At 70.8% G+C, this 113,902-nt stretch carries 101 protein-coding genes and 1 pseudogene (2 of these 102 cut by a window edge); 54 read left to right on the top strand and 48 right to left on the bottom strand.

The window, feature by feature from the left end:
- The 3 genes from EKH77_RS20485 to EKH77_RS20495 form a co-directional block, all read left to right on the top strand.
- Positions 1-328, top strand: the end of a protein-coding gene (locus EKH77_RS20485; protein WP_240667451.1) for a multicopper oxidase family protein. It extends 1,274 nt beyond the left edge of the window; only the last 328 of its 1,602 coding nucleotides appear in the window; its start codon lies beyond the left edge, outside the window; it ends in the stop codon at positions 326-328.
- A gap of 76 nt (positions 329-404) precedes the next feature.
- Complete coding sequence (locus EKH77_RS20490; RefSeq protein ID WP_126915790.1) at positions 405-986, top strand: TetR/AcrR family transcriptional regulator; 582 nt, start codon at positions 405-407, stop codon at positions 984-986.
- Between the two features lie 139 nt (positions 987-1,125).
- Complete coding sequence (locus EKH77_RS20495) at positions 1,126-2,364, top strand: MFS transporter (RefSeq protein WP_126915791.1); 1,239 nt, start codon at positions 1,126-1,128, stop codon at positions 2,362-2,364.
- A gap of 443 nt (positions 2,365-2,807) precedes the next feature.
- Here EKH77_RS20495 and mgrA read toward each other — a convergent pair whose 3' ends face one another.
- Positions 2,808-3,851, bottom strand: coding sequence for an L-glyceraldehyde 3-phosphate reductase (gene mgrA / locus EKH77_RS20500; RefSeq protein WP_206279891.1), 1,044 nt, complete (start codon positions 3,849-3,851; stop codon positions 2,808-2,810).
- Positions 3,852-3,961: 110 nt separating this feature from the next.
- Here mgrA and EKH77_RS20505 point away from each other — a divergent pair, with 110 nt between their 5' ends.
- The 4 genes from EKH77_RS20505 to EKH77_RS20520 all read left to right on the top strand — a co-directional run bounded on the left by EKH77_RS20505 (position 3,962) and on the right by EKH77_RS20520 (position 9,177).
- Complete coding sequence (locus EKH77_RS20505) at positions 3,962-4,723, top strand: isoprenyl transferase (RefSeq protein WP_126915793.1); 762 nt, start codon at positions 3,962-3,964, stop codon at positions 4,721-4,723.
- Between the two features lie 509 nt (positions 4,724-5,232).
- Positions 5,233-6,555 carry a PhoH family protein gene (locus tag EKH77_RS20510; RefSeq protein ID WP_126915794.1) on the top strand — a complete coding sequence of 441 codons (1,323 nt, stop codon included), beginning with the start codon at positions 5,233-5,235 and terminating at the stop codon, positions 6,553-6,555.
- A 380-nt stretch (positions 6,556-6,935) separates the two neighbouring features.
- Positions 6,936-7,667: a transglycosylase SLT domain-containing protein gene (locus tag EKH77_RS20515; protein ID WP_206279892.1), complete on the top strand. Its 732-nt coding sequence runs from the start codon at positions 6,936-6,938 to the stop codon at positions 7,665-7,667.
- 124 nt (positions 7,668-7,791) lie between these two features.
- A complete protein-coding gene (locus EKH77_RS20520) occupies positions 7,792-9,177 on the top strand; it encodes an AI-2E family transporter (protein WP_126915796.1) in 1,386 nt (461 codons plus the stop codon).
- A gap of 90 nt (positions 9,178-9,267) precedes the next feature.
- Here the strand turns inward: EKH77_RS20520 and EKH77_RS20525 are convergent, their stop codons facing one another.
- Together EKH77_RS20525 and EKH77_RS20530 are read right to left on the bottom strand one after the other, a co-directional pair.
- Positions 9,268-9,801: an alkyl hydroperoxide reductase gene (locus EKH77_RS20525; RefSeq protein WP_126915797.1), complete on the bottom strand. Its 534-nt coding sequence runs from the start codon at positions 9,799-9,801 to the stop codon at positions 9,268-9,270.
- Between the two features lie 11 nt (positions 9,802-9,812).
- Positions 9,813-10,367: a peroxiredoxin gene (locus EKH77_RS20530; protein ID WP_126915798.1), complete on the bottom strand. Its 555-nt coding sequence runs from the start codon at positions 10,365-10,367 to the stop codon at positions 9,813-9,815.
- A gap of 135 nt (positions 10,368-10,502) precedes the next feature.
- Between EKH77_RS20530 and EKH77_RS20535 the strand changes: the two genes are divergently transcribed.
- Positions 10,503-11,495: a LysR substrate-binding domain-containing protein gene (locus tag EKH77_RS20535; protein WP_126915799.1), complete on the top strand. Its 993-nt coding sequence runs from the start codon at positions 10,503-10,505 to the stop codon at positions 11,493-11,495.
- An 87-nt stretch (positions 11,496-11,582) separates the two neighbouring features.
- On the opposite strand, the gene EKH77_RS20540 is transcribed toward EKH77_RS20535, so the two are convergent.
- The 4 genes from EKH77_RS20540 to EKH77_RS33885 form a co-directional block, all read right to left on the bottom strand.
- Positions 11,583-14,012 (bottom strand): ABC transporter permease, encoded by a 2,430-nt coding sequence (locus EKH77_RS20540; RefSeq protein ID WP_126915800.1) that lies wholly within the window; start codon positions 14,010-14,012, stop codon positions 11,583-11,585.
- A complete protein-coding gene (locus tag EKH77_RS20545) occupies positions 13,999-14,694 on the bottom strand; it encodes an ABC transporter ATP-binding protein (RefSeq protein WP_126915801.1) in 696 nt (231 codons plus the stop codon). Before EKH77_RS20545 ends, EKH77_RS20540 begins: the two co-directional genes overlap by 14 nt.
- Positions 14,691-15,215: a PadR family transcriptional regulator gene (locus EKH77_RS20550; RefSeq protein ID WP_126915802.1), complete on the bottom strand. Its 525-nt coding sequence runs from the start codon at positions 15,213-15,215 to the stop codon at positions 14,691-14,693. The genes EKH77_RS20545 and EKH77_RS20550 overlap by 4 nt, the downstream gene beginning before the upstream one ends.
- A gap of 78 nt (positions 15,216-15,293) precedes the next feature.
- Entirely contained in the window at positions 15,294-15,617 is a 324-nt protein-coding gene (locus EKH77_RS33885) for an ArsR/SmtB family transcription factor (RefSeq protein ID WP_240667453.1), read from the bottom strand.
- Positions 15,618-15,627: 10 nt separating this feature from the next.
- On the opposite strand from EKH77_RS33885, the gene EKH77_RS34570 reads away from it, so the two are divergent.
- Positions 15,628-15,909: a peptidoglycan-binding domain-containing protein gene (locus tag EKH77_RS34570; protein WP_346429066.1), complete on the top strand. Its 282-nt coding sequence runs from the start codon at positions 15,628-15,630 to the stop codon at positions 15,907-15,909.
- Between the two features lie 43 nt (positions 15,910-15,952).
- Here EKH77_RS34570 and EKH77_RS20565 read toward each other — a convergent pair whose 3' ends face one another.
- Together EKH77_RS20565 and EKH77_RS20570 are read right to left on the bottom strand one after the other, a co-directional pair.
- Complete coding sequence (locus tag EKH77_RS20565; RefSeq protein WP_126915804.1) at positions 15,953-16,198, bottom strand: hypothetical protein; 246 nt, start codon at positions 16,196-16,198, stop codon at positions 15,953-15,955.
- Complete coding sequence (locus EKH77_RS20570) at positions 16,195-17,121, bottom strand: SPFH domain-containing protein (protein WP_126915805.1); 927 nt, start codon at positions 17,119-17,121, stop codon at positions 16,195-16,197. The genes EKH77_RS20565 and EKH77_RS20570 overlap by 4 nt, the downstream gene beginning before the upstream one ends.
- A 241-nt stretch (positions 17,122-17,362) precedes the next feature.
- Between EKH77_RS20570 and EKH77_RS20575 the strand changes: the two genes are divergently transcribed.
- Positions 17,363-19,636: a transglycosylase domain-containing protein gene (locus EKH77_RS20575; protein ID WP_126915806.1), complete on the top strand. Its 2,274-nt coding sequence runs from the start codon at positions 17,363-17,365 to the stop codon at positions 19,634-19,636.
- 61 nt (positions 19,637-19,697) lie between these two features.
- Here the strand turns inward: EKH77_RS20575 and EKH77_RS20580 are convergent, their stop codons facing one another.
- The 5 genes from EKH77_RS20580 to EKH77_RS20600 form a co-directional block, all read right to left on the bottom strand.
- Positions 19,698-21,161 carry a catalase gene (locus tag EKH77_RS20580; protein ID WP_126915807.1) on the bottom strand — a complete coding sequence of 488 codons (1,464 nt, stop codon included), beginning with the start codon at positions 21,159-21,161 and terminating at the stop codon, positions 19,698-19,700.
- Positions 21,162-21,290: 129 nt separating this feature from the next.
- Entirely contained in the window at positions 21,291-23,519 is a 2,229-nt protein-coding gene (locus tag EKH77_RS20585; RefSeq protein WP_126915808.1) for an ATP-binding SpoIIE family protein phosphatase, read from the bottom strand.
- A gap of 61 nt (positions 23,520-23,580) precedes the next feature.
- Complete coding sequence (locus tag EKH77_RS20590) at positions 23,581-24,255, bottom strand: class I SAM-dependent DNA methyltransferase (RefSeq protein ID WP_126915809.1); 675 nt, start codon at positions 24,253-24,255, stop codon at positions 23,581-23,583.
- 221 nt (positions 24,256-24,476) lie between these two features.
- Positions 24,477-25,250, bottom strand: a complete 774-nt coding sequence (fomD, locus tag EKH77_RS20595) for a cytidylyl-2-hydroxypropylphosphonate hydrolase (RefSeq protein WP_126915810.1) — start codon at positions 25,248-25,250, stop codon at positions 24,477-24,479.
- 93 nt (positions 25,251-25,343) lie between these two features.
- The gene (locus tag EKH77_RS20600; RefSeq protein WP_126915811.1) at positions 25,344-26,768 is read right to left on the bottom strand and encodes a class II fumarate hydratase; all 1,425 of its coding nucleotides are present in this window, start codon (positions 26,766-26,768) and stop codon (positions 25,344-25,346) included.
- A gap of 107 nt (positions 26,769-26,875) precedes the next feature.
- On the opposite strand from EKH77_RS20600, the gene EKH77_RS20605 reads away from it, so the two are divergent.
- The gene (locus EKH77_RS20605; protein ID WP_126915812.1) at positions 26,876-28,402 is read left to right on the top strand and encodes a ricin-type beta-trefoil lectin domain protein; all 1,527 of its coding nucleotides are present in this window, start codon (positions 26,876-26,878) and stop codon (positions 28,400-28,402) included.
- A gap of 139 nt (positions 28,403-28,541) precedes the next feature.
- Here the strand turns inward: EKH77_RS20605 and EKH77_RS20610 are convergent, their stop codons facing one another.
- The gene (locus tag EKH77_RS20610) at positions 28,542-30,206 is read right to left on the bottom strand and encodes a fumarate hydratase (RefSeq protein WP_126915813.1); all 1,665 of its coding nucleotides are present in this window, start codon (positions 30,204-30,206) and stop codon (positions 28,542-28,544) included.
- Positions 30,207-30,369: 163 nt separating this feature from the next.
- Between EKH77_RS20610 and EKH77_RS20615 the strand changes: the two genes are divergently transcribed.
- Together EKH77_RS20615 and EKH77_RS20620 are read left to right on the top strand one after the other, a co-directional pair.
- Positions 30,370-31,026, top strand: a complete 657-nt coding sequence (locus tag EKH77_RS20615; protein WP_240667454.1) for a DUF1707 SHOCT-like domain-containing protein — start codon at positions 30,370-30,372, stop codon at positions 31,024-31,026.
- A 233-nt stretch (positions 31,027-31,259) separates the two neighbouring features.
- Positions 31,260-31,616, top strand: a complete 357-nt coding sequence (locus EKH77_RS20620; protein WP_126915815.1) for a WhiB family transcriptional regulator — start codon at positions 31,260-31,262, stop codon at positions 31,614-31,616.
- Between the two features lie 110 nt (positions 31,617-31,726).
- Here the strand turns inward: EKH77_RS20620 and glpX are convergent, their stop codons facing one another.
- A complete protein-coding gene (gene glpX / locus EKH77_RS20625; RefSeq protein ID WP_126915816.1) occupies positions 31,727-32,758 on the bottom strand; it encodes a class II fructose-bisphosphatase in 1,032 nt (343 codons plus the stop codon).
- Between the two features lie 193 nt (positions 32,759-32,951).
- On the opposite strand from glpX, the gene EKH77_RS20630 reads away from it, so the two are divergent.
- The gene (locus EKH77_RS20630; RefSeq protein WP_126915817.1) at positions 32,952-33,488 is read left to right on the top strand and encodes a DUF4245 domain-containing protein; all 537 of its coding nucleotides are present in this window, start codon (positions 32,952-32,954) and stop codon (positions 33,486-33,488) included.
- A 71-nt stretch (positions 33,489-33,559) separates the two neighbouring features.
- Here EKH77_RS20630 and EKH77_RS20635 read toward each other — a convergent pair whose 3' ends face one another.
- The 4 genes from EKH77_RS20635 to EKH77_RS20650 form a co-directional block, all read right to left on the bottom strand.
- Positions 33,560-34,150 (bottom strand): malonic semialdehyde reductase, encoded by a 591-nt coding sequence (locus EKH77_RS20635; RefSeq protein WP_126915818.1) that lies wholly within the window; start codon positions 34,148-34,150, stop codon positions 33,560-33,562.
- A gap of 128 nt (positions 34,151-34,278) precedes the next feature.
- Entirely contained in the window at positions 34,279-34,527 is a 249-nt protein-coding gene (locus EKH77_RS20640; RefSeq protein WP_126915819.1) for an exodeoxyribonuclease VII small subunit, read from the bottom strand.
- Positions 34,528-34,537: 10 nt separating this feature from the next.
- Complete coding sequence (gene xseA / locus EKH77_RS20645) at positions 34,538-35,797, bottom strand: exodeoxyribonuclease VII large subunit (protein ID WP_126915820.1); 1,260 nt, start codon at positions 35,795-35,797, stop codon at positions 34,538-34,540.
- A gap of 181 nt (positions 35,798-35,978) precedes the next feature.
- The gene (locus tag EKH77_RS20650) at positions 35,979-37,331 is read right to left on the bottom strand and encodes an APC family permease (RefSeq protein WP_240667455.1); all 1,353 of its coding nucleotides are present in this window, start codon (positions 37,329-37,331) and stop codon (positions 35,979-35,981) included.
- Between the two features lie 67 nt (positions 37,332-37,398).
- On the opposite strand from EKH77_RS20650, the gene EKH77_RS20655 reads away from it, so the two are divergent.
- Positions 37,399-38,388, top strand: a complete 990-nt coding sequence (locus EKH77_RS20655) for a 4-hydroxy-3-methylbut-2-enyl diphosphate reductase (RefSeq protein ID WP_126915822.1) — start codon at positions 37,399-37,401, stop codon at positions 38,386-38,388.
- A gap of 30 nt (positions 38,389-38,418) precedes the next feature.
- Entirely contained in the window at positions 38,419-39,183 is a 765-nt protein-coding gene (gene ppgK, locus EKH77_RS20660) for a polyphosphate--glucose phosphotransferase (RefSeq protein WP_126915823.1), read from the top strand.
- On the opposite strand, the gene EKH77_RS20665 is transcribed toward ppgK, so the two are convergent.
- Positions 39,080-39,679, bottom strand: coding sequence for a DUF6542 domain-containing protein (locus tag EKH77_RS20665; RefSeq protein ID WP_126915824.1), 600 nt, complete (start codon positions 39,677-39,679; stop codon positions 39,080-39,082). The two genes, ppgK and EKH77_RS20665, sit on opposite strands and share 104 nt — an antisense overlap.
- 187 nt (positions 39,680-39,866) lie before the next feature.
- On the opposite strand from EKH77_RS20665, the gene ychF reads away from it, so the two are divergent.
- The 4 genes from ychF (at position 39,867) to EKH77_RS20685 (ending at position 42,860) form a co-directional block, all read left to right on the top strand.
- Positions 39,867-40,955, top strand: coding sequence for a redox-regulated ATPase YchF (gene ychF, locus EKH77_RS20670; RefSeq protein ID WP_126915825.1), 1,089 nt, complete (start codon positions 39,867-39,869; stop codon positions 40,953-40,955).
- 197 nt (positions 40,956-41,152) lie between these two features.
- Positions 41,153-41,434: a type II toxin-antitoxin system Phd/YefM family antitoxin gene (locus tag EKH77_RS20675; RefSeq protein ID WP_073443651.1), complete on the top strand. Its 282-nt coding sequence runs from the start codon at positions 41,153-41,155 to the stop codon at positions 41,432-41,434.
- Positions 41,431-41,685: a Txe/YoeB family addiction module toxin gene (locus EKH77_RS20680; protein ID WP_126915826.1), complete on the top strand. Its 255-nt coding sequence runs from the start codon at positions 41,431-41,433 to the stop codon at positions 41,683-41,685. Before EKH77_RS20675 ends, EKH77_RS20680 begins: the two co-directional genes overlap by 4 nt.
- A gap of 260 nt (positions 41,686-41,945) precedes the next feature.
- A complete protein-coding gene (locus EKH77_RS20685) occupies positions 41,946-42,860 on the top strand; it encodes a hypothetical protein (RefSeq protein ID WP_126915827.1) in 915 nt (304 codons plus the stop codon).
- A gap of 335 nt (positions 42,861-43,195) precedes the next feature.
- Here EKH77_RS20685 and EKH77_RS20690 read toward each other — a convergent pair whose 3' ends face one another.
- Both EKH77_RS20690 and EKH77_RS20695 read right to left on the bottom strand, forming a co-directional pair.
- On the bottom strand, positions 43,196-43,777 hold the full coding sequence (locus tag EKH77_RS20690; RefSeq protein WP_126915828.1) for a Uma2 family endonuclease: 582 nt from the start codon (positions 43,775-43,777) through the stop codon (positions 43,196-43,198).
- 73 nt (positions 43,778-43,850) lie between these two features.
- Entirely contained in the window at positions 43,851-46,385 is a 2,535-nt protein-coding gene (locus EKH77_RS20695) for a DUF6185 family protein (RefSeq protein ID WP_126915829.1), read from the bottom strand.
- A 309-nt stretch (positions 46,386-46,694) separates the two neighbouring features.
- On the opposite strand from EKH77_RS20695, the gene EKH77_RS20700 reads away from it, so the two are divergent.
- The 6 genes from EKH77_RS20700 (at position 46,695) to EKH77_RS20725 (ending at position 53,539) form a co-directional block, all read left to right on the top strand.
- On the top strand, positions 46,695-47,447 hold the full coding sequence (locus EKH77_RS20700) for a GntR family transcriptional regulator (RefSeq protein WP_126918188.1): 753 nt from the start codon (positions 46,695-46,697) through the stop codon (positions 47,445-47,447).
- Positions 47,448-47,714: 267 nt separating this feature from the next.
- Positions 47,715-49,358 (top strand): APC family permease, encoded by a 1,644-nt coding sequence (locus tag EKH77_RS20705; RefSeq protein ID WP_126915830.1) that lies wholly within the window; start codon positions 47,715-47,717, stop codon positions 49,356-49,358.
- Positions 49,359-49,522: 164 nt separating this feature from the next.
- The gene (locus EKH77_RS20710; RefSeq protein WP_126915831.1) at positions 49,523-49,702 is read left to right on the top strand and encodes an SPOR domain-containing protein; all 180 of its coding nucleotides are present in this window, start codon (positions 49,523-49,525) and stop codon (positions 49,700-49,702) included.
- 111 nt (positions 49,703-49,813) lie between these two features.
- The gene (locus EKH77_RS20715; protein ID WP_126915832.1) at positions 49,814-50,221 is read left to right on the top strand and encodes a (deoxy)nucleoside triphosphate pyrophosphohydrolase; all 408 of its coding nucleotides are present in this window, start codon (positions 49,814-49,816) and stop codon (positions 50,219-50,221) included.
- Positions 50,222-50,396: 175 nt separating this feature from the next.
- Positions 50,397-50,816, top strand: coding sequence for an ATP-binding protein (locus EKH77_RS20720; protein WP_126915833.1), 420 nt, complete (start codon positions 50,397-50,399; stop codon positions 50,814-50,816).
- Between the two features lie 188 nt (positions 50,817-51,004).
- Positions 51,005-53,539: a SpoIIE family protein phosphatase gene (locus EKH77_RS20725; protein ID WP_126918189.1), complete on the top strand. Its 2,535-nt coding sequence runs from the start codon at positions 51,005-51,007 to the stop codon at positions 53,537-53,539.
- A gap of 118 nt (positions 53,540-53,657) precedes the next feature.
- On the opposite strand, the gene EKH77_RS20730 is transcribed toward EKH77_RS20725, so the two are convergent.
- From EKH77_RS20730 to EKH77_RS20750, 5 genes and pseudogenes are all read right to left on the bottom strand, one after another.
- Positions 53,658-55,595 (bottom strand): TPM domain-containing protein, encoded by a 1,938-nt coding sequence (locus EKH77_RS20730; RefSeq protein WP_240667456.1) that lies wholly within the window; start codon positions 55,593-55,595, stop codon positions 53,658-53,660.
- Positions 55,596-55,781: 186 nt separating this feature from the next.
- Positions 55,782-56,548: pseudogene (locus EKH77_RS20735) on the bottom strand (succinate dehydrogenase/fumarate reductase iron-sulfur subunit).
- Positions 56,545-58,473, bottom strand: a complete 1,929-nt coding sequence (locus EKH77_RS20740; protein WP_126915834.1) for a fumarate reductase/succinate dehydrogenase flavoprotein subunit — start codon at positions 58,471-58,473, stop codon at positions 56,545-56,547. Before EKH77_RS20740 ends, EKH77_RS20735 begins: the two are co-directional and overlap by 4 nt.
- A gap of 91 nt (positions 58,474-58,564) precedes the next feature.
- Positions 58,565-59,404 (bottom strand): hypothetical protein, encoded by an 840-nt coding sequence (locus EKH77_RS20745; protein ID WP_126915835.1) that lies wholly within the window; start codon positions 59,402-59,404, stop codon positions 58,565-58,567.
- A gap of 51 nt (positions 59,405-59,455) precedes the next feature.
- Complete coding sequence (locus EKH77_RS20750) at positions 59,456-59,752, bottom strand: hypothetical protein (protein WP_126915836.1); 297 nt, start codon at positions 59,750-59,752, stop codon at positions 59,456-59,458.
- A 301-nt stretch (positions 59,753-60,053) separates the two neighbouring features.
- Between EKH77_RS20750 and EKH77_RS20755 the strand changes: the two genes are divergently transcribed.
- The 9 genes from EKH77_RS20755 to EKH77_RS20795 all read left to right on the top strand — a co-directional run bounded on the left by EKH77_RS20755 (position 60,054) and on the right by EKH77_RS20795 (position 72,436).
- Positions 60,054-62,231 (top strand): ABC transporter family substrate-binding protein, encoded by a 2,178-nt coding sequence (locus tag EKH77_RS20755; RefSeq protein WP_126915837.1) that lies wholly within the window; start codon positions 60,054-60,056, stop codon positions 62,229-62,231.
- 219 nt (positions 62,232-62,450) lie between these two features.
- Positions 62,451-64,355, top strand: coding sequence for a translational GTPase TypA (gene typA / locus EKH77_RS20760; protein WP_126915838.1), 1,905 nt, complete (start codon positions 62,451-62,453; stop codon positions 64,353-64,355).
- 389 nt (positions 64,356-64,744) lie between these two features.
- The gene (locus EKH77_RS20765) at positions 64,745-66,388 is read left to right on the top strand and encodes a peptide ABC transporter substrate-binding protein (RefSeq protein ID WP_126915839.1); all 1,644 of its coding nucleotides are present in this window, start codon (positions 64,745-64,747) and stop codon (positions 66,386-66,388) included.
- A gap of 183 nt (positions 66,389-66,571) precedes the next feature.
- The gene (locus EKH77_RS20770; protein WP_126918191.1) at positions 66,572-67,498 is read left to right on the top strand and encodes an ABC transporter permease; all 927 of its coding nucleotides are present in this window, start codon (positions 66,572-66,574) and stop codon (positions 67,496-67,498) included.
- Positions 67,491-68,459, top strand: coding sequence for an ABC transporter permease (locus EKH77_RS20775; protein ID WP_126915840.1), 969 nt, complete (start codon positions 67,491-67,493; stop codon positions 68,457-68,459). The genes EKH77_RS20770 and EKH77_RS20775 overlap by 8 nt, the downstream gene beginning before the upstream one ends.
- Positions 68,460-68,470: 11 nt before the next feature.
- The gene (locus tag EKH77_RS20780; protein ID WP_126915841.1) at positions 68,471-69,529 is read left to right on the top strand and encodes an ABC transporter ATP-binding protein; all 1,059 of its coding nucleotides are present in this window, start codon (positions 68,471-68,473) and stop codon (positions 69,527-69,529) included.
- Positions 69,522-70,664, top strand: a complete 1,143-nt coding sequence (locus EKH77_RS20785; protein ID WP_126915842.1) for an ABC transporter ATP-binding protein — start codon at positions 69,522-69,524, stop codon at positions 70,662-70,664. Before EKH77_RS20780 ends, EKH77_RS20785 begins: the two co-directional genes overlap by 8 nt.
- Positions 70,665-71,025: 361 nt before the next feature.
- Positions 71,026-71,712: a 2OG-Fe dioxygenase family protein gene (locus tag EKH77_RS20790; RefSeq protein WP_240667457.1), complete on the top strand. Its 687-nt coding sequence runs from the start codon at positions 71,026-71,028 to the stop codon at positions 71,710-71,712.
- A gap of 106 nt (positions 71,713-71,818) precedes the next feature.
- Positions 71,819-72,436: a LysE family translocator gene (locus tag EKH77_RS20795; protein ID WP_126915843.1), complete on the top strand. Its 618-nt coding sequence runs from the start codon at positions 71,819-71,821 to the stop codon at positions 72,434-72,436.
- Positions 72,437-72,458: 22 nt separating this feature from the next.
- Here the strand turns inward: EKH77_RS20795 and EKH77_RS20800 are convergent, their stop codons facing one another.
- Complete coding sequence (locus EKH77_RS20800) at positions 72,459-72,980, bottom strand: YbaK/EbsC family protein (protein ID WP_126915844.1); 522 nt, start codon at positions 72,978-72,980, stop codon at positions 72,459-72,461.
- Between the two features lie 88 nt (positions 72,981-73,068).
- Positions 73,069-73,665 carry an XRE family transcriptional regulator gene (locus EKH77_RS20805; RefSeq protein WP_240667458.1) on the bottom strand — a complete coding sequence of 199 codons (597 nt, stop codon included), beginning with the start codon at positions 73,663-73,665 and terminating at the stop codon, positions 73,069-73,071.
- A 508-nt stretch (positions 73,666-74,173) separates the two neighbouring features.
- Between EKH77_RS20805 and EKH77_RS33895 the strand changes: the two genes are divergently transcribed.
- Positions 74,174-74,533: a hypothetical protein gene (locus EKH77_RS33895; RefSeq protein WP_240667460.1), complete on the top strand. Its 360-nt coding sequence runs from the start codon at positions 74,174-74,176 to the stop codon at positions 74,531-74,533.
- A 7-nt stretch (positions 74,534-74,540) separates the two neighbouring features.
- Here the strand turns inward: EKH77_RS33895 and EKH77_RS20815 are convergent, their stop codons facing one another.
- Positions 74,541-75,455: a GDSL-type esterase/lipase family protein gene (locus tag EKH77_RS20815; protein ID WP_126915846.1), complete on the bottom strand. Its 915-nt coding sequence runs from the start codon at positions 75,453-75,455 to the stop codon at positions 74,541-74,543.
- A gap of 9 nt (positions 75,456-75,464) precedes the next feature.
- On the bottom strand, positions 75,465-76,868 hold the full coding sequence (locus EKH77_RS20820) for a DUF6177 family protein (protein WP_126915847.1): 1,404 nt from the start codon (positions 76,866-76,868) through the stop codon (positions 75,465-75,467).
- 162 nt (positions 76,869-77,030) lie between these two features.
- Here EKH77_RS20820 and EKH77_RS20825 point away from each other — a divergent pair, with 162 nt between their 5' ends.
- On the top strand, positions 77,031-77,468 hold the full coding sequence (locus EKH77_RS20825) for a hypothetical protein (RefSeq protein ID WP_126915848.1): 438 nt from the start codon (positions 77,031-77,033) through the stop codon (positions 77,466-77,468).
- 142 nt (positions 77,469-77,610) lie between these two features.
- Here the strand turns inward: EKH77_RS20825 and EKH77_RS20830 are convergent, their stop codons facing one another.
- From EKH77_RS20830 to EKH77_RS20845, 4 genes are all read right to left on the bottom strand, one after another.
- Positions 77,611-78,072, bottom strand: coding sequence for a hypothetical protein (locus EKH77_RS20830; protein ID WP_240667461.1), 462 nt, complete (start codon positions 78,070-78,072; stop codon positions 77,611-77,613).
- Between the two features lie 10 nt (positions 78,073-78,082).
- Positions 78,083-80,599: a hypothetical protein gene (locus tag EKH77_RS20835; protein ID WP_126915849.1), complete on the bottom strand. Its 2,517-nt coding sequence runs from the start codon at positions 80,597-80,599 to the stop codon at positions 78,083-78,085.
- A complete protein-coding gene (locus EKH77_RS20840) occupies positions 80,596-81,015 on the bottom strand; it encodes a DUF6507 family protein (protein WP_206279894.1) in 420 nt (139 codons plus the stop codon). Before EKH77_RS20840 ends, EKH77_RS20835 begins: the two co-directional genes overlap by 4 nt.
- Positions 81,016-81,157: 142 nt before the next feature.
- Positions 81,158-82,027, bottom strand: a complete 870-nt coding sequence (locus EKH77_RS20845) for an SDR family oxidoreductase (RefSeq protein ID WP_126915850.1) — start codon at positions 82,025-82,027, stop codon at positions 81,158-81,160.
- 181 nt (positions 82,028-82,208) lie between these two features.
- Here EKH77_RS20845 and EKH77_RS20850 point away from each other — a divergent pair, with 181 nt between their 5' ends.
- From EKH77_RS20850 to EKH77_RS20870, 5 genes are all read left to right on the top strand, one after another.
- Positions 82,209-83,831 (top strand): peptide ABC transporter substrate-binding protein, encoded by a 1,623-nt coding sequence (locus EKH77_RS20850; protein ID WP_126915851.1) that lies wholly within the window; start codon positions 82,209-82,211, stop codon positions 83,829-83,831.
- 29 nt (positions 83,832-83,860) lie between these two features.
- Positions 83,861-84,784 carry an ABC transporter permease gene (locus EKH77_RS20855; RefSeq protein ID WP_126915852.1) on the top strand — a complete coding sequence of 308 codons (924 nt, stop codon included), beginning with the start codon at positions 83,861-83,863 and terminating at the stop codon, positions 84,782-84,784.
- A gap of 106 nt (positions 84,785-84,890) precedes the next feature.
- Positions 84,891-85,805, top strand: a complete 915-nt coding sequence (locus EKH77_RS20860) for an ABC transporter permease (protein ID WP_240667777.1) — start codon at positions 84,891-84,893, stop codon at positions 85,803-85,805.
- 11 nt (positions 85,806-85,816) lie between these two features.
- The gene (locus EKH77_RS20865) at positions 85,817-86,803 is read left to right on the top strand and encodes an ABC transporter ATP-binding protein (protein ID WP_126915854.1); all 987 of its coding nucleotides are present in this window, start codon (positions 85,817-85,819) and stop codon (positions 86,801-86,803) included.
- Positions 86,793-87,830, top strand: a complete 1,038-nt coding sequence (locus EKH77_RS20870) for an ABC transporter ATP-binding protein (protein WP_126915855.1) — start codon at positions 86,793-86,795, stop codon at positions 87,828-87,830. The genes EKH77_RS20865 and EKH77_RS20870 overlap by 11 nt, the downstream gene beginning before the upstream one ends.
- 117 nt (positions 87,831-87,947) lie before the next feature.
- Here the strand turns inward: EKH77_RS20870 and EKH77_RS20875 are convergent, their stop codons facing one another.
- From EKH77_RS20875 to EKH77_RS20905, 8 genes are all read right to left on the bottom strand, one after another.
- Positions 87,948-89,273 (bottom strand): cytochrome P450, encoded by a 1,326-nt coding sequence (locus EKH77_RS20875; protein WP_164737829.1) that lies wholly within the window; start codon positions 89,271-89,273, stop codon positions 87,948-87,950.
- Between the two features lie 105 nt (positions 89,274-89,378).
- Positions 89,379-89,522, bottom strand: a complete 144-nt coding sequence (locus tag EKH77_RS33035; RefSeq protein WP_164737830.1) for a cittilin family RiPP precursor — start codon at positions 89,520-89,522, stop codon at positions 89,379-89,381.
- 147 nt (positions 89,523-89,669) lie between these two features.
- Positions 89,670-90,701: an ABC transporter ATP-binding protein gene (locus EKH77_RS20880; protein WP_126915857.1), complete on the bottom strand. Its 1,032-nt coding sequence runs from the start codon at positions 90,699-90,701 to the stop codon at positions 89,670-89,672.
- A 12-nt stretch (positions 90,702-90,713) separates the two neighbouring features.
- Positions 90,714-91,733, bottom strand: coding sequence for an ABC transporter ATP-binding protein (locus EKH77_RS20885; RefSeq protein WP_126915858.1), 1,020 nt, complete (start codon positions 91,731-91,733; stop codon positions 90,714-90,716).
- A 109-nt stretch (positions 91,734-91,842) separates the two neighbouring features.
- A complete protein-coding gene (locus tag EKH77_RS20890) occupies positions 91,843-92,820 on the bottom strand; it encodes an ABC transporter permease (protein ID WP_126915859.1) in 978 nt (325 codons plus the stop codon).
- Positions 92,821-92,824: 4 nt separating this feature from the next.
- The gene (locus EKH77_RS20895) at positions 92,825-94,582 is read right to left on the bottom strand and encodes an ABC transporter substrate-binding protein (protein WP_346429067.1); all 1,758 of its coding nucleotides are present in this window, start codon (positions 94,580-94,582) and stop codon (positions 92,825-92,827) included.
- A 126-nt stretch (positions 94,583-94,708) separates the two neighbouring features.
- Entirely contained in the window at positions 94,709-95,734 is a 1,026-nt protein-coding gene (locus EKH77_RS20900) for an ABC transporter permease (RefSeq protein ID WP_126915861.1), read from the bottom strand.
- A 220-nt stretch (positions 95,735-95,954) separates the two neighbouring features.
- On the bottom strand, positions 95,955-98,078 hold the full coding sequence (locus EKH77_RS20905) for a S9 family peptidase (RefSeq protein ID WP_126915862.1): 2,124 nt from the start codon (positions 98,076-98,078) through the stop codon (positions 95,955-95,957).
- 223 nt (positions 98,079-98,301) lie between these two features.
- Between EKH77_RS20905 and EKH77_RS20910 the strand changes: the two genes are divergently transcribed.
- The 8 genes from EKH77_RS20910 to EKH77_RS20955 all read left to right on the top strand — a co-directional run bounded on the left by EKH77_RS20910 (position 98,302) and on the right by EKH77_RS20955 (position 106,921).
- A complete protein-coding gene (locus tag EKH77_RS20910; RefSeq protein WP_126915863.1) occupies positions 98,302-98,496 on the top strand; it encodes a hypothetical protein in 195 nt (64 codons plus the stop codon).
- A gap of 106 nt (positions 98,497-98,602) precedes the next feature.
- A complete protein-coding gene (gene mshB / locus EKH77_RS20915) occupies positions 98,603-99,499 on the top strand; it encodes an N-acetyl-1-D-myo-inositol-2-amino-2-deoxy-alpha-D-glucopyranoside deacetylase (RefSeq protein ID WP_126915864.1) in 897 nt (298 codons plus the stop codon).
- Between the two features lie 11 nt (positions 99,500-99,510).
- Positions 99,511-99,888, top strand: a complete 378-nt coding sequence (locus EKH77_RS20920; protein WP_206279895.1) for a DUF6113 family protein — start codon at positions 99,511-99,513, stop codon at positions 99,886-99,888.
- 200 nt (positions 99,889-100,088) lie between these two features.
- On the top strand, positions 100,089-103,166 hold the full coding sequence (locus EKH77_RS33040) for a hypothetical protein (RefSeq protein ID WP_164737666.1): 3,078 nt from the start codon (positions 100,089-100,091) through the stop codon (positions 103,164-103,166).
- A 153-nt stretch (positions 103,167-103,319) separates the two neighbouring features.
- Entirely contained in the window at positions 103,320-104,273 is a 954-nt protein-coding gene (locus tag EKH77_RS20940; protein ID WP_126915869.1) for an ABC transporter ATP-binding protein, read from the top strand.
- Between the two features lie 50 nt (positions 104,274-104,323).
- Positions 104,324-105,010, top strand: a complete 687-nt coding sequence (locus EKH77_RS20945; protein ID WP_397612540.1) for an ABC transporter permease — start codon at positions 104,324-104,326, stop codon at positions 105,008-105,010.
- 47 nt (positions 105,011-105,057) lie between these two features.
- Positions 105,058-106,275, top strand: coding sequence for a sensor histidine kinase (locus EKH77_RS20950; RefSeq protein WP_397612344.1), 1,218 nt, complete (start codon positions 105,058-105,060; stop codon positions 106,273-106,275).
- A gap of 16 nt (positions 106,276-106,291) precedes the next feature.
- Positions 106,292-106,921: a response regulator transcription factor gene (locus tag EKH77_RS20955; RefSeq protein ID WP_276319233.1), complete on the top strand. Its 630-nt coding sequence runs from the start codon at positions 106,292-106,294 to the stop codon at positions 106,919-106,921.
- 97 nt (positions 106,922-107,018) lie between these two features.
- On the opposite strand, the gene EKH77_RS20960 is transcribed toward EKH77_RS20955, so the two are convergent.
- Positions 107,019-107,870 (bottom strand): transglutaminase-like domain-containing protein, encoded by an 852-nt coding sequence (locus tag EKH77_RS20960; protein WP_126915871.1) that lies wholly within the window; start codon positions 107,868-107,870, stop codon positions 107,019-107,021.
- A 62-nt stretch (positions 107,871-107,932) separates the two neighbouring features.
- The gene (locus EKH77_RS20965; protein WP_126915872.1) at positions 107,933-108,937 is read right to left on the bottom strand and encodes a GNAT family N-acetyltransferase; all 1,005 of its coding nucleotides are present in this window, start codon (positions 108,935-108,937) and stop codon (positions 107,933-107,935) included.
- 114 nt (positions 108,938-109,051) lie between these two features.
- Between EKH77_RS20965 and fdxA the strand changes: the two genes are divergently transcribed.
- Together fdxA and dapC are read left to right on the top strand one after the other, a co-directional pair.
- Positions 109,052-109,384: a ferredoxin gene (gene fdxA, locus EKH77_RS20970; protein ID WP_058046091.1), complete on the top strand. Its 333-nt coding sequence runs from the start codon at positions 109,052-109,054 to the stop codon at positions 109,382-109,384.
- A 112-nt stretch (positions 109,385-109,496) separates the two neighbouring features.
- Complete coding sequence (gene dapC, locus EKH77_RS20975; RefSeq protein ID WP_126915873.1) at positions 109,497-110,594, top strand: succinyldiaminopimelate transaminase; 1,098 nt, start codon at positions 109,497-109,499, stop codon at positions 110,592-110,594.
- Positions 110,595-110,697: 103 nt separating this feature from the next.
- On the opposite strand, the gene EKH77_RS20980 is transcribed toward dapC, so the two are convergent.
- Both EKH77_RS20980 and EKH77_RS20985 read right to left on the bottom strand, forming a co-directional pair.
- The gene (locus EKH77_RS20980; protein ID WP_126915874.1) at positions 110,698-111,096 is read right to left on the bottom strand and encodes an ATP-binding protein; all 399 of its coding nucleotides are present in this window, start codon (positions 111,094-111,096) and stop codon (positions 110,698-110,700) included.
- A 289-nt stretch (positions 111,097-111,385) separates the two neighbouring features.
- A complete protein-coding gene (locus EKH77_RS20985) occupies positions 111,386-112,297 on the bottom strand; it encodes a hypothetical protein (RefSeq protein ID WP_126915875.1) in 912 nt (303 codons plus the stop codon).
- Positions 112,298-112,370: 73 nt separating this feature from the next.
- Here EKH77_RS20985 and dapE point away from each other — a divergent pair, with 73 nt between their 5' ends.
- Positions 112,371-113,474: a succinyl-diaminopimelate desuccinylase gene (gene dapE, locus EKH77_RS20990; RefSeq protein WP_126915876.1), complete on the top strand. Its 1,104-nt coding sequence runs from the start codon at positions 112,371-112,373 to the stop codon at positions 113,472-113,474.
- Between the two features lie 102 nt (positions 113,475-113,576).
- On the top strand, positions 113,577-113,902 hold the beginning of the coding sequence (locus EKH77_RS20995; protein WP_126915877.1) for a TIGR00730 family Rossman fold protein. It continues 424 nt past the right edge of the window; the window shows 326 of its 750 coding nt (coding positions 1-326); the start codon lies at positions 113,577-113,579; its stop codon lies off the right edge, out of view.

Genomic DNA, 113,902 nt, shown 5'->3' on the forward strand with positions numbered 1-113,902 from the left:
CCGGCAGCTGTGGACCATCAACGGCCGGCCGTTCGACGCCCGTACCGTGCTGGCGTCCCCGCGCCTGGGCAGCGTGGAGCGGTGGCGTTTCAGCAGCGATTTCCACCACCCCGTGCATGTCCACCTCGCCCAGTTCCAGGTCGTCGCCCGGGGCGGCAGGCCACCGGCCGCCGCGGACGCCGGCTGGAAGGACACCGTGGACGTCCGGCCGTACGAGGTGGTGGAGGTTCTCGCACGGTTCGCCGGCTACAAAGGCCGCTACATGCTGCATTGCCACAACCTCGAACACGAGGACATGGCCATGATGGCCAACTTCCAGGTCGTCTAGCGGGCCGTCCGGCAGGTCGCCAAACGCACACCGGAAGTATTGGACCGACTGATCCAAAAACTGTTACGGTCATCCCATGGCCCGACCGAGGAAGTTCGACGAGGAGCGGGCGGTCGACGCCGCGCTGGAGGCGTTCTGGACCGCCGGGTACGAGGCGACCTCGACCCAGGACCTCTGCGAGGCCACCGGTCTGGGCCGCAGCAGCATCTACAACACCTTCCACAGCAAGCGCGACCTCTTCCTCCGCACCCTCGCGCTGTATATGCGCCGCAAAAGCGATCAACTGGCCGCGCTGCTGGAGGAGGACGTCCCCGCCCGCGAGAAAGTCCGCGCCCTGCTGGACAACGTCCTCGCGGAGGAGGCCGGGGCGGACGGCGGCGGCCGGGGCTGTCTCTACGTCAACACCGCCGTCGAGCTGGCCTCGCGCGACCCCGAGGTGGCGCACGAGCTGGAACGTGACTACGTCCGCCGCCATGACGCGCTCGCCGCGGCCCTGAAGGCCGGGCAGCGGGCCGGCGAGATCGACCCGGCGAAGGACGCGAGCGCGCTCGCGCACTTCGTGACCGCGACCGTCGGCGGCATCCGCGTCGCGGCCCGCGCCGGGGCGGGCGAGGCGGCGCTGCGCGCCATCGCCCGTATCGCCCTCGACGCGATCTGACACCTGACCGCCTTCTTCATCCCCTCCCACGCGATCCCCACCCGCGCGCGCCCTCGCATGCCCGCATTTTGAACTGGCCGATACAAAACAGCCGGTACAAAACAACTGACCGATACGAAACAAGAATCAGGGAGCTGCCATGCCCCGATCCGTATACGTCCTGGCGCTGGGCATCTTCGCCATGGTGACCAGCGAATTCGTCGTGGCCGGACTGATGCCGCAAATGGCCGACGGGCTGGACGCGACCATCCCGCAGATCGGCTATCTGATCACCGCGTTCGCGGCCGCCATGTCCCTCGGCGGGCCCCTCCTGACCGTCGCCGTGCTGAGGCTGCGCCCCAAGCGGGCGCTGGCCGTGCTCTTCGTGGTCTTCCTGCTCGGCAACGCGCTGGCCGCCACGGCCTCCGGCTACGGGGTCATGGTGGCGGCGCGTGTGATCACAGGTGTCGCCTCGCAGGCGTTCTTCGGCACGGCCATCTCGCTCTGCGCCCGGCTGACCCGTCCCGAGGTGCGGGGCCGGGCGGTGGCCGTGCTGATGAACGGCCTGATGCTCGGCACCCTGCTGGGGCTGCCGATGTCCACGCTGATCGGGGAGCGGCTCGGCTGGCGCGCCGCCTTCTGGGTCATCACGGGCCTCGCCCTCCTCGCGGCGCTGTGCACGCTCGCCGGGGTGCCGGACGTGCCGCACGCCGAGGACGGCGGGAGTCTCCGTGAGGAGATGGGCGTCTTCCGGAATCGCGGGCTCTGGCGCGCCCTCGCCACCAGCACCTGCGTCATCGGTGCGACGTTCTGCGCGTTCTCCTATTTCAACCCGATCCTCACCGAGGTGACGGGATTCGGCGCCGGCACCGTCCCGCTGCTGCTTATCGGCTACGGGGCCGCGACCGTGATCGGCAACAACATCGTCGGGCGGCTCGCCGATCGTCACACCGTGACCGTTCTGCTCTTTGGTCTAGTCCTTAACCTGGTCTTTCTTACGGGATTCGCACTGCTGGCCCATCTCAAGGCGCCGACGGTGGTCTTCATGATGGGCATCGGCCTGGTCGGCGTGACCATGAATCCGGCGATGGTGACGCGTGTGCAGCGGGTCGGCAATGCCCGGCCGCTGGTCAACACCGTCCACTCGTCCTTCATCACCTTCGGGATCATCATCGGGTCGTCGGTCGGCGGACTGGCGATAGCCGATTTCGGTCTTCGCGCACCGCTGTGGCTCGGGGCCGGTATGGCCGTGATCGGCGCCCTCACCCTCGTTCCCGATCTCCCCTTCAGGGCGACGGGGGCCGGTCGGGAGCCCGCCGGTGGCTCATCCGAAGCCCATCGGGGGCCCGCCGGAGGTCCGTCCGAAGCCCGCCGAGAGGCCCGCGTGATGTCCTCGTGACATCGCCGTGATGTCAATGACGCCCGGAATGCGGAATCACGTCAAGCCGATGATGACTTTGCAAGACATTTTCGGAGGAGCGGTGGGCCGGATTCCGGATAGCGACCGGATGGCCGGTTCTGCGCCGTCAGCCCAGCAATGAAGGGTTCGAGGGGGCTCGAGCCGACTCCGTAAAACGCCCCACACAAGATCAACTTCATGGCCGCAAGTCAGCACGCCACGCATTGTCACCCCCGCCGATGCAGCAAGGAGGGCCTCGGACCGGTTATGGTGGAAACCCCCCCTCGGGCCGGTCCGTATCCCCCCCACGGACCGGCCCGTTTTCTTTCCCCCTCGTCACTCTCCGTGTCGAGATGTGCCACACCAATGCGATGATCATGGCCTGGCCAACCATCGCCGGGTATCCCGAAGGGGAAGCGGACCGGGATTCCGGCCGCTCCGAACTAGGAATCTCCCCGTCGAGCCCAGATGTTCACGCCCTCCGTGCTGACCGCCAGGGCATCGATTTCGGCCAGTTCCGCCTTCTCCAGCGGGGCGGCGCCCAGCGCGGCGATATTGGCCTCCAGCTGCGCCACGCCGGACGCGCCGATGAGCGCCGAGGTCATCCGCTCGTCCCGCAGCACCCAGTTCAGCGCCAGCTGGGCCAGGGACTGCCCCCGCCGCGCCGCGATGTCGTTCAGGCCGCTCAGCCGGCGCACCACGTCCTCCGTGAGCAGCGCCGGGTCGAGCGACTTGCCCTGGGAGGCGCGGGAGCCCTCCGGGACGCCGAGGAGGTACTTGTCCGTGAGCAGGCCCTGGGCGAGGGGTGCGAAGGCGATGCAGCCCATGCCCTCGTCCTCCAGGGTGTCCAGCAGCGCGTCGTCCTCCGTCCAGCGGTTGATCATCGAGTAGGACGGCTGGTGGATCAGCGCGGGCACGCCCATCTCGCGCAGCAGCCGGGCGGCCTCGCGGGTCTGCTGGGAGTTGTACGAGGAGATGCCCGCGTACAGCGCCTTGCCCTGCTGGACGGCCGACGCGAGGGCGCCCATCGTCTCCTCGAGCGGGGTGTGCGGGTCGAAACGGTGCGAATAGAAGATGTCGACGTAATCGACACCCATCCGGCGCAATGAGGCGTCGAGTGACGACAGCAGATACTTCCGCGAGCCCCATTCGCCGTACGGGCCGGGGTGCATCAGATAGCCGGCCTTGGTGGAGATGATGATTTCGTCCCGGTAGGGCCGGAAATCCTGGGCGAAGAGCTTCCCGAAGTTGAGCTCGGCCGAACCGGGCGGCGGCCCGTAGTTGTTGGCCAGATCGAAGTGGGTGACGCCCAGGTCGAAGGCCCGGCGCAGAATGGCCCGCTGCGAGTCGAGGGTGCGGTCGTCGCCGAAGTTGTGCCACAGTCCCAAGGAGATGGCGGGCAGCTTCAGCCCGCTGCGGCCCGTACGCCGGTACTCCATGGAGTCGTAGCGCGTTTCGGCCGCGCGGTGGAACGAGGGATCGGTCATGCGCATCTGACTATCACGGTCCTGTGACAGGCCGAGTTGGGTCCTCGCGACACGCTGGCAGTAGTGTGGCGCCCTCGGGGCGACCGCCGTGGCATGGAGGGGCAGGAAGAGTGAAGTTGCGCGACCTGGTGTACAGGCTTTACGCACGCCGGGTGGAGGGCCGCCTCGACCACGCCCAGGTGCCCAAGCACATCGGTGTCATCCTCGACGGCAATCGCCGCTGGGCGCGCGCGGACGGCCGGACCACCGTGCAGGGCCACCAGGCGGGCGCGGAGAAGATCTCTGAGCTGCTCGGCTGGTGCGCGGAGACCGATGTCGAGGTCGTCACGCTGTGGATGCTCTCCACGGACAACCTGGACCGCCCGGCCGAGGAGCTCGCCCCGCTGCTCGGCATCATCGAGAACACGGTGCGCGGCCTGGCGGCGGACGGCCGCTGGCGCGTCCACCACGTGGGCACCCTCGATCTCCTCCCGGCCCGGACCCAGTCGGTCCTGAAGGAGGCCGAGCAGGACACGATCGACCGCGAGGGCATACTGGTCAATGTCGCGGTCGGCTACGGCGGCCGGCAGGAGATCGCGGACGCGGTCCGCTCCCTGGTCCTGGAAGCCGCGGAGAACGGCGTCTCCCACGAGGAGCTGGCCGAGACCGTCGACATCGACGCCATCACCAAGCACCTCTACACGCGCGGCCAGCCCGACCCGGACCTCATCATCCGCACCAGCGGCGAGCAGCGGCTGTCCGGCTTCATGCTCTGGCAGAGCGCCCACTCCGAGTACTACTTCTGCGAAGTCTTCTGGCCGGCCTTCCGCAAGGTCGACTTCCTCCGCGCGCTCCGGGATTACGCGGCACGTCATCGCCGCTACGGCGGCTGACGGGGTGCGCCCGGGGGGCTTCCGGCCGGGGGTGCGGGGGTTGCCCCCGCATGATGGGGCCGCCGCACGCCACCGCCGCTACGGCGGCTGATCCGAGGGGCCCGCGTACGGGCCCGGCCTACGCCCCCGCATACGGGTGCTGACGGAACGCCCGCTCCCGCGCCGGACGAACTGACGTACGGGTAACGACGGATCAATCGTTCACCTGCGCGACGCATATGCCGTTGCATGCTCACGCGGTACAGCGGGAATATCCCCAGCAGGCCGACGGTCGGAACTGGGACCGTCGCTCTGCCAGCGGGCGGCACGGGGCCGCCCGCCCGGGAGGCCCTTTGCACCAGGACGACGACCGTGCGGACCGAGCGGGCCGGAGCGCCCGCACGGCAAGGACGGTGGGCCGGATGACGACCGGCGACCCTGGCGGGCCAGGCCCCGGCCCATCTCCCGCGCCACCGTTTCTCACAACGGCGGTGCGCCCTTACCTGAAGCACGAGGGGGTTCGTCCACCCGTGGTGAACAGCAAGAAGCGCCGTGATGGCGACCGGCGCACCTATGTCCTCGACACCAGCGTCCTGCTGGCCGACCCAGGAGCCGTGTCCCGCTTCGAGGAGCACGAGGTCGTGCTGCCCGTCGTGGTGGTCACGGAGTTGGAGGCCAAGAGGCACCACCCCGAGCTCGGCTACTTCGCCCGCAAGGCGCTGCGCCTGCTCGACGAGTACCGCGTGCGGTACGGCCGGCTCGACTCGCCGATCCCGACCGGCGAGCTCGGCGGCACGATCAGGGTGGAGCTCAACCACTCGGATCCGGGCATACTGCCCGCCGGCTTCCGTCTCGGTGACAACGACTCGCGCATCCTCGCGGTCGCCCGCAACCTCCAGGCCGAGGGGTACGACGTCACCGTCGTCTCCAAGGACCTGCCGCTGCGCATCAAGGCGTCCGCGGTCGGGCTGCTGGCCGAGGAGTACCGTGCCGAGCTCGCCATCACCGATTCCGGCTGGACGGGGATGGCGGAGCTCACCGTCACCGCCGAGCAGGTGGACGAACTCTTCACCGCCGAGCGCGTGTACGTCCCCGAGGCCGCCGAACTGCCCGTGCACACCGGGCTGGTGCTCCAGTCCGCGCGCGGCAAGGCGCTCGGCAGGGTCACGGCGGACGGCGAGGTGCGGCTGGTGCGCGGCGACCGGGAGGCGTTCGGCATCCACGGCCGCAGCGCCGAGCAGCGGGTGGCCCTGGACATGCTGCTGGACCCGGACATCGGGATCGTCTCCATGGGCGGCCGCGCGGGCACGGGCAAGTCGGCCCTGGCGCTGTGCGCGGGCCTGGAGGCGGTGCTGGAGCGCCGCCAGCACCGCAAGGTGATGGTGTTCCGGCCGCTGTACGCGGTGGGCGGGCAGGAGTTGGGGTACCTGCCCGGCAGTGAGGCCGAGAAGATGAGCCCCTGGGCCCAGGCGGTCTTCGACACCCTCTCGGCCGTGACGACCTCCGAGGTGATCGAGGAGGTGGTGGGGCGGGGCATGCTGGAGGTCCTCCCGCTCACCCACATCCGCGGCCGCTCGCTGCACGACGCCTTCGTCATCGTCGACGAGGCCCAGTCGCTGGAGCGGAACGTGCTGCTCACGGTCCTGTCGCGGATCGGGGCCAACTCCCGGGTGGTGCTCACCCATGACGTGGCCCAGCGCGACAACCTCCGCGTCGGGCGCTACGACGGGGTGGTCGCCGTGGTCGAGAAGCTCAAGGGGCATCCCCTCTTCTCGCACGTGACCCTGACGCGGTCGGAGCGTTCGCCCATCGCGGCGCTGGTGACCGAATTGCTGGAGGACGGTCGCATCTGACCGGCTCCGTCCCGGCGGGCGCGCGGCGAAGCCGAGGAGCTTAGCCGCGCGCCGTCGTGTGCCGCCGCTGTTTCCGTAAAGCCGCAGGGATAAACGGGGTGTGAGCTTTCCCACGTGACCAAGAATTGCCTCGGAGTGTGGCGTTCAGGCAGAGTCTGCTTCCTGTCAGGCCCCGCATACGGCACTTGAGCCCCTCCGGGGGCGATGCGGAACGGACAACTGAACAGCGTCGCCGTATGCCGCCCGAGCATTCGCGGACCTCCGCAAGGAGGGCCCACCGGGTCAGTGCCTCCAGTGACCGGCCGGTCCCCATCGGGACCGGTGCTGACGGAGGCCCGCGCCAGGGGCACGTCGCGTCCGCGAGGTCACCTATGCGGGCGATGCTGGAAGGAAAACGTGTGAGCCGGATTTCTGTCCGGGGATTCGCCGTGGCATCCGCCACCGCGGTCACCACCGTGGGCGCCGTCGTCGGTGTCGCAGCGGGCAACGATCAGGGCACGACGGATCACGTCGAGGCCACCGCAGCGGACACGACGCTTCTCGCCGCCATCCCCTCGGGACAGAACGTCCAGGCGCAGACCGCTTCCCTCACGCAGCAGGCGGAGACGCAGGCCCAGGCCGCCGACGACGCCGCGAAGAAGGACGTCGAGGAGGCCGCGCGCAAGCAGGCCGCCGAGGACGCCACGGCGAAGAAGGAAGCGGCCGAGGCCAAGGAGAAGGAAGAGGCCGAGAAGAAGGCCAAGGAGCGCGAGGAGAAGGAGCAGGTCTCCAGCCGCTCCGCCACCCGCGATGCCTCGTCCTTCGCGACCAAGAGCTCCTACTCCGTCGCCGAGGTCCAGGCGATGGCCCGGCAGATGATCCCGGGCGATCAGTTCCAGTGCTTCAGCAACATCGTGAACAACGAGAGCACCTGGGACTACACCGCCACCAACGCCTCCTCGGGTGCCTACGGTCTCGTCCAGGCGCTGCCCGGCACCAAGATGGAGTCCGCGGGCGCCGACTGGCGCACCAACCCGGCCACCCAGATCAAGTGGGGCCTCAGCTACATGAACGAGCGCTACGGCAGCCCTTGTGGCGCCTGGTCGTTCTGGCAGGCCAACCAGTGGTACTAGGCCCCGCCAGCACCTCTTGACCAGCGGAAGCCCCCGACCTGCGAAGGTCGGGGGCTTCGTTGTCCCACCGGCCAGGTAACGTCGACGGGTATGGCCACGGGGGAGTGGGGGTAGAGGAAGAAAAATGTCCAGATTGCCACAATGGCTGGGCGGGCTGGGCTCCGGTCTGGTACGGCTCGGCGAACGGCTCGAGGCCCGCAAGGCGACCGCCGAGGCGCGGCCCCCGGCCGGCCCGACGTCCGTGACCGGCCCGACGCCCGGGGCGGCACCCACGTCCGTCGCCACGCCCACACCCGTACCCACGCCCGTCTCCACGTCCGCCGCCGCGCCGCCCTCCGGGACCGGCCCGGTGCCGGCGGCCGGGCCCGTGCCGGCTGCCGAGCCCGTCGCGACCCTGCCCGCTCCGGCGGCCCAGGCCGCGCCCGCAGCGCGTCCCGATCCCGTCGCCGCCGTCCCCTGGGGCGTCCGGGTCGCGGCCGAGGTCGGCTGGCGGCTGCTGGTGCTCGCGGGCACCCTGTGGGTGCTGATGCGGGTGATCAGCGCGGTGCGGCTGGTGGTGCTGGCCTTCGTCGCCGGACTGCTGATCACCGCCCTGCTCCAGCCCACCGTGGCCCTGCTCAAGCGGCGCGGTGTGCCGCGCGGGCTCGCGACGGCCCTGACGTTCCTGTCCGGCTTCGTGGTCATGGGCCTGGTCGGCTGGTTCGTGGTCTGGCAGGTGACGGAGAACCTCGACGACCTGTCCAAGCAGGTCCAGCACGGCATCACCGAGCTCAAGCGCTGGCTGCTCAACAGCCCGTTCCATGTCACCCAGGGCCAGATCAACAACATCGCCGACAAGCTCAGCGAGGCCATCGGCACCAGCACCAAGGACATCACCTCGGCCGGCATAGAGGGCGTGCAGGTGATCATCGAGGTGCTCACGGGCATCCTGCTCGCGATGTTCAGCACGCTCTTCCTGCTCTACGACGGCCCCCGCATCTGGCAGTGGCTCCTCAAGCTGGTGCCCGAGGCCGCCCGCGAGGGCGTCGCGGGCGCGGGCCCGCGCGCCTGGGCGACGCTGACGGCCTATGTGCGCGGCACGGTGATAGTGGCCCTGATCGACGCGATCTTCATCGGCATAGGGCTCTACTTCCTCAAGGTGCCCATGTATGTGCCGCTGGCCGTCTTCATCTTCCTGTTCGCCTTCATCCCGTTGGTCGGCGCCGTCGTCTCCGGCGCCCTGGCGGTCGTCGTGGCGCTCGTCACCCGGGACGTCTTCACGGCGGCGATGGTGCTCGTCGTGGTGCTCGCGGTGCAGCAGATCGAGGGCCATGTGCTCCAGCCCTTCATCCTCGGCCGCGCCGTGCGCGTTCACCCGCTGGCCGTGGTCCTCGCCGTCGCCGCGGGCTCGATGACGGCGGGCATCGGTGGCGCGGTCGTCGCGGTGCCGCTGGTGGCGGTGACGAATACGGTCGTCGGGTATCTACGGGCGTACGCGAAGGAGGAGACCCCACCGAAGGTCTCCTCCTGACGCGCGCCGATCTGACATGAGGCGGCGCAGTGCGTACGGAACGGGCCCCCGACCGATCGGTCGGGGGCCCGTTCCGTATGGATCGAAGGCTCAGCCGTTCAGCACGGCCTCGGCGTCCAGCGTGGCGCCGACGGCCTGGAGGACCGAGGCGATCTTGAACGCTTCCTGGATCACCTCACGGCTCACACCGGCCTTGCGCAGCACCTGCTCGTGGGAGTCGAGGCACATGCCGCAGCCGTTGATGGCGGAGACGGCCAGGGACCACAGCTCGAAGTCGACCTTCTCCACGCCCGGGTTGCCGATGACGTTCATCCGCAGGCCCGCGCGCAGGTTGCCGTACTCCGGGTCCGACAGCAGGTGCCGGGTGCGGTAGTAGACGTTGTTCATCGCCATGATCGCGGCAGCGGCCTTGGCGGCGGTGTACGCCTCCGGGGAGAGGTTCTCCTTGGCCTGGGGCTCCAGCTCGCGCAGGACGATCGGCGAACGGGTCGCGATCGCGCAGGAGAGGACGGTGCCCCACAGCTGCTGCTGCGGCAGGTCGGAGTTGCCGATGACCGAGCCGAGGTTCAGCTTCAGGTCCTTGGCGTAGTCCGGTATGGCGGACTTCAGCTCATCGAGGGCCATGGGAGATCAGCTCACTCGCCCGCGAGGAGCTTGACGGCGTCGAGGGTGTCCTCGCCCTTGGACCAGTTGCAGGGGCACAGCTCGTCCGTCTGCAGGGCGTCGAGGACCCGCAGGACCTCCTTGGGGTTACGGCCGACGGAACCGGCGGTCACCATGACGAACTGGATCTCGTTGTTCGGGTCCACGATGAAGACGGCGCGCTGGGCGTAGCCGTCCTCGCCCTCGACGCCGCAGGCCTGCATCAGCTCGTGCTTGGCGTCGGCCAGCATCGGGAAGGGCAGGTCGCGCAGGTCCTTGTGGTCCTTGCGCCAGGCGTGGTGCACGAACTCGGAGTCGCCGGAGACGCCGAGGATCTGGGCGTCACGGTCGGCGAACTCGTCGTTCAGCTGGCCGAACGCGGCGATCTCGGTCGGGCAGACGAAGGTGAAGTCCTTCGGCCAGAAGAAGACGACCTTCCACTTGCCCTCGTAGGTCTTGTGGTCGATCTGCGCGAAGGCCTTGTCCGCGTCGAGGTCCACACAGGCGGTCAGGTCGAACTCGGGGAACTTGTCACCGACAGTGAGCACGCGCTCTCCTTGCAACGAGGAAACCTCCCGTTCGTGGGGTTTCCTGCGGGTTGGACAGGAACCACAGTGCCACAGGAGGCATTGATAGCGGAAATAGCTAGACTGGGTGATGTTGATCGGAGGTGGTTATCAGTGATGTCGTCGTCCATAACCCAGGGGCGGCCGGAACGAGGGCCCGGAGGGCCTCCGGCGCGCCCCCGCCAGCCCAGCCTGGCGCAGCTGCGCGCCTTCGTGGCCGTCGCCGAGCATCTGCACTTCCGCGACGCCGCCACGGCCATCGGCATGAGCCAGCCCGCGCTCTCCAGTGCCGTCTCGGCCCTGGAGGAGACGCTCGACATTCAGCTTCTCGAGCGTACGACGAGGAAAGTGCTCCTCAGCCCGGCGGGTGAGCGGCTGGCCGCGCGAGCCCGCACGGTCCTCGACGCGGTGGGCGCGCTGATGGAGGAAGCCGATGCCGCGCGGGCGCCGTTCACGGGTGTGCTGCGGCTCGGGGTGATTCCTACGGTCGCTCCTTATCTGCTGCCGATCGTTCTGCGGTTGGTGCACGACTCGTATCCGGACCTGGACCTCCAGGTCCACGAGGAGCAGACCTCGTCGTTGCTCGACGGGCTCACCCAGGGGCGGCTCGATCTGCTGCTGCTCGCCGTGCCGCTCGGGGTGCCCGGCGTGAGCGAGATCCCCCTCTTCGACGAGGACTTCGTCCTCGTCACGCCGTGTGATCACTGGCTGGCCGGGCGGCACGACATCCCGCGCGAGGCGCTGCGCGAGCTCGATCCCCTGCTGCTGCTTGACGAGGGGCACTGTCTGCGCGACCAGGCGCTTGATGTCTGCTACGAGGCCGGGCGAACGGAGGGGGCCCAGACGACCACCAGTGCGGCCGGACTCTCCACGCTCGTGCAGTTGGTGGGGGGCGGGCTCGGGGTGACGCTGCTGCCGCGGACCGCGTTGCGGGTGGAGACGGGGCGGAGTGATCGGCTCGCCACGGGGTACTTCGCCGAGCCGGCGCCTTCTCGGCGGGTGGCGTTGGCGATGCGTTCTGGCGCGGCGCGGCAGGGGGAGTTTGCGGTGTTCGCGGATGCGTTGCGGAAGGAACTGGCGAAGTTGCCCGTGCGGGTGGTTGCGGGCTGAGGTTTGTGGGGCGGGTGCGGGCCGGTGGCCGGTTTGTGCCCACCCGTTCCGCCTTGCGGAACGCCTGCCCACAAACCGGCTGCGTCTCTACTCCGTTCTCAAGCCGTTCGGGCGGGTCATGTGGTGTACGGCCGGGAGGGACAGGAGCGTCACCAGGGCGATCATGCCTACGCCCACCCCCACCACCGGCAGGAAGCCCAGCCAGTCGCGGACCGTGCCGTTGACGACCTTGAGCATCACCCAGCCCAGGCCCAGGCCGCCCGCGACCGCGAGGGTCGTGCCCAGGACCACGGGGATCGCGGTCTGCCACAGCACCGAGCCGACGACGGACGTCCGTCGCGCGCCCAGGGCCGCGAGCGTGGACATCAGGCGCCTGCGCTCGCGCAGTTGCTCCAGCGTCGTCGCCGCGAGACCCGCGCCGATCAGGGCCAGCAGGAGGCCGGTGCCGACCAGCAGGGCCTGCTGGATCATGGCGTAGTTGGACTCCTTCCGCACTCCGCCCATGCGGTAGACCCGCATCAACGGGTCGATGGACGCGGCCGTGTTGCGGACGCGCTCGACGGCGTCGAGGTTCCCCGGTTCGAGCTGGATCGCCACGTCGGTCGTGGGGTCGGGCAGGGCCGCGACGTCGATGGTGGACGGGGTGGCGAGCACGCCGCGGTGGTAGCGGCCCAGAGGGTCCTCGACCGCCTGGACGGTCCGGGCGGAGGTGGGGATCGTCCAGTTGTACGTCCGGGCCTTGCGGCCGTCGCGGTCGTAGGGCCGGTCCTCCATGGACAGCGCCATTCCGGGCAGGAGTTCGGCGGAGCGGTCGGGCTCGTCCGCGATGAACACGTCGCCGTCCCGGCAGGAGTCGAGCTTGGCCACTCGGCGCAGGGTGTCGCAGTCGCCGATGGTCACGCCGGCGAAGCCGGTCGCCGGCCGGTCGCTCTTGTGCGCGAACTGCTCCGTGGTGACGAGCGCGTCCCGGACGCCCGGGGTGGCGCGGAAGCTGTTGGTGTAGCTCCGTGCCTCGGCGGGGGTGCTTCCCCGGTAGACGCCCATCATCCGGGAGTGGGTCGGCAGGTCCTCGACGAACTCGCCCTGGACGCCCGCGAAGAGCATCTGGATGGCGATGGCTCCGGCCATGGCCACGGTGATGCCGCCGACCGCGCGGGCGGCGGGGCCGGGGCTGGACTGGATGCGCCGGGTGGCCAGTTGCCAGGAGACCGGGCCGCCACGGAAGCGGGCCACACCGGCCTCCAGCAGCCAGGGCAGCAGGGCCGCGATGCCGATCAGTACGAGGATGCCGCCGCCCGCCACCTGGTAGGTGCCGAAGTCGCCCGCGTACGGGTCCATCGTCACGCCGCCGAAGAGCGGGAGCAGCAGGGCCAGTCCCGCCGCCGGGATCAGCAGGCGCCACCAGAGGCGGCGGCGCCGGGGCACGGTGTGGCGCATGACGCCCAGCGGTTCGATGGTGACGCGGCGCAGTGTGATCAGGGTGACGAGGACGGCGACGGCCGGCACCGCGACCGCGATCAGCGCCGCCAGGGCGGGGGACGGCACCAGGTCGGCGGGGGAGACGGCGACGTCCCGGATCGTGATGCCGGAGGCGAAGTCGCGGAGGACGAGGAACACCCCGGCGCCGACGACCAGGCCCAGCAGGGCGCCGCACAGCGCCTCGCCGGAGGCGATCCGCCGGGTGGCGCGGATGTCGGTGCCGACGAGCCGCAGCGCGGCCAGCCGCCGGTCGCGGCGTTCGCCGCCGGCGCGGACGGCCGTGGCGATGAAGATGCCGATCGGCAGCAGCAGCACCACGCACGTCATGTTCATCAGCACGACGAGCACCGGGCTGACGGGGTCGCCGCCCTCTTCGTGACCGAACCGGTCGATGCGCACGGTGGCGTCGTGGATGCCGGGTCCGTGGGGCGCGTCCGGCCGGATCCGGTCGCTGCCGGCGTAGTAGAAGAGCTCGTCGGGGCCCATGACGCCCGACTCGCCGATGGTGCCCGCGACGCGGTAGGGGAACCGCTCGCGCAGCAGCTTGCCGTCGGAGGACTTCAGGAGCTCGTCCAGCGCCGGGGAGACGACCATCTCGCCCGGGGCGGGCAGGGCCCGTACGCCCGGTGGGAGCGGTGCGAGGGGGCCCTCGGGTCGCAGCAGGGCCCCTTGTACGGGCTTGTCGTGGAAGTCGGTGGTGACCGCCTGGTAGAGCAGGGTGCGGTCGCTCGCCTTGAGGCTCCGGCTGTTGCCCTCGTCGTTCACGGAGCGCGCGTTCTCGCGGTGCTCCCGTCCGGCGGACAGGTGGGGCACCGACGCGGCGATCGCCAGCAGAGCCACGCCGAGGCCGACGCCGATGGCGACGAGCGCGGTGCGCAGCAGGCTCTCGCGGCCTCCGGTGACGGCGAACCGGGCGCCCATGGCCAGGTCGCGGACCCAGGCGGCCGGGCCCGTGGGACCGGTGGGGCGGGGGTGGCCAGGTTTCGGGGAGTCGGGGCCCGGGGTGCTGGGGCCCGTCGTGGGCTCAGGCGGCGCCATGGACACCCGCCATGTCGCGTGCCCGGCCGTCGCGGACGACGACCTCGCGGTCGGAGTAGGCGGCGACGCGTGCCTCGTGGGTGACGAGGACGACGGCGGCGCGGGTCTCGCGCGCGGCCTTGGTGAGCAGCTCCAGGACGCGCTCGCCGTTGAGGGAGTCGAGGGCGCCGGTGGGCTCGTCGGCGAAGATCACGCGCGGGGTGGTGACCAGGGAGCGGGCGACGGCGACGCGCTGCTGCTGGCCGCCGGATATCTGGCCGGGCCGGTGGTGGCGGACGTCGGCGACCTCCAGGTGCTCCAGCCAGCGCAGGGCGGTGGCCTCGGCGTCCTTGCGTTTGGTGCCGGTCAGGCGCAGCGGGAGGGCGGCGTTCTCCAGGCAGGTGAGCTCGGGCACGAGCTGGCCGAACTGGAAGACGAAGCCGAACTCGGTGCGGCGCAGGGCGCTGCGCTCGGCGTCCGAGAGGACGGACAGGTCGCGGCCGTCGTAGCGGACGGTGCCCGCGTCGGGGCGGAGGATGCCGGCGAGGCAGTGGAGGAGCGTGGACTTGCCGGAGCCGGAGGGGCCCATGACGGCGACGACCTCGCCGGGGTGGATGGAGAAGTCCGCGCCGTCGAGCGCGGTCGTCAGCCCGTACGCCTTTCGCAGGCCGGAGGCGGCGAGGAGGGAACCGGCGGGGATCATGCCTGGACCTCCTTCGAGAGCCGGTCGAGCCGGGCGGTCGTCAGTTCCAGCCAGCGCAGGTCGGCCTCCAGGTGGAACAGGGCGTGGTCGCATATCAGCTGGTCGGCGAGGTCGCCGGAGCTCTTGCGGCGGGTCAGGTCGCGCATCATCCGCAGGTGCTCGGCGCGCTGGGCGTCGAGGACGGCGTCGGCGGGGCGGCCGGTCAGCAGGGCGAGGACGACCTTGGTGTAGAGCGTCGACTGGAGGTACGGCTCGGGCTTCTCGGGCCGGCCGAGCCACTGCTCGACGTCCGTGACGCCGGCGTCGGTGATGGCGTACCGCTTGCGTTCGGGGCCGCCGCCGGCTTCGACGCCGTCGACCTCGACGAGCCCGTTCTTCAGCAGCCGCGACATGGTCGAGTAGACCTGGCCGTAGTGCAGGGGACGGTCGTGGCCGAAGCGCTCGTCGAAGGCGCGCTTGAGGTCGTAGCCATGGCGGGGGCCGGCCTCCAGGAGGCCGAGAAGGGTGTGCGCGATGGACATGCGGGCGACTCTACACCGTGTGTATACACGGTGTGTATAGACCTCGGCCTTGAGTGGCGACGTATGGATACGCGCTGGTCAGACGATTGCGGGCCGGTCGCCGAGCAGATCGAGCCCTAGGCCGGAGCACTGGTGCCAGGCGGTCTTCCCCTCGCGCCGGGTGACGACGAGCCCGGCCTCGCGGAGCGCCTTCGCGTGCATGGAGGCCGACGCGACGCTGATGCCGAGCCCGTCGGCCAGGGTGGTCGTCGAGTGCCGCTGGACGAGGCGGCGCAGGACGCCCGCGCGGGTCCGGCCCAGCAGGGGAGTCAGCGGATCGGGGCCCGGCGTGAAGTGGACGCGCAGCACGGCTCTCCGCTCTCCCCGGCCGGGAGGCGTCGTCGGGCGGAACGGTTCAGCCACCGCTGAAACGATGGAGTCCGCCCCGCGCCACCCCAGGATGTGCGTCACGACATGGCAGACGGCCCAGGCCGCGCCGGCCGGCACGGCGGTCGTCACGACCGTGCCGGGCCGCTACGGCTGTAACTACACCGACTCCGAACCGCAGATCTCCCGCGGCTCGGGCGTCGACGGCGACTTCGGCCCGGCCACGGAGGCGCCGGTCCGCTCCTTCCAGAGCAAGTGCTGCGGGCTCTCGGTCGACGGCATCGTCGGCCCCAAGACCTGGCACGCCCTGAAGGTCGAAGGCTGCTGACCGGCGCCCGGCGGTCGTACGCACTCCGGTGCGTACGACCGTGTCAGGGCCGCTCCTCCGTCCTGGGTGGACGCCCGCGCCCGCGCATCGCGGTGACGTCCTTCGGCAGCCGGCCCGCGTCCGCGAGGGCCTTGCGCAGGAGGAACTCGATCTGGGCGTTGGCGCTGCGCAGCTCCTCGCCCGCCCAGCGGGCCAGCGCGTCGTGGACCGACGGGTCGAGCCGCAGCAGCACCTGTTTGCGCTGCTGCGGCCGCCGTGCGGGCCGGTCCGGCTCCGCTTCCTCCGTCACTGGTAGAGGGTGCCGGTGTTCAGCACGGGCTGGGCGGCCCGGTCACCGCACAGCACCACCATCAGATTGCTCACCATCGCCGCCTTCCGCTCGTCGTCCAGTTCCACGATGTCCTGCTCGGTGATGCGCTCCAGCGCCATCTCGACCATGCCCACCGCGCCCTCGACGATCATCTTGCGGGCCGCGACGACCGCGCCGGCCTGCTGGCGCTGGAGCATCGCCGAGGCGATCTCCGGAGCGTAGGCGAGGTGGGTGAAGCGCGACTCGATGATGCGCACGCCGGCCGCCTCGACGCGCTCGTGGAGCTCCTCGGCCAGCTTCTCGGTGATCTCCTCGGCGTTGCCGCGCAGGGAGAGGGCGTCCTCGTCGTGGGCGTCGTACGGGTACTCGATGGCGATGTGGCGGACGGCCGCCTCGGTCTGGGTGGCGACGAACTCCTGGAAGTCCTCCACCTCGAACATCGCCTGCGCGGTGTCCTCGACCCGCCACACGACGACGGCGGCCAGCTCGATGGGGTTGCCGTAGGCGTCGTTGACCTTCATTACGGGCGTCTCGTGGTTGCGGACCCGGGTGGAGAGCTTCTCCTGGCTGGTGAAGGGGTTGACCCAGCGCAGGCCCTCGGTGCGGATGGTGCCCCGGTAGCGGCCGAAGAGCTGGACGACCTGGGCCTCGCCCGGGGCGACGGTGCACAGCCCGGACAGCACCACCAGCGAGGCCAGGCCGATCAGGATGCCGCCGGCGATCAGCGCGGCCGTCACCCCGCCCGCCACGTGGGAGCTGGTGACGGCGCCGGCGGCGACCGTGCCCACGCCGGCGAGCAGGCCCACGAGGCCCACCGTCAGGGCCGTGCCGCCGGCTATGTCGGCGGCCGGGCGCTCCTGGACGCGTGGTCGCGAGGTCGCGGTGGCCATGGCTTCGGACATGAGGGTCCCCCCGTTTCGGTCTCTCGTGAGAGCCGCCGTGCGGCCCTATCAAAGTGATAGCACATTAAGGGGTGCAGCGGGGCCCTGTACGGTTTTCCGCACGACTCCGCGCCCGGTTCCCGCCAACCGGGGTGCTGTATGTCACGTCCGTTATTGCCGTGATCGATGGGCGTTTGATGACAGTTGCGGTGTTAGCTTCGTGAGCTGGGTTGGGGGCGGACGGACTGGAGCTACGGGAGAGATGGGCCGAGCGGAAGCGCGACGGGCGCAGAAGAAGAGCGGTCGCCCTGAACAGGGCGGCGGGAAGCCCAAGAAGAAGGGCATACGCCGGTTCTTCACATGGAAGATGCTGCTGGCCTACTTCGTGGCCGTCATCGCCCTCGGGATGGGCACGTTCTACGCGCTCTACCTCTACGTGGACGTGCCGAAGGGCAACTCGGCGGCCAAGCTGCAGAGCAACATCTACAAGACCAGCGACGGCAAGACCATCGCCCGCATCGGTGAGGTCAACCGCGAGGAAGTCCCGCTGTCGAAGGTCCCCGTGGTCGTTCAGCACGCGGTGGTCTCCGCGGAGAACAAGAACTTCTACTCCGACCCCGGCGTCGACCTGAAGGGCACCGCCCGAGGCATCGTCAACACGGTCATGGGCCGTGGCAAGCAGGGTGGTTCGACGATCACCCAGCAGTACGTCAAGAACTACTACCTGGACCAGCGTCAGACCGTCACCCGCAAGGTGAAGGAGCTGATCATCTCGCTGAAGGTCCAGGACGAGAAGTCCAAGGACGACATCCTCGAGGGCTACCTCAACACCAGCTACTACGGCCGGGGCGCCTATGGCATCCAGGCCGCGGCGCGGGCGTACTACAACAAGGACATCGACAAGGTCACCCTGGAGGAGGGCGCCTACCTGGCCGCCCTGCTGCAGGCGCCGAGCCAGTACGACTGGGCCACCGCCACGGAGGCCGGCAAGGCGAACGCCAAGGCCCGCTGGGGCTACGTCCTCGACAAGATGGTCGAGATGAAGTGGCTCAAGCCCGACGAGCGTCAGCGCATGACGTTCAAGGAGCCCGGCAAGCCCAAGGCGGCCCTCGGCCTCTCCGGCCAGAACGGCTACCTGGTCGAGGCGGCCAAGCGCGAGATCATCCGCGACCTCGCGGCCCAGGGCCGCAAGGAGAGCGAGTTCGCGGCGGGCGGCTGGACCATCACGCTGAGCATCGACTCCAAGAAGCAGAAGGCCCTGGAGAAGGCCGTCAAGGACCAGCTGATCGACGACCTGGACCCCAAGTCCCGTGAGGTCGACGGCCACGTCCAGGCGGGCGCGGTCTCCGTGGACCCCAAGACCGGCAAGGTCGTGGCGCTCTACGGCGGCCAGGACTTCGTCCAGCACCAGATCAGCAACGCGACCCGCGCCGACTACCAGCCCGCGTCGACGTTCAAGCCGATCATCCTGGCCTCCGCCCTGCAGAACGAGTCCAAGACGCAGGACAAGCGGCCGGTCACGCCGAGCACGATCTACGACGGCACCAACCAGCGGCCGGTCGTCGGCCCGGGCGGTGGCGGCTACGCGCCGGAGAACGAGGACCAGCAGAGCTACGGTCCGATCACCGTCCAGCAGGCGATGAACGACTCGGTCAACTCAGTCTTCGCGCAGATGGTCGTCGACGTCGGCATGGACAAGGTCAAGAAGACCGCCACCGAGCTCGGCATGAAGGGCGACTTCCAGGAGACCCCGGCCATGGCGCTCGGCGCCATGGGCGCGAGCCCGATGGAGATGGCCGGCGTCTACTCCACGCTGAACAACCACGGCAAGAAGGTCACGCCGAGCGTCATCAAGTCGGCCACGCAGGGCGGCCAGGAGTTCTCGCTGCCCCACGCCGTCGGCGACCGCGTCGTCTCCCGCAACACCGCCGACGGCCTGACCTCCGTCATGACCCAGGTGGTCAACGACGGTACGGCCAAGGTCGTCGCCAGCGGCGCCTACCAGGTGGCGGGCAAGACCGGTACGTCCGACGATGACAAGTCCGCCTGGTTCGCGGGCTACACGCCGGGTCTGGTCACCACCGTCGGCCTCTTCGGTGAGGGCCAGGGCGGCAAGCAGGTCACCCTGATGAACACCGGTGGCGGCGGCCGAGTGAACGGTGGTACGTACCCGGCGAAGATCTGGTCCGCGTACAACTCCGCCGTCTTCGGTGACGACGACGAGTCGAAGTTCGACCTGGAGACCGAGGACGGCTACGCGCCGCCGCCCCCGCCGCGCACCCCGGCCGGCACGCCCACCCAGGGCAAGGTCACGCCGACGCCGACCGCCTCGGGCAAGCAGACGCCGTCGAAGGACCCGTCCTCGCCGAGCAAGCAGTCGCCGTCGAAGGACCCGACGCCGACGGGGGACAAGCACTCGCCGTCCACCCGGCCGGTCCCGACGACGAGCACGGGCACGGCCGGCGGCGCGACCGGCACCTCCAAGGCGGACAGCGACGTCCACTCCAACGGAGCCAGACAGCAACAGCTGCCGTGACCCGAAACCGGCCGCCCTTCCCCACGGGGGAAGGGCGGCCGGTCCCGTTTCCGCAGTGGGGTCACGCCCCGTTGACGCGGGTGGCGATGGCGTCGCCGACGTTCTTGTCGATGTTGCGCCAGTACTGGAAGGCCCGGTCCAGGACGGGGCGGCTCACGCCCGCCTTCAGATGGCCGACGACGTTCGAGACCAGCCGCTCACGGGCCGCGTCGTCGAGGACCTTGCGGACCATCGTGCCGGCCTGGCCCCAGTCGTCGTCCTCGCGGTGGAGCCTGTACGCCTCGCGCACCATCTCGCCCGAGGCCGCCCAGCCCGCGATCTCACCGAACCGGGCGGTGTCGGCGGCCGGGCCGCCGTAGGAGTTGGGCGCGTACGGCCGGGCCGTGTTGGCGGGCTCGTAGCGCATGGCGCCGTCCTTGGCGTACGAGTTCACGGCCGAGTGCGGGCGGTTGGGCGGCAGCTGGGCGTAGTTCGGGCCGATCCGGTAGCGATGGGTGTCCGGGTACGAGAAGAGCCGGCCCAGCAGCATCTTGTCGGGCGAGGGGCCGATGCCGGGCACCAGGTTGGAGGGCTCGAAGGCGGCCTGCTCGATGTGGACGAAGAAGTCCTCCGGGTTGCGGTCGAGCGTCATCCGCCCGACCTCGATCAGCGGGTAGTCGCCGTGCGGCCACACCTTGGTGAGGTCGAAGGGGTTGAAGCGGTAGTCCGCCGCGTCCCCGAACGGCATGACCTGCACATACATGGTCCAGGAGGGGGCGTCGCCGCCCTCGATGGCCTCGTACAGGTCCCGGCGGTGCTTGTCGGCGTCCGAGCCCGCCAGCTCGTCGGCCTCCGCCTGGGTGAGGAAGTCGATGCCCTGGTCGGTCTTGATGTGGTACTTGATCCAGAACTTCTCGCCGCCGCCGTTGACCCACATGAACGTGTGCGAGCTGTAGCCGTTCATGTGCCGCCAGGTCTTCGGGATGCCCCGGTCGCCCATCAGCCAGGTGACCATGTGGGCCGACTCCGGCGAGAGCGTCCAGAAGTCCCACTGCATGTCGTTGTTCCGCAGGCCCGTGCGCGGGTGGCGCTTCTGGGAGCGGATGAAGTCCTGGAACTTCTGCGGGTCGCGGACGAAGAAGACGGGGGTGTTGTTGCCGACCAGATCGTAATTGCCGTGTGCCGTATAGAACTTGAGGGCGAAGCCGCGGGGGTCCCGCCAGGTGTCCGGGGAGCCCTGCTCGCCCGCCACGGTCGAGAAGCGGGCCAGCATCTCCGTGCGCCGGCCGGGCTGGAAGAGATCGGCCTTGGTGAACTGGCTGACGTCATTGGTCACCTCGAAGGTGCCGTAGGCGCCGCCGCCCTTGGCGTGGACCACCCGCTCGGGGACCCGTTCGCGGTTGAACTGAGCCATCTTCTCGATCAGATAGTGGTCCTGGAGCAGGATGGGGCCGGTGTCGCCGATGGTGAGCGAGTGCTCATCGCTCTCCACCGGAATACCGACGTTGTTCGTGGTGTACGGGGTGTTCTGCGCCGAGTCGGACATGGGACGCCTCCCGGAACGGGGACTGGTGAGGGCACGCCGAGAACCGCCCTCCACCCGAGCCAGTCAACCGCGCCGACAAGATGTCGGCAACCGGGGCCTGGACTCTGTCCAGAATCCCACTCGTCCGCGTCAGCGTCCGTGCGCGGGCAGCGGCAGCTCGAACCACACCACCTTCCCCGTGCTCAGCCGCGTCGCACCCCACCTCCGGGCCATCTTGTTCACCAGGTACAGCCCCCGGCCGCCCTCGTCCGAGGGCCGCGCCTGGCGCAGCCTCGGCAACTGCGGCACGTCGTCGCCCACCTCGCAGCGCAGCACGTCCGTGCGCAGCAGCCGCAGCGTGATCGGGCGCTCGGCGTACCGCACGGCATTGGTGATCACCTCGCTGACCAGCAGTTCCACCCCGTCCGTGAGCTCCTCCAGGCCCCAGCGGGCGAGCGCCCGGCGGGCCAGCCGGCGCGCCTGGCGGGGCGTCTGGGGGCGCGGGTCGAGGAACCAGTACGCGACGTCGCTGGGCGCGATGCCCTCGAAGCGGGCGGCGAGCAGGGCGATGTCGTCGTCCCGGTCGCCCGGCCCGAGCATGCCCAGCACCTCGTCGCACAGCGGCTCCAGCGGCGGCGGGTTGGGGCCGGTCAGCCGGGCCGTGTCGATCAGTCGCTCGCGCAGCTGCTCTATGCCGGTCCACACGTCGCGTATCCGGGACTCCACCAGGCCGTCCGTGTACAGCAGCAGGGTCGCCCCGGCGGGCGCGTCCAGCTCCACGGCCTCGAAGTCCACCCCGCCCACGCCGATCGGCGCGCCCGGCGGCACGCGCAGCACCTCGGCCCGGCCGCCCCGGTGGAGCAGGACCGGCGGCGGATGGCCCGCGTTGGCGATGACGATGCGGTGGGCTACCGGGTCGTAGACCGCGTACAGGCAGGTGGCCATGCGGTCGCTGCCCAGGCGCTGCGCCTGCTCGTCGAGGTGGTGCAGCACCTCCTGGGGCGGCAGGTCCAGGCCCGCGAGGGTCTGCGCGGTGGTGCGCAGCTGGCCCATGATCGCGGCGGAGGTCATGGAGTGGCCCATGACGTCGCCGACGACCAGTGCCACGCGATTGCCCGGCAGCGGGATCGCGTCGTACCAGTCGCCGCCGACCCGGGCCGTCTCGGCCGCCGGGAGGTAGCGACTGGCGAGCCGGACGCCCGTGGGCTGGGGGAGGGAGTCGGGGAGCATGGTGCGCTGGAGTTCGTCGGCGATGTAGACCTCGCGGCCGTAGAGGACGGCCTTGTCCACGCCGAGGGCGGTGTGCGTCGCCAGCTGCGCGGCGACCAGCAGGTCGTCGCCCTCGAAGGCGGGCCGGTCCTGGCGGCGGACGAACACGGCCGCGCCGATCACCCGGCGGCGGCCGCGCAGCGGCGCCAGGATGGTGCGGTGCCGGTCGGGCACGTGCCGGCCTTCGCCGAGGAGCTCGGGCAGGGCCGCCCGCGCGGCTGAGGAGTCCCCGAAGACGGGTCTGACACCCCGCAGCACCTCCGCGAGCGGCCCGCCTATGCGCACCTCGCAGCGCTCCGCCGCCGAGTCGGCGAGCTCCGGCCCAGGGTCGGGCGCGGCGGCCTCGCCCTCTCCGGCGGCCTCGCCGGCCTGGACGTACTCGGGCAGCCGGTCGGTGCGGCGCAGCCGCAGCACGACCGGGCCCACGGGGCGTTCGTCGCCGACGGGCAGGGGGTCGCGCAGATAGACGAGGATGGCGTCGGCGAAGGTCGGCACGGTCGCCCGGCACAGCCCCAGCACGATCTCGTCCAGATCGATGCCGCGCGCGATCCGTCGCGTCGCGGCCCCGACGAACCGCAGCCGCTCCCCGCCACCGGACGTCCCGGCCCGCTCCCGCGCGTTGTCGGCGGGCCCGATGCCGCCCCCGCCCCCGCGGCCGCTGCCGCTGTCGCCGCGCGGCGGCACGTCGGCGTCGGCCCCGTCGCCACTCGCCGCGCGGCGCGTGCCGCCGGGCGCGGGGCGCTCCCGTCCTTCGGGCCCGGGGCCCTGTCCGTCGTCGTCGGTTCCGGCCGGGCCGTGGGCCTCGCCCGCCGGGGGCGCGGACGTCGCGTCGGCGTCGACGCCCGGGCTCCGGCGGGCCGGTTCGTCGTCCCGGTCGGCGGAGTCCGCCGGGCCGTGGGCCTCGTGGGCCGCGGGCGTGGCCGGTACGCCGGCGTCCCGGGCCGTGGGGTCCGGGTCCGGGTGGGCGGCGCCGCGGGCCGCCGGGGTCGCTTCGGCGGCCGGGGCGCCGCCCTGCCGGGGCACGGGGGCGTGCTCGGGCGCGCCCGGCGCGTCGGCGCCGGAGCGCGGCGCGGGCCGTGGTCTTCCGTGGGAGTTGGAGTGCTCCGTCACGCGTGGGGTTCCATCCGTAGGGGCCGTGCGCCCGCCCGGGGGGCGGGCGGGCACACGTGGGTCAGACGCGGCGCAGGTCGAGGAAGAGCTGGATCTCGGGTGGTACGTCCGTGCTCGCCGGGGCGTACGCCCACGAGCTCTCCCCGGCGATGTCGAATCCCGCGTCACGCACGACCTGGCGCAGTTCGTCCCGCAGATATCCGGATACCCGGATCGTGCTGCCGAGGAACGGGATCGCGTAGTCGTCGACGTCGGCCTCGACCATGGAGAGGGCCAGCAGGCCACCGGGTCTGAGCAGGCCGTGCAGCATCCGCAGGGCGTGCGGGATCTCCGGGCGCGGCAGCATCAACAGGGAGAAGAACGCGGCCGCGCCGTCGAAGACCCCCAGCCGGCCGTCGCGCAGATCGGCGAGGTCGGCCAGGTGGAAGGTCGCGTCCGGCACATTGGCGCGGGCGAGGTCGAGCATGCCGGGGGAGAGGTCGACGCCGACGACCTCGTGGCCCGCGTCCACCAGTTGCCGGGCCGTCGGCAGGCCCGTGCCGCAGCCCAGGTCCAGGATCCGGGAGCCGGGCGGCAGCGCCCCGGCCAGCCACTCGCCGGCGGCCAGTTGGCCGTCCTTGTGCGGGAAGGCCTCGTCGTAACGGTCGCCGATGGCGTCGAACGCCTCGGCCTGACCGGTGCGGTCCAGCCCTAACAGGGCGAAGCCGTCGTAGTCCCGCTGGTCGTCACCGCTCACGGCTCCGCCCCTCCTGCTGACTGTGACTGTGCTGTCTGTCCGTTGTGCCGGTGTGCCGGGTCGTGCCGTGCTGAGTGAAGTGCCGTACCGAGTGAAGTGCCGTGCTGAGCGAAGTATCGCGGAGGCCGATCCTACGGTTGCCGCGCGGGGAGTCGGCAAGCGGTTCGGGCCCCGATTCACACCCTGTCGCCCCACCGGCTCGCATCCTGCTCACATCGGGTTCACACCGGGTTCACGCCCTCAACGCGCGCCGGCGTGCGGTCCACCGGCGCGCGGTCCACCGGCATGTGGTCGACCGGCGTGCGGTCCCAGTCCTCGGGGAGCGCCGGCACCGGCCAGGCCGGGTCGGGCCGCCACCGCTCCCAGCCGGCGGTGAACGGCGGGCCCCAGGCCTCGACCAGCTCGACGGCGGCGCGCCCCGCGGCCCGTACCCGCTCCGCCTGAGCGTCCGTCATCAGGCCGGCCCGGCGCGCCTGGGCGAACTCGTCCTCGTCCTTCCACTCCCAACTGCGGTCGGGGTAGACGGCGATGTCCAGGAAGTGGTCCTCGGAGTCCACGCCGCCGGCCCAGCGCGCGAGCGGTTCCTCGAGGTTCACGTACCAGTTCCGGAAGCGCCAGTCGAGGTCCCAGAAGAGCCAGACCGACCAGGGCTCCCCGGGCCGGGCGAGCTTCAGCACGCCCGGACCGTACCAGCGGGTCACCGACGTCGTCCGCGGTTTGGTGTAGCGCGTGGCCAGCGGCTCGCGGTGGACGGGCGTCCCGTCGGCGAGCAGCGGTTTGACGCAGTCCGTGCCGGGCGCCATCCACACCGCGAGCAGCTCGGCGGTGTCCTCGACGACGGTGACGGGACGGCAGATGTGGATGCCGCCCCCGGTGCCGGGTCTGGCGTTGCCTCGGTAGCGCCAGAGGATCTGGTCGCCCGGCGCCCAGCGGCCGTTCCCGCCGCCGCCACCCGCGCCCGCCGTTCCCGTCGTGTCCGTGGTCTCCGCTGCCATGCGCAGATCTTAGGTGCCGGGGACACCTATGCGCCGTGACGTATACCGCAGGGACGAGCAGGGACGAGCGGAGGACGAACGGAGGGGCTTCGGCTACGGGCGGGTCATGCGCAGGACGTCGAGCGCCTCGTCGAGCTGCTCCGTCGTCAGCAGCCCGCGGTCCACATAGCCCGACTCGAGCACGACCTCCCGGATCGTCTTCCGCTCCGCAAGGGACTTCTTGGCCACCTTCGCGGCCTCCTCGTAGCCGATGTACCGGTTCAGCGGAGTGACGACGGACGGCGAGGACTCGGCGTACTCGCGCGCCCGCTCGACGTTGGCGGTGATGCCGTCGATCGTGCGGTCGGCGAGCAGCCGGGAGACGTTGGCGAGCAGCCGGACGGACTCCAGGAGGTTCTTCGCCATCACCGGGAGCATCACGTTGAGCTCGAAGTTCCCGGCGGCGCCCGCCGTGGCGACGGTCGCGTCGTTGCCCATGACCTGCGCGGCGACCATCAGGACGGCCTCGCAGACCACCGGGTTGACCTTGCCCGGCATGATCGAGGAGCCGGGCTGGAGGTCGGGCAGGGCGATCTCCGCGAGCCCGGTGCGCGGGCCCGAGCCCATCCAGCGCAGATCGTTGGCGATCTTGGTCAGGCCCACGGCGACGACGCGCAGCTGCCCGCTGGTCTCCACCAGGCCGTCCCGCGCGCCCTGCGCCTCGAAGTGGTCGCGGGCCTCCGTCAGCGGCAGCCCCGTCGTCCGGGACACCTCGGCGATGACCGCGCCGGAGAAGCCGGCCGGGGTGTTGATGCCGGTGCCCACGGCCGTGCCGCCCAGGGGCAGTTCGGCGAGCCGGGGCAGCGAGGCGCGCAGCCGCTCGACGCCGTACCGGACCTGGGCGGCGTAGCCGCCGAACTCCTGGCCCAGCGTCACGGGCGTGGCGTCCATCAGATGCGTCCGGCCCGCCTTGACGACCTCCGCGAACTCCTCGGCCTTGCGCTCCAGGGCGGCCGCGAGATGCTCCAGCGCCGGGATCAGCTCGCCGGTCACGGCGGCCGTCGCGGCGATGTGGATGGAGGACGGGAAGACGTCGTTGGAGGACTGGCTCGCGTTGACATGGTCGTTGGGGTGGACGGGGCGGCCCAGGCGCTCCGTGGCGAGGGTGGCGATGACCTCGTTGGCGTTCATGTTCGACGACGTGCCGGAGCCGGTCTGGAAGACGTCGACGGGGAAGTGGTCGTCCCAGCGGCCCTCGGCGACCTCGCCCGCCGCCGCCACGACCGCCGCCGCCACGTCCTTGTCGATCACGCCCAGCTCGGCGTTGACCTTCGCCGCCGCGGCCTTGATCCGGCCCAGCGCCTCGATGTGCGCGCGTTCCAGGCGCTGCCCGCTGACGGGGAAGTTCTCCACGGCGCGCTGGGTCTGGGCCCGCCACTTGGCGTCCGCCGGGACTCTCACCTCGCCCATGGAGTCGTGCTCGATCCGGTACCGCGCGCTGCCGGTCGTCCCGCCGTCGGTCGTTCCACTGTCGGTCATTTCGCTTACCTCCTGCCGGTCACAGCGTTTGTCCTGATCCCTGTGTTCCCAAAAGTCGCTCGTGGCTACTAAATACCGCGAGTAACAACAGAATTCGGGGAGGCTCCATGACTCGGACACGCAGACCCACCCTGCGCTGTTCCCTCGCCGCGCTCGCCGCCTTCGCGGCGGCGCTCGGCGGACTGTCCGTCACCGCTCCTACCGCGGCCGCGCGGCCGAGCTCCTCGGCGGCGCCCACCCCCCTCTCGCCCGAACTGGAGAGGATTCGCGCCGCCGAGGCGGTGAAGCTCTACGGCGACGCCGCCGAGCGGCCCCTCGCGCAGCGCAAGTCCTCGCTGCTCTCCCTCGGCGACAGCGAGATCTCCGGCGAGGGCGTCGGCACCTACGAGCCCGGCACGAACGGCCCCGACAACTGGTGCCACCGCTCGCCCGACTCCGCCATCCACCGCACCGGCATCCCGGCGGACGTCACCTACAACGTCGCCTGCTCCGGCGCCACCACCGGCAACATCCGCATCGGCGGCGGCAAGCAGTACGCGGACGAGCTCGTCCAGAGCGACGCGCTCGCCGTCAAGGCCCGCAACACGCGGGTGAAGCTGGTGCTGCTCGTCGCCGGCGCCAACGACGACCTCCAGTTCGGCCCGGTCATCACCGACTGCGTCACCCGCTACCTGACCCTCCAGGGGCCGTGCGAGCCCAAGTACGCCCCCGGCTGGCAGACGCGCGTCGACGGCCTGGTGCCCAAGGTCGAGGCGACCGTCCGCGACCTGCGCAAGGTCATGACGGACGCGGGCTACGCGGACGGCGACTACAAGCTCGTCGTCATGGGCTACCCGAGCCCCATCGGCCCCGACATCGAGGACAACCCCGACTACCCCGGCAAGTTCCCCGGCGGCTGCGTCGGCTACACCTCGGACTCCGCGTGGGGGCGGAACACGGCGGTACCCGCGTTCGAGCGGGGCATGCGGAAGGCCGCGCGGGAGACGGGCGCGACCTACCTCGACAACTCGCGGCTCTTCCACGGGCACGAGGTGTGCATGGAGAACACCTGGGCCCGGGGCCTGTACGTCGACGTGACGAACCCCTTCCCGCCGAACGAGAACTCCGTCCGGCAGTCCTTCCACCCCAACGCGCGCGGCCACGCGGCCTTCGCGTCCTGCCTCACCCAGCTCTACCGCTCGGGCCTGCGCGAGGCGAGCTGCGCGGACCCGGCGAGCACGGGGTCGCCGGTGCTGCACGAGGGGGCGTGGGACGACGCGTTCCGGCCGCTGAAGAGCGCGGCCACGGGGACGTGCGTGGACGCGTACGGGGCGGGTTCCGCGAACGGGACCGAGGTCGGGGGCTGGGACTGCTCCGGGTCCCGGAACCAGCAGTGGTGGTTCGACGGGCAGCGGGGGTCGCTGCATACGGCGCTGACGCACGACCGGTGCGTGGACGTGCCGGGTGGCACGTATGCCGCTGGGGCGGCGGTCGTGCTGTGGGATTGCCACGGTGGGGCGAACCAGCGGTTCAGCCTGTCCGGCGGGACGTTCCGGCCTGCGGCCGCGCAGGACCTGTGCCTGACCCTGGCGGGCGCCAAGGAGCCGGTGCGGCTGCAGAAGTGTGACGGGTCGCCGTCACAGCGCTTCGCGTAGCCCCTGACCCGCCCTTTCACCGTTTCTCAGGGGGCTGTCGCCCCCTGATACCCCTGGGCGGGGGGTCTCAGGGGGGCGGCAGCCCCCCTGAGGAAACGGTGAAAGGGCGGGACCGGGGCACAGCCCGCCGCAGGCGCGACTACCCCCGCACGGGGATCGACGTGAACGTCGGCGCCGGCGCCGGGTCGACGAAGAAGTCGTTGCCCTTGTCGTCGACGACGATGAACGCCGGGAAGTCCTCGACCTCGATCTTCCAGACCGCCTCCATGCCGAGCTCCTCGTACTCGACGACCTCGACCTTCTTGATGCAGTCCTGCGCCAGCCGCGCCGCCGGGCCGCCGATCGAGCCGAGGTAGAAGCCGCCGTGCGTGCCGCACGCGTCCGTGACCTGCTTGCTGCGGTTGCCCTTGGCGAGCATGACCATGGAGCCGCCCGCCGCCTGGAACTGCTCGACGTAGGAGTCCATGCGGCCGGCCGTGGTCGGGCCGAAGGAGCCCGAGGCGTAGCCCTCGGGGGTCTTGGCGGGGCCGGCGTAGTAGACCGGGTGGTCCTTGAGGTACTGCGGCATCTCCTCGCCCGCGTCCAGCCGCTCCTTGATCTTCGCGTGGGCGATGTCACGCGCGACGACCAGCGGGCCGGTCAGCGACAGGCGGGTCTTCACCGGGTACTTGGTGAGCTCGGCGAGGATCTCGTCCATCGGGCGGTTGAGGTCGACCTTGACGACGTCGCCGTCCGCGTCCAGATGCTCGTCGGTCGTCTCGGGCAGGAAGCGCGCCGGGTCCGTCTCGAGCTGCTCCAGGAAGACGCCCTCGGCGGTGATCTTCGCGACGGCCTGGCGGTCGGCGGAGCAGGAGACCGCGATGGCCACCGGGCAGGACGCGCCGTGGCGCGGGAGGCGGACGACGCGGACGTCGTGGCAGAAGTACTTGCCGCCGAACTGGGCGCCGATGCCGATCTTCTGCGTCAGCTCGAAGACCTTCTCCTCCAGCTCCTTGTCACGGAAGCCGTGACCCAGCGGGGAGCCCTCCTCCGGCAGCTCGTCGAGGTAGTGCGCGGAGGCGTACTTCGCGGTCTTCAGCGCGTACTCGGCGGACGTGCCGCCGACGACGATCGCCAGGTGGTACGGCGGGCAGGCGGCCGTGCCGAGCGAGCGGATCTTCTCCTCCAGGAACTTCATCATGCTCGCCTCGTTGAGCACGGCCTTCGTCTCCTGGAAGAGGAAGGACTTGTTGGCCGAGCCGCCGCCCTTGGCCATGAAGAGGAACTTGTAGGCGCCGCCGTCGGTCGCGTAGACCTCGATCTGCGCGGGCAGGTTGGAGCCGGTGTTCTTCTCGTCCCACATCGTCACCGGGGCCATCTGCGAGTAGCGCAGATTGAGCTTGGTGTAGGCGTCGAAGATGCCGCGCGAGAGGGCCTCCTCGTCACGGCCCTCGGTGAGGACGTTCTGGCCGCGCTTGCCCATGACGATCGCCGTGCCGGTGTCCTGGCACATCGGGAGCACGCCGGCGGCCGCGATGTTCGCGTTCTTCAGCAGGTCCAGGGCGACGAAGCGGTCGTTGGGGGAGGCCTCGGGGTCGTCGAGGATCTTGCGCAGCTGGGCCAGGTGGGCCGGGCGCAGGTAGTGCGAGATGTCGTGCATGGCCTCGGCGGCGAGCTTGCGCAGCGCCTCCGGCTCGACCTTCAGGAACGTCCGGCCGTCGGCCTCGAAGGTCGATACGCCCTCGGCGGTGACCAGACGGTACGGCGTGTTGTCCTCGCCCAGGGGCAGGAGGTCGGTGTAGGCGAACTCGGGGCCGGCAGACATCGCGGAGATTCCTCACTCACTCTGCGGAAAACGGTGGCTGGCGTCGTCGACAGCGCAATTCTCAGGGTAGGGGGCGGACGGCGTGGTGAGTTTGTGAGGTAAGGCTCAGTTCGTGATGCCGACCCCTGTCGCGATCTATCGCGTCTGGCTTACCCTGCTGTCCGTGGACGAGTCTTCCCCCGAGAACCGGGTGTCGCTGAGCAAGGACGCCGTGGCGCTGCGCGCCTCCGACGCCGACCGTGACCGGATCGCCGAGATCCTCCGTGAGGCGCTGGCCGAGGGCCGGCTGACGGCCGAGGAGCACGCGGAGCGGGTCGGCGCGGCGTACGAGGCGAAGACGGTCGGCGAGCTGGAGCCGCTGGTGCGCGATCTGCCCGTCGGCGCGCGGCACGCCGCGGCCCCGGCTCCCGCGCGCCCGTACGACGCCTCCGTGCGCCCCGCCGCGAGCGAGGCGGAGAGCCTGGTCGCCGTCTTCGCCGGCGCCACCCGCAAGGGGCGCTGGCGCCCCCGGCCGCGCACCAATGTGTTCGCGCTGTTCGGCGGGGTGGACATCGACCTGACCGAGGCGGTCTTCGAGCAGCGGGAGATCGTCATCAACGTCAACTGCGTCTTCGGCGGTGTCGAGATCAAGGTGCCGGAGAACGTGTCCGTGCACGGTGCCGGCACCGGTGTCTTCGGCGCCTTCGACGTGCGGACGTCGGAGTCCCCGGATCCGGACGCCCCGGTCGTCGTGGTCACGGGCATGGCGGTCTTCGGCGGTGTGGAGGCGAAGACCAGGCGCGGAAAGCGGCTGAAGAACCTCCGGAAGTCCCTGGGATGACCTCGGGGTGATCCCGGCGCGATCCCGGGGTGACCTCCGGTACGGGCCCTCCGCCGAGACCGGCGGCGTCCGTACGTCATTCCGGTCATGGCAACGGTGTGAATAAGCTCGCGCACAGCGGGTAAAGCTTGGTGCATCGTCTCTCGTACGGCTGCGGGTGCGAATGGCCGTGCGCGTCGAGGCGGGCAAAGGTGACTCAATCGGCCAAGCAAAGCCGTCGTCAGGAGTAGACCGTGCTGCTACCGCATCAGCCCCTGCAGGAAGCCGCCGTTCCGTCCCAGCGGATTTCCGCCAGGGAACAGGCCGGCCCCTGGCATTCGGAGGCGGTGTGCCGCCGGGATGAAGCCGGGCTTTTCTTCGCACCATCAAAGGAGCCGACGGCCGCCCGCCTTTCCCGTGAAGAGGCCGCCAAACGCGTATGCGCCCGTTGCCCGGTCATGGTGGAGTGCCGGGAGCACGCGCTGCTCCAGCCGGAGCCCTATGGGGTGTGGGGCGGTCTCACCGCCGCCGAGCGCCGGGTCGTGCTGGCCCGCCGCCGGCGCCGCGAGGCCGAGCTGCAGCGCGCCACGCGTGTCGCGGCGGCGGGGTAGCCCGCGCCTTTTTCACGCCAACGGGCCGGGCCCCGCCGACTGACGGCGGGGCCCGGCCCGTTGGCGTGACCGTCCGGTGTGTCCTGGCGGGTTCGCCGAGGACGGGGTGATCAGCTGGGGCGCTCGAAGTCGACCGAGCTGTAGGCGCGCAGCTTCGACAGCCGGTGCTCGGAGTCGATCAGGCGGATCGTGCCCGACTTGGAGCGCATGACCAGCGACTGCGTCGTCGCCGTCTCGGCCCGGTAGCGGACGCCGCGCAGCAGCTCGCCGTCGGTGATGCCGGTGGCGACGAAGAACACGTTCTCGCCGCTGACCAGGTCGTCGGTGTGGAGGACGCGGTCCAGGTCGTGGCCGGCGTCGAGGGCGCGCTGCCGCTCCTCGTCGTCCTTCGGCCACAGCTTGGCCTGGATGGTGCCGCCGAGGCACTTCATCGCGCAGGCCGCGATGATGCCCTCCGGCGTACCGCCGACGCCGAGCAGCAGGTCGATGCCGGTGTTCTCGCGCGCGGCCATGATCGCGCCGGCCACGTCGCCGTCGGAGATGAACTTGATCCGGGCGCCCGCCTCGCGGATCTCCTTGACCAGGCCCTCGTGCCGGGGGCGGTCCAGGACGACGACGGTGACGTCCTCGACGGCGGAACGCTTCGCCTTGGCGATCCGGCGGATGTTCACGGCGACCGGGGCGTCGATGTCGACGAAGTCGGCGGCCTCGGGGCCGGTCACCAGCTTGTCCATGTAGAAGACCGCGGACGGGTCGAACATGGTGCCGCGCTCGGCGACGGCCATCACGGAGACGGCGTTGGCCATGCCCTTGGCGGTGAGGGTCGTACCGTCCACGGGGTCCACGGCGACGTCGCACTCGGCGCCGGTCCCGTCGCCCACGCGCTCGCCGTTGTAGAGCATCGGGGCGTTGTCCTTCTCGCCCTCGCCGATGACGACGACACCGTTCATGGAGACGGTGTGGATCAGCGAGCGCATGGCGCGCACGGCCGCGCCGTCCGCGCCGTTCTTGTCACCGCGGCCCACCCAGCGGCCCGAAGCCATGGCACCCGCCTCGGTGACCCGGACGAGCTCCAGCGCGAGGTTGCGGTCCGGAGCTTCCGGGCTGACCTCGAGCTGGGACGGCAGATGGTGATCGGACATCGGATGCGCACCTTTCTGTACGGCGGCGGCCGTAGGGCCCCTCCTTACCCCGATTGGGTCAGGAGGGTGAGGGTGATGATGACTTTATCTGCTGACTGCCAGATTGAGCAGTGGGCCCCACGCATGAGCGGCGTCAAGGGGCTGTGGGCAGGTCGCCGTCAAGATCGATCAGGGCATGGTGGACGATGGGGGCGTGGCAGGTAGGAACGGCAAGACGCAGACGATTCGGAACATGCTGCTCTCGATGGCGGTCGTGGTTCCCGTAGCGGGATTCAGCTATCTCTTCATTCCCCATGACGAGAAGAAGGACCCCATCCAGACGGTGAACTACCGCGTGGAGCTGGACACCGCCCGGCGCGCGGCGCCGTACGCGGTGGCCGCCCCCGAGGGCCTCGGCGACGGCTGGCGCGCGACCTCCGTGTCGTACAAGCCGGGCGACAAGGAGGGCTCGTCCTGGCACCTGGGCTTCCTCGACCCGCAGCGGCAGTACGTGGCGGTCGAGCAGAGCGACGCCCCGGCCGGCCCGTTCATCGACAACGTGAGCCAGCGCGCGGAGAAGACCCACGCCACGGAGAAGATCGGCGACAGCGTCTGGCAGCGCTACGAGGGGCCGAAGTACGACGCGCTCGTGCGCCGGGAGTCCGGGGTGACGACCGTCGTCACGGGGACGGCGGGCGCGGAGCGGCTGAAGGAGATGGCGGCGGCGCTGAAGGTTCCCGCGAAGGGGTAGCGAACGAACGCGAAAGCCGTGGCTCTCGGGCCACGGCTTTCGCGTTTGTCGTTCGTGTTCGTCGTTCGACGTCAGACCGTGGTGACGGCCTGCTCGAAGGACAGGCGCGGCGAGCGCGGGTGGAAGGCGCCCTCGCCCGGCTTGCCGATGTTGATGATCATCAGCGGGCTGTGGTCGCCGTCCAGGAACTCCTTCTGCACGGCCGCGAAGTCGAAGCCGGTCATCGGGCCGGCGGCCAGGCCGGCGGCGCGGAGGCCGAGGATGAAGTAGGCGGCCTGCAGGGTGGCGTTCATCGCGGCGGCCTGCTCACGGACCGGGCGCTCGCTGAAGAACACGTCCTTGGCCTGCGGGAAGTGCGGGAACAGCGTGGGCAGCTCCGCGTGGAACTCGTTGTCCGCGGCGAGGATCGCGACCAGCGGGGCGGCGGCCGTCTTGGGCTGGTTGCCCTCGGCCATCAGCGGCACGAGGCGGGCGCGGGCCTCCTCCGAGCGGACCAGCACGATGCGCAGCGGCGACTGGTTGAACGCGGTGGGGGCGAGCTTGATCAGGTCGTAGACGGCCTGGATCTGCTCGTCCGTGACGGGCTCGTCGGTGAAGGTGTTGGCCGTGTGGGCCTCGCGGAAGAGCAGGTCCTGGGCGGCGGCGTCGAGGGCGAGAGTCATGGGGGTGCACCTTCTCGGGAGGGGGTCGATGAAGTTGAATCTACAACTAGATGGGTGAAGGTTCAACTAAATCGAGGGTGGGTGAGACCCGGCTCACAGGATCGAGAAGGTTTCCGGGGGAGGGGCCGCTAGCTCGTGGCTTCCGTCGTCTCTTCCGCTTCTTCCTCCGCCAGGGCCGCGTCCAGGCGCGCCCGCGCGCCCTCCAGCCAGCGGCGGCACACCTTCGCCAGCGCCTCGCCCCGCTCCCACAGGGCCAGCGACTCCTCCAGCGTCGTACCGCCCGCCTCCAGCCGGCGCACCACGTCGATCAGCTCGTCCCGCGCCTGCTCATAGCCCAGCGCGTCGTCCGTCGTACCCGCGTCCGTTGTCGTCGCCATGGCCCACAGCCTAGGCGGGGGGTGTGACAGCGGGCGCCGGCTCGTCCGACGCGCCGGGCGCCGGCTCCACGGCCCGTACCGCGAACTCGCCCTCCGCGACCCGGGCGCGGAGCTCCTCCTCCGGGCCGACCTCCGTCGCCGCGCGCACGACCCGGCCGTCCTCGTGCTGCAGCACCGCGTAGCCGCGGCGCAGCGTCGCCGCCGGGGACAGGGCCACCACGCGCGCGTGGGTGTGCGTCAGCTCGGACGCCGCGCGGTCCAGCAGGTGGCCCAGCGTGCGGCGGCCGCGCGCGGCCAGCGCGTCGATCTGCTCCTCGCGCTCCTCCACCATGCGGTGCGGGCGCTCCATGCAGGGGCGCGCCCGCGCGGCCGCCAGGCCCCGCTCCTCGCGGTCCAGCAGCGACTCGACGCAGCGCAGCGCGCGGTCGCGGAGGTGGCGGACGCGGGTGAGCTCCTCGCCCACGTCCGGGACGACCCGCTTCGCCGCGTCCGTGGGCGTCGACGCGCGCAGGTCGGCCACCAGGTCGAGGAGCGGGGTGTCCGGCTCGTGGCCGATCGCCGAGACGACGGGGGTGCGGCAGGCGGCCACGGTACGGACGAGTTGTTCGTCCGAGAAGGGGAGGAGGTCCTCGACGCTGCCGCCGCCGCGTGCCACGACGATCACGTCCACGTCCGGGTGGGCGTCCAGTTCCTGGACGGCCTCGATGACGCCCGGCACGGCGTGGACGCCCTGGACGGGGACGTTGCGCACCTCGAAGCGGACGGCCGGCCAGCGGTGGCGGGCGTTCTCCAGCACGTCGCGCTCGGCGGCGGAGGCGCGGCCGCAGACGAGGCCGATGAGCTGCGGGAGGAAGGGGAGCGCGCGCTTGCGTTCGGCGGCGAAGAGGCCCTCGGCGGCGAGGGACTTCTTGAGTTGTTCAAGGCGGGCCAGCAGTTCACCGACGCCTACGGGGCGGATCTCGGCGGCGCGGAGGGAGAGCTGGCCGCGGGGGGCGTACCACTCGGGTTTGGCGTGGACGACGACGCGGGCGCCCTCGGAGACGACGTCGGCGACGCGGTCGAAGACGGCGCGGTAGCAGGTGACGGAGAGGGAGATGTCGTGGGAGGGGTCGCGGAGGGTGAGGAACACGACGCCGGCGCCGGGGCGGCGGGAGAGCTGGGTGATCTGTCCTTCGACCCAGACGGCGCCGAGCCGGTCGATCCACCCGCCGATGAGGCGGGACACCTCCCCGACGGGGAGGGGGGCGTCGGGGGACGTGTGGGCGGCCATGCGGTCGAGCGTAGCGGGGGTGGGTGACAGGTGGTTGGTGGGTCGGGGGCGGGGCGGGGTGGACGGGCCCTTACGGCACCCCAGCCCCCTGGCTGAGCGATCCGTTGCCGGGTGATCGGGCGGGCGGGTGGGCGAAACCCGCGCCGAAGGCGCGGGAACCCCCACGGCGGGCAGCCGGAAGTCAGCCGGCGGGCACCCCGGGGCGCCGCGCCGCCTGGCCGGCCAGGACCAGCAGGCCGGCGGCCAGCCATACCGCTCCCACCCGCTGCGCGGCCGTCGCCGCCGTGGCGATCACCGCGATCACGACGGCCAGCCCCAGCAGCGGCACCGCGACATGCCGGGCGAGCACCCGCCCCGCGTCCCGGGCGAACCACCCGATGACGGAGGCGTGCAGCAAGCCGAAGGCGACGAGCGCCCCCACGTCCACCACCGACACCAGCCGGTCCAGCCCGTCGGGCCGCTGTGCCGCCCACACCGCCGCGAGCAGCGTGACCGCCGCCGCGCCGAGGACGGCGAGCCGGGGGACGCCCGAGGCGCGGTCGACCTTCGCCAGGCGGCCCGGCAGGCGGCGGTCGCGGGCCATCGCGAAGAGGAGGCGGCCCGCCGCCGCCTGGCCCGCCAGCGCGGCGAAGGCCGCGCCGAGCGCCTTGCTCGCCGCCACCAGGTGGTGCAGCCACAGGCCCGTCGCCGCGTCGACCGTGTCGTAGAACGCCGCCCCCTGGCCCACCGGCCGCGCCGCCAGCTCGGCCGGGGACATGGGGGCGAGCAGGGCCGCCAGATAGCCCTGGAGGACGAAGAGGGTCCCGGCCACGGCCAGGCACGTGACGAGCGCCCGCGCCACCTTCGGCGAGCCGCCCGCCGACTCCTCCGCGAAGGCCGCGATCGCGTCGAAGCCCAGGTAGGAGAGGACCGCCACCGATACCGCCGACAGGACCGCCCCCGCGTCGAAATCCCCCTCGCCCGTGAAGGGCGTCAGCCAGCCCCGGCGCGGGCCGTCCTGCGCCAGGGCGATGACCGCCGTGACCACGAAGACCGCCAGCACCGCCAGCTCCATCGCCAGGACGACGAACCCCACCGCTGCCGCCGCCCGCACTCCCCACAGGTTCAGGCCCGTCGTCACGGCCACCGCCGCCGCCGTCCAGAGCCATGACGGGACGGACGGCACCAGCGCGTGCATCGCGATGCCCGAGAAGAGATAGGCGACCGCCGGGATCAGCAGGTAGTCCAGCATCGCCATCCAGCCCGCGATGAACCCCGGGCCCTCGCCGAGGCCCACGCGCGCGTAGGTGTAGACCGAGCCCGCCTGCGGGGCGACGCGCACCATGCGCGCGTAGGAGTGGGCCGTGAAGGCCATCGCCACGGTCGCCATGACGTAGACCAGCGCCACCGCCCCGTGCGACTTCGCCGACAGCGTGCCGAAGACGCCCACCGGTGCCATGGGGGCGATGAACAGCAGGCCATAGACCACGAGGTCGCGGAAGCCGAGGGCGCGGTGGAGCGTGCCCTCGTCGGCGAAGGGGGGAGGGGTGGCCATGGGGTCAGTATTCGGGCGCCCCGACGGGGCGGTGGCCGGGCCACGCCGGTGGGGGCGGGCCCTTACGATGGACCGCATGACAGCTTCCCCCGCCCGCAAGGTTCTGCTCGCCGCCCCCCGTGGCTACTGCGCGGGCGTGGACCGTGCCGTGATCGCCGTCGAGAAGGCGCTCGAGCAGTACGGCGCCCCGGTCTACGTGCGGCACGAGATCGTCCACAACAAGTACGTGGTGAAGACCCTGGAGAAGAAGGGCGCGATCTTCGTCGACGAGACGGAGGAGGTGCCCGAGGGCAACATCGTCATCTTCTCCGCCCACGGTGTCGCCCCCGTGGTGCACGAGGAGGCCGAGCGCGGCAAGCTCGCCACCATCGACGCCACGTGCCCCCTGGTGACCAAGGTCCACAAGGAGGCCGTCCGCTTCGCCAAGGAGGACTACGACATCCTCCTGATCGGTCACGAGGGCCACGAGGAGGTCATCGGCACCAGCGGCGAGGCGCCCGACCACATCACGCTGGTCGACGGCCCGGAGGACGTGGCCAAGGTCGAGGTGCGCGACCCGGACAAGGTGGTGTGGCTGTCGCAGACCACCCTCTCGGTCGACGAGACCATGGAGACGGTGGACGCCCTGAAGGGCCGCTTCCCGAACCTGCTGTCGCCGCCCAGCGACGACATCTGCTACGCCACGCAGAACCGCCAGACGGCCGTCAAGCAGATGGGCGCCGAGGCGGACCTGGTGATCGTCGTGGGGTCGAAGAACTCCTCGAACTCCGTGCGGCTCGTCGAGGTGGCGCTGGGCGCCGGCGCCCGGGACGCGCATCTGGTGGATTACGCCGAGGAGATCGACGAGACCTGGCTGGAGGGTGTGAACACGGTCGGTGTCACCTCCGGCGCCTCCGTGCCGGAGATCCTCGTCGAGGGCGTGCTGGAGTGGCTCGCCCAGCGTGGTTTCGAGGACGTCGAGACGGTGAAGGCCGCCGAGGAGTCCATCACCTTCTCCCTCCCCAAGGAGCTCCGCCGCGACCTGCGGGCCGAGGCCCGGGCCGCCGTCGAGGGGTGAACCACCCCGTCCACGCCTACGCTGCTGGGCATGGACGTATTCGGCGTGGACATCGGCGGATCGGGCATCAAGGGCGCACCGGTGGACCTGGCGCGCGGTGAGCTCTCGGAAGGGCGCTTCAAGGTGCTCACGCCGACGCCGTCCACGCCGGACGCCGTCGCCGACTGCGTCCGGCAGGTGGTCCGGCATTTCGGGCTGCCCGTCGGGCCGGTCGGTGTGACGTTCCCCGGCGTGGTGGTCGGGGGGACGACCCGGACGGCCGCCAACGTCGACAAGAGCTGGCTCGGCCAGGACGCCGCCGGGCTGCTCGGCGAGCGCGTCGGCGCGCCCGTGACCGTCCTCAACGACGCCGACGCCGCCGGGATCGCGGAGATGTCCCACGGCGCGGGCCGGGGGCGTACGGGCACGGTGATCGTGCTGACCTTCGGCACGGGCATCGGCAGCGCGGTCTTCACCGGGGGCAGCCTGGTGCCCAATACCGAGCTCGGGCATCTGGAGCTCCATGGGCACGACGCCGAGACGCGGGCGTCCACGCGGGTCAAGGAGGACGAGGGCCTCAACTGGAGCCGCTGGGCCAAGCGGGTCAGCCGCTATCTCGCCCATGTGGAGATGCTCTTCTCGCCCGAGCTGTTCGTGATCGGCGGCGGGGTCAGCCGCAAGGCGGAGAAGTTCCTGCCGCTGCTGGAGGGGGTCAGCGCCGAGGTCGTCCCCGCTCGGCTGGAGAACAGCGCGGGGATCGTGGGGGCCGCGATGGCCGCTGCCGCTGCCGGAGTCGTTCCCGCCGCCGCAGCCTGACGAGGGAGACCCGGCGGACGAGCGCGATCAGCGTGGCCAGCAGGGTGCCCGCGTAGAGCCAGCCGGCGTTCAGCGACAGCAGCGTCACCAGGCTCATCACCCGGCCGCCGAGGCCCCCCGTGCCGTCGCTGAGCGGCAGCGCCCCCACCGCGAAGGCGATGGGCACGCTCACGGGCGCGGTCATCAGCTCCGCCGGGCGTACCCACAGCGCGCAGGCCGCGCTGCCGAGCAGGAAGAACACGCCGTAGATCCGGGGCGAGCCGCCCACCAGCGCGTCCAGGCCGCCGATCGTGAGCATGCCCAGCGCCGTGAGCAGTCCGCTGCCGAGCCCGGTCAGCCGGGCGGCCGGCAGGCGGTCCAGCGCGGAGGGGGAGCGCCCGGTGGCGGGCCCCCGCGCGGTGGCGCCCCGCCGCTGGCCGGGGGGCGCGGCGGGCCGGGGCACGGGGGAGCCGCGGCGGACCTTGCCCTGGGGGATGCGCGTGCTCGGTTGCTCCACCCGACCAAACTAGGCAGGCGGGCCGGGGGAATCCCACGTTGGACACGCCGTTTGCGCCACCTTGGGCATGTGTTCGGGTAATCCTCCGTCCGGGGCCGGTCGGTGACGCGGACCCGTAGACTGGATGACCGGGCGCGTCACGGGGCGCGGAACCCTCGCTACTACGGGAACAACGGGAAGTCGCCACGTGTCGCTCACGATCGGAATCGTCGGTCTGCCGAATGTCGGCAAGTCGACCCTGTTCAACGCCCTGACCAAGAACGACGTGCTGGCGGCCAACTACCCGTTCGCCACCATCGAGCCCAACGTGGGCGTCGTCGGCGTCCCGGACGCCCGGCTGACCAAGCTCGCGGAGATCTTCGGCTCGCAGCGGATCCTGCCCGCCACCGTCGACTTCGTCGACATCGCCGGCATCGTGCGCGGCGCCTCCGAGGGCGAGGGCCTGGGCAACAAGTTCCTGGCGAACATCCGCGAGTCGGACGCGATCTGCCAGGTCATCCGCGCCTTCAAGGACGAGAACGTCGTCCACGTCGACGGCAAGGTCTCGCCGAAGGACGACATCGAGACCATCAACACCGAGCTGATCCTCGCCGACCTGCAGACCATCGAGAAGGTCCTGCCGCGTCTGCAGAAGGAAATGCGGATCAAGAAGGACGTCGCCCCGAAGGTGGCGGCGGTCGAGGCGGCCAAGGAGCTCCTGGAGAAGGGCGAGACGCTCTTCTCCGCCGGCATCGTCCAGGGCTCCGAGAAGGCCGAGCTCCTCCACGACCTCCACCTGCTGACCGCGAAGCCGTTCCTCTACGTCTTCAACGTCGACGAGGACGAGCTGACCGACGACGCCTTCAAGGACGCGCAGCGCGCCCTGGTCGCCCCGGCCGAGGCCATCTTCCTCAACGCCAAGCTGGAGGCCGACCTCGCCGAGCTGGACGAGGAGGACGCCATGGAGCTCCTCCAGTCCGTCGGCGCCGAGGAGCCGGGCCTGGCCACGCTGGCCCGCGTCGGCTTCGCCACGCTGGGCCTCCAGACCTACCTGACGGCCGGCCCCAAGGAATCCCGCGCCTGGACCATCAAGAAGGGCGCCACGGCCCCCGAGGCGGCCGGTGTCATCCACACCGACTTCCAGAAGGGCTTCATCAAGGCCGAGGTCATCTCCTTCGACGACCTCGTCGCCACCGGCTCCGTCACCGAGGCCCGCGCCGCCGGCAAGGCGCGCATGGAGGGCAAGGAGTACGTGATGGTGGACGGGGACGTGGTGGAGTTCCGCTTCAACGTCTGAGCGGATGAAATAACACCACGTCGCTGACGTGGCAAACATGCAGGTCAGAAGGGGTCCATCTCTCCGGAGGTGGGCCCCTAGCCGTTTCCCGTGCTGGATGGGTGCTGGATTAGCTGATCGACCATCAGCCGTTTCCCCTCTCGGATGACACCAAGAGTGGTACGTTATCGGGTACCACTTGATGGGAAGGTCGGGCCATGTCCATAACCGCGAGTGAAGCCCGCAAGGAACTGTTTCCGTTGATCAAAAAGGTCAACGAGAATCATGAGGCCATCGAGATCGTCTCCAAGCACGGCAACGCCGTGCTTGTCTCAGCCGAAGACTACGCGGCGCTGCGCGAGGGCTCTTACCTGCTGCGCTCGCCGGCGAACGCCCGGCGGCTGCTCAAGGCCTACGAGAACGCTCTGTCGCACATCAACGTGTCGGAGCGTGAGCTGATCGATCCCGAGTCACCGGACGCAGGTGCGGGTGCCGCGTGAGGCTTGTCTTTGAGGACCAGGGCTGGGAGGACTACACGTCCTGGCTCAAGAACGACCGCAAGATGCTCGCCCGGATCAACAAGCTCATCGAGGACGTCAGGCGTGACCCCTTCGCGGGCATCGGCAAGCCGGAGCCGCTGAAGTATCACCTGCCTGGGGCCTGGTCGCGACGGATCGACGACGAGCACCGCCTCGTCTATCTGGTGACAGATAAGGAGATCGTCATCCTCGCCGCCCGGTATCACTACTGATCGGTGAGTGTTCGGTGTGCTGGGGCGCCTCTTCCACGCTGGGATGGACTGCTTAAAATCCCGGTTTTCGCGGGTGGGATCCTTGCGTTCGACGTTCCGCTTCACTGTAGCTGAGTTCCGGTTTCAACCTCTCGTGTGGAGAAATGGGGAGTCGCTGAATGGCCGATGTCACCTTCCTGAGTCAGGCCGAACCTGTTGATGAGTACGGTCGTGCTCTTTACGCGGTATCGTGATCAATTCTGAGGGCCCATTTTGATGAATTGTCGCAAGCGGACCTCGAAGACCTCAATTGCGATCGGGTGGAGGTTACGTTTCGACAGCTCGCCAAGCTCGCTCGCCTCCACCGCGACAAGGGATCGCGCGGAGACGGGTTTGAGTGGGCCGTTCACGAGGCGATTGTCGGCGGCGAACCACGGGTTGTCGATCTGGTCAGCGAAGCCCTCAGGAAGGTGAGCCCTAGGGCATTCGCTGACTTGAACAGACCGACGTCCCTGATGTTCGGGCACGAGCGTGCACGCCACCTCGGATTCACTGAGGCTGTTGTCAACAACGCGAGTGGTGATGCGGTGTTGTTGCCTGACGGGTCAGGTCGGCCGTTCGCGTTTGGATCCTGGGTGCCGATCGCTGCTCGCGGTGTCGCTGCTGAACCTGAGCTGCGGGAACGGATCAAGAAGGTGTGGAAGACCGACCTGTTCCTGAGTAGTACGGAGAAGGCACGGTTTGCCGCCGCGACTATCAAGAGTAATTGGCATCAACTCGAAGACGGTAACGGGCTCCGAGTGGCGATTGTTCCACAGGCTCTGGATCTTCCGGCGGGATATCAGAGATGGAAAAGTCTCCACCTGATTGCACTCCCAGACCCGGACGGCTTCATGGGTTTGTTCAACGATGCGTATGAGGCAGTTGCTGAAGCGATTCTGACGGTCGGCAGGCATGATCGTGCACCCTATTATTACAAGCCGAGTGCGAAGGCGCAGAAGATCCAGGCGCAACTGGAGAAGTATGGGAAGGTGAAGGTGGTCGACATACTTGACGCTCTGAACGAAGCGGCGCAGCAGAATCTAATTACTGTTGACCGAAAGCTCATGTCGGTGGAAGCGCCTACATGGCTCAATATCAATGAAAAGCGCACGCCCATCATCGCACCGAGACCGGCGTTCGAGAAGCTCGACTAGTGACGCGTCGGTCTGACCTCTGTCCGTGGGAAGCGGAACCTCCCATGTCGCGATGAATCTCCCGCAGCTGGGCCTGTGCTTACGCTCGGAAGGCGGTCCGGTACGCACTCACCGTGTATCAGCGTCTCCCTCATGATGTCCTCGATCGGGTGGCGGTGGGCAGATCACTCGCCGCGGTCGCAGGTGCTGGATGAGGACTGCGGGAGCCGCGTTTTCGCAGGTGGGAGCTCCGTACTGCAGATTCCGCTTCAACGTCTAAATATGCGGATGGGAGGGGGCGGACGCCGAGGCGTCCGCCCCCTCCCATCGTTCCGGCGCGACGTGGTGCCGGCTTTTCAGCCGCTTCGGCGAGGTGTGAGCTTGTCGAGGTCCAGGCTGATCTCGAAGGGCACTGGGCGCCGGAGGGCTCCCCGGAAGATGCCGGCGGGCGCGTACGCGCCCGCCGGCTCGTCGAGCTCGTAGACGTGCACGACGGGCGCCCCGTCCTCGTCCTCGACGCACCAGTAGTGCGGGATGCCGGCCTCGGCGTACTTGCGAAGTTTCACCGTGCGATCGCGGTGGGCGGACTCGGGGGACACGACCTCCACGACGAGTCGCACTTCGTCCGGCGCGAACCAGGTGCGGTCTCCGTCGTAGTCGGCCGTCGTCAACAGCAGGTCCGGCTCGGGCCGGTTCCGCTCGTCGAGCTTTATGGTCATCTCGCGGCCGACCATGACATCGTCGGGTGCCTGCTCCATGAGAGCAACGCTGAGCATGGTGATGAGGTGGCCGTGCCACCACCTCTGCGGCGACATCATGAAGACGAGGGCTCCATCGATCAGCTCGGTGTGGCGAGGTGCCTCGGGGAGGCGGTCCAGGTCCTCCGCGAACCAGCCTTCCGCGCGCGGCGGGCGCATCCAGTCGGGCAGTGCGGTCATGCGACAACCCTAGCGAGTCGGACCGATCCGGAGCGCGAGATCGTCAACCTGCGGCGCACACGGACTTCCTTCGCTATCCCGTCGCGATCTGCCGCCAGATCGTCACCGCGGCCGCCGCCTGCATGACCAGGAAGGCGATCTGCCCGGAGAGGCCGTGCACCTGGTAGATCGACGCCAGGAGCCTTAGGCGCTTCGTCCAGTAGGGCCGTTCGCGGCTGAACGTGTCGGTGTCCATCCACATGCTCGTCATGGTCAGCACCATGAGCATCAGGACGATGTTCAGCAGGGCCAGGCCCAGGGCCCTGCGGTCGATGCCGTGGCTGAAGGCGGCGACGACGCCGATGGGGACGAGCCAGGCGACGAACAGGCTCAGCGCTCGCACCGGGCCGCGCTCTCCGGGCAGTACGCGCCACAACGCCCCCAGGACCAGCCCCGCGCCGGCGAAGGAGATCTCCTGGGTCAGGAACCTCCAGACCACGTCCGGCACGCCCGTCGGCAGGTCGAGCGTGAGCGCCCAGTGGTCCCGGTCGTAGGCGTTCTCGTACCAGACCGTGACCATGCTCGGGAGGACGCCGAAGACGGCGGCCCAGCGTGCCGCGTTGAGGGCGTTGCGCCACCAACGCCGGCGCGGGCCCCAGCAGAGGGCGACGTCGACCACGGACACGGGATCCGGCAGGCAGTCGCGGCTGCATTCGGCCGGCCGCCAATGGTGCAATTCGCTGAGCTGATTCTCCAGAGTCCGTCTCCTGGTGCTCTCCGCGTGCCCGTGATCGATGAGATGCAGTCGGTGGAGCAGTTCACGGCAGCGGCGGGCGTCGCCCATCAGCCGCAGGTACCCCGCCCGGGTGCTCAGCTCCGCCGCGACGCGGCTTTCGCCTTTCGCCGCGTCCGCGGTGTTCGCCGCGAGGCATTTCTTGGCTTTTCGGTCCACTCGACCCAGCACCGACCATCTACGGCCCGCCTTCACCAGGGCGTAGAGCGCGAGCATGTTCAGGGGTAGCCAGAGTCCGTACAAATTCGCCGCGCTTCCCGCGAACTTCGCCACCCGCAACGCGAGGACAACGGCGAAGATGGCGGCTACCAGCAACAGGTCCCATCCCTTCGGCCCGAGGGACTTGGCTCCGGATCCGGCCCAGGAGCTGAGATGGAGCAATGCCACGAGCGCGATCGCCGTCAGCACGGATGTGTGGGTGTACGCCCACAAGGGGCCGAAGGACGGGAATTCCGCCAGTTGCCGGCCCAGGATGCCCGCGTGGTCGCTGCCGAAGAGCGAATCCGCTTCCCTCAGCCAGTCGGCGCGTCGCCATCTGGATTCGAAGGACAGCGCATGGCAGAGCACCACCAGGGCCGCGATCACGGCGAGTGCCGCTCCGGTCGCCGCGACCCGGCGGAGGTGGCGTCCGGGTTCGTTCCGGCCGTTCTCGGTCGGCGAGCCGCCCAGCTTTCCGTCCCGTGCGAAACGCCAGCCCCATGCGGCCATCGCGGTAAACCACAGCCACACCATCGACGCTTCCAGCAGCGCCAATCCGGCGATGGCCAGGACCGGAGTCGAGGCCGTTGGCATGAGCTTCGACGAGAGGCCGAAAAGCTGGGGAGACACGATCACCAGCAGGCCGATCGCCGCGGCCGCGGACGCGGCGACGAACACCGTGCGTTTCGTCGTCGCCTCTTTCTCGCTGTCGCCGGAGCGTTCCGTCAGGGGAAGCCATGGCTGCGCGAGGAGGACGAGAGCGAGCCCCGACGAGATTCCGATGAGGGCGCGCCAACGGCTTGTGGCGGGGTAGAGCTGCAGCAGCAGGGCCAATGTCAGGGCGAGGGCCGCACTCAGTCCGGCCCATTGCATGGCCGTGTCGGCCAGAGTTCCGGCAGCGGTCTTGTCTTTGCCACCGTTCTTCTTGCGGAAGGGCCATGCCGACAGGGCGATCAAGGCCGAGCCGAAGACCCACCACGAAGTGACGCCCAGATACGCGATCAAGGAATCATGGCGGCTGAGGGGCGTGAGCTGCTTCGGCCGTACGATCGAGGCCACGGCGTCCGGGCCCGGTGCGGTCCACACCCGCCGGGCCTCGTTCGCGCTCGACGCTCCGGGGGCGTCGCTGATCTCCAGGCCGCCCGGGTCGATCTCGACCGTTCTCCGCGAGGCCCCGCGCAGGACGTCCGGCGAGTGGAGGGCGACCTTCCAGTCCTTGTCCGGTTCGGCGTCGACCGTCCACGGTCCCACCTCGAACTGACCGGCGTTTCCGATCAGGTTCCATGACTCGTAACGCACCGCGACCACGTCCTGCTGCTTGGTCGCCTCGGAGACGTTGTGCCACTCCGGATGCCACTTGCCGAATTTCTTCGTCGCCGCGTTCTCGTGCAGAAGGCAGCGCATGGCGTTCCGGTACTTGGGGCTGTCCTCGCTGAGCGTCAGATCGTTAGCGAGGGGCCACTGTCCTGCCGGAATGTCGATGCTCGTGAGCTGTCGCACCTCGACGAAGTCGATGTGGTGCTGGTCGAAGGTGAGCTTGTAATGGAGATCGATCTTCTCGGGTCGCCGGATCGCCGGGCAGGCGGTCGCTTCGGTCGTCCCCGTGACGGCCCACGCCGGTTGCGCCGTCCACCACACGAAGGCCGCGAGGGCGAGTGCCGCCGCCTTCCGAGGGATCACCGCATGATCACCGCACCTCCAGCAGTGATGACCGAGAGCATCGCAAGATCACGGTAAGTGGCCGTATGTCCGCCCGCAACGTGGCGGAGGGTTTGCGCATAGTTGCGGGAATGCCGCGGGTGAGTGCCCTCCGCATGTGCCCCGCGCTCTCAACTCGACCTTTCTGAGCTGGACTTCGCTACTTCCTGTGAATCCTTGGGTTAAGGTTGCGGATCGCAACCTACGGTTGCCAAGCTGTTGCGGACTGTCAACCCCTTGGGAGTGGACGTGGCCTTCGGTGACCAGCCCGCATACCTTCGAGTAGCCGGTGATCTACGGCAGAAAATCGTCGCCGGCGAGCTGCCGCCGCACACCCGGCTTCCCTCCCAGGCGCGCATCCGGGAGCAGTACGGCGTCTCCGACACCGTCGCCCTGGAGGCCCGCAAGGTCCTCATGGCCGAGGGCCTGGTCGAGGGCCGGTCGGGCTCCGGGACGTACGTGCGCGAGCAGCCCGTCTCGCGGCCCGTGGTGCGCACGGGGTACCGGGCGGCGGGGGAGTCCACGCCGTTCCGGCAGGAGCAGGGGGACGACCGGGTCAAGGGCACCTGGGAGTCCCGCAGCGAGCAGGTCGCGGCCGAGCCGCGGATCGCCCGGCGGCTGCGGATCGGCCCCGGCGACCGGGTGATGCGCACGGACTACCTCTTCCGCTCCGCGGGCGAGCCGTGCATGCTCTCGGCCTCCTGGGAGCCGCTGGCCGTCACCGGGCGCACACCGGTGATGCTGCCCGAGGAGGGGCCGCTGGCGGGCCGGGGCGTGGTGGAGCGGATGGCCGCCATCGACATCGTCGTGGACAACGTCACCGAGGAGGTCAGCGCCCGGCCGGGGCTGGCCGGGGAGACGCTGGCCCTCGGCGGGGTGCCCGGGCACTGCGTGGTGGTCGTCTCGCGGACGTACTTCGCGGGCGGCTGTCCCGTCGAGACGGCCGACGTCGTGATGCTCGCCGAGCGGTACCGGGTCGCCTACCACCTGCCGGTGAAGTAGACGTGAACGGTGCGTGAAACGGTTCCCTGCTGACTCCCAAGTAAGTTTTCGAACTCGCAAAACCCCGCCCCCGGACCGTACCGGCCGGTAGGAACTGCCCCCTTTGTTCGGGTTGGTCCAGGTTTGGAATGGGGGCTTCCGGTGTTGCAAACCTCACATAGGTCCAGGTCAGGGCCTTTTGGCAGAACCAACTCGGCCAAATCGCTCGTACGATGGCGCGGTTTGTGTCCTGCCATGGGGGAGTAGAAAGAAAAGGAGATCCGGGGTTTGAGCACCGAACAGGGTTCCCACTCGAATTACCGCCGGACCCTCGGCACGACGGCGCTGACCGCCGTCGGCCTCGGGTCGATCATCGGCTCCGGCTGGCTGTTCGGTGCCGAGCGTGCCGCCGTGCTCGCCGGGCCGGCCGCCATCTTCGCCTGGGTCATCGGCGCCGTCGTGGCGCTGACCATCGCCCTCACCTACACCGAGCTCGGCTCGATGTTCCCCAAGGCGGGCGGCATGGTGCGGTACGGCCAGTTCTCGCACGGCTCGCTGGCCGGCTACATGGCCGCCTGGGCCAACTGGATCGCGATCGTCTCCGTGATCCCGGGTGAGGCCACCGCGTCGATCCAGTACATGAGCTCGTGGAAGTTCGGCTGGGCCGAGCACCTCTTCGACGGCAAGGAGCTCACCGGCACCGGCCTCGCCGCCGCGAGCGTGCTGGTGGTGTTCTACTTCTTCCTGAACTGGTTCGCGATCACCCTGTTCGCCAAGACGAACAACGCGATCACCGTGTTCAAGGTCGTCGTGCCGGTGCTCACCGCGGGCGCGCTGATCTTCGCGCACTTCGACACCAGCAACGTCGGCTCCGCCCACGGCGGCTTCGCCCCCAACGGCTGGAGCGCCGTCTTCAGCGCCGTCGCCGTCGCGGGCATCGTCTGGGCCTTCAACGGCTTCCAGTCGCCGCTGAACATGGCCGCCGAGGCCCGCAACCCCGGCAAGTCGCTGCCGAAGGCCGTCATCGGCTCGATCCTGATCGCCCTGGTGATCTACATCGCGCTGCAGATCGCCTTCCTGATGGCCGTTCCGGCCGCGGACCTCTCCGGTGGCTGGAACACGCTGGCCTACAAGTCCCCGCTCGCGGACCTCTCCATCACCTGGGGCCTGAACTGGCTGGCGCTGCTGCTCTACGCGGACGCCTTCATCTCCCCGTCGGGCACCGGCATGATCTACGCGGCCACCACCTCGCGCATGATCAACGGCGTCCAGGAGAACGGCCACCTGCCGAAGGTCTTCGGCAAGGTCGACCCCAAGACCGGTGTCCCGAAGCCGGCCCTGCTGCTCAACCTCGCGATCTCCTTCGTCTTCCTGGCCGTCTTCCGCGGCTGGGGCTCGATCGCCGAGATCGTCGGTGTCGCCACCGTCATCTCGTACATCACCGGCCCCGTCGCCGTGATGTCGCTGCGCCGGATCGCCCCGGACATGAAGCGCCCGGTCAAGCTGAAGGCCATGCCGGTCATCGCCCCCATCGCGATGATCTTCGGTTCGCTGGTCATGTACTGGGCCCGCTGGCCGCTGACGGGCAAGGTCATCTTCATCATGGCCATCGGTCTGCCGATCTGGGCCTGGTACGAGCTGCGCAAGCCGTGGGCCGAGCTCAAGCCGCACCTGAAGGCCGGCTCCTGGATGGTGGCCTACCTGCTCGTCATGGCCGTGGTCTCGTGGGCCGGTGGCACCGAGTTCGGTGGCAAGGGCTACCTGCCGCAGGGCGTCGACATCGTCGTCGTCGTCCTGATCGCGCTGGTCTTCTACGTGTGGGGCGTGCGCAGCGCGTGGCGCAACCCCACCCTTGAGCAGGTCGAGAAGGAAATCCTGGCCGCCGACGTGGCCGAGGCCGCCGAGGAGCCGGAGCTCGCCAAGACCAAGTAACCCCCACGGGTGGCCGAATGCGTACCTCTTCGTGAAAACCCGTATCCGGTGCGTAAAGGTCGGGCGTAGGCTCGGGCATATGCGTACTGCGGTTTCTCCGGGAACCCCCGGAGGAGTCACCGACGGGCGTGCGCCGGTGCGCGCGGGACGGGAGGGCAGGAGCGATGACTGACACCGGGCCGGTCCTGCCCTGGCTGGTGATCCGCCAGGACGAGAACGGCAACCGCTACCGGGTCGGCCGCTACGCCACCAGGACGGAGGCGGAGCGCGTCGCCGACCGGCTCGACACGGAGGGCAGCCGCAGGCTGTACGTCGTCGAGCGGGTCGGCCACACGGTCACCTAGGCCCACGGCCGGTCACTCAGGCCACGGCCGGTCACTCAAGGCCCATGGCCTCCCGGACGCCGGGTGGTACCGAGATCTCTCGGTACCACCCGGCGTCTACGCTTTACCGCCATGACGACGGTGCGTGTGGTGGTTGCGGGAGCGGTGTTTCATCAGGGGCGGCTGCTGGCCGCGCGGCGCAGCGCCCCGCCCGAGCTGGCCGGCCGCTGGGAGCTGCCCGGCGGCAAGCTGGAGCCCGGCGAGACGGCCCCTGAGGCGCTCGTACGGGAGCTCCGGGAAGAGCTCGGCGTGGAGACCGAGCCGGTCGGGCGCATCGCCGGAGAATGGCCCCTGAAGCCCGGCTATGTCCTCCAGGTGTGGACGGCCCGGCTGCTGGCGGGCGAGCCCCGCCCCCTGGAGGACCACGACGAGCTGCGCTGGCTCACCCCCGAGCGCGTCGACGAGGTCGACTGGCTGGAGCAGGACCGTCCCGCCGTCGCCGAGGCCGTCGCCCGGCTGCGCGCCGGGGCGGACGCGTGAGCGCTACGCCGAATGCGGCAACCGCCACCCATGGAACCGGCTGAAGAAGATAGCCGGACCCCTATACCGGGTATGTGCTGATTATTGGCCCCAAAGGCGGACATGCCGGAGGTGGTCACGGGTCAGCGTCAGAGGCGTCACCGACGTCAGAGGTCTGCGGTCAGCGGTCTGGGAAGTGGTCGGCGTGAGCGACAGCACGGGGACCTTGGCACATACGCCCGGCTTCGCCGAGTGGAGCTTCCCCGCCGACGCCGCGGCCGTGCGCACCGCCCGCACGCTCGTGCGCGACACCCTGCGCGAATGGGGCCTGGACTCCGTCACCGACGTCACGGTCCTCCTGGTCAGCGAGCTCGTCACCAACTCCCTGCGCTACGCCAGCGGCCCCATCGGGGTGCGGATGTACTCCCACGCGGGACCCACCCTTCTGGTGGAAGTCTCCGACCCGCTGCCCGACCCGCCCCGCGAACGCGTCGCCGACGCCGACGACGAGGGCGGCCGCGGACTCCAGCTCGTCGCCCTGGCCTCCCGGCGCTGGGGCACCCGCCCGGGCAACACCGGGAAGACGGTGTGGTTCGAGCTGTCCCTGCCTGGTTAGTAACCCGGTGGGAAGACATAGCGGGTTGAGACCGTGCTGTGATCGTGAAGTCCGTGTTCCGAAGGCCCCCTGTGCTGGATACTCGGCCTTCTGATGCCGGTGCGAGCACGAGAGCCGGAGGGGACGGGCACGTGAGCGAAAAGCCAGCGGGTACGGCGGGCAGGCCAGAGAGCAGGGACGCCACGGTGATGTGGCAGAACAGTCCGCCCGGCTCCCTGTACGACCACATCCGCGTGGCGTCGTTCTCCCTCGGCCCGGACGGCCGGATCGACCAATGGAGCGAGCGGGCCGCCGAGCTCTTCGGAATAACGGCCCGGCAGGCCGTCGGCCGGGACCCCCTGGAGGTCCTGGCCCCCGTGCGGGACGGCCGGCGCGGGCGGGCCCCCGCCGCGCCCTTCCTCACCGAGGGCGGGCTCGACGGCCGGGCCTGGACGGGCCTGGTGCCCTATCAGCGCGGCGACCGTGGCGAGCGGGGCGACCAGCAGGAAGGCCTCGCCGAGATCTATGTGATGCCCAGTGAGAACGGCCGCGGCGACCGTGCCGCGCTCTGCGTCGCCGTCGACGTCCGGGCGCTGCGCGGAATAGAGACGGACATCGCCGCCTCGGAAGCCGTTTTCGGCCAATCTCCGCTCGGCTTCTTCTTCTTCGGCACGGACCTGACACTGCTGCGCGTCAACGAGAGTTTCGCCCAGACTTTCGGCCGCCCCGCCGCCTGGCACCGCGGCCGCACCCCGCACGACTTCCTGCCCCGCACCGAGGCCGACCGGCTCACCGCCGCCCTGCGCCAGGTCCTCGACACCGGCAAACCGGTGGCGGACATCCAGCTCGTCGGCCCCGTGCCCGGCCACAACGAACGCCGTCGCTGGTCCGTCTCGCTCTACCGGCTGCACAGCGGCAGCGGCCGCCCCATCGGCGTCGCCGCGATCGCCACCGACGTCACCGGACGGCGGCGCGCCGAGCGCGAGGCCGCCGGCGTCCGCCGCAACCTGGCCCTCCTCAACGAGGCCGGCGCCCGCATCGGCAACTCCCTCGACCTGGAGAAGACCGCCCGCGAGCTCCTCGACGTGGCCGTCCCCCAGTTCTGCGACCTCGCCTCCGTCGACCTCTACCAGGGCCTGCTCGTCGGCGACGAGGCCCCGCCCGGGCTCGCCGACGGCAGCGCCGAGCTGCGCCGCGTGGCCTACTCCAGCGCCGTCTCCGGGGCGCCGGTCGCCGGGTCCGGCGCCAAGCCCGTCCAGGTCGGCGAGGTCCACCGCTACCCTTTCCACTCGCCCTGCGCCCAGGCCCTGCGCACCGCCCACGTCCAGGTCGTGCCCGGCCGCGAGAGCGAGGACGGCGACGGGCTCGGCGCCGTCGTGCAGTCCACCCTGGCCGTGCCGATGGTCGCCCGGGACGCGGTGCTGGGCATCATCCAGTTCTCCCGCACGAAGGGCAGCGAGCCCTTCGGCGAGCGGGACACGGCCCTCGCCGTCGAGCTCGCCGCCCGCGCGGCCGTCTGCATCGACAACGCCCGCCTCTACCGCCGTGAGCACGAGCGCGCCCTGATCCTCCAGCGCAGCCTGCTGCCCCCCGGCGACCCGGAGGCCGCCGGCGTCGAGATCGCCTGCCGCTATCTGCCCGGCAACGCCGCCACCGAGGTCGGCGGCGACTGGTTCGACGTCATCGAGCTGCCCGGGCACCGCACGGCCCTCGTCGTCGGCGACGTCATGGGCCGCGGCCTGCGGGCCGCCGTCGCCATGGGCGAGCTGCGCACGGCCGTCCGCACCCTGGCCATGCTCGACCTGGAGCCGGCCGAGGTGCTCTCCGCGCTCGACGAGATCGCCCACGGCCTCGGCCGCCCCGGCGGCAAGCAGTCCGCCTCGCGCGGCGTGCGGGGCTCGGTACGCCCCGCCGACCTCTCCGAGGTCTACCTCGCGACGTGCGTCTACGCCGTGTACGACCCGGTCACCCGGCGCTGCACGGTCGCCAACGCCGGCCATCTGCCGCCCGTCCTCGTCGAGGCGGGGGAGCCCGCGATGCTCCTGGAGGTGCCGCCCGGCATGCCGCTGGGCGTGGGCGGCGAGCCCTTCGAGGAGACCGAGATCGAGCTCCCGGACGGGGCGCTGCTCGCCCTCTACACCGACGGCCTCGTCGAGTCCCGCGACCATCCCCTGGACGAGGGCCTCCACGCTTTCCGCGAGGCCCTCGCCGACCCCGAGCGGCCCCTGGAGGACGTCTGCGACCACGTCCTCAGCGCCCTGGACACCCACCACGGCGAGGACGACATCGCCCTGCTGATGGCCCGGCTGCGCGGCCTGAGCCCCGGCTGCGTCGGGGACTGGACCCTCCCGCCCGAGCCCCGCTCGGTCGCCCGGGCCAGGGAGCTCGCCCGCGAGCAGCTCGAGGGCTGGGAGCTCGGGGATCTCGTCGACACCACGGAGCTGCTGGTCAGCGAGCTCGTCACGAACGCGTTGCGGTACGGGGAGGGCGAGATCCGGCTGCGGCTGCTGCTGGACCGGACGCTGGTGTGCGAGGTCTGGGACAGCGGGCACGTGCAGCCTCGGCGGCGGCGGGCGCGGGATACCGATGAGGGGGGGAGGGGGCTTCAACTGGTCGGTCTGCTCAGCGCTGCCTGGGGCAGCCGCCGCATCCCTCACGGGAAGACGGTGTGGTTCGAGCTGGGGCTGCCGGATGGGGACTCGCCGGCGCCGGACGCGGTCGAGGCTCTGCTGAGCCTGTACTGAGCCCGCGGGTGTGTCGTGGCTGGTCGCGCAGTTCCCCGCGCCCCTTCGGGGCGCGGGTCGGGGGTACCAGGGGGCGGAGCCCCCTGGGAAACGGTGAAAGGGCGGGACCGGGGCATCCTCACCCCGCCAGCCGCCCCCGCGTCGCGCCCCCGCCGAACGTCGCCGGCAGCAAGCCCGCCAGGATGATTCCCCCCAGCAGCGCCCCGCCCAGCACCCGCGCCGGCTCCGGGGTCGACTCGGCGTCGTAGGACGTGCCGTACGTGACGACGTCGTCCTCCGCCAGTGCTCGTGCCTGCTGCGCGAGGGCCATCGCGCGCGTCGCCTCCGCGACGGCGGTCGGCACGTCGTCGCCGCACAGGGCGATGTGCCGCTCGGCTTCCGTCAGCCGGGTGCGGGCCCGGCAGCCGATCGCGCCCCGGTGGGTGCTGATGTAGTCGCGTGCCGCGGATACCTCCGCCCGCGCGGCCAGCACCGTGCGCGCGGCCCGCGCCTCGACCGTCATGGCCTCGTCGAGGAGGCGCAGCACCTCGCGGGGGTCGTAGGGGCCGTGGGCCATGGCCCGGCGGGCGGTCTTCACGGCCGGGGCCGCCTCGGGCCGGCGGGCGGCCTCGGCGAGGACGGTGTGGAGGCGGGTCGTGGCCGCGGTGAGGGCGTGGGTGTGGCGGAGCACGGCGGCGGTGAGGGTGGCGGCCTGGGAGAGGGCGGCCTCGGCGGCGCGCACGGAGACCGCGGCGTGCTCGGGGTCGGCCACCAGGAGGGCCGTGCGGGCCTCGGCGAGCGCGGTGTCGGCGAAGGAGAGCCGGTCGCGGGCCTCGGCGACGTGCTCCGCGACGGGGGCCAGGGCGCTGCGCGCGCGGCAGCGGGCGAGGGCGGCGAGCGCGGCCTCGGCGGCGGCGAGGCGCGGGGCGAGGGCGCGGGCGGTGGCCTCGGCGCGGTCGAGGATGCCGGCGGCGTTGGCCTTGAGGTCCCGCAGCCGGTCGAAGGCCTCGGACTCGGCGTCCAGGCGCCGGTTGGCGCTGGTGCAGCGGGAGCAGATCTCGTCCAGGGCGTGCCGGCGGATCCGTTCCTCCTCGTAGGGGGCGTCGTCCAGGTGCTGGCGGAGCCGGAAGGCGTCGGCCAGCTCGCCGCGGGCGTAGGCGACGGCCTCGGCGAACGGCCGGGTGGCGGCCGGGCCCAGCTGGGCGGTGGCGAAGCGGAGTTCCTCGGCGCTGGTGCGGACGGCGTCGTCGGTGTCGACGAGGTTCGCCGACGCCTCGGCGTCCAGGTCGGGCAGCGGGGTGAGGGGCTGGGCCAGCCGGGCCAGGCCCGGTTCGGTGCTCGTGGCGACGGCCGGGCGCTCGCGGCCGCGACCGCCCTCGTGGACCGCGCGGGGGCGGCGGCGGGCGGTGGCGCGGGCCCGCCGGGAGCGGCGGTTGCGCAGGGCCAGGCCGGTGAGGAGGACGAGGGCGCCGCCCGCGATGGGCACCCAGACCGCGCGGTGGCCGGGGAGGAGACCGTCGCCGCCCGGGTCGGTGGTGCCGGGCAGGATGAGGGGGGCGTGCACCGGCTCGCCCCGGAGCACGGCCCGGTAGCCGTCGGCGGCGCCGATGGCGGCCCCGGCCCAGTCGTGTTCCCGGAGGGCGGGGGCGATGGCGGCGGTGGCGACCCGCTCCAGCTGATCCTTGCGGAAGCCGGACTGCTTGTCGGCCGAGACGGCGTACTGGCCGCCGTGGGTGGCGATGGCCAGGAGGATGTCGTGGGGGCCGAAGCCGTTGCGGTCGGCCGTGGCGTCGGCCCAGGTGTGGGCGGCGCGGCCGGAGAAGTCGTGGACGTAGGTGACGAAGAGCTGGATGTGGTGGTCGGTGTGGAGCCGGTCCAGGGCGGCCTCGACCTGGGTGCGCCGTTTGCCCAGCGCGCCGACCGTGTCGGTGATCCGGCCGGCGGCGTCCAGGTCGAGCGGGGTGTCGGCGCGCGAGGCGGGCACGGTCGGCAGCAGCAGGGCGCACAGTGCGACGAGGGCGCAGATCATGGCCCAGCCCGGCGCCCTCGGCCCGTACCCCCACGAAAGCCGCGTCACGTTTTGGAGCGTATGACCGGATTGGCCGACCCGCTACCGGGGGCGTGCGAGGTTATACGGAGGGTGTTCACGCCCATGTGCGGGCGCCTCCGCCGTTACGCACGCCACCGATCGCGCGCCGGGTCTCGTGCGCCCGGTCGGGCGTACCCCGGCTACGCCGGATGGTGGATGGGATGCGATGGCCCGCTACGCCTTGCGGCGGCGGATCTTGCTCCCCAGCCACACCAGCGGGTCGTACGAGCGGTCGACGACCCGTTCCTTCAGCGGGATCAGGGCATTGTCCGTGATCTTGATGTGCTCGGGGCAGACCTCGGTGCAGCACTTGGTGATGTTGCAGTACCCCAGCCCGTGCTCCTCGCGCGCCCCCGCCTGCGGTCCACCCCGGCCTCGGCGGCCGCGTCCAGCGGGTGCATGTCCAGCTCGGCGACGCGCATCAGGAAGCGCGGCCCGGCGAACGCCTGCTTGTTCTCCTCGTGGTCCCGCACCACATGGCAGGTGTTCTGGCACAGAAAGCACTCGATGCACTTGCGGAACTCCTGGACGCGGTTCACGTCCTCCTGCTTCATCCGGTACTGCCCGGGCCCCAGTTCGGCGGGCGGGACGAAGGAGGGCACCTCGCGCGCCTTGGCGTAGTTGTAGGACACGTCCGTGACCAGGTCCCGCAGTACGGGGAAGGCCCGCAGCGGGGTGATCGTGACCGTCTCCGCCGGGTCGAAGACCGACATCCGGGTCATGCACAGCAGCCGGGGCCGGCCGTTGATCTCCGCGCTGCACGAACCGCACTTGCCCGCCTTGCAGTTCCAGCGCACCGCGAGGTCCGGCGCCGCGGTCGCCTGGAGACGGTGGACGACGTCGAGGACGACCTCGCCCTCGTTGACGGTCACCTCGAAGTCGGCGAGGCCGCCACCGTCCGCATCGCCCCGCCACACCTTGAAGCGGGCCTGATAACTCATGAGGTGAGCTCCTCGTCGGTCAGGTACTTCGCCAGTTCTTCCTTCTCGAAGAGCGCCAGCAGATCCTCCCGGATCGGCCGCGCCTCTTGTCGCTCGAGGCGCACCAGCCCCAGCGCGGAGTCGGCCGCGGCCGGCTCGGCCGACTCGTCGGCCAGCCGGCAGACCAGATTGATCCGCCGCCACCGCCGGTCCATCCCCGGGTGGTCGTCCCGGGTGTGCCCGCCCCGGCTCTCCTCGCGCTCCAGCGCCGCCCGCGCCACGCACTCGCTGACCAGCAGCATGTTCCGCAGGTCCAGCGCCAGGTGCCAGCCCGGGTTGAACTGCCGGTGCCCCTCCACCCCCGCCCGCCGGGCCCGCGCCCGCAGCCCGGACAGCCGGTGCAGCGCCTCCTCCATCTCCCCGGACCGGCGGATGATGCCGACCAGGTCGCTCATCCCCTGCTGGAGCTCCTGGTGGAGGGTGTACGGGTTCTCGGCCGCCCCGTCCTGCGCCTCCGCCCCGAACGGCCGCAGCGCCTCCGCCTCCGCCAGCTCCACGTCGGCGTCCGCTACGACGGGCGCCGCCTCGGTGGCGAAGGCGGCCGCGTACCGCGCCGCGTACAGCCCCGCGCGCCGCCCGAACACCAGCAGATCGGACAGCGAGTTGCCGCCGAGCCGGTTGGAGCCGTGCATCCCGCCCGCGACCTCGCCCGCCGCGAAGAGACCCGGCACGCCCACCGCGGCGGCGGTGTCCGGCTCCACCTCCACGCCACCCATGACGTAGTGGCAGGTCGGGCCGACCTCCATGGGCTCGGCCGTGATGTCCACGTCCGCCAGCTCCTTGAACTGGTGGTGCATGGACGGCAGCTTCCGCTTGATCGCCTCGGCCGGCATCCGCGTCGACACGTCCAAAAACACCCCGCCGTGCGGGGAGCCCCGGCCCGCCTTGACCTCGGAGTTGATGGCGCGCGCCACCTCGTCGCGGGGGAGCAGCTCGGGTGGGCGGCGGTTGTTGTCCGGGTCGGTGTACCAGCGGTCGCCCTCGGCCTCGGACTCGGCGTACTTCTCCTTGAACACGTCCGGCACGTAGTCGAACATGAACCGTTTGCCGTCGCTGTTGCGCAGCACCCCGCCGTCGCCGCGCACCGACTCGGTGACGAGGATGCCCTTCACCGACGGCGGCCAGACCATCCCCGTCGGGTGGAACTGCACGAACTCCATGTTGACCAGCCGGGCCCCCGCCAGCAGTGCCAGCGCGTGCCCGTCGCCCGTGTACTCCCAGGAGTTCGAGGTCACCTTGAACGACTTGCCGATGCCGCCGGTCGCCAGCACCACCGCCGGCGCCTCGATGACGAAGAAGCGGCCGGACTCGCGCTCGTAGCCGAAGACGCCGGAGACCCGGCCGCCCTCCTTGAGCACCCGGGTGACCGTGCACTCCTGGAAGACCTTCAGCCGCGCCTCGTAGTCCCCGTACTCCCGGTGGTCCTCCTGCTGGAGCGAGACGATCTTCTGCTGGAGGGTGCGGATCAGCTCCAGGCCCGTACGGTCGCCGACGTGCGCCAGTCGCGGGTACTCGTGGCCGCCGAAGTTCCGCTGGGAGATTCGGCCGTCCGGGGTGCGGTCGAAGACGGCGCCCCAGGTCTCCAGCTCCCACACCCGGTCGGGGGCCTCCTGGGCGTGGAGCTCGGCCATCCGCCAGTTGTTGAGGAACTTGCCGCCGCGCATGGTGTCGCGGAAGTGCACCTGCCAGTTGTCGTTGTGGTTGACGTTGGCCATGGAGGCGGCGATGCCGCCCTCCGCCATCACCGTGTGCGCCTTGCCGAACAGCGATTTGCAGATCACCGCGCAGCGCAGCCCCTGCTCGCGCGCCTCGATCGCCGCCCGCAGCCCGGCGCCCCCGGCGCCCACCACGACCACGTCCCAGGACTGCCGGTCCACCCGAGTCATGTGAGAGAAGATCCCTTTGTTCGTTTGTCAGGAGAAGCGCGCGTCAGGAGAAGCGCGCGTCAGGAGAAGCGCGCGTCAGAAGAAGCGCGCGTCAGAAGAAGCGCGGGTCGCTGAAGGCGCCGCTCGCGACCAGAAAGACGTAGAAGTCCGCCACCGCCACGCTCACCAGCGACGCCCAGGCCAGCTGCATGTGGCGGGCGTTGAGCGCGCTCACCCAGCCCCACATGCGGTAGCGCACGGGGTGCTTGGAGAAGTTGCGCAGCCGGCCGCCGACGATGTGCCGGCAGGAGTGGCAGGACAGGGTGTACGCCCAGATCAGCGCGATGTTGGCGAGCAGGACGAGCGTGCCCAGCCCCATGTGGCCCCAGGCACCGTCCGCGTCGCGGAAGCCCAGGACCGCGTCGTAGGTGAGGATTCCCGCGACGAGCACCGCGAAGTAGAAGAAGTAGCGGTGGACGTTCTGGAGGATCAGCGGGAAGCGCGTCTCACCGCTGTACTTCTTGTGCGGCTCGGGCACCGCGCAGGCCGGGGGAGAGGCCCAGAACCCGCGGTAGTACGCCTTGCGGTAGTAGTAGCAGGTCAGCCGGAAGCCCAGCGGGAAGATCAGCACCAGCAGGGCGGGCGACAGCCCCCACCACGAGCCGACGACCCCCCAGTCCGCGCCGCCCTTCATCTCCACGCAGTTGTCGGCGAGACAGGGGGAGTAGAAGGGCGAGACGTAGGGGGCCGCGTAGTAGTCGGTGCCGGCGAAGGCCCGCCAGGTGGAGTACACGACGAAGGCGAGCAGCCCGGCGGCCGTGACGGCGGGTGACAGCCACCAGCGGTCGGCGCGCAGATGGGGGGCCGGGATCGCGGCGCGCGTGGAGTGGTGGACGCCGCGCGCGGGCGCGTGGCCCGCGGCGGCGGTTTCGGGGTCGGTACCAGTGGCCAAGGAGGACTCCGGTCAGGAGTGGACGGTGGACTCGCCGCTGCGCGGCGGCCCCTAGGGCGCGCGCCGGTCCCGGCAGCCGAGCCCCTCCTCGTCCGCGTCCGTCCACAGCGACGTGTCGTACGGGGCGTCGGGGATCGTCACCATCTGCTGGACCGGCTGCGGCTGCCGTCCGGACCGCGTGGCGCGCTCCCGGAGCAGGGCCAGGTCGTCGCGCAGATGGTCCGAGTCGGTGCGCAGCCTGCGCACTTCCAGCCCGCCCTTGCCCAGCTGCCTCTCCAGCCGGTCCACCGAGCGGCCGAGCTCGTCGAGGCTGCGCTGAATCGCGTTCAAGTCATCGTTGACGGACATGATGTGGCCTTCCGCTTCGGTGATGGCGGGTGGCGCCCGGTCATGCGACAGAGAGTGTCGCGCGTCACACCCCTTGAGGGGAAGATAGCCGCCGCGATCGCGCCAATGGCGGAACGCGTTCACCCGACCCCCTTTGGCCGCCTCTTCGTTCGGCCGGGTGGGTGGCCTCGGCCGGGGCGGCGACGTGTCGGCACGGCTTCGAACGGGCCGTCGCTTTCAGTGGGCGGCAGCAGACGCCCTGGCGCGGCGCCACCGCGCCGGCCGCGAACGATCCCGGACCGGTCCGGCGGAGGGAGTACCCATGGCACGCGTGGCACCCCCGTCGTCCCCGCCGTCGCCCTCGCCCGGGCCCGGTGCCGCCGCTGCCGCCGACCGCTCCCGGGCCGGCCGTACGCGGCGCGCCCGCCGGCCGCGCCGGGGAGCTGTCCTCCTCGCGGCCGCCGTGCTGCTGCCCCTGCCGCTCCTCGCGGGCTGCTCCGGTGGTGGCGGGGAGGAGGACGACGCCGAGGGCCCGCCCGCCCCCCGGGACATCGCGACCGTCGCCCGTGCCAAGGTCGCCGACCGGGGCACCCTGACCTGGGCTATCGACGCGCTGCCCAGCACCTACAACGCCTTCCAGGCCGACGCGGACGCGGCGACCCAGCGGGTCGCCGGCGCGGTGCTGCCCACCCTCTTCACCCTCGACGAGCGGGGCCGCCCCCAGCGGGACCCGGACTACCTGGTCTCCGCCGCCGTCACCCAGCGCCGCCCCCGGCAGGTCGTCGTCTACAAGCTCAACCCGAAGGCCGTCTGGGGCGACGGCAGCGCGATCACCGCCGCCGACTTCGAGGCCCAGTGGAAGGCCCTGCGCGGCAAGGACAGCGCCTTCTGGGCGGCCCACAACGCCGGCTACGACCGCATCGACCGCGTCGAGCGCGGCGCGGACGACCGCGAGGTCAAGGTCACCTTCGCCAAGAGCCTCGCCGACTGGCCCGCGCTCTTCACGCCCCTGTACCCGAAGTCCGTCATGGGCAGCGGCATCGCCTTCAATGACTCCCTCCGCAAGGAGGCCCCGCAGGCCGCGGGCCCCTTCCAGGTCGCCGCCCGGGACGACAAGCAGGGCACCCTCACCCTCGCCCGCAACCCCCGCTGGTGGGGCGACCGGGCCCGGCTGGAGAAGCTGGTGCTCCGGGCCGTGCCGCGCGACCAGCGCGTGGAGGCCCTCGCCAGTGGCAAGGCCGACCTCGCCGAGCTCACCCCGGCCGCCGCCGAACGCATCATGAAGGTCACCGCGGCGCCGAAGGAGAAGTCCGACAAGGACGGCCGCTCCCCGGGCCTCACCGGGAGCCGCTCCCCCGTGACCCCGCCGGCGGGCCACCCCTCCGTCGTCGGCAGCCCCTCCGCGCCGGGCGGCCGGGCCCGCCCCGACGGCTCCCGGCTGGACGGGGCGAACAAGCCCGCCGCCGCCGACGTGACCGCCCTGCGCGGCCTGGTCGTCCGCAAGTCCCTGGAGCCCGCCTACACCCAGCTCGCCCTCAACGCCGCCTCCGGCCCGCTCGCGGACGAGCGCGTCCGCCGCGCCATCGCCCGCGCCGTCGACCGCAAGGCCCTCGCCGAGTACGTCCTCACCCCGCTGGGCCTGCCCGCCCAGCCGCTGGGCAGCCACCTCCTGGTGGCCGGGCAGCCGGGCTACGAGGACAACAGCGACGCCGTCGGCTCCGTCGACCCCCACGCCGCCATGGCCCTGCTCACCGACGCGGGCTGGAAGGAGGGCCACGGCGCCGCCCCCGGGAAGAAGGCCGCCGACACCGGCGGCGTGCCCGGCCTCGGCAAGGGTGACGACAGGGACGAGGACGACGACGGCGACGGCGGCGGTGACGACCAGAGCAACGCGGGCGCCGTCGCCGACGGCAAGGCCGGCCACGGCACCGCGTACGACAACGGGGGCAAGGCCGGGGCCGCCCCCGCCCGCTTCAAGGACGGCAAGAAGCTCGTCCTCCGCTTCGTTCTGCCCAAGGGCAGCGGCGCCGAGCCGCTCCGGGCCGTGGGCGAGCGGATCGCCCGCCAGCTCGACGCCATCGGCGTCCGCACGGAGCTCGTCGCCGTCGACGACGGCGGCTTCTTCAAGGACCACATCGCCAACGGCGACTTCGACCTGGCCCTCTACGGCTGGCCCACCGGCCCCTACCCGGCCACCGACGCCCGCCCCGTCTTCGCCAAGCCCCAGCCGGCGGCCGACGGCTCCCTGGTCGTCGAGCAGAACTACACCCGCGTCGGCACCGACCAGATCGACCGCCTCTTCGACCAGGCGTCGACCGAACTCGACGACGAGGCCTCCCGGGACCTGATCGGCCGGGCGGACGCCCGGATCTGGGCGGTGGCGGCGTCCCTGCCGCTCTACCAGCGGCCCGAGCTGGTCGGGGCGCGCAGGACCGTCGTCAACGCCGGGGCGTTCGGTCTGGCCAGCCCCCGGTACCAGGACATCGGCTTCGAGCGGTGACACGCGGTGTCCCCAAGCGCCGGACGGGCTGATTCCAGCCCGTCCCGTGCTGGGGCCGAGGCGTAAATCCGCAGGTCAGCGGGTGCTCGCCCGGTCCCGGAACGCCAAGCGCGCGGCGCCCCCGTACCATGGAACGTAGCCGTGGCGTGATGTGCCCGGCGAGGCACGCGTACCGGACCGTACGCGTCGCCATCCACGATTCCGGGAGAAGCGCCGCAAGTGCCCACGCGCCACGACATTCGAAACGTCGCCATCGTCGCCCACGTCGACCACGGCAAGACGACCATCGTCGACGCCATGCTCAAGCAGGCCGGCGCCTTCGCCGCGCACCAGCTCGACTCCGTCGACGACCGGGTCATGGACTCGAACGACCTGGAGCGTGAGAAGGGCATCACGATCCTCGCCAAGAACACGGCGGTGAAGTACCACCCCAAGGACGGCGGGGCTCCGATCACGATCAACATCATCGACACCCCCGGCCACGCCGACTTCGGTGGCGAGGTCGAGCGCGGTCTGTCGATGGTCGACGCGGTCGTCCTGCTCGTCGACGCCTCCGAGGGCCCGCTGCCGCAGACCCGCTTCGTGCTCCGCAAGGCGCTCCAGCAGCGGAAGCCGGTCATCCTGTGCATCAACAAGACGGACCGCCCGGACTCCCGCATCGACGAGGTCGTCAACGAGACCTACGACCTCTTCCTCGACCTGGACGCCGACGAGGACCAGATCGAGTTCCCGATCGTCTACGCCTGCGGCCGTGACGGCATCGCCTCGCTGACCAAGCCGGAGGACGGCACCGTCCCCGCCGACAGCGAGAACCTGGAGCCGTTCTTCTCCACCATCCTGGCCCACGTCCCGGCCCCGACGTTCGAGGAGGACGCGCCGCTCCAGGCCCACGTCACCAACCTCGACGCCGACAACTTCCTCGGCCGCATCGCGCTGCTCCGCGTCGAGCAGGGCGAGCTGCGCAAGGGCCAGACCGTCGCGTGGATCAAGCGCGACGGCACGGTCTCCAACGTCCGCATCACCGAGCTGATGATGACCGAGGCCCTCACCCGCAAGCCCGCCGAGGTGGCCGGCCCGGGTGACATCTGCGCCGTCGCCGGTATCCCCGACATCATGATCGGCGAGACCCTGGCCGACCCGGAGAACCCGGTCGCGCTGCCCCTGATCACGGTCGACGAGCCCGCGATCTCCATGACCATCGGCACCAACACCTCGCCGCTGGTCGGCCGTGGCGGCACCGGCAAGGGCGCGGACGCCAAGTCCGCCGTCAAGGACCGCAAGGTCACCGCCCGCCAGGTCAAGGACCGTCTGGACCGCGAGCTGATCGGTAACGTCTCGCTGCGCGTCCTGGACACCGAGCGCCCCGACGCCTGGGAGGTGCAGGGCCGCGGTGAGCTGGCGCTGGCCATCCTGGTCGAGCAGATGCGCCGCGAGGGCTTCGAGATGACCATCGGCAAGCCGCAGGTCGTCACCAAGGAGGTCGACGGCAAGACCCACGAGCCGGTCGAGCGCCTCACGGTCGACGTCCCCGAGGAGCACATGGGCGCCGTCACCCAGCTCATGGGCACCCGTAAGGGCCGCATGGACAACATGTCCAACCACGGCTCCGGCTGGGTCCGCATGGAGTTCGTCGTCCCGTCCCGCGGCCTCATCGGCTTCCGTACGGAGTTCCTGACGAACACCCGCGGTACCGGTATCGCCCACTCCATCCACGAGGGCCACGAGCCGTGGTTCGGCGAGCTGAAGACCCGTAACAACGGTTCGCTGGTCGCCGACCGCGCCGGTGCCGTCACCGCCTTCGCGATGACGAACCTCCAGGAGCGCGGCGTCCTCTTCACCGACCCGGGCACCGAGGTGTACGAGGGCATGATCGTCGGCGAGAACTCGCGCGCCGACGACATGGACGTCAACATCACCAAGGAGAAGAAGCTCACCAACATGCGCTCCTCCTCCGCCGACTCCTTCGAGGCGATCGTCCCGCCGCGCAAGCTGTCGCTGGAGCAGTCCCTGGAGTTCTGCCGCGACGACGAGTGCGTCGAGGTCACCCCGGAGGCGGTCCGCATCCGCAAGGTCGTCCTGGACCAGAAGGAGCGCGGCCGCACGGCTTCCCGCGCCAAGCGCTGACGCCCACTCAGGCCCCAACCGTCGGGCCCGGCACCGGAACTCCTCCGGTGCCGGGCCCGACGGCGTTTTTCGTCCGGATACCAGGGCTCACGCTCCGGATGTCGTGTTAACAGTCCGTTTCGTAGGTGTCTGTCTGTGCTGTCTTTGTCCGCATTTCGAACGGCTCGCGATGATCGATGTGACCAAAGCGAGACCCAGTAAGAGTGGTTTAAAGGGCGGTCGTAATAAATAGTGGGGTCACTGAGCTCGGGTCAATGGGTCACGCGCTGTGGGGAGCGCCGACTCACGAGCACACTCGAGGTGCCGGTTCCGACTTCGCTGTCAGGGGTGTCAGCGAGGGACCGGCGCCTCACTTGTAGCGAATAGTGGACTCTTGAGGAGGCAAACCCATGCGCGGTGCCAGGAGCGCCAAGTGGGTCACGTGCGCGATAGTCGTGGCGCTGGCCGCGACGGCCTGTGGCGGTGACAAGAGCGACAGCGGTGGCGGTCTGACGGACGGAAAGGTCGACCCCAACGGGACGATCACCGTTCACACGGGCGAACCGCAGAACGCCCTGCAGCCGGCGAACGCCAAGGAGCAGCAGGGCCACCGGGTGCTGAACACCCTGTTCTCGACGCTGGTGACGTACGAATCGGGCACCGCCAAGATCGTGAACGTCAACGCCGAGTCGGTGACGTCCTCGGACGCCCAGCACTGGACGGTCAAGCTCAAGCCGGGCTGGAAGTTCCACAACGGCGAGACCGTGACCGCGCAGTCCTACGTGGACTCCTGGAACTGGTCGGCCAACACCAAGAACAACCAGATCAACTCGAACTGGTTCAGCGACATCGAGGGCTTCGACGACCTCCACCCGGCGGAGAAGGGCGCGGAGCCCAAGTCGGACAAGATGTCGGGCCTGAAGGTCGTCAACGACAACGAGTTCACGATCACGCTCAAGAACAAGGTCCCGTACTTCAACTACAAGCTGGGGTACATCGTCTGGGCGCCGCTGCCCCAGGCCTTCTTCAAGGACCCCAAGGGCTACGGTGAGAAGCCGGTCGGCAACGGCCCCTACAAGTTCGACTCCTGGGCGCACAACGACAAGATCGTCGTGAAGCGCTTCGACGGTTACACGGGACCGAACAAGGCCAAGAACGGCGGCATCACCTTCAAGAACTACACCACCGCCGACGCCGCCTACAACGACCTCCGCTCGGACAACCTCGACTGGATCGAGCAGATCCCCGACACCTCGCTCACCACGTACAAGCAGGACCTCGGGGACCGCGCCGCCACGGTGGAGTACTCCGCCATCCAGGACGTCGCCGTCGCGTACTACTCCGACCAGTGGAAGAGCATCGACAACAAGGTCGTCCAGGGCCTGTCGATGGCGGTCGACCGCGAGACCATCACCAAGAACACCCTCCACGGCACCCGCATCCCGGCCAACAGCTTCGTCGCCAAGGGCGTGCTGGGCTACCAGGCCAACTCCTGTGGCGAGGCCTGCACCTTCAACCCGGAGAAGGCCAAGCAGCTCATCAAGGAGGGCGGCGGCGTCCCGGGCAACAAGATCTCCATCCAGTACAACGCCGACCTGAACCACAAGCCGTGGGTCGACGCGGTCTGCAACAGCATCCGCACCAACACCGGTGTGGACTGCGTCGGCGACTCCAAGCCGAACTTCAAGGCCGACCTCGACACCCGCGAGAAGAAGCAGGTCAAGTCGCTGTACCGGTCGGGCTGGAACCTCGACTACCCCGTCAACGCCAACTTCCTGCGTGACCTCTACGGCTCCAAGGCCGACGGCAACCAGGGTGGTTACGAGAACAAGGAGTTCGACGAGCTCGCCGCCAAGGCGGACAACGTCAGCTCCCTGGACGAGTCGGTGAAGCTCTACCAGGACGCCGAGAAGGTCCTCACCAAGAAGCTTCCCGTCATCCCGCTGTGGTACTACGCCGTCAACTCCGGCCAGTCCACCAAGGTGTACGACAAGATCAAGTACGGCCAGGACGGTGAGCCCCTCTTCTGGGCCATCCAGGTCAAGCAGAAGTAACACCTAGGCCGTAACTCCCGGGGCCCCTGCAGCCCCTGGGCACTCGTACATCCGCAAGGCCGGTGCCGCCGACCCGTCGGCGGCACCGGCGCTCCCGCACATCCCCGGCACCGCTGTCCCCCCACATCCCAGGGAAGTCAGGCTGCCCGGCGCGTCGCGGGCTGCGACTGACTTGGAGGCATGATGGGGCGTTACGTCGCGCGGCGACTGCTCCAGATGATCCCGGTGTTCATCGGGACCACGCTACTGATTTTCCTGATGGTGCACTGGCTCCCCGGCGACCCGATCAAGGCGCTGTGGGGCGACAAGGTGCCCGACCCGGCGCAGGTCGAGGCGCTGCGCCACAAGTACGGCTTCGACCTGCCGCTGTGGCACCAGTACTGGAACTACATGGTCGATCTCGTCCAGGGCAAGTTCGGTGAGACCTTCGGCGGCCGTCAGGTCTCCGACGTGATGGGCGAGGCCTTCCCGGTCACCATCCGGCTGGCGCTCGTCGCGTTCGTCATCGAGGTCGTCCTCGGCATCACCCTCGGCGTCTTCGCGGGCCTCAAGGCCGGCCGGGCGCTGGACACCGCCGTCCTGATCTTCACCCTGCTGGTGATCTCGGTCCCGGTCTTCGTCCTCGGCTACATCTTCCAGACCGTCTTCGGTGTCGAACTGGGCTGGGTGACGCCCAACGTCAGGGATTCCGAGGACATCACCCAGCTGATCCTGCCGGGCGCCGTGCTCGGCTCGCTGTCGCTGGCGTACGTGGCGCGGCTGACCCGCACCACCATCAGCGAGAACCTGCGCTCCGACTACATGCGCACCGCGCTCGCCAAGGGCCTGCCCCGGCGCCGGATCGTCGGTGTCCACCTGCTGCGCAACTCACTGATCCCCGTCGTCACCTTCCTCGGCACCGACATCGGCGCCCTGATGGGCGGCGCGATCGTGACGGAGGGCATCTTCAACGTCCAGGGCGTCGGCCAGCAGCTCTACCGGGCCGTCAACCAGGGCGAGGGCACGACCACCGTCGGCATCGTCACCGTCCTGGTCCTCGTCTTCCTGTTCACCAGCCTGATCGTCGACCTGCTCTACGCGGTCCTGGACCCGAGGATCCGGTATGCCTGACGTGACCAAGACCCCCGGCACGGCGGCGGAGAGCGCGGCGGAGACCGCGGCGGCCGCCGGCGAGGCCGCGGTGGTGGCCGCCCCCGCGTCGTCCGGCAAGCCCCGCAGCCTGTGGAGCGACGCCTGGCGCGACCTGCGCCGCAACCCGTTCTTCGTGATCTCCGGGCTGCTGATCGTGCTGCTGCTGGTGATGGCCCTCTGGCCGTCGCTGTTCACCAGCACCAACCCGCGCAACGGTGACCTCACCCACCACTTCCTCACCAAGCCCGAGTACGGCGACGTCTTCTCGGCCGACTGGTTCGGCTACGACAAGCAGGGCCGCAGCATCTACGCGCGTGTCATCTACGGCGCCCGCGCCTCGATCAGCGTCGGTGTGCTCGTCACCATCGCCGTGACGCTCCTCGGCGGCCTGGTCGGCATGATCGCCGGTTACTACGGCGGCTGGGTCGACTCGGTGCTCTCCCGCATCACCGACATATTCTTCGGCATCCCCTTCTTCCTCGGCTCGATGGTCATCCTGGTGAGCTTCTCCGACCGGAAGGTGTGGGTCGTGGCCGCCGCCATGGCCTTCCTGGGCTGGACCCAGATCGCCCGCGTGATGCGCGGCTCGGTGATCACCACCAAGCAGTCCGACTACGTGACCGCCGCCCGCGCGCTGGGCGCGGGCACCGGGCGCATCATGTTCCGGCACATCCTGCCGAACGCCATCGCGCCCGTCATCGTCGTCGCCACCATCGCCCTCGGCGGCTACATCGCGGCCGAGGCCACGTTGTCCTACCTCGGTCTCGGTCTCTCCGAGCCGACGATCTCGTGGGGTATCGACATCTCGGACGCCAAGGACTCCATCCGGGACAACCCGCATGTGATGTTCTTCCCCGCCGGCATGCTCTGCGTCACCGTCCTCGCCTTCATCATGCTCGGCGACGCGGTGCGCGACGCCCTCGACCCCAAGCTGCGCTGAGGGAGGCGTACGTGACCGTGACAGAGAAGACCGCGAACGCCCCCGAGCCGGGGACCGACGGCGACAAGAAGACCCCGCTGCTCGAGGTGCGCGACCTCCACGTGGAGTTCCACACCCGCGAGGGCATCGCCAAGGCCGTCAACGGCGTCAACTACACCGTCGACGCCGGTGAGACCCTCGCCGTGCTCGGCGAGTCCGGTTCCGGCAAGTCCGTGACCGCGCAGGCCATCATGGGCATCCTCGACATGCCGCCCGGGAAGATCCCGCAGGGCCAGATCCTCTTCCGCGGCCAGGACATGCTCGCCATGTCCGCCGACGAGAGGCGGAAGATCCGCGGCCGGAAGATCGCCATGATCTTCCAGGACGCCCTCTCCTCGCTGAACCCCGTCCTCAGCGTCGGCTACCAGCTCGGCGAGATGTACCGGGTGCACCAGGGCCTCTCCAAGAAGGAGGCCAAGGCCAAGGCCATCGAGCTGATGGACCGCGTCCGCATCCCGGCCGCCAAGCAGCGCGTCGACGACTACCCCCACCAGTTCTCGGGCGGTATGCGTCAGCGCATCATGATCGCGATGGCGCTGGCCCTGGAGCCGGACCTGATCATCGCGGACGAGCCGACGACCGCCCTGGACGTGACCGTCCAGGCCCAGGTCATGGACCTGCTGGCGGAGCTCCAGCAGGAATACAACATGGGCCTGATCCTGATCACCCACGACCTGGGCGTCGTCGCCGACGTCGCCGACAAGATCGCGGTGATGTACGCGGGCCGCATCGTCGAGACCGCGCCGGTCCACGAGCTCTACAAGCGCCCGGCCCACCCGTACACCAAGGGTCTCCTCGACTCCATCCCGCGCCTGGACCAGAAGGGCCAGGAGCTCTACGCGATCAAGGGCCTGCCGCCCAACCTGCTGCGCATCCCGGCCGGTTGCGCGTTCAACCCGCGCTGCCCCATGGCACAGGACACCTGCGGCGTGGACGTCCCCGTCCTCCACCAGGTGACCGAGCGGGACGGCACGGAGCTCGCCGGCCGCGGCAGCGCGTGCCACTTCTGGAAGGAGACGATCCATGGCTGAGACGGGTAAGAAGGACGTCGCCGCGACACCGAACGTCTCCGAGGTGCACGTCAGCGACGCGTCGACGACCCAGGAGGTCGAGGCCGTCCTCGACGCCCCCGTGGAGCGCGGCGAGCCGATCCTCCAGGTGCGCAACCTGGTCAAGCACTTCCCGCTGACCCAGGGCATCCTCTTCAAGAAGCAGGTCGGCGCGGTCAAGGCCGTGGACGGCGTCTCCTTCGACCTCTACCAGGGCGAGACCCTCGGCATCGTCGGCGAGTCCGGCTGTGGCAAGTCCACCGTCGCCAAGCTGCTGATGACCCTGGAGACGGCCACCTCCGGCGAGGTCTTCTACAAGGGCCAGGACATCACCAAGCTGTCCGGGCGCGCGCTGAAGGCGGTCCGCCGCAACATCCAGATGGTGTTCCAGGACCCGTACACCTCGCTCAACCCCCGTATGACGGTGGGCGACATCATCGGGGAGCCCTTCGAGATCCACCCGGAGGTGGCCCCCAAGGGCGACCGCCGCAAGCGGGTCCAGGAGCTCCTGGACGTCGTGGGCCTCAACCCCGAGTACATCAACCGCTATCCGCACCAGTTCTCGGGCGGCCAGCGGCAGCGCATCGGCATCGCGCGCGGCCTGGCCCTCAACCCCGAGATCATCATCTGCGACGAGCCCGTCTCGGCGCTGGACGTCTCGGTGCAGGCGCAGGTCATCAACCTGATGGAGAAGCTCCAGGACGAGTTCAACCTCTCCTACGTCTTCATCGCCCACGACCTGTCCATCGTGCGGCACATCTCGGACCGCGTGGGCGTGATGTACCTGGGCAAGATGGCGGAGATCGGCACGGACGCCGAGATCTACGACCACCCGACCCACCCCTACACCCAGGCCCTGCTCTCCGCCGTCCCGGTCCCGGACCCGGACGCGCGCGAGCGCCGCGAGCGGATCATCCTGACGGGCGACGTGCCGTCCCCGGCCAACCCGCCGTCGGGCTGCCGCTTCCGCACCCGCTGCTGGAAGGCGCAGGACAAGTGCGCGGAGGAGGTGCCGCTGCTGGCGGTGCCGCAGGTCTTCGCGGGCAAGTCCACGCCGGCGGCGCACGAGTCGGCGTGCCACTTCGCGGAGGAGAAGGACGTGGTGGGGGCGGCGTAGCGCTTGCCGTCGTCCAACCGGGCGCCCGGACCTGATCCCTGAGCGGGATCGGGTCCGGGCGCTTTCGTATGCGCGTCCGCGTATTGGCGTCCGCATATGTGCGTCCGCGTATGTGCGGGGAAAACGCAAGCCCCGGTCCGCATTCCGATACGAAAGGTTTCGGCCATTCGTTTGGCGAAACTGGCTTGTTTTGCGTTATGGCCGATCTTGACGGCGTCAAGTTGTAACGACCATGCTTTGTCGCGTACTTGTCATGATCAACGAGATGGATTCATCGAGCATGGTCAGCAGCGCGCAGTCGACGTACACCACGGGCGTCGAAGAGATTTGTGAAGGCGTTTCGAGCAAAAGCTACTTCTTCATGCCGGGCGCAAGCGTCGGCGAACTGCTCCGCCGTCGGGACGACAATGCCCTGGAGGATTTCGGGGCTTTCCAGGCCGGCTGGGACGACATGCCGCTGGACGGCTACATGGCCGACGGCGGCCGCTACCGCCGCCGGCGCCACGCGACCCTCAGCGCCCCTCGCGGCAGCAACCTCTACCAGGTCGAGGCGCACCAGCCGCACTACCAGACCGTCGACTACAACAACCTCAACGGCGGCATCGCGCGCCACTACGAGCCCATCCAGGACTCGGTGCTGAGCGGCCCCACGATGAGCAGCCTGCTGACCCTCGGCGGTGACCTCTTCGGCCGGCTCGCGCCGTACTCGGCCTGGCACATCGAGGCCCACCAGTTCCGCATCGAGGTCTCCGGCACGGGTGCCGACGCGCGGGAGGTCGCCAAGCCGACCCCCGAGGGCATCCACCGCGACGGTGTCACCTTCGTGATGATGCTGATGGCCAAGCGAAGCAACACGGTCAACGGCGAAAGCACCATCTACAACCTCGAAAAGAACCCGATCGAGAAGTTCACCCTCGACGAGCCGCTCGACATGGCGATCGTGAACGACGAGCGTGTCTTCCACGGCGTCAGCCCCATCGAGCAGCTGGACGGGAACGTCCCCGCCGTCCGGGACGTCCTGGTGATCACCTACCGCCACAAGCCGTGAGGCCCCGGCGGGGCCGGTCCCGACCGGCCCCGCCGCCGCGCCGATCCGCCCCTGCGCCGATCCGCCCACGACGCCGATCCGCCCCCGACCCGCCGGAATTGGAACCATGGCCGAACTGCTCGCCGTCGCCCTCATCACCGTCCTGGCCGTCATCAGCCCCGGCGCGGACTTCGCGATGACCGTTCGCAACAGCTATTTGTACGGGCGCACTCCGGGAATTCTCTCCGCGGTGGGAATCGCGGCCGGCGTGCTGGTCCATGTGACCTACACGATTCTGGGCGTGGGGCTGCTCATCGCCCATTCGCCCTCCGTTTTCACGGTCATCAAGCTGGTGGGCGCCGCATATCTCGTCTATGTCGGCTGCAAGACATTCGTCCAGCGCTCACAGCTGGACATCGACCTCACCGACGGGCCCGCCATTTCCAGCGGCCAGGCCCTGCGCACCGGATTCCTGACGAACGCGCTGAATCCGAAGACCACGCTGTTCGTCCTCAGCACCTTCACCCAGGTCATCCACCAGGACACCCCGGTCTGGCGCCAGATCGGCTACGGCCTGTTCATGTCCCTGGCCCACCTGATGTGGTTCACCATGGCGGCGCTCTTCTTCTCGAACGACCGGCTGCGCGCGAAGATGCTGCGCAGCCAGGTGGTGCTCAACAGGGTGATCGGCTCGATCCTCGTCGGCCTCGGCGTGGCGCTGGCGCTCACGCCGACGACGACGTAGGCGGCGGGGGCCCGGGGGGGGATCAGGAGGCAGCGATTTCCTCGACCCGAGGCCCGGCCACCTTGAGGTAATCGCTGGTGGAGAGCGCGAGCGAGCGGTCGAGACGGGCGGCGTTGAAGAAGAACTCAGGGTGCTCGAGCAGCGCGGGGTCGACGATCAGCTCCAGCTCCGGGTCGAACGAGAACGGCAGGATCGTCCCGCTCACGCACTGCGAGAGCCGCTCGGCGACGTCCTGCGAGGCGAAACCGGCGTAACTCCCGCCCAGCAGCCCCTTGATCGCCCCGAGGTCGACGCGCTTGTCGCCGGACACGACGGCGAGCACGTACCGCTTCTCCTTCTTGCCCAGCTTCACCATGACGACGATGCACTTGGCGGCCTGCGCCGGCGAATGCCCCCGCAGCCGGCTCACGGCCTCGGTGCCGCCCTCGGCCTCGTGCTCGATCACCCGGTAGGCGGCGCCGCGCTCGTCGAGCAGGGCGACCAGCTTCTCGTAGGTCTCGTGAGCCTCGTGGGTCTCACTGTGGACGGCCTCGCTCGCGCTCATATCCCCACCTGTGTCTGCGTGTACGAAGTAGTTTCAGGGTGCACGAGTATGGCAGAAGAGGTGGGCCGATCAGCGTGTCAGCGCGGCGTCAGCCGCTGTGCGTCGGCCGCTCCATGGAGACACTCCGGGACCACAACTCCTCGGCGTGCTCCGCGAAGCGCTGAAACATGCCCTGCTCTCCGCGTCGCCGCAAGTGAAGCAGAGGTGAGTCGTGTCCGACCCGCGTGGCCAGGTGCGGTGTCACGAGCGCCTCGTCGTCGAAGCGGAAGACGGACAGCGAGATGTGGTTCGTGGCGTCCGCCGGAGCGGAGAACCGCGCTTCCAGACCTTCCGTCGGGCCCATTCGGGCCAACTGCTCCATGGTCGTCCTGACGCGGGTGGACACGGCCATGGCGACGTCCTCGATCCCTTCCCGCTGCGTGGTCACGGTCCCTTCGGGGTCGCCGATCAGGAACCGGACGCGACAGCCCTTCGCGGCCTTGCGCCGCAGGACGTCGGGGAGGGCGGGCACATGGCTCCACAGGAAGTAGGAGGTGTATCCGCCGAAGAACAGGTCGTCGGTCGCGCCGGAGATGAGCTCGCCCCATACGGTGGACGGGCACGCGGACCGGTACGGATAGCTCCGGACGATCTCCTGGTCGCTCCCGGTCTTCAAACGGTCCCTGACCGCCTTGGGCCACAACATCGCTGCTTCCACTCCCAACGCCGCGGAGGCGTCTTCTCGGTTTCTGGCATGCGGGATCAACTCTTCGTCCGCGACCCACCGTTCCACGGTCTTTCCGGAGACACCGACGCGTAGGGCGAGCTGTCTGGGCGACAGCCCGGCCGATGCCATAGCCGATCGTAGAGCCGAGTTCAAGAGACCCCCTGCGGACGTTTGGGCGTTCTTCGACAGTAGCGGCCGATCGGCCCAACTGTCCCCGCATGACCGTAAATACGCCCTCCGCGTCCCGGCGGGATCTGCGCGTGGAAGCCAGTCCGAAGAAAGCAGGGTCGACAGTGGCAGCCTTGATGATTCGTTGCCTGAAATGGGTGAGAGCGCTGTGCGCTCCTACGAACGCCGACCGTGGTCGCCACCGCTGCGGGGCCGTCGTTCCCGTGACGCGGGAGCCCGTCCCGTCGCCGGGGCCGGAGTACGCCGTGGTCGTGACGGCGCACGGTATCGACTTCGTCCCCCGGCCGGAGGGGGCGCGGTGAGCGCCCCGGGGGTCGGGGCGATCGTCCTCGACACGGGACGGGGCCGCGTGGGCGAGGTCATGGCCGCCGTCGGCGGGCGGGTGCTGCTCAGGCCACCCGGCGGCGGGCGGGAGTGGGAGGCGCGGCCGGGCGACCTGCGCCCGGCCGCCGGCGCCGACGCGCTCCGCGCACGCGTCGCGGACGCCAACGAGCGGAGCCGCCGGGAGTGTGACGGCCATGCGCCCCCGCCCGCGCGGTGCCGGGTCTGCTGGGAGATCAAGCAGGGCCGGTACGGGGCTGTCGAGGCCGGTGACCGTGACGAGGCCGCCCGGCTGGCGACGGCCATGGGGCGGCACCAGCGGGAGGCGCACTCATGAGGCAGGTTTAGCTGCCGAAGGCGCTGAGGTGCTGGTAGAGCGCCTCGTGCCCTTCCGCGGACGGGTGCAGGCCGTCGACGAGCAGATCGGGCCGATCGCGCAGCGGCTCCCACATGTCGACGAAGTCGACGTGGTTCGCGCCGCACCACGCCCGCAGGGACGCGCGGAGTTCCAGGGCTCGGGCCCGGGTGAAGCACAGCCCCTCGTAGTCGGGGGCGTGCTCCTCGTCGAGCCAGATCGGCCCCGCGACGACGAGTCGCGCGTTGTGGCCCAAGGCGGTGGCGGCGAGGGAGCCGAGGCTGTCCGCGACGCGCGCCGGCCCGTGCGGCATGGCGGAGTCGTTGATGCCGGCGGCGACGAGGAGGGTGTCGGGGAGGCGAGCGGCCAGCAGCGCGGGAGTCTGCTCGCGGACATCGGCCAGCGTGCTGCCGGGGATGGCCAGGTTGAAGATCCGGTGGGCGAGCTCGTTTCGCGCGATGTGGGCGGCCGAGAACCGGGCCGCCCAGCCGCCCTGCGGATCGCAGCGGCCGTAGGCGATGCTGTCGCCCACGATCACGATGCGCTCCGCCGGGCGGAGCGGGTTCGCGTCCAGGTAGGCCCAGGCGGTCTCCCCGGAGGAGAGCCGCACGCGCCGGCGGGTGTAGTCGTCGACTTCGTAGTCATCGGCGGCGGCGAGGTCCGCGTCGGTGAGGTGGAGGACGGCGCCCTCGACCGCGGCGCCGATCCTGCGTTCCAGGGTCAGGTGGACGTCGAGACCGCTGGTGGCGATCACGGACTCGTCGGTGATCTGGATCGGCCTGGTCGTATGTCCGGCCAGCGAGGCGGGCGAGGTGGGCACGGCTTGCCCGAAGAGCTCTTTCTGGACCCTCTCGTCCAGCAGCGTGCCGAAGGAGAACAGGGTGTGGGGACGCGATTCGATCACCGGATCACCCTAACCAGCCGCCGGAACCGCCTTGAGGTGGGCGGACAGCCGCTGGAGCACCGTCCACGCCTGGGCGTCCGTGCCGTCGCCGAGCGGGTAGTGGACGGCGGTCCCGAGGCGTACGGGGCTGAGGTCGAGCGGCGGGCGGAGCGCGTGGTCGAGGCCGGCCGCGCGTACGTCGGCGCCGCCCAGCGTGAAGGAGACCGGAATCGGCGGGGCCTCGAAGCGCGGCGGGACGGTGAGGTCACGGCGGGCCCGGCGCAGCGAGGCCAGCATGGACGTCAGGCCGTGCTCGGTGGCGAGGGTACGGGCGAGGGGCTCGACGGCGTCGAGCGGCGGGGTCTCGTCCGGGCCGTAGCCGAGGGTGAGGATGACGTCCTCGGCGACCCCGCCCTCGGTGCGGCTGACGCGGAGGGTGGCGAGGGCCGGGCGGCCGGGGTGGCCGACGGCGAGGAGGTGGGTGGGCTCGGGGGAGCGCTCGCGGGCGAGGGCGGTCAACTGGTCAGTGGACCAGGGGAGGTTGACGGGCTCGGCGGTTCCCCAACCGGCGGGGCCGGTGCCGGTGAGGGCGGTCCAGGCGGTGCGGAGGGCGCCGCCGAGGACGAGGTCGTCGGTGACGTTCTCGTGCAGGACGCGGAAGGAGACGATCAGTTGCCGGTCGGTGGCGGGGGAGGCGTCCGCGAACACCTCGGCTACCCGGCCCTCACCGGTTTCCGTACGAACGGGGGTGAACGTCCCGTCCTGCCAGCACAGTTCCGCGCCGGAGAGCCCGTCGTAGTAAAGATTTCCGCTGTCTTGGACGACCCACCGGTTGGGCGCCCCGGCGAGAGCGGTACGCAGGGGGAGGGTGAGGCGTACGTGGGGCGGTGTGACGATCTGCAGGGCGAGGCCGGCCGCGGCGACCGTCCGCAGGATCTCGGACATCCACGCGTTGAGGGGAACGACGGGCCGGTCGACGAGGACGACGGCGGTGGAGCCGGTCAGCACGTCGACGGCGAGTCCGGCTTCGGTGATCCCTGTGACACCCGTGCCCGGGGGGACAGCAACGACGTCGAGCGACGCGGCCTCGGCGGGCCACACCGCGCCGCCGAGCAGCATGCGCAGCCGCCCCGCCACGGACCCGGCGAGCGGCGCGGCCTCGGGCACGGCGGTCGAGGCCCGGACCTCGGTCCACCAGTACGGGACCGGGGGCGCCCCGACCCCGTCCCCAAGCAGCCGCTCGGCCTCCCCGGCCACATGCACCAGCAACGGCGCCTCGACGGCCACCAACGGCCGCCCGTCCGCCGTCCGCAACTGCACGACGGCCCCGCCATTGACCCCGGCCGCCTCGACATCGGGCCCACCCGCATAGAGCCCGGCCACGACGGCCCAGGAGTCGGGCATCTTGGGGGTGAGGGCTATGACGTCTTTCATATGCCTTCCTGGGTGGATGGGGACGGGGTGGGTGGCCGGCAAGCCCGAAGCAGAGCGCCTTCATGTCCGGGGCGGAGAGCCGCGGTGGGGCACGAGCGTGACCGCCAGAGTTCTTCCCGGGCCGGGGCGCTGGCCATCCAGTGTCTCTTCTAGGCTGCCGACATGAGTGATCTGTACGAGCTACAGCTTGCCTGGGAGCTGGGTGACACCCTGCCGGGCGAGGTCCTTGACGACCTTCGATGGCACATGGGCCTTCAGGGGGAGGAGCCCTTGGACGGCGATCTCGAGCGTGAGCCCCTGCTTGCGGCCCGTGGCCCCGCGCTGCGTATCGGGGGAGTCTTGTTCAGCGAGCTGGCGCGGGGGCGGCGTGGTTGGTCCGTGACGGTCCGACAGGAAATGCATGCCGAGGAACTCCCTGAACTCCATGATCTGTTGAGCCGCCTTGCCGCTCACGCGCCTTCGATCGATCCCGTGGGCCAGCTCCGGCATTACGAAGGCCATGTTCCCGAATTGCTGATGGTCCAAGCCGGTGCGGTAACCCGGCAGCCCCTTCATCTGATCGAGTCGGAAGCCGTCCCTTTTTCGCGCGACCTTTTCTGATGACGGCCCCAGCCGCACGAAGCGAACTTGCCAGACAAGCCATGTGACGAGGTCGACCTTTGCGTTTCAGTCCTTGAGGGCGTCGAAGGAGTGATTCACTCTAACGCCCTCAAGGTTCTTCTACGGGTCGTTGCGTTCCGGGTCAGTCGTCTAGGAGACGAGTGACGTGGAGCGTCACCTCCGCGTTCGCGATCATTCGGGTGACCTCGATCGGAGGGTGTCGGAACTCTTCCATGACCACTGCATAGGGCTCCACTTGATGGAGTTCTCCGTCGAGGCCGGTGGCTTCGATCACATATCGGAAGCCCTGCGGAGCAGTGGAGTCGTGAGCGACGCGCCAGACCCCCTCGCACCGATGGACCAGAACATCCGCCAGGTAGGAGGTCAGATCTGTGTGGAGTGTGATCCAGTCGGACTGCTCGAACTCGCCAAGGGGGAGGCTGTCGACGTAGTTCTGGAGCGCGACCAGCAGGTTCAGCGGGTCCCTCGAGTAGGCGTCAGGTGCTGCCCCGAGCATCTCTGCCAGTGCGACTGCGTTCTGGCGGGCTCCTTCGCTCCAGCGGACGAGATCCGGTTGGTGAGCCTTGGGTGTGTCGTTCTCCATTGGAATCCCCCTATCGCTTCTTCGGCGTTATTGTCTCATACTCCAAGAAAATTATCTTCGCCTTTTTGAGGTACTCGCGCAGCTCTGTCGATGGAGGTGCGTGAGTGAACGACCAGCGAGGGTCAAATTTCGGATCGAGTTTGCGGAGTGCCACGTCCTTGTTGATTTGTTCCTTTAGTTCCTTGCTCAGTGGTACTTCGACCCGCTCGACCCTGCTGGTGCCGTCCGGAAACTTGATCGTACGGAACTCTTGATAAGTCTTGACCTCGACGGCCAGAGTGCGGCCATCCGGCAGGTCCACCGGCACATCGACTTTTCTTCCGCCCTTGGCGGTGACAGGGAATTCGGGATCCGTGTTCGTGGCAACCGGGTAATGACGTTCGCCGCCGCTGCCATACATGGTGCGATGGAATTCTTCTCCTGCCGACCACCGGGTCTTCTTGTCCCGCATTTTTCTGACTTCTTCGAGCGTGAGCCCGCCCCTGCCCGGGGGGAGTGCCGGGCGTGACAGATCGGGCTCATGCCCAGGGGCGTCGACACGTTGTTGATGTGCCGCGTCTTGAGGGTGCGCTTCCGATGCGTGCTCGGTCGGCTCGTGTGAGGCGGCGTCAAGAGGGTGATCGTCGTGACGATCCGAGTGCCCCGGTTCCGCGTTGTGCGAGTCGCTGCCTTCGTGAGTATTGCTCGGGCGGGCGTCACCTCCGCCGTTATGTCCGCTTGTGCCGGAGGAAGGAGTGTCGTGCCCGGTGCCGGGCAGGTCGTGGCCGCCGCCCCCGCCACTGGAGTGCGTCGGCGTGTGGCTGCCGTTACCGCCACCCGTGCCCGGAACCTCGTGGCTCGCCGACGGTCCCCGGCCGAGGTCGTGTGCCGCGCCGCCCGGCAGGTGGCCGCCGGAGCCGGCGCCCGGTATGTGCTGCGCGCCCCCGCCCGGCGTGTGGCCGCCGATGCCCCCGCCCGGTGTGTGGCCCGCTGCGCCACCCGGTACGTGCCCTCCGGTGCCGCCACCCGGTACGTGGCCCGCCGAGCCGCTCGGCCCGTGCCCGCCCCCCGGTATGTGTTCGCCGCCGCGGGCCGCCGACGCCGCGCCGTCGCCGCCCGTGTGGACGCCCGCCGCGACCGGGACCTTTTCGTGGTCCGAGACCGTGGAGTGCTGCGGCTGCTTCGGCCGCTCGGCGGCTGCCTTCGCCGCGCGTTCGTCCGCCGAGAGTTCCTTCGTCGCGGCCTGGAGCTCCTTGCCCTGCGCGTCGAAGAAGCGGCTGCTGTTCTTGTCGAGGTAGACGACCTTGTCCCCGTCGGCGAGGAACGGGACCGCGCTCTCCGGCAGGTTCGGCGGGCGCTTCGGGAGGGGCACGCCCTCCCCGGGGAGCTTGAACGCGTCCTCGGCCAGGTGCACCGTCGAGCCCACCCGGAGGTTCTTCAGGCCCGACATCAGGTCGCCGACCTTGACGAAGGCGAACTTGCCCGCCTTGCCGACGTACGTCATCGGGTCGACGACCTTGGCGACCTTGCCCAGCGCCCCGACCGTCTTCGCGACAGCGCCACCCTTTGCCGCCGCGCCCGAGCCGCCCGTGAAAACCGTGGTGAGAACGTTGAAGGTGACCCCGCCCGCCGCGCGGGCCGGGTTCTTGCCCCACTGGTCGTAGGCGACCAGGGCCTTGCCGGTCTCCTTCATCGCCGTGCGCGAGTCGCGCAGCCAGCTGGGGAGTTTGTCCTCGGGGGCCAGCCAGTAGGCCGCCCCCAGGGGGGAGGCGGTGATGACCAGGCCCGTGGCGAGTTTGGCGAGGCCCGTCCATGCCTGGCCGGCCTTGTCCCAGCCGTCGGTGCCGACGAGGGTGCCGAGGCCCTTGATCGTGCCCCAGACGCCGTCGACGATGAAGCCGTCCCAGACGAAGCTCTTGATCTGGTGGCCCAGCCAGGCGATGCCCGTGTATTCGCGTTCCGCCAGCGAGCCCCAGGGCGTCTGCTCGGCGTGGTCGAGGTCGCTCGCCTTGTAGCCGTACATGTTCGGCTTGTGGGAGCCGTCGTCGGCGATGAGCTTTTCGCCGCCGACCAGGGCGACGATCTTGTCGTGGCAGGAGCGTTCGGCGTCGGTGAAGGCGCTGACCGTGGCGTTGACGCTGCGCCACAGGTTGTTGTTGTGGTCGACCTTCTTCTGGTCCCGGCGCCAGTGGTCGTCGCCCTCGACGCTCTTGACGAAGGCGATGGCCTCGTCCTTGAGGTCGCCGAGCTTCTTCGCCAGCGGGCGGATCTCGCTCGCGTAGGTGCTCAGCGCGCCGGAGACCTTCTCCAGGTCGCTCGCGAACGCGCTCGCCTTCGTCGCCACCGGTGCCGTCGTCGCGAAGAGCTTCTCCGCCTCCGGCGCCTTGTAGCAGGCCTGGAGGCCCTGGAACGTGGAGTGGACGGACGCGCCCGAGTCGCGGAAGAGCTTGGCGTCCGAGGTCATGGTCTTGGCGTCGGTCACCAGCGTGTCGACGTTGCCCGTGAACTGGGGTATGCCCGACGGGACGATGAGCTCCTCGTCGCTCACTTCTTCTCACCGCCGCCCTTGCCGTCACCCTTGCCGTCACCCTCGCCGCCGCCCTGTCCGGGCATGTCTATCTTGGGCTCCTTGAGGGCGTCGCTCTGGGTGGTCGCGGCCATCTCCAGGTCGCCCTCGACGTAGTGACGGGTGGCCTCGGACGCGCCGTTCAGCGAGGCTGCCGTGCGCTTGGCGATGTACTGCAGGTCGCCCGACCACTTGTTGGCGAACTCCGCCAGCGCCGCCGCGACGGGACCGCTCGGCACCGGGCCGCAGACCATGCCGCTGATCGTGCCCGCCGCGGTCGCCGCGCTCGGCAGGGTCTTCTGCACGCTCTCGCCCGCCTTCGACAGGCCCTCGGCGGCCGTCGCCGTCCGCTGGAGCACACCGCCCACTTCCGCCGGACGAATGTCCCACGCTGTCACCGAATCCCCCGATCCCCGATTCCCGATTCCCGATCCCGGGTCCCCGTCACACGTTCGATTGCTTCATATGACACCTTGCCATAACCGACTGACACACCTGTTTTTCGGTACACGCGTGTGACAGACAGCGCCGAACGCCCCCTCAGCCCCTCGCGTCCTCCGCGTCCGTCGAGTACGCGACGCTCCGCTGCGCCTCCAGGTCGGCCAGGCGCTGGACCAGGGTCGTGCGCCCCAGCTCGTACGCGTCGCTGCCCAGGACGAGGCGGGCGGGGGCCGGGTCGCGGTCCACGCTGTCGATGACGGCGCGGGCGATTCTGACCGGGTCGCCGATGAAGGGGAGCGCGGTGCCGGCCAGCATGCCGCGGCGGTAGTCGCCCAGGTCGGTGTCCTCGTACGCCTCCAGGGGCCGAGTCCGGTCGATGCCCTGGCTGACGAAGGCGGTGCGGACGGTGCCCGGCTCGACGATCGTCGTCTGGATGCCGAAGGGCTCGACCTCCAGCCGCAGCGACTCGAAGAAACCTTCGACGCCCCATTTGGAGGCGTTGTAGGCACTCATCAGCGGGAAGCCGACCTGGCCGCCGATGCTGGAGATCTGGACGATCCGGCCCCCGCCCTGATCCCGCAGACGCGGCAGCGCCGCCCGCGTCACCCGGACCGGGCCGAGGAGGTTGGTGTCGAGCTGACGGACGATCTGCTCGTCCGTCGCCTCCTCGGCCGCGCCGAAGAGCCCGTAGCCCGCGTTGTTCACCATGACGTCGACACGGCCGAAGGCGGCGAACGCCTCGTCGACGACCCGCCGGACGGCGGCGGGATCGGTGACGTCCAGGGCGAAGACCCGGAGCCGGTCGTCGCCGTGCTCCGCCACGAGGTCGTCCAGGGCGTGCGTCCTGCGGGCCGTGGCGGCGACCCGGTCGCCCCGGACGAGCAGCAGCTCGGTCAGCTGGCGGCCGATGCCCGAGGAGGTGCCGGTGACGAACCAGGTCCTGTGGAGATGCGGGGCGGTGGCGGGCATCCGGGGCCTCTCGTGCGGTGTGCCCCCCCTCGGCCACTCATCCTTGCCCCGGTCCGGCGGTGATCATCACTCCCGCATACGGGCGGTTTCCATGACGAACACCACGAGAAGGGGCACATCGCGGCATCGCATGAGGTGTGATGTGGCCGGAACCGGACCCCGCCCATCGGAGGAGACACGCATGCGGCCACGCTGTCACGGGCTCGCCGTCCGCGCGGTCGCCGTCCTGCTGGCGGGCGTGATCAGCGGCTGCGGAAGCAGCCGGGGCGGCACCGCCGTGGGCGCGGTACGGGCCTCCTGGGGGGACCCGCAGGGGCCGCTGGAGCCCGCCAACACCAACGAGGTGCAGGGCGGCAAGGTCCTCGACATGATCTTCCGAGGGCTGAAGCGGTACGACCCCCGGACCGGCGCCGCCGTCAATATGGTCGCCGAGAAGATCGACAGCCCCGACCAGCGGCACTTCACCATCACCCTCAAGGACGGCTGGACCTTCAGCGACGGAGAGAAGGTCACCGCGCGGTCCTTCGTCGACGCCTGGAACTACGCCGCCCTCGTCGACAACAAACAGAAGAACGCCTCCTTCTTCCAGGACATCGAGGGTTATGGCGAGGTCCATCCCGCCAATGGATCCGCCACGTCCAAAGTCCTCTCCGGGCTCGTCGTCAAGGACGAGCGGACCTTCACCGTCGCGCTGCGCACCACCTTCTCCACCTGGCCCGACACCCTCGGCTACACCGCCTACTCGCCGCTGCCCAGGGCCTTCTACGACCACCACGAGAAATGGCTGAAGAAGCCCATCGGCAACGGGCCGTACGTCATCGACTCCTACACCAAGGGCTCCCAGATGCGGCTCACCCGCTGGGACGGCTACGCCGGGCCCGACAAGGCCCGCAACAGCGGCGTGGAGCTACGGGTCTACACCGACAACAACACCGCCTACACCGACCTCCAGGCCGGCAACATCGACCTCGTCGACGACATCCCCAGCGCCCAGCTGAAGAACGTCAAGAAGGACCTCGGCGACCGCTACATCAACCAGCCCGCCGGCATCATCCAGACCCTCGACTTCCCCATGTACGACCCCGCCTGGAACAAGCCCGGCATGGAGAAGGTCCGCCGGGGCCTGTCCATGGCCATCGACCGCAAGCAGATCACCGAGCAGATCTACCGGCGCACCCGCACCCCCGCCACCGACTGGACCTCACCCGTCCTCGGCGCCAAGGGCGGCTACAAGGAAGGGCTGTGCGGCGACGCCTGCGGCTACGACCCCACCATGGCCAGAAAGCTCATCGAGGACGGCGGCGGGCTCCCCGGCGGCCGGGTCACCATCACCTCGAACGTCGACACCGGCTCCCACCGGCTGTGGATGGACGCCGTCTGCAACAGCATCAACAACGCCCTGGGCAAGGACCAGGCCTGCACCGTCGACCCCGTCGGAACCTTCGCCGACTTCCGCAACCAGATCACCGACCACCGGATGACCGGCATGTTCCGCTCCGGCTGGCAGATGGACTACCCCCTGGTCCAGAACTTCCTCCAGCCGCTCTATTACACCGACGCCTCCTCCAACTACGGCAAGTTCAGCGACCCGGGCTTCGACAAGCTCGTCGACGAGGCCAACGCCGAATCCGACACAGCGAAAGCCATCGCGAAATTCCAGGAGGCGGAGAAGATTCTCGCCGCCAAGATGCCCGCCATCCCGCTCTGGTACCAGAACGGCAGCGCCGGTTACTCCACCGACATCGCCGACGTCGAGCTCAACCCCTTCAGCGTGCCCGTCTACGAGCGGATCACCGTCAAGTAGTCCCTCAGTCACGGCAGTCAGGAGTCCTGGTGGGACGGTATGTGATCCGGCGGTTGCTCCAGATGATCCCCGTGTTCATCGGCAGCACGTTCCTGATCTTCCTCATGGTCTACGCCCTCGGCGACCCCATCGCCGCGCTCTTCGGCGACAAGGCCCCCGATCCCGCCACCGCCGCGCGCATCCGCCAGGAGCTCTACCTCGACAAGCCCCTGTGGCTCCAGTACGCGCACTACATGGGGCAGATCCTCACCGGGGACTTCGGCGTCGCCTTCAACGGGCAGGAGGTCACCGAGCTGATGGCCGACGCCTTCCCCGTGACCGTCCGCCTCACGATCGTCGCTATCCTCTTCGAGATCGTCATCGGCGTCACCCTCGGCCTCCTCAGCGGACTGCGCCGCGGCCGCTCCCTCGACACCGGCGTGCTGCTGCTCACCCTGATCGTGGTCTCCGTGCCGACCTTCGTCAGCGGCTACGTGCTCCAGTACCTCATCGGCGTCAAATGGGCGGCGGTCTCCCCGTCCGTCTCGCCCGAGGCGCCCTTCGACGAACTCCTCCTGCCCGGCGTCGTGCTCGCCCTCACCTCGCTCGCCTACGTCACCCGCCTCACCCGCACCTCCATCGCCGAGAACTCCCGCGCCGACTACCTCCGCACCGCCGTCGCCAAGGGCCTGCCCCGGCACCGCGTCATCACCCGGCACCTGCTGCGCAACTCCCTCATCCCCGTCGTCACCTTCATCGGCACCGACATCGGCGCCCTGATGGGCGGCGCCATCGTCACCGAGCGGATCTTCAACATCCACGGCGTCGGATTCCAGCTCTACCAGGGGATCCTCCGGCAGAACTCACCCACCGTCGTCGGCTTCGTGACCATCCTCGTCATCGTCTTCCTCATGGCGAACCTGCTCGTCGACCTCCTCTACGCCGTGCTCGACCCGAGGATCCGCTATGCCTGAGACCCCGCCACCACCCTCGTCCGACCCACCTCAGGGACCGCCGGGGCCCCCGTACGCCGACCCCTCCGACCCCAACGCCACCATCACCCCCGGGGACGGCGGTGCCATGACCCTCGCCACCAGCGACGCCGCCACCCTCGAGAACGGCCCCCTCCCCGGCGGCACCGGCAGCGGCAAGGCCCGCAGCCTCTGGTCCGACGCCTGGCACGACCTGCGCCGCAACCCCGTCTTCCTCGTCTCCGCGCTAGTCATCGTCTTCCTCCTCCTCATCGCGATCTGGCCGGGCCTCATCGCCAGTGGCAACCCGCTCAGCTGCGACCTCGCCAGGGCCCAGGACGGCCCCGCGCCCGGCCACCCCTTCGGCTTCGACACCCAGGGCTGCGACGTCTACACCCGCACCGTCCACGGCGCGCGGGCCTCCATCACCGTCGGCGTCTGCGCCACCGCCGGGGCCGCGCTGCTCGGCAGCGTCCTCGGCGGGCTCGCCGGGTTCTACGGCGGCTGGTGGGACGCGCTGCTCTCCCGGCTCGCCGACATCTTCTTCGGCATCCCGATCATCCTCGGCGGACTCGTCTTCCTCTCCGTCGTCCCCAGCGGCTCCGTCTGGCCGGTCGTCGGCTTCATCGTGCTGCTGGGCTGGCCGCAGATCTCCCGGATCGCCCGCGGCGCGGTCGTCGGCGCCAGACAGCACGACTACGTCCAGGCCGCCCGCGCCCTCGGCGCCGGCGACGCGCGCCTGCTGCTCCGCCACATCGCGCCCAACGCCGTCGCGCCCGTCATCGTCGTCGCGACCATCGCCCTCGGCACGTACATCGCGCTGGAGGCGACCCTGTCCTTCGTCGGCGTCGGCCTCCGGCCGCCCACCGTCTCCTGGGGGATCGACATCTCCAACGCCTCGATCCAGATCCGCAACGCCCCGCACATGCTGCTGTGGCCGGCGGGCGCGCTGAGCGTCACGGTGCTCGCGTTCATCATGCTCGGCGACGCGGTCCGCGACGCCCTCGACCCCAAGCTGCGCTGAGGACCGCCGACATGACGAACGTTCTGCTCGACGTACGCGACCTGCGCGTGGAGTTCCGCACCCGGGACGGGGTGGCCAAGGCCGTCAACGGCGTCAGCTACTCCGTCGACGCGGGCGAGACCCTGGCCGTGCTCGGCGAGTCCGGTTCCGGCAAGTCCGTGACCGCGCAGGCCGTCATGGGCATCCTCGACTCGCCGCCCGGCCGTGTCACCGGCGGCGAGGTCCTCTTCCGCGGCCGTGACCTGCTCACCATGGGCGAGGAGGACCGCCGCCGGATCCGCGGCGCCAAACTCGCCATGATCTTCCAGGACGCGCTCTCCGCGCTCAACCCCGTGATGACCGTCGGCGCCCAGCTCGGCGAGATGTACGAAGTCCACGAGGGCATGACCCGCAAGGACGCCCGCGCCCGCGCCGTCCGGCTGATGGACCGCGTCCGCATCCCGGCGGCCGCGCAGCGGGCCGGGGACTACCCCCACCAGTTCTCCGGCGGCATGCGCCAGCGCATCATGATCGCGATGGCGCTGGCCCTGGAGCCGGACCTGATCATCGCCGACGAGCCCACGACCGCGCTGGACGTGACCGTCCAGGCGCAGGTCATGGACCTGCTGGCGGAGCTCCGCGACGAGTACCACATGGGGCTCGTCCTGATCACCCACGACCTGGGCGTCGTCGCCGACGTCGCCGACAGGATCGCGGTGATGTACGCGGGCCGCATCGTCGAGACCGCCCCCGTGCGCGAGCTCTACGCCGCGCCCGCCCACCCGTACACCAAGGGCCTGCTCGAATCCATCCCCCGCCTGGACCGCAAGGGCCGGGAGCTCTACGCGATCAAGGGCATGCCGCCCAGCCTCACCGCCGTCCCGCCCGGCTGCCCCTTCAACCCGCGCTGCCCGCTGGCCCAGGACGTCTGCCGCACGGACCGGCCGCCGCTGTACGACGTGGCGCCGGGGCGCGGCAGCGCCTGCCACTTCTGGAAGGAGACCCTCGGTGAGGGCTGACGGCGAGGCGATCCTCGAGGTGCGGGAGCTGGTCAAGCACTACCCGCTGCACCGGGGCATCCTCTTCCGGAAACAGGTCGGCGCCGTCCACGCGGTGGACGACCTCTCCTTCGACCTGCGGCGTGGCGAGACGCTCGGCATCGTGGGGGAGTCCGGCTGCGGCAAGTCCACCGTCGCCAGGCTGCTCGTCCACCTGGAGCGGCCGACGGCCGGGCGGATCCTCTACAAGGGCGAGGACGTCACCCGGCTGTCCGGGCGCGCGCTGAAGGCGGTCCGCCGCAACATCCAGATGGTCTTCCAGGACCCGTACACCTCGCTCAACCCCCGGATGACGGTCGGGGACATCGTCGGGGAGCCCTTCGAGATCCACCCGGAGGCGGCCCCCAAGGGCAGCCGGCGGGCGCGGGTCCGGGAGCTGCTGGAGGTGGTCGGGCTCGACCCCGAGCACATCAACCGCTATCCGCACCAGTTCAGCGGGGGGCAGCGGCAGCGCATCGGCATCGCGCGGGGGCTGGCGCTCCGGCCCGAGGTGATCGTGGCCGACGAGCCGGTCTCGGCGCTGGACGTCTCGGTGCAGGCCCAGGTGGTCAACCTGCTGGCGCGGCTGCAGGAGGAGTTCGAGCTGTCGTACGTCTTCATCGCGCACGACCTGTCGGTGGTACGGCACATCTCCGACCGGGTGGCGGTGATGTACCTCGGGCGGTTCGCGGAGGTGGGGACGGACGCGGAGATCTACGAGCATCCGACGCATCCGTATACGCAGGCGCTGCTCTCCGCTGTTCCGGTGCCGGATCCGCTCGCGCGGGCTCGTCGGGACCGGATTCTGTTGTCCGGCGACATTCCGTCCCCGGCGGACCCGCCGTCGGGGTGCCGGTTTCGCACGCGGTGCTGGAAGGCGCGGGAGAAGTGCGCGGAGGTTGTGCCGGGGTTGGAGGTGCCGGAGTGGTTTCGGGGTGGGGGAGCGGTGGCGCACGCGTCGGCTTGTCACTTCGCCGCGGAGCGGCGGGTTGTTCCGGGGGAGGAGTAGCCCCGGACCCGCCCTTTCACCGTTTCTTCCGGGGGCTCCGCCCCCGGACCCCCGGTCCTCGGCGGGGGTGCGAGGGGGCGCAGCCCCTTCGGAAACGGTGAAAGGGCGGGACTGGGGCTACCACCCCCTCGGGACGACCTCCACGCCCATCGGCTGCAAGGCCAGCGCCGGTCGCGGCCGGATTCGTTCCGGACGGACGAGTTCGAGCCGGAAGCGGCGCCAGATGTCCGCGACGATGTGGACCGTCTCCGTCGTCGCCACCGCCGCGCCGATGCAGACGCGCGGCCCGAGGCCGAAGGGGAAGTACGAGCCGCGCGGCACCGACGGGCCCTTGCCCAGCCAGCGCTCGGGGCGGAACTCCTCCGCGTCCTCCCAGTGGCGGGGGTCGCGGTGGGCGACCCACTGGCTGACGGTCACCGTCGTGCCGGCGGGGACGATGTGGCCGCTGAACTCCATGTCCTCCATGGCGTCCCGGCTGGTCAGCCAGACCGGCGAGTAGAGCCGCAGGGACTCGCGGACCACCGCGTTGGTGTAGGGCAGCGCCTCCATGCGGGCGAGCCCGGCCGGGGTGGCGGCGAAGGCGGCCTCGGCCTCGGCGCGTACCCGTTCGGCGATCTCGGGGTGCCGGGCGAGGAGGACGCTCGTCCAGACGACGGCGTCGTTCGTCGTCTCGAACCCGGCCATGATCAGGGTGGCGAGCTCGTCGCGGAGCTCGTCCGGGGTCGGGGGCGGGTCGCCGTGGACGAGCGCGTGGAGGACGGGCGCCCGGTCGGGGTCGGCGGCGGCCGGGGAGGCGGCGAGGGCGCGCAGGGTGCGGTCGACGCGGGCCATCGAGCGCCGGATGCGCAGCTTGCGCGGGGTGGGCACCCATTCGGGCAGCAGCACGGGGGAGGTCGACAGGTCCATGATGGGGGCGACCAGCCGGGCGATCTCGGCGGTGTCCTCCTCGCTGAACTCGTCACCGAACATCAGGGACGTCACCAGCCGCAGCGTGAGCACGGAGACGTCGTCCTGGAGGTCGCGAGGGGTGCCGGGGCGCCAGCCGGCGAGCATGCGTTCGCCCTGGTCGGCGACGATCTCCGCCGCCTTGGTGGAGAGCTTGCGGCCGAAGGCGGGCTGCATCCGGTGGCGTTTGGCCTGCCAGGTGGCGCCGTCGCTGTTCATGGTCGACAGCGGGAAGCCCTGGCGGCGCGAGCCGCGCCGGGTGTCCGCGCTGGCCTTGGAGAACTTGGCGTTGCGGTCGACCAGCATCCGCTCGACGTCGCCGGGCGAGGTCAGCAGCACATTGTTGGCGCCGAGCCGCACCACGTCCCCGTAGGTGCGGGAGCACTCGGTGAGGAAGCCGAGCGGGTCCGTGCTGAACGCGTGGAGGTTTCCGAGGTACTTGTCCCCGCCCGGGCCCGGGATGCCGGTGCCGGCGCTGGGGGAAGCGGCGGTGGTCATGGACGCCTCGCAGGTCGGTCGGGGCCGGAAGGAGGCCGATCGGGGCCGGAAGGCCGGTGGCCGCGGCATCGCTGCCGCGGCCACCGGGTGAGTCACCGTGCCGGTTTAGTAGTACGAGTACGGCAGGGTGAGGCGGTCCTTACGAGTGAGCCGGGCGAAAAGGGCCCCGGTGAGGATCATCTTGCGCATGGCGTGCACCTCCTTCTCGAGCTCGTCGATTCCCTGAGGGTCGCTTCCTGGTGTGGCCACCACCGCTCCGCGATGGGGGAACAGTAGGCATGTGCCCCTGGGATAACAAGAGTTGACAGATATCCCACGCGCGTGGTTCGGCGGGTAGTGTTCCGCTTGCCGAGCGCCGGTTTCGCGCGCCCTTTCACCGTAACCCGGAGCCTCCCATTACGGGCCGGGCCGGAACTCGGGAAAGTGGCACGCGGTCAGATGCCCCTCGCCGTCGCCCTCCGCCGGCACCAGCGGAGGCACCTCCTCCGCGCACTTCTCCCGCGCCTTCCAGCAGCGCGTACGGAAGCGGCAGCCGGACGGCGGCAGGATCGGGGAGGGGACGTCCCCCGTCAGCCGGATCCTTTCCCGGGCCGTTCCCTCGACCTCCGACGCCTCCGGTACCGCCGACAGCAGCGCGTGGGTGTACGGGTGGCGGGGGCGGCGGTAGATGTCGTCGCGGTCGCCGGATTCCACGATTCTGCCGAGGTACATCACCGCGACGCGCTGGGAGAAGTGCCGTACGACGGCCAGGTCGTGGGCGATGAACAGGAACGCGATGCCCAGCTCCCGCCGCAGCCGGGCCAGCAGGTTGACCACCTGCGCCTGGATGGAGACGTCCAGGGCCGACACCGGCTCGTCCGCGACGATCACCTTGGGCTCCAGCGCCAGCGCGCGGGCCACGCTGATCCGCTGCCGCTGGCCGCCGGAGAACTCGTGCGGGAAGCGGTTGTAGTGCTCGGGGCTGAGGCCGACGACCTCCAGCAGCTCGCGGACCCGGGCCTCGCGGCCGCCCGGGGGCGCGATGCCGTTGATCTCCATCGGCCCGGCGATGATCTTGCCGACCGTCTGCCGGGGATTCAGTGAGGAGTAGGGGTCCTGGAAGATCATCTGGATCTCGGAGCGGATCGGGGCCAGCCGTCTGCGGTCGGCGTGGGTGATGTCCTCGCCCCGGTAGCGGATCCGGCCGGCCGTCGGCTCCAGCAGCCGGGTCAGCAGCCGGCCCGTCGTCGACTTGCCGCAGCCGGACTCGCCGACGAGGCCGAAGCTCTCCCCGGCCCGCACGGCCAGATCGACGCCGTCGACCGCCTGCACGGCGCCGACCTTCCGTTTCACCGGGAAACCGCCCATGATCGGGAAGTGTTTGGTCAGGCCCTCGGCGACGAGCAGCGGCTCGCCGCCGCGGTCCTGGGCGGGAATGCTGTGGGTCATTGGAAGCGCTCCTCAGCCCAGTAGGGGCCTGATCTGCTCGGTGAAGACGGTCCGCCGTTGTTCCGCCGTGAGGTGGCAGGCCGCCCCGCGGCCCGCCGGCGCCTCCGGGCGTTCCGCTTCGCACCGGTCGCCCCCGACGAGGGAGGTGTACGCGCAGCGCGGCTGGAACGGGCAGCCCGGCGGTGGCGCCAGCAGGCTCGGCGGGGTGCCGGGGATGGGGGTGAGCGGCGCCTCCACGTCCGAGGTGAGGCGCGGCATCGAGCCCAACAGGCCCCAGGTGTAGGGGTGGTAGGGCTCGCGGAGCACCTCGCGGACCGGGCCGCGCTCGACGACCCGGCCCGCGTACATCACCAGCAGATCGTCGACGGCGTTGGCGACGACGCCCAGGTCGTGGGTGATGAGGACGATCGACGAACCGGACTGCCGCTGGAGGTCCCCCAGCAGATCGAGGATCTGCGCCTGGACGGTGACGTCGAGGGCCGTGGTCGGCTCGTCGGCGATCAGCAGCTCGGGGTCGCAGACCAGGGACATGGCGATCATCGCGCGCTGCCGCATGCCGCCGGAGAACTGGTGGGGGTAGTCGTCCACGCGAAGCGCGGCGTTGGGGATGCCGACCTTCTCCAGCATCTCGACCGCGCGCAGGCGCGCGTCGCGGCGGGAGGCGCCGGTGTGCTTGCGGAAGGGCTCGGCGATCTGCCGGCCGACGGTGTAGTAGGGCGAGAGGGCGGTCAGCGAGTCCTGGAAGATCATGGCGACCTTGTCGCCGCGGAGCTTCTCCAGGACGGGCTCGGGGGCGGTGGTCATCTCCTGGCCGTCCAGGAGGATCTCGCCCTCGATCGCGGTGTTGCGCGGGTCGTGGAGCCCCAGCACGGCGAGGCCGGTGACGGACTTGCCGGAGCCGGACTCGCCGACGACGCCGAGGGTGCGGCCGCGGTGGAGGTCGAGGGAGAGGTCGTCCACGGCGTGGACGGTGCCGTCTTCTGTGGCGAAGCGGACGCGGAGGCTTCGCACGGAGAGGAAGGGGGTGGTCATGGGGCTCCTGACGGCGGGCGGTCTGCGGCTGTGCGGGGCGCCTGCGGCGAGCTGGACGGCGGCAGTTGCCGGGGGTGTGCCCGGGGGGAGCGGCCCGCAGGGCTCGTGGTCATGCCAGCCGTACCCTCGGGTCGATGAAGGCGTACGCCGCGTCGACGACGATGTTGGCGATGACGATCGCCGTGCAGCCGACGAGCATCACGGCCATCAGCGTCGGCAGGTCCGTCTCGCTGACGGAGGACACCGCGAGCCGCCCCAGCCCGTGGAGGCTGAACGTGAACTCCGTGATGATCGCCCCGCCGAAGAGCGAGCCCAGGTCGATGCCGAAGATGGTGACGATCGGCGCCATCGCCCCGCGCCACGCGTAGCGGAAGAAGACCGTGCGTCTGCCGAGGCCCTTGGCGCGCGCGGTGCGCACATGGTCCTCGGCGAGCTGCTCGATCATCTGGGAGCGGGTCATCCGGCTGTAGTTGGCGATGAAGATGATGGAGAGCACCAGCCAGGGGATGATCATGCCCGTGAACCACTTCACCGGGTTCTCGGTGATCGGGTAGTAGGCGGGGTTGTCCATCCAGTGGAGGCCGCTGACCAGGACGGCCAGCGCGATGACGCCCACGAAGTAGATCTGCAGGGCGTTGCCGAGGAGGGACAGGGAGCTGACGGCCTTGTCGACCCAGGTGCCCCGGAAGGCGGCGGCGAGCATGCCGATGCCGACCCCGACGGTCAGGAAGACGGCCGCGCCGCCGAGGGTGATGGAGAGCGTGGTGGGGAAGCGGTCGACGATCGTGCCCCAGACCGGCTGCTGGTTGGAGAAGGAGTAGCCGAAGCAGGGGGCCGGGCAGTGGCCGACGGTGAGGTCGCGGCCGGCGAAGAGGCCCACCATGTAGTGCCAGTACTGGACGGGCACGGGCTGGTCGAGGCCCAGGTTCTTGTTGATGACCGCGAGGGAGTCGGCGGTGCAGTTCTTGCCGCAGGACATCAGGGCGGGCTCGGAGGGCAGCGCGAAGAAGAGGAAGAACGTGATCGCGCTGATCAGCAGGATGATGACGATAGCGCCGAGGGTCCGGCGGGCGAGGAATCTCAGCACGAGCTCACCGCTTCAGGAACACGCCGGTCGGGTCCACGGTCCCGTACACCGGGTGGTACTTGATCCCGCCGAGGTTCGAACCCCACAGCGAGAACTGGTTGTTGTAGAAGGTCGGCACGCCCGGCACGTCCTCGGTGAGGATCTTGTCGGCGAGCTTCTGCCACGCGGGGGCCGCCTGCTTGACGTCGGGCAGGGCGCTGATGCGGTCGATCTCCGTGTTCACCTTGGGGTCGTTGAGGTGGCCGTAGTTCTGGGCGCCGTCGGCGATCTGCCGGCCGTCGAAGAGCGGCGGGACGACGGTCGAGGAGACGGGCCAGTCCGCGCCCCAGGAGGTGCGGTAGAGGTCGTAGTCGTTCTTCACCTTCGCGATCTCGGTGCGCCAGACGTTGGAGTCGATCTCCTTGCGCTGCACCTTGAAGCCCGCCCGCTCCAGGGCCTGGACGACCACGACCTGGACCTTCTGCTGGACGTCGGTGTTGGCGTAGGCGTAGACGACCTCCTGGCCGAGCTTTCCGGCCTCCTTCAGCAGCTCCTTCGCCTTGTCCGGGTCGCCCGCGGGCTTGGCCTTCTTCCCGAAGGGGTCGGTCGGCTGGAAGCCGTCCATGGCGGGGGAGAGGAAGTTGGTGGCGATCACCCCGGCGGTCGCCCCGCCGTTCTGCTGGAGGATCTGCCCGTTGGGCATGGCGTAGGCGAGGGCCTTGCGGACCCGTACGTCCTTGAGGCGGTCGGTGTTGAAGCTGATGTAGTCGACGTAGGGCTGGATCTCCAGCAGCCGGCGGTTCTTGGTGTCGGCCTGGGCGAGGACCTTCTCCGTCATCTCCGGGGCGACGGCGTTGCTGAACGACATGACGTTCTTGTCGTCGCCCTGGTCGGCCAGGAAGCGCCGGGTCGAGTCGGCGTACTGGTGGCCGAAACTGATCTGGAAGCGGTCCGCGTACTGGTGGCGGATGGGGTCCGTCTTCGGGTCCCAGTGCTCGTTGCGCACGAGCGTGAGGGATTTGCCGACCTTGTAGTCGCCGACCTTGTACGGGCCGGAGGAGAAGGGCGCGTTGTCGTACTTCTGCTGGGTGTCCTTCTCGGCCTTCACCGGGCCGATGTTGGGCATGGCGGTGGCGAAGGGGGTGTCGGCGTGCGGTGTCCGGAAGTGGAAGACCACCGTCTTGTCGTCCGGGGTGTCCAGGACGGACGCCGGGAGGTGCTGCCCCTTGTAGGGGCCGTCGGGCAGCGCCTTGCGGAAGTCGTTGCCGTCGCCGGAGAGCCATTGCGGGATGTAGAGGGGCCCGTCCGTCTCGAAGGAGGCGTAGAGCCGCTCGACGCCCCAGCGGATGTCCTGGGCGGTGATCGGCGAGCCGTCCTCGAACTTCAGCCCGTCCTTGAGGGTGAACTTCCAGGTGCGGCCGCCGTCCGAGGCCGTGCCCGCGTCGGTGGCCAGGTCGCCGACGACCTTGACCCGGCCCTTGTCGTCCGTCTTGTAGGAGGTCAGGGTGCGGTTGTAGAGCATCTGGTTGGTGAGGACGTCGGCGTAGTAGATCTGGCCCGGGTCCAGGTGGTTGAAGGCGTCGCGCTGGAGGACGCCGACCGTGCCGCCCTTCTTCGCGCCCGCGACCGCCGGGGCGGGGCCGGTGGAGTCGGCCTTGGTGCCGATGGAGTAGTTGGCGGACCTGGTCTTGTCCTCGCCCGGCCCCTGGCTCTTGTCACCGTCCCCGCTGCCGCCACCGCCGCCGCTGCTGCACGCGGAGAGCACCACGGCGCCCGCCGCCACGGCGACCGCGGAAAGCCGCGCTCTGGACCTGAGGGACCTTGGCATACGAGTCATGGATCGCTGCACCTGCCTGTTCGCCGGACGGATCGAGACATGTCATGGCAGTGACGCGTGGCCGGTGGGCCGTCAGCGTCTGGTCCGGGGATCGAAGGCGTCCCGGACCGAGTCCCCGAGCAGATTGAAGGCGACCACGAAGACGATCATCGCGAGCCCGGGGAAGAAGATATAGGTGATGTCGCTTTCGTAGTACTTGGCGCCGTTGGCGAACATCCGGCCCCAGTCGGGCGTGGGCTCCAGGATCCCCACGCCGATGAAGGACAGCCCCGCCTCGATGGTCACGGTGGTGGGGAGCATCAGCGTCGCCTGCACCAGGATCGGCGTCCAGAGGTTGGGCAGCAGCTCCTTGGTGATGATCCGCCAGGGTGAGGCGCCGGTGACCTTCGCCGCCTCGATGAACTCCCGCTCCCGCAGGCTCAGCACCTGCCCGCGCAGCAGTCGCGCGAGCCCCATCCAGCCCAGCACCCACAGCACCAGGATCAGCGTGATCACCCGCAGATACGTCGGGGTCTCCTTGCCGGGGCTGACGAAGAGCGAGTAGACGACGGGCGTGAAGGCGACGAACGACAGCTGGGCCGGGAAGGCCAGCAGCAGGTCGATGAAGCGGCCCAGGAAGTAGTCGGTCCGGCCGCCGACGTAGCCGGCGGTCACCCCGACGACGATGCCGGTGAGCACGCACAGCACCGTGGCCGCGGCGGCGATCAGCAGCGAGGTGCGGATGCCGTAGACGAGCTGGGTGAGGACGTCGCGGCCCAGCGTCGGCTCCACGCCGAACCAGAACTCCCCGGAGATCCCGCCGTTGGGCCGGACCGGATAGCCGTACTGGTTGAGCAGCCCGGGCTCGTTGAGCCCGTAGGTCGTGGTGGGGTCCTTGCCGTAGAGCAGGGAGATCAGCGGGGCCGCCAGCGCGACCACGAAGAAGAACAGCACGATCCAGGCGGAGAGGACGCCGGTGCGGTCGCGCCGGAAGCGCCGCCACATCAGCTGTCCGGGGGAGCGGCCCACGAGCCCGGCCGTCCCGGGCGCGGCGATGGCCCCGTCGGGAGGGGCGGCCGGGGAGGGCGCCTCGGAAGGGCTCTGGGAAGGACTCGTCATCGCGCACATCCCCCGCAACTCTCGTCACCACGGCCACTCGTGGCAATCACCAACACGGGTGAGCTGAGCGGACTTTCGCAATGGGCGCGCGGTGCAGTCAAGGGGCCGGTGCACGGGATGCGGTCTTCTCCCGCATTTTGAGCGAAGGTTGTGCGGATTGAGGTCGCGGCGTGCTTGACAGCAGGTCAAGCGCGCCGCGAACGAGATCACCCCACGAGCGTCAGTTGATCTTCAACGAGCGCTTGAGGAAGTCCACTTGGAGCAGCAGCAGGTTCTCCGCCACCTGCTCCTGCGGAGTCATGTGGGTCACGCCCGACAGTGGCAGCACCTCGTGCGGACGGCCCGCCGCCAGCAGCGCCGAGGAGAGCCGCAGGGTGTGCGCGGCGACCACGTTGTCGTCCGCGAGCCCGTGGACGATCATCAGCGGACGGGTTTGCTCCGCCGGCGACGACAGACCGTCGTCGGTGACGAGGGAGTTGTGGGCGTACACCTCCGGCCGCTCCCCCGGCAGGCCCAGGTAGCGCTCGGTGTAGTGGGTGTCGTACAGCCGCCAGTCGGTGACCGGCGCGCCCGCCACCGCGGCGTGGAAGACGTCGGGGCGGCGCAGCACCGCGAGCGCCGCCAGGTAGCCGCCGTACGACCAGCCGCGGATGCCCACCCGGCCGAGGTCCAGCGGGAACTCCTCCGCCAGCGCGCGCAGCGCCTCCACCTGGTCGTCCAGGGTGACGCCCGCGAAGTCCTCGTGAATGGCCTTCTCCCAGGCCGGCGAGGTGTGCGGGGTGCCCCGGCCGTCCGCGACGACGACCGCGAAGCCCTGGTCGGCGAACCACTGCGACGTCAGGTGGGCGTTGTGGGTGGCGGCGACGCGCAGCCCGTGCGGACCGCCGTACGGGTCCATGAGCACCGGCAGCGGGCCGTCGCCCTCCCGGTAGCCGCTCGGCAGCAGCACGGCGGTGGGGATCCGGCGCGCGCCCGCCGCGACGAGGCGGGGCCGGGCGGCCAGGACCGGCGTCTCGGCGTGGGAGACCACGGAGGAGATCTGCTTGCCGTCGCGCAGCACCCGCACCTCCGTCCCCGGCCGCTCGGGGGTCGCCGTCGCCAGGACGGTCACCGCGCCCGTGCGGACCGCCGAGTGCCGGCCCCGGCCCTCCGAGACGCGCTCCACGCCCCGCTCGCCGACCCGGTACACATGGGCCTCGCCCAGTTCCGGGTCGGAGGCTCCCGCTCCGGCGGACGCGGAGATCAGGACGTCGTCCTCGCCGATGTCGAGGACCGCCAGCACGTGCAGCTCCGGTCCCGTCAGGGCCCGGTCGCCGGCCAGCAGGGCGCGGGCGCCGCTCTCGTCGGAGACCCGCAACAGCTCTCCGGAGGGCGTCCAGGCGGGCACGCCGTCGAAAAGTTCAAGCCACTTCGGATCCTCGTCCGTGCGCAGCGCACGCGTGGCCCCGGAATCCGTGTCGACGGTGAGGTACGCCTGCGTCCGCTGGTCGCGCGCCTGGACGAGCAGCAGTGGCGGCCCGTCCGCCGACCAGTGCGTCCGCGCGAGATAGGGGAAGCGCTCGCGGTCCCACTCGACGTCCGTCCGCGAACCGTCCAGGCCCAGCAGGGCGAGGGACACCTCCGCGTTGGGGGTGCCGGCCGCAGGGTAGGCGACCTCGGCGGGCGCGCTGTCCGGATTGGCCGGGTCGGCGATCCACCAGCGGCGCACGGGCGCGTCGTCCACGCGGGCCACCAGCAGCGCGTCGCTCTCCGGCGACCACCAGAAGCCGCGCGAACGGTCCATCTCCTCGGCCGCGACGAACTCCGCCAGCCCCCAGGAGACGGTCGCGCCGTCCGGCTCGGCCAGCGCCCTGTCCCGGCCGTCGCCGCCGGTCCCCACCACCCGCAGGGCGCCGTCCGCGACATACGCCACGTAGCGCCCGTCGGGGGACGGCCGGGGGTCGCTCACCGGGCCCGGCACGTCCAGTTCCCGGGCCGTGCCGCCGCGCAACTCGGCCACGAACAGCCGTCCGGAGAGCGCGAAAGCGGCCAACTCCACGGCGGCGTCAACCGCGTACGCCACGATGCCCGCCGCCCCCTCGCGGCTGCGCTCGCGGCGCGCCCGCTCCTCGGCGGACAGCTCCTCGTCCGCGCCGCCCAGCAGGGCGAACGGATCGGCGGCCGGGTACTCCCGGCCCTCCTCCAGATCCAGCACCCACAGGACGTTGGCCCGGTCGGTGCCCGCGCGGGAGCGCAGGAAGACGACGCGCGTGCCGTCCGGGGAGACGCTGAAGGAACGGGGCGCGCCGAGGGTGAAGCGCTGAGTACGGGCGTGCTGACGGGGAAACGAGAGCTGACCGGTCATGCGGGGGAGCCTACGGCCCTTACCACCGGGTTCACCCAAGACGGCGAGAACTCGCCGTGCGCCCCGTGTTTGCTCCTGTGCTCCGAGTCATGCACGCGCACGGAAAGTTATGATCGCTCGCGCATAGTGGGTAAGAACTCCGGTGTCCGCGTGCCCTCGGGCATTCGTATGCCATCCGCTCGAAGCCGTCCGACCGACCGCGCGTCCCTGGAGGTGAGCCGCTGTGGCACTCTCGATTTCGGCGGTGGTGCTGCTGGCGATCATCGTCATCCTGCTGGTCCGGAAATCCGGGCTGAAGACGGGCCACGCCGCGATCTGCGTGCTGCTGGGGTTCTACCTCGCCAGCTCCTCCGTGGGCCCGACCATCCACCAGTTCACGTCCAGCGTCACGGCCATGGTCAGCAACATCAAGTTCTGAGGGGCCGAACGGGCCGGGCCGGCCGGAGCGAGCGGTGGGGCGGCACACGGGTGCGGCGGTCGCGGGGGGCGCCCCGGCGGGCCGCCGTGAACCGTAGGCTGTCCCCATGACCGATCTTCCCGGCCGCCGGCTGCTCCTGGTGCACGCGCACCCGGACGACGAGTCGATCAACAATGGCGCGACCATGGCCAAGTACGCCGCCGAGGGCGCGCACGTCACGCTGGTGACCTGCACGCTCGGCGAGGAGGGCGAGGTCATCCCCCCGGCCCTGGCGCACCTCGCCGCCGACCGGGACGACACCCTCGGCGCCCACCGCGCGGGCGAACTGGCCGCCGCCATGGCCGAGCTGGGCGTCACCGACCACCTCTTCCTCGGCGGGCCCGGCCGTTACCGGGACTCCGGCATGATGGGCGCCCCGCAGAACGAGCACCCGGACTGCTTCTGGCGCGCCGACGTCGACGAGGCCGCCGCGTCCCTCGTGGAGGTGATCCGCCGGGTCCGCCCCCAGGTCCTCGTCACCTACGACGAGAACGGCGGCTACGGCCACCCCGACCACATCCAGGCGCACCGCGTCGCCATGCGTGCCGCCGAGCTCGCCGCCGAGCCGGTCTTCCGCCGCGACCTGGGCGACCCCCACAAGATCGCGAAGATCTACTGGAACTGCGTCCCGCGCTCCGTCGTCGAGGCCGGCTTCGCCCGGCTGCGCGAGGCCGGCCGGGAGGGCGACCTCTTCCCCGGCATCGCCTCCGTCGACGACGTCCCCGGCGTACTGCCCGACGAGGAGGTGACGGCGGCCGTCGACGCCTCCGCCCACGCCGGCCGGAAGGCGGCGGCGATGCGCGCCCACGCCACGCAGATCGCCGTGGACGGCCCCTTCTTCGCCCTCTCCAACGACCTGGGCCAGCCGCTCTTCCCCACCGAGTACTACCGGCTCGTCCGGGGCGAGCCCGGGGCGGCCGAGGGCGTCCGCGAGGACGACCTGTTCGCCGGGACGGGCGCGTGATGGCAGGGCCCATGGACAACAACGGACTCTTCACCGTGCCCGGCCCCGGCCGGCTCGCCGCCTATCTGGGGCTGGCCGTCCTCGGCTTCGTGACGGGCGTCGCGGGCGCCCTCGTCCAGGGCGGCTGGTTCCCCGGCGGACTGCTGCTGGCCCTCCTCGCCGTCGGCGGGCTCTGCTACGGCTCGGTGGTCGCCATGCGCGGCCGGGCGGGCGGCGCGGCGGCCGGCACGGGCTGGCTCGTCTCCGTGGTGCTCCTGGCGGCCAACCGGGCCGAGGGCGACTTCCTCTTCGAGGCGGGCCTCGGCTCGTACGCCTACCTCCTGGGCGGCATGGCTGTCGCTGTGATGTGCGCCACGGTTGCGAAAGTGCCGCAACCGGACGGCGCTTAGGCCCGACTTGGGAAGTGTCGTGATGATTTCTACCCGACTGTCATCCGGCCGGTCGGGGGAGCGATCCAGCAGTCGTCGAATACGGGCCCGTGGTCCCCAGTATGGTGGTGCGCGCCGCCGAGCCTCCCCTGGCCTCCGGCAATGGGCGACCCATAGCGAGGTCAAAAGAGGGCGGCGAAGAGTAACCGGGAGATCCTGCTTTGAGCCGTGCATCTGACAGTTCGTCCTCCGGGGCCCAGGGCCGCGGCGGTGCCGCCTACCCCTCGGGCACCACGCCCTACGGGTCCCCCCAGGGGGAGGAAGCCGCCGCACCCGGCTCCGCCGGTACGCCGGCCCCGGCCGCCAGGCCGAGCGAGCCGAAGACCGAGACCACGATGACGACGCGGATCCGCATCAACATCCCGGGCTCGCGGCCCATTCCGCCCGTCGTCATGCGGACGCCCGTCGACAGCGAGGGCGGCGCCGCGGACGCGGCCGCCGCCGGGCCGGCCGCGCCCGCCGCTCCTTCCGCGCCCTCCGCTTCCGCGCCCGCCGGGCCCCGTAAGTCGGGGTCGGGGCTGCCGACGCGCCCCAAGACGGGCAAGAAGTCGCCCGCCGCGGCGGCCGGCGCGGCCGCCGCCGCAGGCGGCGGTTCCGCTTCCGATTCCGGTTCGGGCTCGGGGACGAGCGACTGGTTCGCGCCCCGCAAGTCCTCCGGGACGACCCCGCCGCCGCCCGCCGCGGCCCGCCGTCAGCCGCCCGTGGGCGGCGCGGGCGCCGGCGCCGCCGGCCACGCGCCGCCGCTGCCGCGCCGCGGTGCGGCAGCCCGTGGCGCGTTCGGCGGCAACCAGGCCCCGGCCGCCGGCTCCGGCGGCTCCTGGCCGCAGGACCCCTCCACCACCGCCGCGATGCCCCAGCCGCCCGTCCCGGGCGCCGACGCCCCGTGGCCCGGCGACCCCGCCACGACGGGCGCGGTGCCGCAGGCCGGCGCGCCGGGTGCCGGTGCCCCGTGGCCGGGTGACGCCTCGACGACCGGTGCCGTGCCGCAGCCGCCCGTACCGGGTGCCCCCTGGCAGGGCGACGCCGCGACGACCGGCGGCACGCCCCAGGCGGGCGGCCCCACCGGCAACGGCGGCGCCCCGTGGCCGGGTGACGCCTCGACGACCGGTGGCGCCCAGCAGGGCCTCCCCACCGGCAAGGGCGCCGCACGCCGCCGCGCGGCCGCCTCCGGCGACGACTGGCCCGGCGGCGCCCCCGCGACCCCGGGCGCCATGCAGCACCCGAACGACCCCGCACCGACGGGCGGCGCCCCGTGGCCGGGTGACGCGACGACGCCGGGCGGCGCCCCGCAGCCGGGCGGCAAGGGCCACCCGGGTGGCGCCGGCGCGCCGTGGCCTGCTGACGGTTCGACGACCGGCGCCGTGCCGCAGCCCGGCGGCCCCGTCGGCAACGGCGGCGCCCCGTGGCCCGGTGACGCCCTGACGACCGGCGGCGTCCCGCAGGCGGGTGGCCCGGGTGCCGCCAATGGTGGTGCGCCGTGGCCCGGTGACGCCTCGACGCCGGGCGGTGTTCCGCAGGCGGGCGGTAAGAGCCACCCCGGTGGCCCGGGTGCCATGGGCGCCGGTGCGCCGTGGCCTGGTGACACCTCGACGCCGGGCGGCGCCCAGCAGCCCGGTGGTCCCGTCGGCAACGGCGGTGCCCCGTGGCCGGGTGACGCCGCGACGACCGGTGGCGTCCCGCAGCCCGGCGGCAAGGGCCACCCCGGTGGCCCCGGTGCCGCCAACGGCGGCGCCCCGTGGCCCGGTGACGCCCCGGCGGCCGGCGGCGGTGTTCCGCAGCCGGGTGGCAAGGGACGTCCCCGTGGCGCCAAGGGCGGCGCCGTCCCGAATGCCGGGACCACCCAGCAGATGTCCATGCCCACCGTCGGCCCCACCATCGGTGGCGTGCCCGCCGGAGGCGCCGCGTTCGCCACCGGGCGTACCGACACGCCCCGCCAGGGCGTGCCCATGGTCCCGCCGCCGGGCCCGCAGGCCGGCGCCCCGCAGGGTGGTGGCGCGCAGGCCGGCGCCCCGCAGGGCGGTGGCGCGGGCAAGGGCAAGAAGCGCGGCCCGAAGGGTTCCGCTTCCCCCTCCGCTTCCGCACCCGTCGGCGCGCCCGGCGGGCCCGTCCCGAAGCCGGCCGCCGGGCAGGGGGCGAAGGCCCCGGCGGACGCCGGTGCGCCGCGCGTCGCCGTGCCCAAGCCCAAGGGGGCCGTCCCGCCGCCGCCGGCGCCGTCCGGCACCGGTGTGCCCAAGCCGCCCGCCCCGGCGGCCAAGTCGGCGCCCAAGCCGGCGGCCAAGGCCGCGCCCAAGAAGAAGGGCCGCTCCAAGGTCGTCCTCCTGGCCGGCGGGCTCATCGGCCTGGTCGCCGCCGCCTATGCGGCGGGCCTGCTGCTCGACCACGCCGACGTGCCGAACGGCACCACCGTCCTCGGCGTCGACATCGGCGGCAAGTCCAAGGACGAGGCCGTCAAGAAGCTCGACTCGGCCCTCGGCGACCGCGCCACCGCCCCGCTGAAGCTCTCCATCGGCGGCAAGCCGGCCGCTCTCAAGCCCTCCGTGGCGGGCCTGTCCATCGACACCCAGGCCACCGTGCGCGACGCGTCCGGCCGGGACTACAACCCCGTCACCGTCCTCGGCTCGCTCATCGGCAACACCCACGCCGCCGAGCCGGCCCTGAGCGTCGACGAGGAGAAGGTCGCCGCCGCCCTCAAGTCGCTGGCCGGCGAGAGCGGCTCGGCGACGGACGGCACGATCAAGTTCGAGCCGGGCAAGGCCGTGGCCGTCTACGGGAAGCCGTACGAGGGCGTGGACGTGGACAAGTCGGTCAAGGCGATCGCCCAGGCCTACCGCGACCGCGCGGCCACGGGCCAGGACAAGCCCGTCGAGCTGACGACGTCCTCGCAGCAGCCGAAGGTGCCCAACGCCGAGGTCGACCGGATGATGCAGGACTTCGCGAAGCCCGCGATGTCCGGCCTGGTCACCGTGCAGACGGACCCGGCCCACAGCATCCAGTTCGGGCCGGAGCTCTCGCTGCCGAAGATCCTCTCCGTCAAGGAGGTGGGCGGCAAGCTCGTCGAGAGCTACGACCTGGAGGAGCTCAAGAAGCTCTACGGCAAGAAGTTCGACGGCGTCCTCATCCAGCGCGGCGATGGCACCAAGAAGCCCGTCACCCCGCAGGACGTCGCGGGCGCCCTCGGCAAGGCGCTGCGCGGCAAGACGCCCGCCGAGCGCGTCGGGACGATCATGCAGACCGGCTGAGCGAGCCCCGGCCCGTACTCACGAGCCCTCGTGCCCCCGCGGCACGGGGGCTCGTGTGCGTCCGGGCATGGCCTTGTCCATGACATCTGTCATCCCCGGTCCACGACGTCCGACACTGCCGACGGCACTCCCTGACCAGCGAAGATGTCTTCCATGACCACTACTGCAAGCGTCAACACGGGGGACGGGCGCCGCACGGGCGCCCCCGTGGTCAGCTTTGAGAACGTCAGCAAGAACTACGGCACCGTGCGCGCCGTCTCCGATCTGAGCCTCGACCTCCACCCGGGCGAGACCGTCGCCCTGCTCGGCCCCAACGGCGCCGGCAAGTCCTCGACCCTGGACCTGCTGCTGGGCCTGCGCAATCCCGACGCCGGGCGCGTCGAGATCTTCGGCACCACGCCCCAGCAGGCCATCCTCCAGGGCCGGGTGGGCGCCATGCTCCAGACCGGCGGGCTGATGGAGGAGGTGAAGGTCCGCGAGATCGTGAAGCTCGCCTGCGACCTCCACCCCAAGGCGTTCCCCGTCGACCAGGTGCTGGAGGCGGCCGACCTCACCGGCATCGCCGACCGCATGGTCAACAAGCTCTCCGGCGGCCAGGAGCAGCGCGTGCGCTTCGCCATGGCCACGGCGGGCGCCAACGACCTCATCGTGCTGGACGAGCCGACGACCGGCATGGACGTCTCGGCCCGCCAGGCGTTCTGGGGCGTGATGCGCGAGCAGACCCGCCAGGGCCGTACGGTCCTCTTCGCCACCCACTACCTCGAAGAGGCCGACGCCATCGCCGACCGCGTCATCGTGCTGCGCGGCGGCAAGCTGCTCGCCGACGGCTCGGCCGCCGAGATCAAGGCCAAGGCCGGCGCCCGCCGGATCGTCTTCGACCTCGACCAGCCGGTCGGCGAGGGCGCGCTGCGCGAGCTGCCGTTCCTCTCCTCGCTGGAGGTGTCCGGCCGCACGGTGCGCATCCAGTCCCACGACGCCGACGCCACCGTCCACGCCCTCTACGGGCTGGGCCTCTACCCGCGCAACCTCGAGGTCGCGGGCCTCGGCCTGGAGCAGGCCTTCCTCGCCATCAACGACGCCGCGACCGCCGAGGAGGCGGCCAAGTGAAGACTCTCGTCACGCTGGAAATAACGCGCACGCTGCGCAACAAGAAGTTCATGTTCTTCTCCATCCTCTACCCGGCGATGCTGTTCCTGCTCATCGCCGGTGGTGCGAGCGAGAAGGAGCTCGTCGAGGGCACGAGCCTGACGCTGCCGCTGCTGATGATGGTCTCGATGGCCTCCTTCGGCGCCATCACCGCCGTCCTCGTGGGCAACAGCGAGCGCATCGCCAAGGAGCGCGAGAAGGGCTGGGTGCGCCAGCTGCGCCTCACCGCCCTGCCCGGCCGCGGCTACGTGGCCGCCAAGGTGGCCTCGGCCGCCGTGGTCTCCCTGCCGTCCATCCTGGTCGTCTTCGCCGTCGCCGTGGCGGTCAAGAACGTCCGGCTCGACGCCTGGCAGTGGGGCGCGCTCACGGGCTCGATCTGGGCCGGCAGCATCGTCTTCGCCGCGCTCGGCGTGGCCCTGGGCTACCTGGTCTCCGGTGACGCGGTCCGGCCCGTCACGATGATCGTCTACTTCGCGCTGTCCATGCTGGGCGGCCTGTGGATGCCGACCACGACCTTCCCGGACTGGCTGCAGTCCGTCGCCAAGTGGACGCCGACCTACGCCTACGCGGCGCTCGGCCACGCCATCGAGGGGGGCGACGCGCCGCACCTGAAGGACGTCGGCCTGCTGCTGGCTTATCTTGTCGTCTTCGCCGGGTGCGCCGCCTGGCTCTACCGCAAGGACACCCGCAAGGCCTGAGCCGACGCGGGACGGTTGCCGGGACGGACGGAGGGAGAGACGGGCCGATGGCCGGACGCGAACGACGCCGGAACCCCTGGCGAGCCGTCATGGAGATCGAGGACGACCCGTCGGCCGCCGAGACCCACAACGGCATGGGCGCCCAGCCCGAGAACCGCCGCCAGATAGTGATCAAACTGCTGTGGATCTCCATCTGGTTCTTCTACCTCGCCGCCCCGGCGGAGGACGTCCTCGGCGACCACCACGCGCTGGTCGGCGACGTCCTGGGCGGCGCGGGCCTGGTGGCCTTCGTGGCCGCCTACCTGACCCTCGTCTTCCGCCACACCTCCCGGGCCCTCGACCGGCCCAAGGTGCTCGGCTGGATCGGGGTGATGCTGGGCCTGGCCCTCGTCCTGTCCCTCACCCTGGGGACGCCCTGGCTGGTGCTGTTCGTCTTCTCGAGCATCGCCTGCGGGGCGGTCTTCCCCACCAAGATCGCTCGCGCCGCCGTTCCACTGGTCACGGGGGTACTGGTGGCCGTCGGCGCGAGCATGCGGGGCCCGGTGGCCGAGTTCGTGGTGGCGCTCGTCGTCCCCGCGCTGCTCGGCGGCTTCGCGATGGTCGGGGTGCGGCAGATGGCCCTGACCACCCGTGCGCTGCGCGAGGCACGGGCGACGGTGGCCCATCTCGCCGCCAACGAGGAGCGGTTGCGGCTCGCCCGCGACCTCCACGATCTGCTCGGCCACTCGCTCTCGCTCATCACGCTCAAGAGCGAGCTGGCCGGGCGGATGCTCCCGGACCGGCCGGAGGACGCGGCCCGGCAGGTCGCCGACATCGAGCGGGTCAGCCGGCAGGCGCTCGTGGACGTCCGGGAGGCGGTGAGCGGCTTTCGCCGCCCCACCCTGGAGGCCGAGCTGGCCGGGGCCCGTACCGCCCTGGCCGCCGCCGGCGTCGCCGCCGACCTGACCCACGCCGCGACCGGCCACCCCGACCTGCCGCCCGACGAGGAGGGCGCCCTGGCCTGGGCGCTGCGCGAGGCGGTCACCAACGTCGTCCGGCACAGCGGCGCCACGCGCTGCGAGGTGACGCTCACGGAGGCGGGCGACGACATGTGCCTGACCGTCACCGACAACGGCCGGGGGCCGGGGCGCGGTTACGGTAACGGGCTGACGGGACTGAGCGAGCGGCTCGTCCTCGCCGACGGCCGGCTGGAGACCGGCACGGGCCCGCGCGGCGGGTTCCGGCTGCGGGCGTGCGTACCGCTCTCGCGGCGGGTGGCCGTCTGACCTCTACCCTGTCGCTGTGACTTCAGCACAGCCGCCCGGGAATATTCGTGTCCTCCTCGCCGAGGACCAGTCGATGGTCAGGGAGGCGCTGGCCGCGCTCCTCGGCCTGGAGGACGACATCGAGGTCGTCGCGCAGGTGGCCCGGGGTGACGAGGTCCTGGACGCGGCTCGTGCCACGGCCCTCGACGTTGCGCTGCTGGACATCGAGATGCCCGGGATGACCGGGCTCGACGCGGCGGCGCTGCTGCGGCGGGAGCTGCCGGGGCTCAAGGTCGTCATCCTGACGACGTTCGGCCGGCCCGGCTATCTGCGCCGGGCCATGGAGTCCGGCGCGGACGCGTTCCTGGTCAAGGACGCCCCGGCGGCCCAGCTGGCGGACGCGCTGCGGCGGGTGCTGCGCGGCGAGCGCGTCATCGATCCGACGCTGGCGGCGGCCGCGCTCGCGGAGGGGGCGAATCCGCTGACCGATCGCGAGCGGGCGGTTCTCACGGCGTCCGCCGATGGCTCCACCAATGCCGAGCTGGCTCGGAAGCTGCATCTTTCGCACGGGACGGTGCGGAACTATCTTTCGACGGCGATCCAGAAGACGGGGGCGCGGAACCGGGCGGAAGCGGTACGGATCGCTCGCGACAAGGGGTGGCTGTAAGGGGTGGTGCGGCCGGTGGGCCGGTTTGTGCCCACCCTCCCCCAGCTACCGCTGGGAGGTGCCCCCAGCCCTGCGGAACGATTGCCCACAAACGCTCTCAGTTCAGCATCGCCCTCGCCGCCAGCGCCTGGTGGCGGACCGATTCCGCCGCGTCCGGCTCCACCGTCGCGATGACCTCCGCGTACTCCTCCAGCTCCCGTGCCCCGCGTGCGAAGTCGCCGCGCTCGACGAGGAGCTCGGCGCGCTCGTAGCGGAGCCGGGCGGGGTGGCTGGGCAGGAGGAGGGACAGCTCGACGGCCCACAGCTGGACGTCGCTGCGCTCCGGTCGCGCCGCCGCCCAGGCGCGGATGTTGTTCAGGACGCGCAGCACGATCTCCTGGGGGGCCGCCGGGGAGAACATCGACGGCGTCAGGGGCGTACCCGTCGCCCCCGCCACCAGCAGCCCCGCGTCCTCCTCGGAGAGGACCCGGCCGCCGTCGAAGGGGTCGACGAGCACGTGCTCGCCCTGCGGGTCGCCGAGGCCGACGACGAAGTGGCCGGGGAGCGCCACCCCGTACACGGGCGCGCCCGCCCGGCGGGCCACCTCCATCCACACCACGGACAGCAGGATCGGCAGCCCGCGCCGCCGCCGCAGCACCTCGGGCAGGAGCGAGGACTCCAGCCGCCGGTAGTCCGCGGGCGTGCCGTGGAAGCCGTGGCGCTCGCCGAGGAGGGTGGCCAGGGCGTCCGCCCACAGGGCCGGTGCCGCCCGGCGGCCCAGCGCGGGCAGCGATCCCGCGAGCCGGTCGAGCTCTATCTGTGCGGCGTCGCCCGCCTTCTCGCCCGCCTCCCCGCCCGCGACGGCCTCGGCCTCCTCGGCGATCAGCAGGCACAGCAGCGCGAGGTCGGGCCGGTCGTCCCGGGCGGCCCCGGCGAAGCGGCGGCGCCGGTCGGTGGTGTCGTCGTACATGCGTGCCTCGTACCCCTCGGGGCGGTGGCGCAGCCACCGCCACTGTCCATGGTGCGACCGTGTCAGCGCTGCGGGCCGCGACGGTAGTGGTAGCCGTGGTGGGTGGTGAAGCCGAGCTCGTCGTAGAGCGCGGCCGCGGCCGTGTTGTCCGTCTCCACCTGGAGGTACGCGGCCGAGGCGCCCTCGCGCAGCGCCTCCTGGGCCAGCCGGGCCATCACCAGCGTGCCCAGCCCCTCCCGGCGCCGCTCCGGGGCCACGTCCAGCGCCGCGAACCCGGCCCACCGGCCGTCGACGACACAGCGCGCGACGGCCGCCGGGCGCTCCCCGGCGGCTCCCGGCACGGTCGCGAACCACACCGACGGCCCGCCGCCCAGCACGGCCCGCGCGTCCGCCGGGTCCGCGCCGCTCCGCCCGTAGGCGGCGAGCCAGGCCGCGTCCGGCTCGCGGGTCAGCCGTACGTCGCCCGAGCCGGGGGCCACGGCGTCGGCGAGGGGCGCCAGCGCGGCCGTCCGGGTCAGGGCGTGCCGCTCGGCCGTCCAGCCGTGCCGGGCGAGCTCCGCGTCCAGCCGCTCGTCCGCGTCGGGGTGGCCCGTGGCGACCTGGACGTACGCCGGCAGGCCGCGCTCCGCGTACCAGGCGGTCACCCGCTCCAGGGCCTCCGGCAGGGGCAGCCCGGGGTCGCCGAGGGGGAGGGCGGAGTTGGCCCGGGTGGTGAAGCCGCCCGCGGCGCGCAGCGCCCAGCCGCCCAGCCGGGCGGTCTCGCGCGCGGGCCAGCCGCGCGCCGCGACCTCCTGGAGCTCGCGCAGCCCGGCGGCGGGGCCGCGCCGCCGGGCGGGGGTCATGGGCACGACCTTGCCCGCGACCAGGGCGGCCTCGGGGACCTCCACGATCTCACCGGTGCGTCGTGTGATTCGCAGCACACCGTCACTCCAGGAGGTCAGTACCCCCACCGCGTCGGTGAAACGCTCCGAACTCCCCGAGTCGTTCAGCCGTCGTACGGAGACCCTTTTTCCCACATCTGCCGTGGAGATCCGGACCTCCAGTCTTCCGCCCGTGGTGAATTCCACAGCTCTGTCCGCCCCTCTTGTTCGTCATGTGCCCGGGGAGGGAGATACTAGGTGTGGGCATCGACGACGCCGCGCTCCCGCGCGAGATGAGCCCTACCGAGGAGGAACGACAGCGTGACCTACGTCATCGCGCAGCCTTGTGTCGACGTGAAGGACAAGGCGTGCATCGAGGAGTGCCCCGTCGACTGCATCTACGAGGGCTCCCGGTCCTTGTACATCCACCCGGACGAATGCGTCGACTGTGGTGCCTGTGAGCCGGTCTGCCCCGTCGAGGCGATCTTCTACGAGGACGACACGCCGGAGGAGTGGAAGGACTACTACAAGGCGAACGTCGAGTTCTTCGACGAGCTCGGTTCGCCCGGTGGCGCCTCCAAGCTGGGCCTGATCGAGCGCGACCACCCCTTCATCGCCGCTCTGCCCGCGGACATCAACCCGGCGGAGCACTGACCGACAGCGGTCCCGACCGCGGCCCCGTACGGCCACCGCCGTACGGGGCCGCGGCTGTATCTCCTCCCCCCCACCGGCCACCCCTAGCGCACGAGAGCGAGCAGCGAGCACCGTGAGCGCAGTCTCTTCCCGCCTCCCCGTCTTCCCCTGGGACCGGCTCGAGCCCTACAAGGCCACCGCGGCCGCCCACCCCGACGGCATCGTGGACCTGTCGGTGGGCACCCCGGTCGACCCGGTGCCCGCCGTGGTCCAGCGGGCGCTGGCCGACGCGGCCGACAGCCCCGGCTATCCCACGGTGTGGGGCACGGCCGCGCTGCGCGACGCGCTGACCGGCTGGGTGGAGCGCCGCCTGGGCGCCCGGGGTCTGAGGCACGCCAATGTGCTGCCGGTCGTCGGCTCGAAGGAACTGGTGGCCTGGCTGCCGACCCAGCTGGGCCTGGGCCCCGGCGACAAGGTCGCCTACCCCCGCCTCGCCTACCCGACCTACGAGGTCGGCGCGCGCCTGGCGGGCGCCGAGCCCGTCGTCTACGACGACCCCACCGAGCTCGACCCGGCCGGCCTGAAGCTGCTCTGGCTGAACTCGCCGTCCAACCCCACGGGCCGGGTGCTCTCCAAGGAGGAGCTGCGCCGCGCGGTGGCCTGGGCGCGCGAGCACGGCGTGCTGGTCTTCAGCGACGAGTGCTACCTGGAGCTGGGCTGGGAGGCGGACCCCGTCTCCGTGCTCCACCCGGACGTCTGCGGCGGCTCGTACGAGGGCATCGTCGCCGTCCACTCGCTCTCCAAGCGCTCGAACCTCGCCGGCTACCGCGCCGCGTTCGTCGCCGGCGACCCGGCCGTCCTCGGTGAGCTGCTGCAGATCCGCAAGCACGGCGGGATGATGGTCGCCGCCCCCGTCCAGGCCGCCACCGTCGCGGCCCTGGGCGACTCCGCGCACGTCGCCGAGCAGCGGGCCCGCTACGCCCGGCGCCGGGACGCGCTGCGCGCCGCCTTCGAGGCGGCGGGCTTCCGCATCGAGCACAGCGAGGCGTCGCTGTACCTGTGGGCCACGCGCGACGAGTCGTGCTGGGAGACGGTCGGCGAGCTCTCCAAGCGCGGCATCCTCGTCGCGCCGGGTGATTTCTACGGTCCGGCGGGCGAGCGCTTCGTACGGATCGCGTTCACCGCCACCGACGAGCGGGTGGAGGCGGCGGTCCGTCGTCTGGCCGAGTAGCCCTACGCATCCGGGCGCGGCACGCGTGACGAGGGGCCCGGGAGCTTTCGCTCCCGGGCCCCTCGGTGCTGCTGCGTGAAGCCGCCGCTTCCGGACGGACGGATCAGCCGCCGACGCCGGGCAGCTGCGGGACGCCGCCCTTGGTCACGCCCTGCGCCGTGCCGCCGACGGCCTGGGCCGCGCCGCCCACGAGCTGCCCCGTGGCCTTGTTGGCGGCCGGGACGGTCTCGTTGCCGGCCTTGTGCACCGCGTGGGACGCCATCGGGACAGCCGTGCCGACGGCCTTCTGCCCGACACCCGTCGCCATGGCGCCGGCCTGCTGGGAGGTGGCACCGACGGTGTGGCTCGCGTTCGTGGTGTCCAGCGCGCTCACCGGAGCCAGATCCGTGGCCTTGGTGAGGTCCGCGGCGCTCGCGGCTCCGGCCGCGCCGACGACGGGAGCGGCACCCGCGGCGACGAGCAGGGCCACTCGAGCGATCCGGCGCGTGAGGGGGAGGGACATGTTGCTCCTTTGACGGAGTGGGAAGTCGGTTGCTGTCCGGCGTGCGGACGCAGTGACTACCGCGTGAGCCCGGGGAAGGTTGCGGTGGAGGAAGGTAAAGACTGAGTAATGCGTCGCATTATCGGGCCCGCTGAAATCCCGCCATACCGGGCAGGTTGTCAAGCGATACGGAAGCCGGAAAAGCCGTTAGTCACAAGGAAGTTGGGGGTGCGTCGAGAAGGCGTGCGGATTCCCGCCGACCCGGCAACTCCCGTATGCGGCGCATACCCCCGGCGGGGGGACGGTCGTACTACTGAACGGTCGTGATCCGTACCGCCGGCGTGCCGTCGCCGCCCGCTTCCTCCGCCGATTTCCGCCAGCCGTCCGCCGAATTCTCCGCCGACCACACCCGGCCGCCGAAGGAGACGCGCTCCACCCGCAGTTCCGCCGCGTGCGCCACCGCCCAGGACGCCACCGCCCAGCCGCGCCGCCCCGGCGTCTCGTCGTCCGGCCCCGGGCGTACCGGCACGGTCACCGTCCGGCCCCCGGCCGCCCCGGTCCGGCCGTCCCCCGTCACCGTGGGGGAGGCCTCCACGCCGAACTCGCGGCTCAGCTTCGCCCGCACCGCCGCCGGATCGCCGGCCTTGCCGTCGCTCGGGCTCTTCGTACAGCTGAACGAGGCCGCCGCGCGGCCCGTGAGCCCCGACGACAGCAGTGAGGCGTCCGGCTCGTGCTTGGCGTACGCCTGCGGGAAACCGCTGCGCTGCACCTTCTGCGCCGCCACCGTCAACGGCAGCCGCGAGTAGCCCGGAACCTCCACCAGGTGGTCGTAGAACTTCCCCGCCGCGTAGACCGGGTCCGTGATCTGCGCCGCCGTGCCCCAGCCCTGGGTCGGCCGCTGCTGGAAGAGCCCCAGCGAATCGCGGTCGCCATGATGGATGTTGCGCAGCCCCGACTCCTGCATCGCCGTGGCCAGCGCGATCGTCACGGCCCGCTCCGGCAGCCCGCGCGACGACCCCACGGCGGAGATCGTCGCCGCGTTGACCGCCTGCTCGGGGGAGAGGGAGTACGACTGCCCGTTCGCCCGCATCGTGCAGCGCGGCGCCCCCGGACCGCCGGTGATCAGCTGCGCCACCAGATAGCCGACCAGCGCCAGCAGCACGGCGCAGGCGGCCACGGTGCGCAGCAGGCGGCCACGGCGGGTGACGGTGATCCCGGACATGCGGGCCACGTTACTTCAGAGACCGCCCGGCGGCCCCTCCGGACCGTACCGGGCGTCGCGTTAGGCTCGCCGCATGGATCATCCCGCACTGGACCTGTCCCTCGACGCCGCCGCCCTCACCGCCCGGCTCGTCGACTTCCGTTCCGAGAGCGGTGACGAGAAAGCCCTCGCCGACGCGATCGAGGCCGAGCTGCGCAAGCTGCCGCACCTGACGGTCGACCGGCACGGCAACAACGTCGTGGCCCGCACGAACCTCGGCCGCGCCGAGCGGATCGTCCTGGCCGGTCACATCGACACCGTGCCCATCGCCGACAACGTGCCCTCCCGCCTGACAGCAGATATCAGCGGCTCCGCCGCGGGGAACGGCATCCTGTGGGGCTGCGGCACCAGCGACATGAAGTCCGGCGTCGCCGTGCAGCTGCGCGTCGCCGCGACCGTCCCCGAGCCCAACCGCGACCTCACCTTCGTCTTCTACGACAACGAGGAGGTCGCCGCCCACCTCAACGGCCTCGGCCACGTCGCCGAGGCCCACCCCGACTGGCTGGCGGGCGACTTCGCCATCCTCCTGGAGCCCTCCGACGGCGAGGTCGAGGGCGGCTGCCAGGGCACCCTGCGCGTCCTGCTGCGCACCACGGGCGAACGCGCCCACTCCGCGCGGAGCTGGATGGGCTCCAACGCCGTTCACGCCGCGGCCCCCATCCTCGCCCGCCTCGCCGCCTACGAGCCGCGCCGCCCGGTCGTCGACGGACTCGAGTACCACGAGGGCCTCAACGCCGTGCGGATCGAGGGCGGCGTCGCCAACAACGTCATCCCCGACGAGTGCACCGTGACGGTGAACTTCCGCTACGCCCCCGACCGCACCCCCGAGGAGGCGCTCGCGCACGTCCACGAGGTCTTCGCGGACTGCGGCGTCACCGAGTTCGTCGTCGACGACCACTCCGGCGGCGCCCGCCCGGGCCTCGACCACCCGGCGGCCGTGGCCTTCATGGCGGCCGTCGGCGGCACGGCCCGGCCCAAGTTCGGCTGGACGGACGTGGCCCGCTTCAGCGCCCTCGGCGTGCCCGCGGTCAACTACGGCCCCGGCGACCCCCTCTACGCCCACAAGCGGGACGAGCACGTGGACACCGCCAAGATCACGCAGTGCGAGGAGCGGCTGCGGGCCTGGCTGACGGCTTGATCCGCTCTCCGGAGGGGCGGCGCCCCGGCGGTCACCACCTACCCTGAAGCGCAACGAGACCGACGATCCGCGGGTCCTGCGGCCCGCGGCGGAGGGAGCAGCATGGGCAATCCCGAGGCGTCGCGCGGGCGACGGGAACAGCGCCGGGGACCGGTCGTCCGCCGGCACGGCCAGATGCAGGCGGGCACCACGGACCAGCACCTGCTGGACACCCGGGGAACGGCGGACTGGGTCCACGAGGACCCCTTCCGGGTCCTGCGCATCCAGTCCGAGTTCGTCGAGGGGTTCGGCGCGCTGGCCGAACTTCCCCCGGCCATCAGCGTGTTCGGGTCGGCCCGCACGAAGCCCGGCTCGCCCGACTACGAGGCCGGGGTGGCCATCGGGCGCGGTCTGGTCGAGGCGGGCTTCGCCGTCATCACCGGCGGCGG

It is taken from the genome of Streptomyces luteoverticillatus, assembly GCF_003970715.1.
Taxonomy (GTDB): Bacteria; Actinomycetota; Actinomycetes; order Streptomycetales; family Streptomycetaceae; genus Streptomyces; species Streptomyces abikoensis.

What these genes read in the sequence shown, in the direction of transcription:
- EKH77_RS20490 (WP_126915790.1), top strand. Translation starts at nt 405, where the DNA reads ATGGCCCGACCGAGGAAGTTCGACGAGGAGCGGGCGGTCGACGCCGCG.
- EKH77_RS20495 (WP_126915791.1), top strand. Translation starts at nt 1,126, where the DNA reads ATGCCCCGATCCGTATACGTCCTGGCGCTGGGCATCTTCGCCATGGTG.
- mgrA (WP_206279891.1), bottom strand. Translation starts at nt 3,851, where the DNA reads ATGACCGATCCCTCGTTCCACCGCGCGGCCGAAACGCGCTACGACTCC.
- EKH77_RS20515 (WP_206279892.1), top strand. Translation starts at nt 6,936, where the DNA reads ATGCTGGAAGGAAAACGTGTGAGCCGGATTTCTGTCCGGGGATTCGCC.
- EKH77_RS20520 (WP_126915796.1), top strand. Translation starts at nt 7,792, where the DNA reads ATGTCCAGATTGCCACAATGGCTGGGCGGGCTGGGCTCCGGTCTGGTA.
- EKH77_RS20525 (WP_126915797.1), bottom strand. Translation starts at nt 9,801, where the DNA reads ATGGCCCTCGATGAGCTGAAGTCCGCCATACCGGACTACGCCAAGGAC.
- EKH77_RS20535 (WP_126915799.1), top strand. Translation starts at nt 10,503, where the DNA reads ATGTCGTCGTCCATAACCCAGGGGCGGCCGGAACGAGGGCCCGGAGGG.
- EKH77_RS20540 (WP_126915800.1), bottom strand. Translation starts at nt 14,012, where the DNA reads ATGGCGCCGCCTGAGCCCACGACGGGCCCCAGCACCCCGGGCCCCGAC.
- EKH77_RS20545 (WP_126915801.1), bottom strand. Translation starts at nt 14,694, where the DNA reads ATGATCCCCGCCGGTTCCCTCCTCGCCGCCTCCGGCCTGCGAAAGGCG.
- EKH77_RS20550 (WP_126915802.1), bottom strand. Translation starts at nt 15,215, where the DNA reads ATGTCCATCGCGCACACCCTTCTCGGCCTCCTGGAGGCCGGCCCCCGC.
- EKH77_RS34570 (WP_346429066.1), top strand. Translation starts at nt 15,628, where the DNA reads ATGGAGTCCGCCCCGCGCCACCCCAGGATGTGCGTCACGACATGGCAG.
- EKH77_RS20570 (WP_126915805.1), bottom strand. Translation starts at nt 17,121, where the DNA reads ATGTCCGAAGCCATGGCCACCGCGACCTCGCGACCACGCGTCCAGGAG.
- EKH77_RS20575 (WP_126915806.1), top strand. Translation starts at nt 17,363, where the DNA reads ATGGGCCGAGCGGAAGCGCGACGGGCGCAGAAGAAGAGCGGTCGCCCT.
- EKH77_RS20580 (WP_126915807.1), bottom strand. Translation starts at nt 21,161, where the DNA reads ATGTCCGACTCGGCGCAGAACACCCCGTACACCACGAACAACGTCGGT.
- fomD (WP_126915810.1), bottom strand. Translation starts at nt 25,250, where the DNA reads ATGGCAGCGGAGACCACGGACACGACGGGAACGGCGGGCGCGGGTGGC.
- EKH77_RS20600 (WP_126915811.1), bottom strand. Translation starts at nt 26,768, where the DNA reads ATGACCGACAGTGGAACGACCGACGGCGGGACGACCGGCAGCGCGCGG.
- EKH77_RS20605 (WP_126915812.1), top strand. Translation starts at nt 26,876, where the DNA reads ATGACTCGGACACGCAGACCCACCCTGCGCTGTTCCCTCGCCGCGCTC.
- EKH77_RS20610 (WP_126915813.1), bottom strand. Translation starts at nt 30,206, where the DNA reads ATGTCTGCCGGCCCCGAGTTCGCCTACACCGACCTCCTGCCCCTGGGC.
- glpX (WP_126915816.1), bottom strand. Translation starts at nt 32,758, where the DNA reads ATGTCCGATCACCATCTGCCGTCCCAGCTCGAGGTCAGCCCGGAAGCT.
- EKH77_RS20635 (WP_126915818.1), bottom strand. Translation starts at nt 34,150, where the DNA reads ATGACTCTCGCCCTCGACGCCGCCGCCCAGGACCTGCTCTTCCGCGAG.
- EKH77_RS20640 (WP_126915819.1), bottom strand. Translation starts at nt 34,527, where the DNA reads ATGGCGACGACAACGGACGCGGGTACGACGGACGACGCGCTGGGCTAT.
- xseA (WP_126915820.1), bottom strand. Translation starts at nt 35,797, where the DNA reads ATGGCCGCCCACACGTCCCCCGACGCCCCCCTCCCCGTCGGGGAGGTG.
- EKH77_RS20650 (WP_240667455.1), bottom strand. Translation starts at nt 37,331, where the DNA reads ATGGCCACCCCTCCCCCCTTCGCCGACGAGGGCACGCTCCACCGCGCC.
- EKH77_RS20655 (WP_126915822.1), top strand. Translation starts at nt 37,399, where the DNA reads ATGGACCGCATGACAGCTTCCCCCGCCCGCAAGGTTCTGCTCGCCGCC.
- ppgK (WP_126915823.1), top strand. Translation starts at nt 38,419, where the DNA reads ATGGACGTATTCGGCGTGGACATCGGCGGATCGGGCATCAAGGGCGCA.
- EKH77_RS20675 (WP_073443651.1), top strand. Translation starts at nt 41,153, where the DNA reads ATGTCCATAACCGCGAGTGAAGCCCGCAAGGAACTGTTTCCGTTGATC.
- EKH77_RS20690 (WP_126915828.1), bottom strand. Translation starts at nt 43,777, where the DNA reads ATGACCGCACTGCCCGACTGGATGCGCCCGCCGCGCGCGGAAGGCTGG.
- EKH77_RS20710 (WP_126915831.1), top strand. Translation starts at nt 49,523, where the DNA reads ATGACTGACACCGGGCCGGTCCTGCCCTGGCTGGTGATCCGCCAGGAC.
- EKH77_RS20715 (WP_126915832.1), top strand. Translation starts at nt 49,814, where the DNA reads ATGACGACGGTGCGTGTGGTGGTTGCGGGAGCGGTGTTTCATCAGGGG.
- EKH77_RS20725 (WP_126918189.1), top strand. Translation starts at nt 51,005, where the DNA reads ATGTGGCAGAACAGTCCGCCCGGCTCCCTGTACGACCACATCCGCGTG.
- EKH77_RS20740 (WP_126915834.1), bottom strand. Translation starts at nt 58,473, where the DNA reads ATGACTCGGGTGGACCGGCAGTCCTGGGACGTGGTCGTGGTGGGCGCC.
- EKH77_RS20750 (WP_126915836.1), bottom strand. Translation starts at nt 59,752, where the DNA reads ATGTCCGTCAACGATGACTTGAACGCGATTCAGCGCAGCCTCGACGAG.
- EKH77_RS20755 (WP_126915837.1), top strand. Translation starts at nt 60,054, where the DNA reads ATGGCACGCGTGGCACCCCCGTCGTCCCCGCCGTCGCCCTCGCCCGGG.
- EKH77_RS20765 (WP_126915839.1), top strand. Translation starts at nt 64,745, where the DNA reads ATGCGCGGTGCCAGGAGCGCCAAGTGGGTCACGTGCGCGATAGTCGTG.
- EKH77_RS20770 (WP_126918191.1), top strand. Translation starts at nt 66,572, where the DNA reads ATGGGGCGTTACGTCGCGCGGCGACTGCTCCAGATGATCCCGGTGTTC.
- EKH77_RS20775 (WP_126915840.1), top strand. Translation starts at nt 67,491, where the DNA reads ATGCCTGACGTGACCAAGACCCCCGGCACGGCGGCGGAGAGCGCGGCG.
- EKH77_RS20785 (WP_126915842.1), top strand. Translation starts at nt 69,522, where the DNA reads ATGGCTGAGACGGGTAAGAAGGACGTCGCCGCGACACCGAACGTCTCC.
- EKH77_RS20790 (WP_240667457.1), top strand. Translation starts at nt 71,026, where the DNA reads ATGCCGGGCGCAAGCGTCGGCGAACTGCTCCGCCGTCGGGACGACAAT.
- EKH77_RS20795 (WP_126915843.1), top strand. Translation starts at nt 71,819, where the DNA reads ATGGCCGAACTGCTCGCCGTCGCCCTCATCACCGTCCTGGCCGTCATC.
- EKH77_RS20800 (WP_126915844.1), bottom strand. Translation starts at nt 72,980, where the DNA reads ATGAGCGCGAGCGAGGCCGTCCACAGTGAGACCCACGAGGCTCACGAG.
- EKH77_RS20805 (WP_240667458.1), bottom strand. Translation starts at nt 73,665, where the DNA reads ATGTTGTGGCCCAAGGCGGTCAGGGACCGTTTGAAGACCGGGAGCGAC.
- EKH77_RS20820 (WP_126915847.1), bottom strand. Translation starts at nt 76,868, where the DNA reads ATGAAAGACGTCATAGCCCTCACCCCCAAGATGCCCGACTCCTGGGCC.
- EKH77_RS20825 (WP_126915848.1), top strand. Translation starts at nt 77,031, where the DNA reads ATGAGTGATCTGTACGAGCTACAGCTTGCCTGGGAGCTGGGTGACACC.
- EKH77_RS20830 (WP_240667461.1), bottom strand. Translation starts at nt 78,072, where the DNA reads ATGGAGAACGACACACCCAAGGCTCACCAACCGGATCTCGTCCGCTGG.
- EKH77_RS20845 (WP_126915850.1), bottom strand. Translation starts at nt 82,027, where the DNA reads ATGCCCGCCACCGCCCCGCATCTCCACAGGACCTGGTTCGTCACCGGC.
- EKH77_RS20850 (WP_126915851.1), top strand. Translation starts at nt 82,209, where the DNA reads ATGCGGCCACGCTGTCACGGGCTCGCCGTCCGCGCGGTCGCCGTCCTG.
- EKH77_RS20860 (WP_240667777.1), top strand. Translation starts at nt 84,891, where the DNA reads ATGACCCTCGCCACCAGCGACGCCGCCACCCTCGAGAACGGCCCCCTC.
- EKH77_RS20865 (WP_126915854.1), top strand. Translation starts at nt 85,817, where the DNA reads ATGACGAACGTTCTGCTCGACGTACGCGACCTGCGCGTGGAGTTCCGC.
- EKH77_RS20875 (WP_164737829.1), bottom strand. Translation starts at nt 89,273, where the DNA reads ATGACCACCGCCGCTTCCCCCAGCGCCGGCACCGGCATCCCGGGCCCG.
- EKH77_RS20880 (WP_126915857.1), bottom strand. Translation starts at nt 90,701, where the DNA reads ATGACCCACAGCATTCCCGCCCAGGACCGCGGCGGCGAGCCGCTGCTC.
- EKH77_RS20885 (WP_126915858.1), bottom strand. Translation starts at nt 91,733, where the DNA reads ATGACCACCCCCTTCCTCTCCGTGCGAAGCCTCCGCGTCCGCTTCGCC.
- EKH77_RS20900 (WP_126915861.1), bottom strand. Translation starts at nt 95,734, where the DNA reads ATGACGAGTCCTTCCCAGAGCCCTTCCGAGGCGCCCTCCCCGGCCGCC.
- EKH77_RS20905 (WP_126915862.1), bottom strand. Translation starts at nt 98,078, where the DNA reads ATGACCGGTCAGCTCTCGTTTCCCCGTCAGCACGCCCGTACTCAGCGC.
- mshB (WP_126915864.1), top strand. Translation starts at nt 98,603, where the DNA reads ATGACCGATCTTCCCGGCCGCCGGCTGCTCCTGGTGCACGCGCACCCG.
- EKH77_RS20920 (WP_206279895.1), top strand. Translation starts at nt 99,511, where the DNA reads ATGGACAACAACGGACTCTTCACCGTGCCCGGCCCCGGCCGGCTCGCC.
- EKH77_RS20940 (WP_126915869.1), top strand. Translation starts at nt 103,320, where the DNA reads ATGACCACTACTGCAAGCGTCAACACGGGGGACGGGCGCCGCACGGGC.
- EKH77_RS20945 (WP_397612540.1), top strand. Translation starts at nt 104,324, where the DNA reads ATGTTCTTCTCCATCCTCTACCCGGCGATGCTGTTCCTGCTCATCGCC.
- EKH77_RS20950 (WP_397612344.1), top strand. Translation starts at nt 105,058, where the DNA reads ATGGCCGGACGCGAACGACGCCGGAACCCCTGGCGAGCCGTCATGGAG.
- EKH77_RS20960 (WP_126915871.1), bottom strand. Translation starts at nt 107,870, where the DNA reads ATGTACGACGACACCACCGACCGGCGCCGCCGCTTCGCCGGGGCCGCC.
- EKH77_RS20980 (WP_126915874.1), bottom strand. Translation starts at nt 111,096, where the DNA reads ATGTCCCTCCCCCTCACGCGCCGGATCGCTCGAGTGGCCCTGCTCGTC.
- EKH77_RS20985 (WP_126915875.1), bottom strand. Translation starts at nt 112,297, where the DNA reads ATGTCCGGGATCACCGTCACCCGCCGTGGCCGCCTGCTGCGCACCGTG.
- dapE (WP_126915876.1), top strand. Translation starts at nt 112,371, where the DNA reads ATGGATCATCCCGCACTGGACCTGTCCCTCGACGCCGCCGCCCTCACC.